Annotated in this window: 73 protein-coding genes, 1 pseudogene and 1 riboswitch; of the genes and pseudogenes, 35 read left to right on the top strand and 39 right to left on the bottom strand. The window is 72.1% G+C overall.

What is annotated here, in order from left to right:
• The first annotated feature begins 302 nt into the window (after window positions 1–302).
• Window positions 303–1,592 (top strand): DUF6986 family protein, encoded by a 1,290-nt coding sequence (locus tag ACFYPN_RS23180; protein WP_389300677.1) that lies wholly within the window; start codon window positions 303–305, stop codon window positions 1,590–1,592.
• A 45-nt stretch (window positions 1,593–1,637) separates the two neighbouring features.
• Here ACFYPN_RS23180 and ACFYPN_RS23175 read toward each other — a convergent pair whose 3' ends face one another.
• Complete coding sequence (locus ACFYPN_RS23175) at window positions 1,638–2,666, bottom strand: LacI family DNA-binding transcriptional regulator (protein WP_358765279.1); 1,029 nt, start codon at window positions 2,664–2,666, stop codon at window positions 1,638–1,640.
• A gap of 173 nt (window positions 2,667–2,839) precedes the next feature.
• Here ACFYPN_RS23175 and ACFYPN_RS23170 point away from each other — a divergent pair, with 173 nt between their 5' ends.
• Entirely contained in the window at window positions 2,840–3,766 is a 927-nt protein-coding gene (locus tag ACFYPN_RS23170; RefSeq protein WP_358765285.1) for an ROK family protein, read from the top strand.
• Window positions 3,767–3,859: 93 nt separating this feature from the next.
• On the opposite strand, the gene ACFYPN_RS23165 is transcribed toward ACFYPN_RS23170, so the two are convergent.
• The 3 genes from ACFYPN_RS23165 to ACFYPN_RS23155 form a co-directional block, all read right to left on the bottom strand.
• Window positions 3,860–4,036 carry a hypothetical protein gene (locus ACFYPN_RS23165; protein ID WP_358765278.1) on the bottom strand — a complete coding sequence of 59 codons (177 nt, stop codon included), beginning with the start codon at window positions 4,034–4,036 and terminating at the stop codon, window positions 3,860–3,862.
• A gap of 635 nt (window positions 4,037–4,671) precedes the next feature.
• Window positions 4,672–5,247, bottom strand: a complete 576-nt coding sequence (locus ACFYPN_RS23160) for a hypothetical protein (RefSeq protein WP_389300673.1) — start codon at window positions 5,245–5,247, stop codon at window positions 4,672–4,674.
• Window positions 5,248–5,551: 304 nt separating this feature from the next.
• On the bottom strand, window positions 5,552–7,213 hold the full coding sequence (locus tag ACFYPN_RS23155) for an IPT/TIG domain-containing protein (protein WP_389300671.1): 1,662 nt from the start codon (window positions 7,211–7,213) through the stop codon (window positions 5,552–5,554).
• A gap of 943 nt (window positions 7,214–8,156) precedes the next feature.
• Here ACFYPN_RS23155 and ACFYPN_RS23150 point away from each other — a divergent pair.
• A complete protein-coding gene (locus ACFYPN_RS23150; RefSeq protein ID WP_389300668.1) occupies window positions 8,157–9,359 on the top strand; it encodes a PP2C family protein-serine/threonine phosphatase in 1,203 nt (400 codons plus the stop codon).
• A 24-nt stretch (window positions 9,360–9,383) separates the two neighbouring features.
• On the opposite strand, the gene ACFYPN_RS23145 is transcribed toward ACFYPN_RS23150, so the two are convergent.
• The 3 genes from ACFYPN_RS23145 to ACFYPN_RS23135 all read right to left on the bottom strand — a co-directional run bounded on the left by ACFYPN_RS23145 (window position 9,384) and on the right by ACFYPN_RS23135 (window position 10,807).
• Entirely contained in the window at window positions 9,384–9,725 is a 342-nt protein-coding gene (locus ACFYPN_RS23145; RefSeq protein WP_389300665.1) for an STAS domain-containing protein, read from the bottom strand.
• Window positions 9,726–9,844: 119 nt separating this feature from the next.
• The gene (locus tag ACFYPN_RS23140) at window positions 9,845–10,195 is read right to left on the bottom strand and encodes an ATP-binding protein (RefSeq protein WP_389300661.1); all 351 of its coding nucleotides are present in this window, start codon (window positions 10,193–10,195) and stop codon (window positions 9,845–9,847) included.
• 207 nt (window positions 10,196–10,402) lie between these two features.
• Entirely contained in the window at window positions 10,403–10,807 is a 405-nt protein-coding gene (locus tag ACFYPN_RS23135) for a hypothetical protein (RefSeq protein WP_389300659.1), read from the bottom strand.
• Window positions 10,808–11,293: 486 nt separating this feature from the next.
• On the opposite strand from ACFYPN_RS23135, the gene ACFYPN_RS23130 reads away from it, so the two are divergent.
• Window positions 11,294–12,340 carry an NUDIX domain-containing protein gene (locus ACFYPN_RS23130; RefSeq protein WP_389300698.1) on the top strand — a complete coding sequence of 349 codons (1,047 nt, stop codon included), beginning with the start codon at window positions 11,294–11,296 and terminating at the stop codon, window positions 12,338–12,340.
• 145 nt (window positions 12,341–12,485) lie between these two features.
• On the opposite strand, the gene ACFYPN_RS23125 is transcribed toward ACFYPN_RS23130, so the two are convergent.
• The gene (locus ACFYPN_RS23125; protein ID WP_389300656.1) at window positions 12,486–15,029 is read right to left on the bottom strand and encodes a tachylectin-related carbohydrate-binding protein; all 2,544 of its coding nucleotides are present in this window, start codon (window positions 15,027–15,029) and stop codon (window positions 12,486–12,488) included.
• A gap of 1,172 nt (window positions 15,030–16,201) precedes the next feature.
• Entirely contained in the window at window positions 16,202–17,566 is a 1,365-nt protein-coding gene (locus ACFYPN_RS23120) for a dipeptidase (protein ID WP_358765267.1), read from the bottom strand.
• A 195-nt stretch (window positions 17,567–17,761) separates the two neighbouring features.
• Between ACFYPN_RS23120 and ACFYPN_RS23115 the strand changes: the two genes are divergently transcribed.
• Window positions 17,762–18,994 carry a geranylgeranyl reductase family protein gene (locus ACFYPN_RS23115; RefSeq protein WP_358765265.1) on the top strand — a complete coding sequence of 411 codons (1,233 nt, stop codon included), beginning with the start codon at window positions 17,762–17,764 and terminating at the stop codon, window positions 18,992–18,994.
• A gap of 68 nt (window positions 18,995–19,062) precedes the next feature.
• Here the strand turns inward: ACFYPN_RS23115 and ACFYPN_RS23110 are convergent, their stop codons facing one another.
• Window positions 19,063–19,530, bottom strand: a complete 468-nt coding sequence (locus tag ACFYPN_RS23110; RefSeq protein WP_389300652.1) for a nitroreductase family deazaflavin-dependent oxidoreductase — start codon at window positions 19,528–19,530, stop codon at window positions 19,063–19,065.
• A 134-nt stretch (window positions 19,531–19,664) separates the two neighbouring features.
• Here ACFYPN_RS23110 and ACFYPN_RS23105 point away from each other — a divergent pair, with 134 nt between their 5' ends.
• Window positions 19,665–20,396, top strand: a complete 732-nt coding sequence (locus tag ACFYPN_RS23105; RefSeq protein ID WP_389300651.1) for a TetR/AcrR family transcriptional regulator — start codon at window positions 19,665–19,667, stop codon at window positions 20,394–20,396.
• Window positions 20,397–20,450: 54 nt separating this feature from the next.
• Here the strand turns inward: ACFYPN_RS23105 and ACFYPN_RS23100 are convergent, their stop codons facing one another.
• Both ACFYPN_RS23100 and ACFYPN_RS23095 read right to left on the bottom strand, forming a co-directional pair.
• Window positions 20,451–21,194 (bottom strand): maleylpyruvate isomerase family mycothiol-dependent enzyme, encoded by a 744-nt coding sequence (locus ACFYPN_RS23100; protein ID WP_358765259.1) that lies wholly within the window; start codon window positions 21,192–21,194, stop codon window positions 20,451–20,453.
• A 226-nt stretch (window positions 21,195–21,420) separates the two neighbouring features.
• Window positions 21,421–22,707: an MFS transporter gene (locus tag ACFYPN_RS23095; RefSeq protein ID WP_389300648.1), complete on the bottom strand. Its 1,287-nt coding sequence runs from the start codon at window positions 22,705–22,707 to the stop codon at window positions 21,421–21,423.
• Between the two features lie 121 nt (window positions 22,708–22,828).
• Between ACFYPN_RS23095 and ACFYPN_RS23090 the strand changes: the two genes are divergently transcribed.
• Complete coding sequence (locus ACFYPN_RS23090; protein ID WP_358765256.1) at window positions 22,829–24,043, top strand: ROK family protein; 1,215 nt, start codon at window positions 22,829–22,831, stop codon at window positions 24,041–24,043.
• 166 nt (window positions 24,044–24,209) lie between these two features.
• On the opposite strand, the gene ACFYPN_RS23085 is transcribed toward ACFYPN_RS23090, so the two are convergent.
• Both ACFYPN_RS23085 and ACFYPN_RS23080 read right to left on the bottom strand, forming a co-directional pair.
• The gene (locus ACFYPN_RS23085) at window positions 24,210–24,734 is read right to left on the bottom strand and encodes an ATP-binding protein (RefSeq protein ID WP_358765254.1); all 525 of its coding nucleotides are present in this window, start codon (window positions 24,732–24,734) and stop codon (window positions 24,210–24,212) included.
• 466 nt (window positions 24,735–25,200) lie between these two features.
• Entirely contained in the window at window positions 25,201–25,545 is a 345-nt protein-coding gene (locus tag ACFYPN_RS23080) for a hypothetical protein (protein WP_389300645.1), read from the bottom strand.
• A 226-nt stretch (window positions 25,546–25,771) separates the two neighbouring features.
• Between ACFYPN_RS23080 and ACFYPN_RS23075 the strand changes: the two genes are divergently transcribed.
• Entirely contained in the window at window positions 25,772–26,905 is a 1,134-nt protein-coding gene (locus ACFYPN_RS23075) for a PLP-dependent cysteine synthase family protein (RefSeq protein WP_358765250.1), read from the top strand.
• Between the two features lie 76 nt (window positions 26,906–26,981).
• Here the strand turns inward: ACFYPN_RS23075 and ACFYPN_RS23070 are convergent, their stop codons facing one another.
• Together ACFYPN_RS23070 and ACFYPN_RS23065 are read right to left on the bottom strand one after the other, a co-directional pair.
• The gene (locus tag ACFYPN_RS23070) at window positions 26,982–27,434 is read right to left on the bottom strand and encodes an SRPBCC family protein (protein ID WP_389300642.1); all 453 of its coding nucleotides are present in this window, start codon (window positions 27,432–27,434) and stop codon (window positions 26,982–26,984) included.
• Window positions 27,435–27,758: 324 nt separating this feature from the next.
• Complete coding sequence (locus ACFYPN_RS23065; protein WP_358757648.1) at window positions 27,759–28,610, bottom strand: DeoR/GlpR family DNA-binding transcription regulator; 852 nt, start codon at window positions 28,608–28,610, stop codon at window positions 27,759–27,761.
• A gap of 436 nt (window positions 28,611–29,046) precedes the next feature.
• On the opposite strand from ACFYPN_RS23065, the gene ACFYPN_RS23060 reads away from it, so the two are divergent.
• Entirely contained in the window at window positions 29,047–31,473 is a 2,427-nt protein-coding gene (locus tag ACFYPN_RS23060) for a hypothetical protein (protein WP_358757878.1), read from the top strand.
• On the opposite strand, the gene ACFYPN_RS23055 is transcribed toward ACFYPN_RS23060, so the two are convergent.
• The 6 genes from ACFYPN_RS23055 to ACFYPN_RS23030 form a co-directional block, all read right to left on the bottom strand.
• Window positions 31,443–33,887 (bottom strand): right-handed parallel beta-helix repeat-containing protein, encoded by a 2,445-nt coding sequence (locus tag ACFYPN_RS23055; RefSeq protein ID WP_358757649.1) that lies wholly within the window; start codon window positions 33,885–33,887, stop codon window positions 31,443–31,445. The genes ACFYPN_RS23060 and ACFYPN_RS23055 overlap by 31 nt on opposite strands.
• Window positions 33,888–34,236: 349 nt before the next feature.
• Window positions 34,237–34,893: a hypothetical protein gene (locus tag ACFYPN_RS23050; protein ID WP_389300639.1), complete on the bottom strand. Its 657-nt coding sequence runs from the start codon at window positions 34,891–34,893 to the stop codon at window positions 34,237–34,239.
• Between the two features lie 103 nt (window positions 34,894–34,996).
• A complete protein-coding gene (locus ACFYPN_RS23045; RefSeq protein ID WP_389300637.1) occupies window positions 34,997–35,821 on the bottom strand; it encodes an MOSC domain-containing protein in 825 nt (274 codons plus the stop codon).
• 81 nt (window positions 35,822–35,902) lie between these two features.
• Window positions 35,903–36,481 carry a DUF6643 family protein gene (locus ACFYPN_RS23040; RefSeq protein ID WP_389300634.1) on the bottom strand — a complete coding sequence of 193 codons (579 nt, stop codon included), beginning with the start codon at window positions 36,479–36,481 and terminating at the stop codon, window positions 35,903–35,905.
• Between the two features lie 236 nt (window positions 36,482–36,717).
• A complete protein-coding gene (locus ACFYPN_RS23035) occupies window positions 36,718–37,092 on the bottom strand; it encodes a CrcB family protein (RefSeq protein WP_358757880.1) in 375 nt (124 codons plus the stop codon).
• Window positions 37,092–37,577 carry a CrcB family protein gene (locus tag ACFYPN_RS23030; RefSeq protein ID WP_358757657.1) on the bottom strand — a complete coding sequence of 162 codons (486 nt, stop codon included), beginning with the start codon at window positions 37,575–37,577 and terminating at the stop codon, window positions 37,092–37,094. The genes ACFYPN_RS23035 and ACFYPN_RS23030 overlap by 1 nt, the downstream gene beginning before the upstream one ends.
• 211 nt (window positions 37,578–37,788) lie before the next feature.
• Here ACFYPN_RS23030 and ACFYPN_RS23025 point away from each other — a divergent pair, with 211 nt between their 5' ends.
• From ACFYPN_RS23025 to ACFYPN_RS22985, 9 genes are all read left to right on the top strand, one after another.
• Entirely contained in the window at window positions 37,789–38,751 is a 963-nt protein-coding gene (locus tag ACFYPN_RS23025; protein WP_389300631.1) for an urea transporter, read from the top strand.
• A gap of 57 nt (window positions 38,752–38,808) precedes the next feature.
• Entirely contained in the window at window positions 38,809–39,114 is a 306-nt protein-coding gene (locus tag ACFYPN_RS23020) for an urease subunit gamma (protein WP_275495626.1), read from the top strand.
• On the top strand, window positions 39,111–40,130 hold the full coding sequence (locus ACFYPN_RS23015; RefSeq protein ID WP_389300627.1) for a cobalamin biosynthesis protein CbiX: 1,020 nt from the start codon (window positions 39,111–39,113) through the stop codon (window positions 40,128–40,130). Before ACFYPN_RS23020 ends, ACFYPN_RS23015 begins: the two co-directional genes overlap by 4 nt.
• The gene (locus ACFYPN_RS23010) at window positions 40,127–40,642 is read left to right on the top strand and encodes an urease subunit beta (protein WP_358757663.1); all 516 of its coding nucleotides are present in this window, start codon (window positions 40,127–40,129) and stop codon (window positions 40,640–40,642) included. The genes ACFYPN_RS23015 and ACFYPN_RS23010 overlap by 4 nt, the downstream gene beginning before the upstream one ends.
• Window positions 40,642–42,366 (top strand): urease subunit alpha, encoded by a 1,725-nt coding sequence (ureC, locus tag ACFYPN_RS23005; protein WP_358757665.1) that lies wholly within the window; start codon window positions 40,642–40,644, stop codon window positions 42,364–42,366. The genes ACFYPN_RS23010 and ureC overlap by 1 nt, the downstream gene beginning before the upstream one ends.
• A gap of 9 nt (window positions 42,367–42,375) precedes the next feature.
• The gene (locus ACFYPN_RS23000; protein WP_389300623.1) at window positions 42,376–43,122 is read left to right on the top strand and encodes an urease accessory protein UreF; all 747 of its coding nucleotides are present in this window, start codon (window positions 42,376–42,378) and stop codon (window positions 43,120–43,122) included.
• A gap of 23 nt (window positions 43,123–43,145) precedes the next feature.
• Window positions 43,146–43,766, top strand: a complete 621-nt coding sequence (ureG, locus tag ACFYPN_RS22995; RefSeq protein WP_358757667.1) for an urease accessory protein UreG — start codon at window positions 43,146–43,148, stop codon at window positions 43,764–43,766.
• Between the two features lies 1 nt (window position 43,767).
• Window positions 43,768–44,727, top strand: coding sequence for an urease accessory protein UreD (locus tag ACFYPN_RS22990; protein WP_389300619.1), 960 nt, complete (start codon window positions 43,768–43,770; stop codon window positions 44,725–44,727).
• Window positions 44,728–44,819: 92 nt separating this feature from the next.
• Window positions 44,820–46,169, top strand: coding sequence for an ammonium transporter (locus ACFYPN_RS22985; protein ID WP_358757670.1), 1,350 nt, complete (start codon window positions 44,820–44,822; stop codon window positions 46,167–46,169).
• Between the two features lie 9 nt (window positions 46,170–46,178).
• On the opposite strand, the gene ACFYPN_RS22980 is transcribed toward ACFYPN_RS22985, so the two are convergent.
• Window positions 46,179–47,360, bottom strand: a complete 1,182-nt coding sequence (locus ACFYPN_RS22980; RefSeq protein WP_389300616.1) for a glycosyltransferase — start codon at window positions 47,358–47,360, stop codon at window positions 46,179–46,181.
• A 57-nt stretch (window positions 47,361–47,417) separates the two neighbouring features.
• On the opposite strand from ACFYPN_RS22980, the gene ACFYPN_RS22975 reads away from it, so the two are divergent.
• From ACFYPN_RS22975 to ACFYPN_RS22960, 4 genes are all read left to right on the top strand, one after another.
• A complete protein-coding gene (locus ACFYPN_RS22975) occupies window positions 47,418–48,203 on the top strand; it encodes an aspartate/glutamate racemase family protein (protein WP_358757673.1) in 786 nt (261 codons plus the stop codon).
• A gap of 69 nt (window positions 48,204–48,272) precedes the next feature.
• A complete protein-coding gene (locus ACFYPN_RS22970) occupies window positions 48,273–48,836 on the top strand; it encodes a hypothetical protein (protein WP_358757675.1) in 564 nt (187 codons plus the stop codon).
• 109 nt (window positions 48,837–48,945) lie between these two features.
• Window positions 48,946–50,550, top strand: coding sequence for an apolipoprotein N-acyltransferase (gene lnt, locus ACFYPN_RS22965; protein WP_389300613.1), 1,605 nt, complete (start codon window positions 48,946–48,948; stop codon window positions 50,548–50,550).
• Window positions 50,551–50,560: 10 nt separating this feature from the next.
• Window positions 50,561–51,049 (top strand): NUDIX domain-containing protein, encoded by a 489-nt coding sequence (locus tag ACFYPN_RS22960; protein WP_358757679.1) that lies wholly within the window; start codon window positions 50,561–50,563, stop codon window positions 51,047–51,049.
• A 49-nt stretch (window positions 51,050–51,098) separates the two neighbouring features.
• On the opposite strand, the gene ACFYPN_RS22955 is transcribed toward ACFYPN_RS22960, so the two are convergent.
• Together ACFYPN_RS22955 and ACFYPN_RS22950 are read right to left on the bottom strand one after the other, a co-directional pair.
• Window positions 51,099–52,220: a glycoside hydrolase family 26 protein gene (locus tag ACFYPN_RS22955; protein WP_389300609.1), complete on the bottom strand. Its 1,122-nt coding sequence runs from the start codon at window positions 52,218–52,220 to the stop codon at window positions 51,099–51,101.
• A 63-nt stretch (window positions 52,221–52,283) separates the two neighbouring features.
• Window positions 52,284–53,588 (bottom strand): cytochrome P450, encoded by a 1,305-nt coding sequence (locus ACFYPN_RS22950; RefSeq protein ID WP_389300607.1) that lies wholly within the window; start codon window positions 53,586–53,588, stop codon window positions 52,284–52,286.
• A gap of 215 nt (window positions 53,589–53,803) precedes the next feature.
• Here ACFYPN_RS22950 and ACFYPN_RS22945 point away from each other — a divergent pair, with 215 nt between their 5' ends.
• Together ACFYPN_RS22945 and ACFYPN_RS22940 are read left to right on the top strand one after the other, a co-directional pair.
• A complete protein-coding gene (locus ACFYPN_RS22945) occupies window positions 53,804–54,268 on the top strand; it encodes a tyrosinase family oxidase copper chaperone (protein WP_389300604.1) in 465 nt (154 codons plus the stop codon).
• Between the two features lie 18 nt (window positions 54,269–54,286).
• On the top strand, window positions 54,287–55,147 hold the full coding sequence (locus ACFYPN_RS22940) for a tyrosinase family protein (protein WP_358757687.1): 861 nt from the start codon (window positions 54,287–54,289) through the stop codon (window positions 55,145–55,147).
• 95 nt (window positions 55,148–55,242) lie between these two features.
• On the opposite strand, the gene ACFYPN_RS22935 is transcribed toward ACFYPN_RS22940, so the two are convergent.
• From ACFYPN_RS22935 to ACFYPN_RS22895, 9 genes are all read right to left on the bottom strand, one after another.
• Window positions 55,243–55,548 carry a chaplin gene (locus ACFYPN_RS22935; protein ID WP_358757689.1) on the bottom strand — a complete coding sequence of 102 codons (306 nt, stop codon included), beginning with the start codon at window positions 55,546–55,548 and terminating at the stop codon, window positions 55,243–55,245.
• Window positions 55,549–55,682: 134 nt separating this feature from the next.
• Window positions 55,683–56,843 (bottom strand): GNAT family N-acetyltransferase, encoded by a 1,161-nt coding sequence (locus ACFYPN_RS22930; RefSeq protein WP_358757690.1) that lies wholly within the window; start codon window positions 56,841–56,843, stop codon window positions 55,683–55,685.
• A complete protein-coding gene (locus ACFYPN_RS22925; protein WP_358757692.1) occupies window positions 56,840–57,532 on the bottom strand; it encodes a lipopolysaccharide biosynthesis protein in 693 nt (230 codons plus the stop codon). Before ACFYPN_RS22925 ends, ACFYPN_RS22930 begins: the two co-directional genes overlap by 4 nt.
• Window positions 57,529–58,659, bottom strand: a complete 1,131-nt coding sequence (locus ACFYPN_RS22920) for a glycosyltransferase (protein WP_358757694.1) — start codon at window positions 58,657–58,659, stop codon at window positions 57,529–57,531. The genes ACFYPN_RS22925 and ACFYPN_RS22920 overlap by 4 nt, the downstream gene beginning before the upstream one ends.
• Complete coding sequence (locus ACFYPN_RS22915) at window positions 58,656–59,468, bottom strand: polysaccharide deacetylase family protein (RefSeq protein ID WP_358757696.1); 813 nt, start codon at window positions 59,466–59,468, stop codon at window positions 58,656–58,658. The genes ACFYPN_RS22920 and ACFYPN_RS22915 overlap by 4 nt, the downstream gene beginning before the upstream one ends.
• Window positions 59,458–61,230, bottom strand: coding sequence for a murein biosynthesis integral membrane protein MurJ (gene murJ, locus ACFYPN_RS22910; RefSeq protein WP_389300598.1), 1,773 nt, complete (start codon window positions 61,228–61,230; stop codon window positions 59,458–59,460). The genes ACFYPN_RS22915 and murJ overlap by 11 nt, the downstream gene beginning before the upstream one ends.
• Entirely contained in the window at window positions 61,227–62,654 is a 1,428-nt protein-coding gene (locus tag ACFYPN_RS22905) for an O-antigen ligase family protein (protein WP_389300595.1), read from the bottom strand. Before ACFYPN_RS22905 ends, murJ begins: the two co-directional genes overlap by 4 nt.
• 2 nt (window positions 62,655–62,656) lie before the next feature.
• On the bottom strand, window positions 62,657–64,147 hold the full coding sequence (locus tag ACFYPN_RS22900; RefSeq protein WP_358757700.1) for an exopolysaccharide biosynthesis polyprenyl glycosylphosphotransferase: 1,491 nt from the start codon (window positions 64,145–64,147) through the stop codon (window positions 62,657–62,659).
• The gene (locus tag ACFYPN_RS22895) at window positions 64,144–65,247 is read right to left on the bottom strand and encodes a glycosyltransferase family 4 protein (RefSeq protein ID WP_389300695.1); all 1,104 of its coding nucleotides are present in this window, start codon (window positions 65,245–65,247) and stop codon (window positions 64,144–64,146) included. Before ACFYPN_RS22895 ends, ACFYPN_RS22900 begins: the two co-directional genes overlap by 4 nt.
• 769 nt (window positions 65,248–66,016) lie before the next feature.
• On the opposite strand from ACFYPN_RS22895, the gene ACFYPN_RS22890 reads away from it, so the two are divergent.
• On the top strand, window positions 66,017–67,072 hold the full coding sequence (locus tag ACFYPN_RS22890) for an endonuclease/exonuclease/phosphatase family protein (protein WP_389300591.1): 1,056 nt from the start codon (window positions 66,017–66,019) through the stop codon (window positions 67,070–67,072).
• A gap of 632 nt (window positions 67,073–67,704) precedes the next feature.
• A riboswitch (ZMP/ZTP riboswitch) is annotated at window positions 67,705–67,790 on the top strand.
• Between the two features lie 48 nt (window positions 67,791–67,838).
• Window positions 67,839–68,658 (top strand): annotated as a pseudogene (locus tag ACFYPN_RS22885) (bifunctional 5,10-methylenetetrahydrofolate dehydrogenase/5,10-methenyltetrahydrofolate cyclohydrolase); the annotation flags it as partial.
• A 54-nt stretch (window positions 68,659–68,712) separates the two neighbouring features.
• On the opposite strand, the gene ACFYPN_RS22880 reads toward ACFYPN_RS22885, so the two are convergent.
• The gene (locus ACFYPN_RS22880) at window positions 68,713–70,599 is read right to left on the bottom strand and encodes an ABC transporter ATP-binding protein (protein ID WP_389300588.1); all 1,887 of its coding nucleotides are present in this window, start codon (window positions 70,597–70,599) and stop codon (window positions 68,713–68,715) included.
• 247 nt (window positions 70,600–70,846) lie between these two features.
• On the opposite strand from ACFYPN_RS22880, the gene ACFYPN_RS22875 reads away from it, so the two are divergent.
• The gene (locus ACFYPN_RS22875) at window positions 70,847–71,641 is read left to right on the top strand and encodes an SDR family NAD(P)-dependent oxidoreductase (protein ID WP_389300585.1); all 795 of its coding nucleotides are present in this window, start codon (window positions 70,847–70,849) and stop codon (window positions 71,639–71,641) included.
• A gap of 88 nt (window positions 71,642–71,729) precedes the next feature.
• The gene (locus ACFYPN_RS22870) at window positions 71,730–72,413 is read left to right on the top strand and encodes a ribonuclease H (protein WP_358757710.1); all 684 of its coding nucleotides are present in this window, start codon (window positions 71,730–71,732) and stop codon (window positions 72,411–72,413) included.
• Between the two features lie 104 nt (window positions 72,414–72,517).
• Here the strand turns inward: ACFYPN_RS22870 and ACFYPN_RS22865 are convergent, their stop codons facing one another.
• Window positions 72,518–74,266 carry an LCP family protein gene (locus ACFYPN_RS22865; protein WP_389300581.1) on the bottom strand — a complete coding sequence of 583 codons (1,749 nt, stop codon included), beginning with the start codon at window positions 74,264–74,266 and terminating at the stop codon, window positions 72,518–72,520.
• 342 nt (window positions 74,267–74,608) lie between these two features.
• On the opposite strand from ACFYPN_RS22865, the gene ACFYPN_RS22860 reads away from it, so the two are divergent.
• The 6 genes from ACFYPN_RS22860 to ACFYPN_RS22835 all read left to right on the top strand — a co-directional run bounded on the left by ACFYPN_RS22860 (window position 74,609) and on the right by ACFYPN_RS22835 (window position 79,548).
• A complete protein-coding gene (locus ACFYPN_RS22860) occupies window positions 74,609–75,715 on the top strand; it encodes a PP2C family protein-serine/threonine phosphatase (RefSeq protein ID WP_358757714.1) in 1,107 nt (368 codons plus the stop codon).
• Window positions 75,716–75,819: 104 nt separating this feature from the next.
• Window positions 75,820–76,074 (top strand): WhiB family transcriptional regulator, encoded by a 255-nt coding sequence (locus ACFYPN_RS22855; protein WP_358757716.1) that lies wholly within the window; start codon window positions 75,820–75,822, stop codon window positions 76,072–76,074.
• 56 nt (window positions 76,075–76,130) lie between these two features.
• Complete coding sequence (locus ACFYPN_RS22850; protein ID WP_358757717.1) at window positions 76,131–76,472, top strand: YkvA family protein; 342 nt, start codon at window positions 76,131–76,133, stop codon at window positions 76,470–76,472.
• A 124-nt stretch (window positions 76,473–76,596) separates the two neighbouring features.
• Window positions 76,597–78,504, top strand: coding sequence for a rhamnogalacturonan lyase (locus ACFYPN_RS22845; protein WP_389300579.1), 1,908 nt, complete (start codon window positions 76,597–76,599; stop codon window positions 78,502–78,504).
• Window positions 78,505–78,988: 484 nt separating this feature from the next.
• Entirely contained in the window at window positions 78,989–79,321 is a 333-nt protein-coding gene (locus tag ACFYPN_RS22840; RefSeq protein WP_358757719.1) for a helix-turn-helix transcriptional regulator, read from the top strand.
• Window positions 79,318–79,548 carry a hypothetical protein gene (locus tag ACFYPN_RS22835; RefSeq protein ID WP_358757721.1) on the top strand — a complete coding sequence of 77 codons (231 nt, stop codon included), beginning with the start codon at window positions 79,318–79,320 and terminating at the stop codon, window positions 79,546–79,548. Before ACFYPN_RS22840 ends, ACFYPN_RS22835 begins: the two co-directional genes overlap by 4 nt.
• Before the next feature lie 195 nt (window positions 79,549–79,743).
• On the opposite strand, the gene ACFYPN_RS22830 is transcribed toward ACFYPN_RS22835, so the two are convergent.
• The 3 genes from ACFYPN_RS22830 to ACFYPN_RS22820 form a co-directional block, all read right to left on the bottom strand.
• A complete protein-coding gene (locus ACFYPN_RS22830; protein ID WP_389300577.1) occupies window positions 79,744–80,013 on the bottom strand; it encodes a hypothetical protein in 270 nt (89 codons plus the stop codon).
• Window positions 80,014–80,702: 689 nt separating this feature from the next.
• Window positions 80,703–80,966 (bottom strand): DUF6221 family protein, encoded by a 264-nt coding sequence (locus ACFYPN_RS22825; RefSeq protein WP_358757725.1) that lies wholly within the window; start codon window positions 80,964–80,966, stop codon window positions 80,703–80,705.
• A 261-nt stretch (window positions 80,967–81,227) separates the two neighbouring features.
• On the bottom strand, window positions 81,228–81,644 hold the full coding sequence (locus ACFYPN_RS22820) for an ATP-binding protein (protein WP_389300574.1): 417 nt from the start codon (window positions 81,642–81,644) through the stop codon (window positions 81,228–81,230).
• A 279-nt stretch (window positions 81,645–81,923) separates the two neighbouring features.
• On the opposite strand from ACFYPN_RS22820, the gene ACFYPN_RS22815 reads away from it, so the two are divergent.
• Window positions 81,924–82,091: a DUF5670 family protein gene (locus tag ACFYPN_RS22815; RefSeq protein WP_358757728.1), complete on the top strand. Its 168-nt coding sequence runs from the start codon at window positions 81,924–81,926 to the stop codon at window positions 82,089–82,091.
• Window positions 82,092–82,276 lie beyond the last annotated feature (185 nt).

Below are 82,276 nucleotides of genomic sequence, written 5' to 3'. Positions count from 1 at the left end.
CTTCGAACTCGTCGACTACGGCGTCGTCGGCGACCTCTTCGCCGTGGTGCCCCAGCTCACCGAAGAGATCAACGCCCGCAAGGGCTGAACACACCCGAGCTGCATACGCCCCTCCCCGCGACAGGTTCGCGAACGGGCCGACGGCCACGGGCCGGGACCACGCGGACGCTCGCACCGAGAGCCCCCGCAGGGCCCCGGCCCGTGGCCGTACGTCGTTGACGCGAATCCGGCGGCCTTATAGCTTCGCCGTGCGGATCATCGATTCCGGTACGCGGAAGTATCGCGAGCGGGGAGGTACGGTCATGGCCCGACGGGCCGAAGTGGCGACGAGCCTCGACGACGCGGTGGGCGAGGAGATCGGCGCCTCGCTCGCCGCGGTGGACGCGGAACTCGCGCGCCGCTACCCGGGCGACCCCGGCACCCGCCAGCCCGTGCACACGGTCTACGTACCGGCCGACATCGTCGATGCCGCGACGCCGCGCTCCTGGGGGGACCGGGCGCTGGCCGCGCTCGACGAACACGCCCCGGACGCGGCGTCCTTCGCCTCCGCGCTCGGCCTCCCGGAGGAACTCGCCGTACCCGTCCACGACCGCGTACGCGCCAAGCTGGAGCGCGAGCCCGTGGAGGACCTGCGGGTGGATTTCGAGGACGGCTACGGAAGACGCCCCGGCGCCGAGGAGGACCAGGACGCCGCCCGCGCCGCCCTGCTCATCCAGCAGGCGAACGCGGAGGGCTGTGCGCCCCCGTACACGGGAATCCGGATGAAGTGCATGGAGGCGCCCGTGCGCGCCCGGGGCATCCGTACCACCGACGTGTTCCTCACCGGGCTCGTCCGCTCCGGCGGGCTGCCGGACGGGCTGGTGCTCACGCTGCCCAAGGTCACCCACCCGCTGCAGGTCACCGCCTTCGTCCGGCTGCTCGACGCGTTCGAGCGGACGCACGGCCTGGACGAGGGGCGGCTGCGCTTCGAGATCCAGATCGAGACCAGCCAGTCGATCCTCGCGGCGGACGGAACGGCAGCCGTCGCGCGGATGATCGACGCCGCGCGCGGCCGGGTCACCGGACTGCACTACGGCACCTTCGACTACAGCGCGAGCGTGGGTGTCAGCCCCGCCCACCAGGCGAGCGACCACCCCGCCGCGGACCACGCCAAGGCGGTCATGCAGGTCGCCGCGGCCGGTACCGGCGTACGGGTCTCGGACGGCTCCACCAACGTGCTGCCGGTCGGCCCCACCGACCGCGTGCACCGGGCGTGGCGCCTCCACTACGCCCTCACCCGCCGCGCTCTGGCCCGCGCCTACTACCAGGGCTGGGACATGCACCCGGGCCATCTGCCGACCCGTTACGCGGCCGTGTACGCCTTCTACCGCGAGGGGCTGGACCAGGCGGCGGCCCGCCTCGCGGGGTACGTCGCCAAGTCCGCCGGGGACGTCATGGACGAGCCCGCCACCGCCAAGGCGCTCAGCGGCCACCTGCTGCGCGGAATCGACTGCGGGGCCCTGGACACCGCGGAGGTCACCCGGCTGACGGGAATCGGCCGCCATGAGCTGGACGCGTACGCGCGAACCGGCCACGGTCCGGCGGGCGGCTGAGGCCGGGCGCGTCCCGAGGCCGAGCGGGCGATCCGCCCTCCCCTCTCAGGCCGGGGGCAACTCGCCGGAGCCGCGGGGCACCAGGGTCGTCGGCAGCTCCACCCGGGCGGTGGCGTGGCCCGCGCCCTCCAGGCGGCGGAAGAGATGCTCCGCCGCGGTGCGCCCCACGGCCGCCGCGTCCTGCGCGATCACCGTGATGCCGAGCAGGTCGGCCAGTTCGATGTCGTCGAACCCGACCAGTGCGACCGGCCGTTCGCGACCGGCGAGCACCCGCACGGCGGTCACGGTCACGCGGTTGTTGCCCGCGAAGATCGCGGTCACCGGTTCGGGGCCCGACAGCATCTCCTCGGCGGCCGCGCGCACCCGCTCCGGGGCGGTGATCCCGAGGGAGACCCACCGCTCGTCCACGGTGATGCCCGCGTCCGTCATCGCCGCGTGGTAGCCGCGCAGCCGCTCCGTCGTCGTGTGGATGCGCGGCTGGTCCCCGATGAAACCGATCCGGCGGTGGCCGTGCGCGATCAGGTGGGCCACACCCTGCCGGGCGCCGCCGAAACTGTCGGAGAGGATCGTGTCGGCGTCCACCAGCCCGGCCGGCCGGTCCACGAAGACGGTGGCCACGCCGGCCCTGATCTCCGGCTCCAGGTAGCGGTGGTCGTCACCCGCCGGGATCACGATCAGCCCGTCCACCCGGCGCGCGCAGAGCGCGAGCACCAACTCCTGTTCGCGCACCGGGTCCTCGGCGCTGGAGCCGTTGATCAGCAGCGCTCCGTGGGAACGGGCGACCTCCTCCACGGCGCGGCTCAGCGGGCCGTAGAACGGGTCCGCCAGATCCTCCAGGACCAGACCGATGGATGCCGTACGGCCCTTACGCAGAACGCGGGCACTGTCGTTGCGGCGGAACCCGAGCGCGTCGATCGCCTCCTGCACCCGGCGCTCGGTGTCGGGCGTGACGCCGGCCTCGGCGTTCACCACCCGGGAGACCGTCTTGAGACCGACTCCGGCCCGGGCGGCCACGTCTTTCATGGTGGGCCGGTTGCCGTAGCGGGGCTCGGAATGACGGGCGGTCTCGGCCACAGTGCGCTGTCCTGTCGTAGGGTGCGGCGACGCCGGTGTCGACGCCACGGGGTGTCGGGGCTGTGGCGTCGAGCATAGGCCCTGGACAACGTTGTCATGGCAATACAGACTAAGCAGACCGCAGGGACGGAACCAGCAGGTCCGCCCTCTACCCCTCCGGAGAGCCCAAGCCCATGCATACCCACCTCGTCGCCGCCCTCGATATCGGCGGCACCAAGATCGCCGGCGCGTTGGTGGGCGACGACGGCACGCTGCTGGTGCGGGCGCAGCGCCCGACACCCGCCAGGGAGTCCGGCGAGTCGGTGATGGGGACGGTGGACGGCGTCCTGTCCGAGCTGATGGCATCCCCCCTGTGGGAGCGCGCCTCGGCGCTGGGCATCGGCAGTGCCGGTCCGGTGGACGCCTCGGCGGGCACGGTCAGCCCGGTCAACGTTCCCGGCTGGCGCGACTTCCCTCTGGTCGAGCGGGTCGGGAAGACGATCGGTGGACTGCCGGTGACCCTCGTCGGTGACGGCGTGGCGATGACGGCGGCCGAGCACTGGCAGGGAGCGGCCCGCGGGCACGACAACGCGCTCTGCATGGTGGTGTCGACCGGTGTAGGCGGTGGACTCGTCCTCGGTGGCAGACTCCACCCCGGACCCACCGGCAACTCGGGCCACATCGGCCACATCAGCGTCGATCTGGACGGCGACTCCTGCCCCTGCGGGGCGCGCGGTTGTGTCGAGCGGATCGCCAGCGGCCCCAACATCGCGCGCCGGGCCCTGGACAACGGCTGGCTGCCCGGAGCGGACGGGGACGTCACGGCGCGCGCCGTGGCCGCCGCCGCGCGGGCCGGAGACCCCGTGGCCCAGTCCTCCTTCGACCGTGCGGCGCAGGCGCTCGCCGCCGGGATCGCTGCCACGGCCACCCTGGTCGAGATCGACATCGCGGTGATCGGCGGCGGTGTGGCCGGCGCGGGCGACGTGCTCTTCGCGCCGCTGCGACGGGCCCTGGCCGACTACGCGACGCTCTCCTTCGTACGCAACCTCACGGTGACACCCGCGGTGATGGGCAACGACGCCGGTCTGGTGGGGGCGGCCGCCGCGGCCACCGCGCGCTGACGACGCGTCCGGGGCCGCCGGGCCGGGTGCGCGACCGGCCCGCCGACGCGGCGATGTCCTGCCGCGGGCGCGGTGGGCCGGCGGTTCGCCGGCTCAGCCGGCGCGGTCGGCCGGGTGCCGGGCGACCACCACGAGGAAGGCGTCCCGGCCCAGGTCCCTCACGACCTCCACCGCGAGCCCCTCGCCACGGCGCGCGGCGGCGAACTCCTCCGCGGGCCAGCTGCCGCGCGGGCCGTCGGCGGGGAACTGCTCGAGCACCGTCTGACGCATGGTGTACTCCGCTGCCGCTGCCGCTGCCGCGGTCTCGCCCGACCGCGGGTTGCCGGTGACGGCCCGGCGCAGTTGACCCGGGCCACCGGTCCCGGTGTGGCCGGTACGTCAGGAAGTCTGCCGACGGGTACCCCGTCCTCGCCCCGTGCAACAGGTTCGTCGCGCCGGGTTTTCCCCCGGGGTGTTCAGGGCAAGCCAGATGGGTCTGGGCCGCTCCGGGTGACCGGGCCGCGCCGAGGGCCGGGACCCGCGTCGCGGCCCGCGGGCGGGGCGGCCGGTAGGGCGCGGGCCGGTCTCGGCGCCGTGCCGGTACGGCGGCGGGGCGCGAGCGCGGCACGGACCGGACGAGATGCCTGCTGAAGGCGGAGCCGTGATCGTCCGGATCAACGGTCGCGGGGACATATGGCCAGACCGGCGTCCTGGCCTGCTTCCATTCCCCCGAAACCCCGGTTCTACTCAGACTCTGCGGGCGGCCGGAGACTCCGAAGTGGACTTCTTGACGAAGTCCAGTTCCACAACCCCGTACCGACCAGTCCGAGGCCGGCGAGGGGGCGGCGGAGGGGCAAGGCCCTGACCAGCGCGTTCATTTGTTTCAGCGCTGTCAGTGCCTTGCCCCGCCTGCCGGCCTGGGACGGTCAGGGTACGAGGAGGATCTGGGCGAGGGCCGTTCCGCTCTGACTGGTGATCCCGGTGGTCAGGCAGAGCAGGGGGTTGGGAACCAGGTAGACCCACACGACCGTGGCCGTGCCGCCGGTGAACTGCCCCGAGGTCACGGTGCCCACCCCGGTCACCGTCTCGATGCCGGAAGCGGTCACGTCGGTGAAGGTCCCCGTCATGGTGCTGGACTGTCCGTTGTTCCAGTTGATCGTGTACGTCGTGGACGAGGGATACACGCCTCCGCCGATGCACGAGGCGCCGGGGAGAGTGGCGTTCACCGTGGAACTGCCCGATGTCAGGGTGGGGTCGGTGGACGTGCACGCGTAGGTGTCGTTCTCGGTCCAGCTGACCGTCTGCGGGGTCTTCTTCAGTGCCGGCGAATACGTGACTGCCGAAGTGCCGGTGCACGTCGTGGAGGAGGCGGCCTGGGCCGACGACGCCGAAACGCCGACGCCCGCCACCACCAGCGCTGCCACGGCCAGCCACCGCGCCACGGGGCGCACGCGCGTCTTCCTGGAGAACACCTTCACGATCCGCTGCCTGATCCGACTCATGATCTGCCTCACTTCGCTCAGGGCGCCGCCGGTGTGGCGGGCCTTTTGCCGCACAAGGGCCTGCTTCTACGGGCAGGCGGGGCGTCCATGCCGCGCTGTTGAAGGCGCGGCATGGACGGCAGTTCTGGCCGCTGTCGGGAGCAGCGTGTCGCCGCTCCCGCCCCGAGGTCACGGACCGGGCTGATCCAGCAGTTGGTGGTGATGTCGCCCGTGTCGGCGGCGCAGGTGTCGCTGGCTGAGAACCCGGTTGTGCGCCGCGTCCGGCCGGTCACCCAGAGGGGACCGGCCGGACCGGTTTCACGGGTCAGGGGCAGGTGGCCAGGATGATGGAGACGACGGTGCAGGTGGCGGAGTCGCCGTCGTTGGCCGCGTTCGGGTCGGTGGGCGCGGAGGTGGCCCGGGTGGCGGTCACGGTGACGTGGCCGATGCTGAGGAGTCCGATCGGCAGCCGGAACGTGGAAGTGGCACTGGCGCCGTTGGCGATGGATCCGTACGTGCAGGTGACCGTTCCGGGGCTGGACGTGCAGCCGGCTGACAGGTTCGTGGCGGTCTTCCCGGCAGGCAGCGTTGCGGTCAGCGTGGCGGAGGTGACCGCGCCGGGGCCGGTGTTGTGGGAGGTGAGGGTGTAGGAGAGGTAGGGCACCAGGATTCCCAGGTGCGGTGCGGCGGTCAGATCGACGGCGATGTCGGCGGGCGGGGCCACGTACGTGTACTGGTCGCCGGGTGAGGTCGCACTGGTGCCGGCGGGGGTGGTGGCGGTGATGTCCACGGTGCCCGCGGCGTGGGCGGGGATGGTCGCGGTGACGGTGAAGTCGTTGACGACGGTGACCGCGGTGGCGGGGATGCCGCCGAAGGACACGGCGCCGGTGCCGGACAGGCCGGTGCCGGTGATGGTGACGGTGCCGCCGCCGGCGGCCGGGCCGCTGGTGGGGCTGATCGAGGTCACGGCCGGCGGTGCGGGCGCGGTGGTCAGTGCGTAGGGCCCGGCACTGAGGGCGCCGGTGGCGGTGACGGCGTTGGTGGCCGGGTCGATCACCGAGATGGACTTGCCACCGAAGTTCGCGACGTACACCGCGGTTCCGGCCGGGTCGGCCAGGACGTCCACCGGGGCGGCGCCGACCGCGACGGTGGCGCTGACGGTGTTGCTGGCGGTGTCGATCACCGCGAGGGAGTTCGTTGCCGGCAGGGCCGTGTATGCCTTCGTGCCGTCGGGGGAGATGGACATGCCTTGCGGGTTGGTGCCGGTGCTGATCGTTGCGGTGACCGTGTTGGTGGCCGTCGAGATGACGAGGACGTTGTTGGAGTTGTACGCGGGCGCGTACACGGCCGTGCCGTCCGGGGTGACCGCGAGGGAGCTGGGGGTGCTGGAGGCGGGCAGGACGGTGGTGGCGGTCACGGTCTGGGTCGCGGTGTTGATCACCGAAACCGAGTGGTCCTGGAAGTTGGCCACGTACGCGCGGCTGCCGTCCGGGGTGAAGGCGATGCCGTCAGCCCCGTTGCCCAGCGTAATGTCCGCCGTGACGGTGTTGGTCACGGGCGAGATCACCGCGATCGCGGAGACCCCCGGCGAGACGAAGTGCCCGGCGTAGACCTGGGTTCCGTCCGGGGACACCGCGACCGACCTCGGCAACTGGACGGCGACGGTGGCCGTGACCGTGCCGGTCGTGGTGGAGGCCACCGAGATGATGTTGCTGCCCTGGTCTGCGCTGTAGAGGGTCGCCCCGTCCGGGCTCACCGCCACGTCGACGGGCGCGACCCCGACCGGGATCGTCGAGGTGGGCGCTCCGGTGACCGGGTCCAGGACGCCGACCGCGTTGGCCCGCAACTCCGCGGCGTACACCGGCTGGCTCGTGCCGGCCGCGTGCGCGGGAACAGCCGTGACAGCCGTGACCGCGACAAGTCCGGTACCGGTCAGCAGGCAGGCCGTCAACGCCGCCCGGGTCCTGAGCAGGAAGTGGCGGGTCATCGCGCCGACGGGATGGGAACGTAACAAAGCAAACCCCCAGGCACCGGTACGCCCCGCCCGGCGGCCACGGGACCGCAGCACGTCAGCACGGCCTCGCGACCCCCCGGGCGGCTCCCGGCAGCCCGGCCGGATCCCGGCACCCCTGAAACCTACCGACCGTGAAAGGTCATGTACACGGCGCAACCAACCGGCGCACCTGCCACCCGTACGCCCCCCACTGCGCTCCCTGCCTCGCCCACACCGCCACGGTCGCCGTCCACGCGGGCGGCGGGAGATCCGTCAGCGCGTTTTTCCGCCGGTAGCGACCCACGCCGCACCGCTGCGGCTCTCCGTCGTTGAACGGTGCGCCCCCAGGAGCCCGACTCCGGGAAGATCAGGGATGTGGAGGTATCGGCGTTGCCCGGTCTGCTCCGTCGGCCCGAGCCACTGGTGAAAGGGCCCGGTGCGGCGGGAGCGCCCACTCGCGCACCGGTTCCGGTGCTCGCGGGTCAACATCATGCGCGCCGTGCCGTCGGCGGTGAGTAGGAAGGCCGCGTAGGTCCCGCACCTCCCCTGCGCGGCGAGCACGTGCTCCGGGGTATCCCAGGTGTCCCAGGTGTCCTGGACGGACCGTCCGATGACGGCGGGGTTCGGGGCCGGGTAACTGCTCCCTGGGCACGGGCCCGCAGCGCGGCGCGGAAGGACGGTCCCTGCGGGCGACGCGCCGGGCGCGGAGTAGCGGTCGTGCAGGGGGAGCAGCGGCGAGGGCCGAGCCCTCCCTGATGGACGGACCGCGGTCCTCGCCCGGAGAGTGGGAGACTGGGCAGACCATTGCCCTGGTGGCTCCCGCCGGGGGCCCGTCGCACCGGTACCGCTCCTTCGGACTGAGCCCCGTGTGATCTCTGCGGCACATGCGTTCGTCGATTCGCGGGCCCTCGCGATCGTGCACTTGTGGGGATAGGTCATGTCAGAAGAGTGGAATGTGGCGCGGTCGCTGACCGGGCTGCTGGAGGCCAGTCACACGGCCCCCTTCGAGAGGTTGCCCCGCTTGCTCGAAACCGCAGCGAAGGAAGCCGGTGCGGGAGGGGCACGGTTGTTCGTGGCAGATCTCCAGGAGGAGGTACTGCGCGAAGTCACCGGCATCGGTCTGAGCGCCGGCGAGGAGGGCGAGGAGTTCCGGATCGAGGGCACGCTGCCGGGCCGTGCCTACCAGATCGCCGAAATCACCGCGCCTGCGCGCGGCGGAGCATGCTGGGTTCCGGTGCGCGACGGCACCGAACGCCTGGGGGTCCTGCAGGTCACGCCCGGCCCCCGCGACGGGGGCAGGCCCGACGAGGGGGTGATGCGGGCGCTGGCGTCGATGGCCGGACTGCTGCTGGTCTCCAAGCGGGCCCACAGCGACTCCCACGCCCGGCTGATCCGCACCCGGCCGATGGGGATACCGGCGGAACTGCAGTGGAGCATGATGCCGCCGCGCACCTTCTCCGACCGGCGGGTCACGGTCAGCGCCTTCATGGAACCGGCCTACCAGGTGGCCGGGGACGCCTACGAGTACGCGCTGGCCGATGACGTCCTGCACCTGGCGGTCTTCGACGCGATGGGCCACGACACCGCCGCCGGCCTGACCGCGGCCCTGGCGATGGCCACCTGCCGCAGCCACCGCCGTGCCGGGGCGACCATCCCCGACGCCAGCGCAGCCATCGAGGACACCCTGGTCGAGCAGTTCGGGCACAGCCGCTACGCCACTGGCATCCTCGCCGACCTGGAGCTGGACACCGGCAAGTTCAGCTGGGTCAACCGCGGTCACCTGCCGCCGGTACTGATCCGCGGCGGCCGCTGGGCCAGTACGCTCCGCTGTCCGCCGGCCGGACCGATGGGCAGCGGGTTCAACCTGCCCATCAAGCAGTGCACCGAACAGCTGGAGCCCGGCGACCGGCTGCTGCTGTTCACCGACGGCATCACCGAAGCCCGCGACACGGACGGTCGTGAGTTCGGCGTGGAGCGCTTCACCGACTTCATCATCCGCCACCACGCCGACAGCCTGCCGGTCGACGAAACCCTGCGCCGTCTCATGCACGCCGTCATGGAGTACCACCAGGGACAGCTGGAGGACGACGCCACCGTCCTGTTCTGCGAATGGAACGGCGCGGACATCTCAGCAGACTGAAGCAGCAGGACCGCCTGTGTGGCTTCACGTCCGGAGGGCGGCTTCCAGGGTGGGGTACACGTCGATGACGTGGTCCAGCCCGACCATGCGCATGACGCGCAGGGGAGCATCGGGAACGCTGCTGAGGCGCAGCCAGCCGCCTGCGGCCCGGAGGGTGCCGCTGGCACGGAGCAGGGCGTTGATCCCGGTGGAATCGGTGAAGGTGACGTGGGAGAAGTCCACCACGGCGCAGGGCAGGCGCCCCGTCGCGGTGATGGCCGTCTCAAGAGCGACGACGCTGTCGTAGTCCAGTTCCCCCGCAGGGGCGAGGACCGTGACGCCGCGCGGGGTGACGGACGTGCGGATCTGCGTGCGTTCACTGGGCAAGGTGCCACCTTTCCGGGCGGCTTCGGACCGCCGGCCGTGAGCGCGGCCTGATCATCAGACCGGCGCGGTCGTCCTGTCGGTGTCAACTTCCGCGAGGCTCCGCCCGGGCGGGGACGAGCTCAGACGACCGTAATCTGTGCGCAAACGATCTTTCCACGAGCGGTGCTCACGCTGTCAACCCGGTCGCACAAGGCCACAACAATCTCCAGTCCGTGCTGCCCGATGCGCCAGGGCTCGAAGGCCTGCGCCTGGGGAGAGCGCTTCGACGTGTCCGACACCGCGATCTTCAGCAGACCCTCGTCCAGGTCCAGGGCGAGAGAGCACGGACCGGGTGCGTGCCGTACGGCGTTGGTCACCAGCTCACTGACCACCAGCAGCGCATCCCCCCGCTTCATGGGCACCACCGCCACACCCCGCACGACGGCCCGGTCCAGGAACGCGCCGGCGAAACTGCGCGCTTCCGCGATCACGGGCGACCTGTCGTACGAAACCGCTGCCCCCAAATGGGCCGCCTGCCGGGACATCGTCCTCCCGTTCCGTGGCAACTCCTGCATCACAGACCCCCAATCCCCTCACCGGGCTGCAGGCCTCCCGCATCCTCTCCGGAGGATAAAACACCCACGACACGGCACACACCACGGTGTCCACGCCCGGCCCGCACCCCTGGTCTCCCTCCGTCACGTGTGCCCGCCGAGCAGACTGTCATGTGCAGCGGCCCCCTGCCGCCCTGACGTATCCGCTCCATGACCGCCCCGAAACCCGGATCTCTCTGCCGCCGAACCGACCTCCTGATCCTCGCCCCACCTCGCGGCCGCGGCGTCGGAAGCGAGCTCGGCCTGGACGACGTCGTCGGTGTCCGGGTCATGGACGGTGCCGGGGACGGCGTCGGCGAGCAGCCGGTCGATGCGTTTCCATTCCGAGAGTTCCGCCGAGCCGCGGATGTCGTCGGCCTGCCCCATACCCACCGGGCAAGAAACCGGACCGAACTCGCCGCCGAGACCCGCAGGTTCCTCCACCGCCGACAACGCCAACCCCACATCATCACCGGCTGCTTCAAAGCCCCGCACGTCCGCCACACCCACGACGAGTGAACCCCATGAGTTTCTGATCAATGACGCCCACTCAGAGCCGGTCACACCGCGCCAAGGGCTGTCCCGCAATGCGTGGTGGATCAGTGCGCGGCGTCGGATGCGGTGCATCGCAAGGCGGAGAGGTGTCCGCATACTGGATGTATGGGGACGTTCCGACAGCGCGGCGAGGTGCTGTAGCTGTCGTCGCGCACCCGCCAGGAATTGCGGGACACCCCTTGGCCAGGCCGTAGCCCGGAGATGTCCCGCGTGTTGCGGTGGAGGGTCGCATGGGGCATGAGCTGCTCGGCAGGGAGGGAACGTACAGCGAGGTGACGATCGCGATGGAGGAGCAGATTGTTGGGTATCTCCAGGGAGTCTGGGAGGAAAGGGTGGGGGGAGCCGGGCCATGGACGCCGACTTTCCCATACATCTCCCAGGAAATCCCGCGAAACCCGCTCCGCTGCTGGTCAGTGGCCTTCCCGCCCGGGAGTACTAGTGATTGTTGTCTGGGTCAACGGTGCGTTCGGTGCGGGCAAGACCAGTGCGGCCTGCGAACTGCTCGACCTGGTCCCGGACAGCACGCTGTACGACCCCGGGCTGACCGGCGCGGCGTTGCGTGGGCTGCTGCCGCGCAAACGTCTCGCGGAGGTGACCGACTTCCAGGACCTGCCCATCTGGCGACGCCTGGTCGTGGACACCGCGGCGGCCCTGCTCGCCGAGGTGCCCGGCACGCTCGTGGTGCCGATGACGCTGCTGCGGCAGGAGTACCGCGACGAGATCTTCGGCGGGCTGGCCGCCCGCCGCATCCCCGTCCACCATGTGCTGCTCCTCCCAGGGGAAACGATCCTGCGCCGGCGGATCGCGGCACGGCACGAGCTCTCGGGAGACGCCGAGCGGGACCGGGCCACCCGCCGCTGGTGCCTCGAACACATCGAGCCCCACCGTGCGGCCCTCCCGTGGCTCACCGCCGACGCCCACGTCATCGACAACGGCGCCCTCACCCCGCGTGAGACCGCACTGCGGATCGAGGAGGCGGTACGCACCGGCGCCGCGCGGGAGTGCGGGATCGTCCAGAACCCGCCCCCGACCGCCGAGACGGTCGCGGCCGGTGTCCTCCTCTTCGACGAACGCGGCCGGGTCCTCCTCGTCGACCCCACCTACAAGGCGGGCTGGGAGTTCCCCGGCGGGATAGTCGAGACGGGCGAGGCGCCGGCCGGGGCGGGAGTCCGGGAGGTGGCCGAGGAGATCGGCCTGGTCCTGACCACCGAGCCCAGGCTGCTCGTGGTCGACTGGGAAGCGCCGAGACCGCCCGGCTACGGTGGCCTGCGGTTCCTCTTCGACGGCGGTGTGCTGCGGGACGAGGACGCGGAGGGGCTCCGGCTCCAGAACTCCGAACTGCGGGAGTGGCGCTTCGTCACCGAGGAAGAGGCCGCCGCCCTCCTCCCGCCGACCCGCCACACCCGGCTGCGCTGGGCGCTCAGGGCCCGCGAGCGCTCCACCGTACTCAACCTGGAGGCCGGGGTGCCGGTCGGCGGCGCGGAGTAGTGCCGCCGACCGGCGCCCGTCCGTCGGGGAGCGGCATCAGCGTCGGGCAGGTGCCCCCGGCGAGCGGGCCGGGATGCCTCGTACCCGGCGTACGACCCGCCCGGGGACGCGGCGGGGGAGCAGCGCGCTCCCCACCGCGTACCTGCTACTGCCCCTGCTGGATCCGGGGCTGGTTGGAGCCGTTGCGGTAGAGGTACGCCCACGCCGCGCCGGTGGCGGTCGTGTAGGCGAAGGCCGCGGGGTCGGTGGCGGAAACCTCCGCCGAGACCTGGGTCCAGGGGTTCCAGGTGCCGTAGGCGCCCTTCACCGCCTCCTCGGTCTGGTGGATCGTCCCGTCGGCGGAGCGTGCCACGACCTGGGTGAACCCGGTCGCCGGGTTCACCACCGCCGACGGCGCGCCCGCCGCCGTCAGGTCGCCGACCGGGGTCCAGGCGGCCGCGAACTCTCCGCCCGCGGCGGACTGTTCCGCGGTCACGACCTTGCCGTCGGCGACGCGGGCGAAGACGCCCAGCCGCCCGTCACCGCGGACGACCACCGACGGGGCGTCGCTGACCGCCCTGTTCCCGACGTCGCTCCAAGTGCCCAGAGCGCCGTTGGTGAAGGTGGCCGTACGCAGTTGCCCGGCGGTGTCGGTGGCGAACAGCTGGACGGAGGTGCCGGTGGTCACCGCGGTCAGCTGACCGCTCAGGCCCGACCCGGTGAGCCTGCTCCACCCCAGGAAGTCGACGTTGGGCCGCTGCTGGGCCCGGTACCAGGGCACCCCCGCGGCATCCGCGGAGAACTCGACCAGGACGCCGTCCGCGCGCTCGGCGGTGACCGGGTGGCCCTTCATCGAGCCGTGGAGATCGGTCCAGGAGGGGGTGTCGGCGGCGCCCTGGACGTGGCGGCGCCACACCACGTCGCTGTCGGTCTGCTGGGCGACCAGCGCGACCTTGGTGTCGGGCTGTTCGGCGAGCTGGGGCCGACCGGTGTAGGTCTCGCCGGCGGCGCCGGTCGTCCACTGGACGGCGGAGAGGTCGGCGCCCTTGGCCTGACGGCCGTGGACGAGACGGCCGTCGGCGTCGACGTAGGCGTACTGGATCTCACCGGTGGACGCCTGCAGGACGCTTCCGGCCGCGTCCGGAGTCCGCTCCACCGAGGGGAGGGCGGGGGACCGGTCGCCGCGCAGGTAGCAGTTGTCCGGCGCGGTGCTGATGCTGGTGTAGAGGGTCCAGTTGGTGCCGGAGCCGACCAGCTTGTTCCAGCTGTCGAAGACGCCGGTGCCCTCGTTGTACCGGTACTGACGCATCTCCCCCGTGGTCTTGACGCGCAGGATCGTGTCACCGCCGAAGGAGGTGATCTCCTTCGTGTCCCGCCAGTCGGCGGTGTTCACCGTCGCCTGGTGCTGGATCCAGCGCTGGCTGGTGAAGTCGTAGCGGGACCGGATCAGGTGCCCCGTAGCGGAGTCGATGCCGTAGAGCACGCCGTCGTCGGCGGCGAAGACGTGGGTGTAGGCGTTCCAGCCCGTGTCGACCTTCTTGTCGCCCTGGCTGTTCCAGGTGCCGGCGACGGTGTCGTACTGTGCCCAGCGGAGATCGCCGTCGGTGTCGACGTACCAGATGTGCCCGGTCCGGTCGACGGTGATCTTGCTGTGGTTCGTGGCCTGTGCGTACGCGGTGAACGCCGAGCTGATCTTCTTGTGGTGCACGTCCCAGGTAGCGGTCGCGGCGACCCGGTGGCTGAGGTAGATGCCGTCGGACTTGATGCCGTAGAACGTCGCCGAGGTGCCGGCCAGGACGCGTCCGTAGGACTGCCAGCCGGTGTCGATGGTGCTGGCCTCGGGCACCGTCCCGGTGCCGTTCATCGGGTCGTCGAGGTTGCGGCGCAGCAGCGAGCCGTCGCTCACCACCGAGTACAGCGCGCCCTGGGGGTTGCACACCGGCTCGACGTTGGCGCCCACCCAGGCCCGCAGCTGATCCAGTCGCGTCGCGATCGCGCCGGTGGGCGTCTCGTCGGCGCCGACAGCCGTTCCGAAGCAGCCCCCCTGCCAGGAACGGCTGTTGACGCCGACGAGACGGACCGACCCGGCCGCTTCACGCAGCAGCGGACCGCCCGCGTCACCCTTGCAGACGGCGGCGCCGTCCTTGCCGGTGATGTTCACCTCGTCCCCCGTGGCGGAGGCCACGGTGAACGCACCGGTGTGCATCTTCACCGGCGTCCACTCGTCCTTGGTACGGCCGTAGCCGGTGACCCGCAGCTCCTCCCCGGCGACGGGCGCGGTGGTGGCCAGGCTGACGGGGGTGATGTCGGTGACCGGGAGGGCGAGCTTGGCGAGCACCAGGTCCTGGCCGGGGTACGGGACGAGCTGCGTGACGGCGCGGACCTGGCCGGTCGTGGTGGTGGTGTCGGTACGGCCGACGGTGGCGGTCGTCGCCTGCTTGGGGGCGCCGGACGGCACGCTCAGCCCGTCGGCCGGGTTGTCGTCGAAGCAACTGGCCGCGGAGAGCACCCAGTCGGAGTACACCAGCGCCCCCGAGCAGGCACGCTGCCCGGCGCCGATGTCCAGACGGGTGGTGAACGCGTAGGAGTTGGCGGCGGCGTCGGAGCCGGTGACCGCCTGGGCCGGCACGATGAGCACCAGGGGGGCGGCGATGACAGCGGCGGCGGAGGCGGCCATACCGGTGGCCACGGAGCGGGACGGTCTCGGCATGATCTCTCTCTCGGAGTTCGCGGCGACGGCGAAGCAGGGGCGAAGCACATCGCCGCCCCCACGTCGGTGGGTCGCTGCACAAGTCGGTGGTGAGTACGGGCGGACGCCGTGACGCCACAGGTGCGGGACGCTTCCGGGGAGCGGGGGGCGGCTGCCCTCGTCGGGGCTCTCCGCAGCCGGCGTCCGGACGCCACTGGCTCTGTCTCTGTCGCTGTCGCTATTGATGTCGCTACTGGGTGTCGAACGAGAGGTCCATGTGTCCGCGCCCATGGGTCTGATGGCGACGTTCCGGCAATGAGCGGTGGACCGTACGGGAGCGGGCTTTCTGTTCCCGGTCGAGCGCGAATTCACCCCCGTTTACCGCACAGTGGCGCACTGGATTTCCCTGATTCCGGCGCAGCAATTTGTACCACGGGGTTCATGCGTCAGTAAGGGGAGTGTTGCAGGTCACAGTGTGATCATTGGTACTGGATCTCCCCATCGGCATGAATTGTCCGGAGTGCCGAAAAGGAAAAAGTATTGCTTATGCAGGCCGAGTTCTTTCCCGCGGGCGTCTCACTGCGTGTCTCGCGCGAGATTCGGTACACCCGGAATTCCGCCGCCGTTCACCTTTCCGCAGCCCCGGCAACCGACCTGGTCGGGGTGGTCCCCTCAGAGGTTCGCCGCGAAGCTCAGGCTCTCCCCGCATCAGCAAGGGGTGGGGGGAGGGGTGGTTCGATCGGCGACTCCGGAGAGCAGTATCGGTTGCGAGGTGCTTCTCTGCGCCGTTTCTCCGCCGCGGGCTCGGGCGTCATCGCCAGTGTCGTGGAATTCTGTGGAATTCTTCGTCAATCGGGTGAAGGCCGCCGTTCGGCTCAAGGAGTGCGGGGCGTTTCCAACCCGGCAAAACGGATTGACCCAAGAGTGCGCCGAATCGACGGGAAGGGGCATGAATCGCCCCGGTTCCGCAGTGGGTGGGAGTGGTTCCGCGAAAGGGCTGCCGACATTGCGGAAGCCGGCGACCGGCTCGGCCGGCCAACCGGGCCGGCCCTCGGTCGGGGGGACGCGGGAGCATCGACGGAAAAGGCCCCCGCGTTGCGAACCCGGCGCCACTTGTGCGCCTCGCACCGCGGGGGCCCCGCTCCCGCATACGGCTCCGGGGACGGCCCGGACCGGTCCCGCCCGGGTGCCCGTCAGCCCTGCCGGGACGCCGCGTAGTTCTGCAGGAACAGCGCCTCCGTGACCGCGAGGCGCTCCAGCTCATCGGGCGAGACGCTCTCGTTCACCGCGTGGATCTGCGCCTCGGGCTCGCTCAGGCCGATGAGCAGGATCTCCGACTCCGGGTACAGCTGCGCCAGCGTGTTGCAGAGCGGGATCGACCCGCCCATGCCCGCCGTCTGCATCTCCTCGCCGGGATACGCGATCCGCATGGCCGCGGCCATCGAGGTGTACGCGGGACTGGTCACGTCCGCGCGGAACGGCTGTCCCTGGCCCACCTGTTCGACCGTGACGCGCGCGCCCCACGGGGCGTGCGACTCCAGGTGGGCGGTGAGAAGCTTCGTCGCCCCGGCGGCGTCCTGCCCCGGCGGCACCCGCAGGCTGACCTGCGCCCGCGCGCTCGCCTGGACGGACGGAGTGGCGCCGACCACGGGCGGGCAGTCGATCCCGATCACGGTCACCGCGGGCCGCGCCCAGATGCGGTCCGCGACCGTACCCGCACCGATCAGTTCCACCCCGTCGAGCACCTTCGCGTCCTTGCGGAAGTCCTCCTCCGGGTACTGCAGCCCGTCCCAGGAGGCGTCTCCGGTGAGCCCGTCCACCGTTGTCGTACCGTCCTCGGCGCGCAGCGAGGCGAGCAGCTGGATCATCGCGGCGAGCGCGTCCGGGGCGGCGCCTCCGAACTGGCCGGAGTGCAGGTTCCCCTCGAGGGTGCGGAGCGTCACGCGCAGCATCGTCATGCCGCGCAGGGTCGCGGTGACGGTCGGCAGCCCGACCCGGAAGTTGCCCGTGTCGCCGATGACGATCGCGTCCGCGACGAGCAGCTCCGGGTGCTCCTCCGCGTACCGCTCCAGCCCGCCGGTGCCCTGCTCCTCGGACCCCTCCGCGATGACCTTCACGCCGACCGGCACGCCGCCGTTCGCCTTCAGCGCACGGAGCGCGAGCAGATGCATGATCAGACCGCCCTTGCAGTCCGCCGCTCCCCGGCCGAACCAGCGCCCGTTCCGCTCGGTCAGTTCGAACGGCGGGGAGAGCCAGGCCGACTCGTCGAGCGGCGGTTGCACGTCGTAGTGGGCGTAGAGGAGTACGGTCGGGGTTCCGGCCGGGCCGGGGAGGTACCCGTACACGGACTGGGTCCCGTCGGGCGTGTCCAGCAGCGCGACGTCCTGGAATCCCTCCGCGGTGAGCGCGTCGGCGACCCAGCCGGCCGCGGCCTCGCACTCGCTCTTCGGGAACTGCGCGGGATCCGCCACCGACTGGAACGCCACCAGCTCGCTGAGCTCCGCCTTGGCACGGGGCATCAGCGAGGCAACGGTTTCGGAGATCGGACGGGCGGTCATGGGCAGGCTCCTTGGGAGTGCGGTGCCGGGTACGGCCGCGCAGGTCGTGCGCGGCCGTGGACGACGCCGTTTGTCCGGCGTTGTCCGTACGACGAAATCACTGCCGATCCTCCCACAGCGGACCCTGGCCGGAACGCGCCGTAGGATGCCGTCAGTAGCTGGGGCAACGGGTCGGATCGGGAGCAGAAGCACATCGTGAGCAGCGAGAACGCAGACGCCGGGCGTGAGCACGAAGAGTCGTCGGTGTGGGACGTCGTGGTAGTCGGTGCAGGGCCTGCCGGTGCCTCCGCGGCATACGCGGCCGCCGTCGCGGGCCGCCGGGTCCTGCTGCTGGAGAAGGCGGAACTGCCCCGATACAAGACGTGCGGTGGCGGGATCATCGGATATTCGCGCGATTCGCTCCCGCCGGGATTCGAACTCCCCCTGCGCGACCGCGTGCACGCCGTCACCTTCTCCCTCAACGGGAAGCTGGTGCGCACCCGCAAGTCGAAGCGCATGCTCTTCGGCCTCATCAACCGGCCCGAGTTCGACGCCCTGCTGGTCGAAGAGGCGCAGAAGGCCGGCGCCGAGCTGCGTACGGGCGCCTCCGTCGCACGGGTCGAGCAGCACGGCTCGTCCGTCCCGGACCGGCGCACCGTCGCGGTGGTGCTGGCCGGTGGCGAGACGGTGCTCGCGCGGGCCGTCGTCGGCGCCGACGGCAGTGCCGGACGCATAGGCGCCCACGTCGGTGTGAAGCTCGATCAGGTGGACCTCGGCCTGGAGGCGGAGATCCCCGTCCCCGAGACGGTCGCCGAGGACTGGGCGGGGCGGGTACTCATCGACTGGGGTCCGATGCCCGGCAGTTACGGCTGGGTCTTCCCCAAGGGCGACACGCTGACCGTCGGCGTGATCTCCGCCAGGGGCGACGGCGCGGGCACGAAGCGGTACCTGGAGGACTTCATCGCCCGCCTCGGGCTGGCCGGCTTTGAACCGAAGATCTCCTCGGGTCACCTCACCCGCTGCCGCAGTGAGGACTCGCCGCTCTCCCGGGGCCGGGTCGTGGTCTGCGGCGACGCGGCCGGCCTCCTGGAGCCCTGGACCCGTGAGGGCATCTCCTTCGCGCTCCGCTCGGGCCGGCTGGCGGGGGAGTGGGCGGTACGCATCGCCGAGGCCCGCGACGCGGTCGACGCCCGGCGCCAGGCGCTCAACTACGCCTTCGCCATCAAGGCGGGACTCGGCGTCGAGATGAACGTCGGACGCCGGATGCTCAAGCTCTTCGAGCGCCGCCCCGGAGTCCTGCACGCGGTGCTCACGACCTTCAGGCCCGCGTGGACGGCGTTCGCCGGGATCACCCGGGGGACGACGTCGCTGGCCGAACTGGTCCGTACGCACCCGCTGGCCCACCGCGCGCTCTCCGTGATGGACCGCCGGGCCGCCGACAACGGTTAGGCGGTGTCCGGTCCGCCGCGGCGTGCCCGGCCCGCCGTACCGCGGGCCGGGCACGGTGCATTCCGGGGTCAGGCGCCCCGCTGCTCCACCGTGATCCGGAAGACCGGATGGTCGGGGCAGGCAGCCAGCAGTTCCGCGTCCGTCGACGTGGCGGTGATGCCCTGGAAGTACTGGTTCACCTCCCAGCCCCAGCGCTTCAGGTAGGCGCGGACCACACGCACCTTCTGCGCGTCGTCCGCGATCTCCACCGCGGTGAAGGCGCGCGTCCTGCGCCCCACGCGCAGTTCACCGCCGCCCGCCGCCCGCATGTTGCGCACCCACTGCGAGTGGCCGCGGGCCGAGACCAGGTACTGCTCGCCGTCGTGGACGTGCGGGTTCACCGGTACGCGCTGCAGCTTGCCGCTCTTGCGCCCCCGTACGGACATCTCCGCCGTGCCGAGGAGGCTGAAGCCGTGGCGGGCGAGCCACCCCACCACGCTGTTGAAACGGGTGCCGATCGCACCGGTTCTGAAGTAGTACGGCTGTGCCTGCGACATGGTGTCCCCAGTCCCCGAGCGCGATCGAGAGCGGTGCTCTCTGTTGAGATCAGTGTGCTCTCGACGGGGCGGCTTTGCAAGAGCACTGCTCTCGTTTCTGTTCGGTGATCCGACCGCGTGGCAGGATGGGCGTCATGAGTGCCATCAGGGGAGCCAGGGAACGCGCCCGTACCGAGATCACAGCCGCCATCAAGGACGAGGCGAGGGCCCAGCTCGCGGCGGAGGGGGCCGCCCGGCTCTCGCTGCGCGCCGTCGCCCGCGAGCTCGGCATGGTCTCCTCCGCGCTCTACCGCTACTTCCCCAGCCGCGACGAACTGCTGACGGCACTCATCGTCGACGCGTACGACGCCATCGGTGAAGCCGCAGAGAAAGCCGCCCGTGACACGACCGTGCGCCCGGACACCTCCTCCGCCGCCGCCTGGACGGCCGTCGCGTGCGCCGTCAGGGAATGGGCCCTCGCGCACCCGCACGAGTACGCCCTGATCCACGGTTCACCCGTACCCGGCTACGTGGCACCCCAGGACACCGTCGGCCCGGCCTCCCGGGTCGGCCTGGTACTCATCGGGCTGGTCCGCGACGCCCATCTGCACGAGGGCGTCACCACACCGCCGCTCTCCGCCGCGCTGCGCCCCGAGGCGGTCCGGATGGCGGCCGAGCTCGCCCCGGACCTGCCTCCGGCCAACGCCGCCGCGCTCGTCATCGCCTGGGCCCAGCTTTTCGGGCTCGTCTCCTTCGAGCTCTTCGGTCAGTTCAAGGGCGTGGTGCGGGACCGGGAGGCGCTGTTCCGTCAGGCGGCGGACGGCCTGGCGCACTCGGTAGGTCTCACGGCGCCCGGGGGGTGGCAGGGCGAGTTTCCCGGAGAGTGACCCGGAGACGGGGAAGAGCCGGGCGGCGTCATCGGCGACCGTCCTCCCGGGGCGTCAGATGATGGCGGAGTTCTCCGTCCAGAGTCCCGCCACGGCCTCGTCACCGCCGACGGTGACGGAGGAGAGCGGCAGACGGTTCCACAGCATCAGGTAGAGGGCCTCCGCGCTGCCGCTCAGCACGCAGTCGGCCACGGCCTCCCCGCCGTCGTCGCGCACGGCCTGCGGCGGTCCGGCCGAGAGCCGGACCGTCCAGGCGGCGTCGGCGTCGACCGCGTGCACCCGCAGGACGCGAGGGTCCTCGGTGCGCACCCGGCTCTTGGCGCGCGCGTGGAAACCGACGAGCAACTCGTCGATGCCGTCGAGCGCGCGGACCGTGTCCACCGAGGAGTACGGCGTCCCGAGTGCCGACTCGGCGTCCACCCGGTGCACCGTCGTCTCGTGCAGTTGGCGGCGCGCCCAGAACGCCGACCCCGAGGTCGCCGGCATGAACGTCCAGCAGACGCGGTCGCGCGGAGCGGTGTCCAACGCGGCCACCAGTGCCCGGTGCCCTTCGTCGAACCAGTCGAGCAACTCCTTGCCGTCCAGGTCGGGTTCGTCCTGCGCCGCGACGTACTCGGTATGCCCCTCGACGACGAACGCCGTCGCCCATCGGTGCACGGTGCCGGTGTGGCGCAGCAGGTCGCGCACCCGCCAGCCCGGGCAGGTCGGTACGGGAGCGTCCGTCCCCGCCTCCGCCGCCGCTGCCGCGAGCAACCGGCCTTCGTCATCGAGCTGTGTGATCTGTTCGGACATGTCCATGGCGCAGATTGTGGCAGGAAGAGGGGGGTGGCTGTCCACGCGTCAACGGTGAAGTCTCAGTCGCCGAAAGCGGGTTGAGCGGACGCCGGCGCACCTTGATCCGCCCGGCAGCGCCTGCAACTCCCCGTGACCCACACGGTCCGGGTTCCGGGATGGCGCCCATCCGGGAATCGCCCCCGGCGGCCGCGGCGCGATCGGCCGGCAGGCCCCGCCGGGACCGTCGGTGTCAGGGGCGCGGCGACGCCGTGCGGGAGACGTACCCGAGCGCGGCAGCCGCCGCGGAGAGCAGGGTCACCGTCGTCAGGGCGATCGGCAGCGAGAGCCAGTCCGCCAGGAACCCGATGACGGGCGGCCCGACCAGCATGCCGCCGTAACCGAGGGTGGACGCGGCGGCCACCCCACCGGGACCCGCCAGCGCACCCGCCCTGCCGACCGCGACCGGGAAGATGTTGGCCAGGCCGAGTCCTGTCACGGCGAAACCGGCGAGAGTCAGGGGGACCGTGGGGGCGAGCGAGCCCAGCAGCATGCCCGCCGCCGCCGCGCCGCCCCCGGACACCAGGGTCCGTGTCTGTCCGAAACGTTCCAGCAGGGCAGTGCCGGTGAGCCGGCCCACCCCCATGGCCAGGGCGAAGAGCGAGTAGCCGGCGGCTGCGGTGCCCGGTGTGGCGTGCAGGTCCTGGGAGAGGTGCAGCGCGCTCCACTCGGCGAGGGCACCCTCGCCGTACGCGGTACAGAGGGCGATCACGCCGAACAGGAGGACCACCCGGCGCACGGCAGGGCTCATACGGGGCACCGCGCCGCGGCTGCCCGCCGCGGAAGGTGCGGAATGTGCGGGAGGCGCGGCAGGCTCCGAGGGGGTGGAGCCGCCCGGTGGTGCGGTGGATTCCGCGGCTCCTTCCGGGGTGTTCCGGAGCATGACCGGCGCCGCGACCGCGGTGACCAGCAGGGCGGTCGCGGCGAGCAGGGTCAGATGGGCGACGGGGGAGAGGTGGCCGGCGGCGATGCCGCCGACGCCCGCGCCGGCCATGCCGCCGAAGCTGAACGCGGCGTGGAAGGTGGGCAGTACCGGCCTGCGCAGGGCGGCGACGAGGTCCACCGCCGCGCTGTTCATGGCGACGTTCATCCCCCCGTAGGCGGCGCCGAAGACCAGCAGGAGCAGTCCGAGCGTGAGCGCCGACCCGGCGTGCGCGGGCAGGGCGATGCTCAGGGAGAGCAGGATGCCGCACCAGACGCCGACCCGGTGGCTGCCGTATCGGTGGCAGAGCCGGCCGGTGAGGACCATCGTGATCACCGCGCCCGCCGAGACACCGAGCAGAGCGAGGCCGAGCGAGGAGGCGGAGGCGCTGATGTGGTGCTTGACGGCCGGGATGCGTACGACCCAGCCCGCGAAGAGGAAACCGTCGAGAGCGAAGAACGCGGTCAGCGCGATGCGGAGCCGGGCCGCGGAGGGTGGGGAGGTGCTTCCGCCGCGACTCCCCGTGTAGACCGTCCACGGTTTGTTCGGGTTCGGCACAAACTCAGCATAGGGGCGCGCCGGGAAGAGGCACAAGACGGGTGCGGCCGTGACCCGCAGCACGTCGTGACCTGGTTCCGAAGCGTCGGAGGCGCCGCGGGATCGTGGGAGACTCGCCCCCATGAACGGCAAGGTGTCCACCACGCGCACGAAGCTGGAGAGGGGCCGCAGCGCGCTCGGGCCGGCCCTGGAACTGGTGCACACGGGGCGCGCGCCCACGCGTGCCGTGCTGACCTCCGAACTGGGCGTCACCCGTGCCACCGCCGGCGCGGTCGCGGCCGAACTGGAGGCGCTGGGACTCATCCGGGTCGACTCCAGCCCCGGTTCTGCCGCCGGTTCGCAGGGCCGGCCCTCGCACCGGCTGTCGGTGTGCGAGACCGGCCCCGTCGTACTCGCCGCCCAGGTGCACTCGGACGGCTTCCGTGCCGCGCTGGTCGGCCTCGGAGGGAGGATCGTCGCCACCGCACCGGGCTGCGGCACCGTCATGGCCGACCCCGCCCAGGTGCTCGGCGAGGTGGTCGAGGCGGGCGCGCTGCTGCTGCGCGGCAGTGGACTGCGCTGCGTGGGCGCCGGGCTCGCCGTCCCCTCGGCCGTGGCCGAGCCGGAGGGAACGGCCCTGAACCCGATGCACATCGCATGGCCCGCCGGTGCCCCGGTGCGCGAGATCTTCCGTACCTGCGTGCGTGAAGCGGGCATCGAGGGACCGGTGTTCACCGGAAACGACGTCAACCTCGCGGCGCTCGCCGAGCACCGGCACGGCTCCGGACGTGGTGCCCAGCACCTGCTCTGCGTGGCGACGGGCCACCGCGGTGTCGGCGGTGCGCTGGTGCTGGACGGGCGCCTGCACAGCGGAAGTTCGGGGCTCGCGCTCGAAGTCGGACACCTCACGGTGAACCCGGAGGGCCGCGCCTGTCACTGCGGCGGCCGGGGCTGCCTCGACGTCGAGGCGGACCCGCTCGCCTTCCTCCTCGCGGCGGGCCGGCCGCCCGGACCGGAGGAGTCGCTGCTCAAGCAGGCGGGCGACCTGCTGCGTACGGAGTACGAGGACGGGGACGTACGCCGTGCGGCCGAGGCGCTCATCGACAGGCTGGGACTGGGGCTCGCCGGGCTCGTCAACATCCTCAACCCCGACCGGATCATTCTCGGCGGCCTTCACCGGGATCTCCTCGAAGCCGACCCGGAACGCCTGCGGGCCGTCGTCGCCGACCGCAGTCTGTGGGGGCGCAGCGGCAGTGTGCCGATCCTGCCGTGCACGCTCGCGCACGACAGTCTCGTGGGCGCGGCCGAACTCGCCTGGCAGCCGGTGCTCGACGACCCGTTGACCGTGCTCGCCTGATCCGGACCTCGCCTGATCCGGGGCCCGTCCGGCCCCCGGCCGGCCAGGCCCCGGGGCTCGTCCGGTCGTACGCCGGACGGGCCGGGGGTCCGGAGCGCCCGCACCGGGTCTCCGGAAACCGGCCTCGGAGTGATCCGCCGTACGTTCGCACCGTGTTGCGGGTGCGTCAGCCGAGAACCGCCGACCGGCTGGGGAACTGAGACGAAACCTCCACGGCTCCCGCGTACCGCCCGCCGAACGGCCCGTCGGTCGTCGATCCGTACACCGCGAGCGGTGGCAGGATCTTCGCGGTGGTGGACGGCGTGGACAGGGTGAACCAGACGACCTTGCCGGCCTCCTGTCCGGGACGGACACCCCAGCTCTCGCTGACCGCCGCGATGAGAGCCAGCCCGCGCCCGGACGTGGCGAAGGTCTCCGCCACGTTCACCGTGGGCAATCGTGGGTCGCGGTCGTGTACGGAGACCGTCAGCCGATCGAGCAGCAACTCGATGTCGACGGTGCACGACTTGTCCGGTTCCGCGTGGCGGTGGACGTTGGTGAGAAGTTCGGTGACGCCCAGGGCTGCCAGGTCGATCAAAGGATCGAGATGCCAGTGGCGCAGTTGCGCCGAGATGATTCTGCGGACCTGACCGATCCGCGACGGCAGTGCCTGGAGCTCCACCGTGCAGTGCCTGCTTGGCTCGCTGATCACGGCTGCGACTCCCCGAAAGAGGTCCGGAAGAAGACGGAGGAACGGATCCAGCATGTGGCTGGCTGGTGTTTCTGGCTGCTCTCGTGGTCCGTCGCGGCTGTCGGTGCCCTCGGTCGGAGGGTGACCGTCGTTGAACCGTCCGTGACGTGACTTCAGCGTCGCTCAGGGTGCCCCACCCCGCAACTCGCGGCCGTGGAAGCGGTTCAGGAGCGGACCGGGGGCTGATCGGGGCTGGTCGGAGGGCCCTTCCGGGGTGGGAGACGTGTCCGTGGCGCCCGCACGGGCCCGGCGGGCGCCCTCGACACGCCGCCGGGGCCGCCGGAGAGCCCGAGAGGCGGATGAGCTGCGTGCGGCCGAGGGTGCGGGCATGACGGGTACGGCGAGTACGGCAGATGAGGTGGACATGACGGTTGCGGTGGATGGTGCGGTGGGTCGCGGTGCGGCGCCGCACGACGTACTCGCCGGGTCAGCGGTGCCGGCAGCCGGCGCTGCGCAGGACCTCCAGGAAGTGATGTATCGGTGCCGTCCCGTCCGGCCGCCTGCCGCGTTGTCCCATGGTGAGGCGGTAGCGCACGCCGTTGACCCGGGCGATGGCCGAATCGGCCTGGGAGAACCACCGCTTCCAGGCACTGACGGCCCCCACCGGCGCGCTGTCGATCTCCCGGCCGTTGCTCGTCAGGAGAGCCACCCGGCCGTCCTTGACGATCACCTGCCCGGCCAGCGTGAGTGAGCGGGCCCAGCGCTCGATCCGCACCCCTCGTGCGCTGAACTCGACATCGTCCACCGCTCGGTCGCCCCCCTTTGTGCACATCGGCTCCTGGAAGAAGTCTTCCCGTCCCCGTGCTCGTTCAGTGCGCGTTGCGGGCTGAATTACGTGTACGCAAGGTGACGCCGCCGCGGTGTGCCGGAGTACCGGGCGTCCGCGATCCGTGCCCCGTACCCAAGCGATCCCTGGGGGAGATCCAAGTCCCGGTTTGCGCAGGTGGGAGGAATATCGTGGGGGCAAGGCATCACCGGCTCCACCAGGAGGATCAGCGATGGGCATCAGCGAGCACCGACGTGATGACGGGGCCGTCCCGACGACTGACGTCGACCGCAGTGACTCCGCGTACCGTTCGTGGCTCAAAGAGGCCGTGCGCAAGGTGCAGGCGGACGCGAACCGGTCGGCGGACACCCACTTGCTGCGCTTCCCGCTGCCCGAGGAGTGGGGCATCGACCTCTACCTCAAGGACGAGTCCACCCACCCGACCGGCAGTCTCAAGCACCGTCTCGCCCGCTCGCTCTTCCTCTACGGGCTCTGCAACGGCTGGATCCGCCCGGGCAAGCCGGTCATCGAGGCGTCCAGCGGTTCGACGGCGGTATCCGAGGCGTACTTCGCCAAACTGATCGGGGTTCCCTTCATCGCGGTGATGCCGAGGACGACCAGTCCGGAGAAGTGCCGTCTGATCGAATTCCACGGCGGTCGCTGCCACTTCGTCGACGACCCGCGAGCGATGTACGAGGAGTCGGCCGTGCTCGCCGAGGAGACCGGCGGCCACTACATGGACCAGTTCACCTACGCGGAACGGGCCACCGACTGGCGCGGCAACAACAACATCGCGGAGTCGATCTACCAGCAACTGAGGCTGGAACGCTATCCGGACCCCGCGTGGATCGTCGCCACGGCGGGCACCGGCGGCACCTCCGCGACCATCGCCCGGTACGTCCACTACATGCAGCACGACACCCGGATCTGCGTCCCCGACCCCGAGAACTCCTGCTTCTTCGACGGCTGGACGCGGCACGACCCGCTGGCGAGCAGCGACTGCGGGTCCCGCATCGAAGGCATCGGCCGGCCCCGGATGGAACCGAGCTTCGTCCCCGGGGCCATCGACCGGATGATGAAGGTCCCGGACGCGGCGAGTGTCGCGGCGGTACGCGCCCTGGAGCGGGTGATGGGCCGCCGCGCCGGCGGCTCCACCGGCACCGGGCTCTGGAGCGCTTTCAAGATCATCGCAGAGATGGTGGAGCGGGGCGAACAGGGCAGTGTGGTCACGCTGATCTGCGACTCGGGAGACCGCTACCTGGACAAGTACTACTCCGACGCCTGGCTGGACCAGCAGGGCCTCGACATCGCCCCGTACGCCGCCGCGCTCGACACCTTCCTGCGCACCGGAGGCTGGCCCGCCTGACGTCCGGGGCCCTTGCCCGTGGCGGACCCGTCCGCCGGCGCGGCCACGCCGTCCGGCTCGCGTGCCGCGGCCACGCCTACCGCGGCGCGCGCTCCGGCGCTTCCAGGAGGGCGTCGAGCACCCGCCCGAACATCCGCCGCCCCGCCGCCACCAGCAGGGGATCCATCCACCGGCCGGGAAGGAAGAGCCGGATGTCCTCGACCCACACCACATGGGAGCCGGCCCGGGTCGGCAGCACCTCGATCGACGCCCACCCCCGGACCGTCCGCCCGCGCTTCTCCAGACGGCAGAACCCCGCACGACCCGCCTCGGGGGGCGTCCAGCGCACCACTTCCATGGGGTCGTCGAAGGTGAGTGGGCCCATCCCCGTGCGGGCGACGAACACCGTACCGACCTCCGTCCGCCCACCGGGTGGAACGAGGACCGAGGTGAGCGGCACCATCGCGCCGTGCCGCTCCCAGTCGGTCACCCGCCGCCAGGCGTCGGCGGGTGGGAGGGACGTGAATCGCTCGATACGGAAGACGGCCACCGTCCGATCCTAAGGGCTGTCCCGCACTTCGTGGTGGATCAGTGCGCGGCGCCAGATGCGGTGCATCGCAAGGCGGAGGGTTGCCGGTGTGCTGCATGTACTCGGGCAACCCTCCGCCTTGCGATGCACCGCGCCGGACCTTGCCCGCTGATCCGACGCGCATGGTCAGACACGGCCTGGGGCCTGTACGGGGTCGTCGCGCGGAGGAAGGAACGGGGGGCTGGGCACGCTAAGCCGCAAGGCGCAGGAGCGTCCGCATACGGGCTGTGTGCCGGGCGCGCCGGACCGGGAGCGCGGCCGGGAAGGCGCCGGTCGGCGCTCGGTTCACGGCTGCTCGTCGGGTTCCGGTGCCCCGGCCGGCCCCGCGACCAGCAGGCCGCCCGGCAGCAGTTCCTCGATCTCCGCCCGTGACGCCGCCGACAGGCCCGCGTCCGTCACGAAGGTGTCCACCTCGCCGAGGGTTGCGAAGGAGCTCAGCCCGATCGTCCCCCACTTGGTGTGGTCGGCCACCACCACGACCCGGCGCGCGGCCGAAACCAACCGCCGGTTCGTCTCCGCCTCCGCCAGATTCGGCGTGGAGAGACCCGCTTCGTCGGAGATGCCGTGCACTCCGAGGAAGAGCACGTCGAAGTGGAGGGAGCCGATGGCACGGTCCGCCACCGGTCCCACGAGCGAGTCGGAGGGGGTACGCACCCCGCCCGTCAGCACCACCGTGGCCGCGCCCGCACGGGCGGCGCCGGAGGTGACCGGACGATGGGCGTCGTGGAAGACGTCGGCGACCCGCACCGAGTTGGTCACCACGGTCAGGTCCGGCACGTCCACCAGCCGCTGCGCCAGCGCGTAGGTGGTCGTACCGCCCGAGAGCGCGATGGCGCTGCCGGGAGCGGCCAGCGCCGCCGCGGCCCGTGCGATGTCCTCCTTGGCGCTCGGCTCCAGGGCCGACTTCACCTCAAAACCGGGCTCGTGGGTGCTCGTCCCGACGACCGGCACCGCGCCGCCGTGCACCTTCTCGATGACGCCCTGGCGGGCCAGCGCGTCCAAGTCCCGCCGGATCGTCATGTCGGACACGTTGAGGCGGCGGGTCAGCTCGTTCACACGGACTCCGCCCCGCTTGCGGACTTCGTCGAGGATCAGGGCACGCCGCTGCTCCGCGAGCAGATTCTGATTCTCGCTCACCGCGGTCGTCCGGTCCTTCCCTCTGGCCGTAGGGCTCCGCGGCACCGCGGAACGCCCGCTCAATCCTCCCACGCGCCCCGCGGAGAAGGGTCACCGAGGTCCGGACGTGGGGAGAATCGGTGAGAGGCCGTCACACGTCACCGATCCCGGCGATTCTGGTGCCACGGGTGCCGGCCCTCCGCGAGCCGCCGGACCTCCCGTTTCTCCACCCCCGCCCCCCGTGCCCGGCCGATACCTCCCTCCACGCGCGCCCGACCCTCCCCCCACCCGATACTTCCCCCCACTCCACCCGATGTCCCAGCTTCCACGCCCGCCGGACGGCCGGGCAGACCGGAGAGCGAGTACTCCCTTGGCCCCTGTCCCGCCGGTTTCCCGGTCCACCGGGATCGCGCTCGAACTGCTCGTCCACGGCGTCGGCGGCACCACGCCGCAGGAGATGCTCGGCGATCCGCGCACGGTGCGCGTGACCGGCGACCTCACCGCGGCGATGTACCGGCGCCCCGAGGACGTCGACGCGGAGGAACACCCCGAGCGCTACCGCGACCGGCCCGTCGCGGAGGCCTACTGCTGGTCCAACCTGACCTCCGGCAACGGCTCCCGTGCCCTGTGGCTGCTGCTCCTCCCGTTCATGGTCATCAACCTCGCGCACTGGATGCGGCCCGCCGCCGGGGGACGTACCCGCGCGGTCCGGCTCTACGGTGTGCTGGTCCGGCTCCTCGCGCTCAGCCTCACCGTGCTGCTGACGGCGGCAGCCTGCGAGGTGGCGCTCGACCTCGTGGCCTGGCAGTGCGCCGGCGTGTCCGCCTGCTCGGACCGGCGGTCCTGGCTCGGCTTCCTCTCCGCCGAGCAGGGCGGCTGGTGGTCCCAGCCCGGCAGGCGGCTCGCCCTCGCCGCCGCGCTGCCCACGGCCCTCGTCACCCTGCTCTGGTACCTGTCCAACCGCACCTGGAGCGCGTACGAGTCGCAGCGGCCCTTCCTGGGCACCGGCTCACCGGGCGCTGCGCGCGGCGGCCCGGGCGAGGACCCGGGCCGGGACACGGACGGCGATCCGGACAGAGGTCCGGGTGGTGGTCCGGGCGGCGGCACGCCGGAACCGACGGTGCCCCGCCGTGACGACATGCCGGACCACACGCCGGACGGTGCGCCCCCCGGTCGCCCCGCGCTCGGCCGCCCCGGCTTCTGGTACGGACGCCGGCTCGTCGCCCGGCTGCGCGCCGCGCACACCGCCGCGGGGCTCCTCACCGTCGCCGTCTTCGTCCAGCGGGCCGCCGCCGACTACGACTCCTCCCACCCCGGCCCCGGCCCCGCGCTCTTCGGCCGCCTGCTGACCGTCGCACTGGCGTTCTGCGCCCTCTTCGTCGTGGCCGTCGTCTGCGGTCGGGGCCGCAGCGAGCGACGTCTCGACCACCGCCTCGACCGGGCGGTCATCACCTTCCTCCCGTCCGCCGCTCTCGTCCTGCTGGCGGTCTCCCTCGTCCACGCGGGCTGGTCGCGGCCCGGCTGGACCTCCTCGGGTGTGCTCGTCGCGGGCGAGGACACCTTCCGGGCGCTCACCGTCGGCCAGGGCGTTCTCGTCGTCACGCTCGCCGCCGTCGCCCTGAGCCTCCACCGCCGCGCCCCGGACGCCCGCACCGCCCTGCACGGGCTGGGCGGCCCGGCGATCGCCATGCTGGCGTGCGCGCTGGGCGGGGTGATGACCGGCGGGCTCGCCCAGCGTGTCGCAGACTGGCTCGACGGCCCGGGCACCCCCGGCATGGGAGCGGGCTCGGTCATAGGAGGACCGCCCGTCCTGCTGAGCTGGCAGGCGTCGGTGCTCCCGGTGCTGCTCCTCGTCCTCCTCGTCCCCGTGGGCGTCCTCCTCGTCCGTACCGCCCGCCTCGCCCGCCGCACCGAGCCGGTCGTCGCCGCCGAGTACGCGCCGGAGTACCGGAGCCGCACACCCGAGCGGGGGCGTACGCGGCAGATCGCGCGGGTCCGGGCCACCGCCCGGCTCACCGACGAGGCCGCCTGGATCATCGGGCTGCTGTCCGGCGCCACCCTGCTGCTGGGCGCCGCGGCCCTGGCGGGCTCCTGGTCCACCGGGCAGGTGCCCGGCCGGGCCCTGGACGGGACCGGACCGTTCCTCGAATCAGCGGCCGAGGCCGCGCAGTCGACGGGTTCCTGGATGGCCGGCTTCGGTTTCATACTCTTCGTCGCCTCCGGCCGACGGGCCTACCGCGACGCCTCGGCCCGGCGGACCATCGGCATCCTCTGGGACGTCGGCACGTACTGGCCACGCGCCGCCCACCCCTTCGCGCCGCCCTGTTACGCCGAGCGGGCCGTGCCCGACCTCGCCTCCCGGATGTCCGCCTGGACGGCCAGGACCGGCGGCCGACTCGTCATCTCGGGCCACTCGCAGGGCAGTGTGCTCGCGGCCTCCGCCGTCTGGCAGCTCCCGGCCGCCACCCGCCGCCGTATCGCTCTTCTCACCTACGGCTCGCCCGCCGAACGGCTGTACGGGCGCTGGTTCCCCGCGTACTTCGGCCCCTCCGCCCTGCGCGGGCTGCACGGCTCGGTCCACTGCTGGCGCAACCTGTGGCGGGCCACCGACCCGATAGGAGGGCCCGTCCGGATCGACGAGGGAGCCGGACACCCGGAGGTGGACCGCGGACCGCTGAAGGACCCGTTGGTGCACGGCCGTACCGCCGAACTGCCCCTGCCCGAACCCATCCTGGGGCACTCCGACTACCAGGCCGACCCGGAGTTCGCCCGGGTGCGCGCCGCCCTGCTGGCCGAACTCGTCCCCGTACTGCCCCGGCAGGGCGACGGGGCCGGGCACCCGAGCACGGAGGATCAGGGGAGAGCGGGCAGGTCCTCCGGGTAGAGCAGGGTCAGGTCGTCCGTGCTCGTCTCCGCGAACTGGGCGACCCGGCCCGCGTGCCGCTCCACCATCGACTCGAAGGTCTGGCGCGCGGTACGGCCGTTGCCGAAGGCGGGCCCCTTGGGCAGCTCCGTGAAGTACTTCGTGAGGGCCTCGCCGGTGCCCTCGGCGAGGGTGTACTCGTGCTCCTCGGCCTGCTGCTGGACGATCCGCAGGAGTTCGTCCGGCTGGTAGTCGCCGAAGGTGATGGTCCGGGAGAAACGCGACGCCACACCGGGGTTGACGGTGAGGAAGCGCTCCATCTCCCGGGTGTACCCGGCGACGATCACCACCACGGCGTCGCGGTGGTCCTCCATCAGCTTCACCAGGGTGTCGATGGCCTCCCGCCCGAAGTCGCGGCCGGAGTCCTCGGGGGAGAGGGCGTACGCCTCGTCCACGAAGAGCACCCCGCCCCGGGCGCGGTCGAACGCCTCCTGGGTGCGGATGGCGGTCGAACCGATGTGCTCGCCGACCAGATCGACCCGGGAGACCTCGACCAGGTGGCCGCTCTCCAGCACGCCAAGGGAGGCCAGGATCTCTCCGTACAGCCGGGCCACCGTGGTCTTGCCGGTGCCGGGGGACCCGGTGAAGACGAGATGGCGGCGGACGGAGGCGGCCTTGAGTCCCGCCCGCTGCCGTCGGCGGCCCACCTCGATCATGTCGGTCAGCGCCCGGACCTCCCGCTTGACGCTCTCCAGCCCCACCAGCGCGTCGAGTTCGCCGAGCACGGCGTCGGAGTCGCGGGCCGGCTCGGCCGGCGGATCGGGCACGGGGGCGGCGGACGGCGCCGCGGCGCGCTGGGCGGGCATCGACCCGAGCGGCCCCGGCGTCGCCGCCTGGGTCGCGGTGAGCACGGGCGCGGGAGCGGCGGCGGGACCGCGCAGGGCGCTCTCGTCGCTGGTGCAGTCCTCCACGACCGGTCCGGCGCCGCCCGAGCCGTCGTGGGAGGTGCCCTCGGGGAACTCGTAACCGCCCCTCGCGCAGCGCTCGGTGCGGCACCGGGTGAGGGTGGTGCGGCACCCGTCCATCACGTGGAATCCGTATCCCTCACTGCCGGTCACCCGGCAGCCGTGGAAGGTGCCCCGGCCCTCGGCGGAGACGTAGAACCCGGCCTCGGCCGGCGAGGTCACCGTGCAGCGTTCGATGGTGGGGTCGGCGCCCTTGGTGACGATGACCCCGGTCTGCGCCGCGTCGATGGTGCAGTTGTTGAGCGTGCCGCCACTGCCGTGGTCGCGGAACCAGGCGCCGGTGGAAGCCTCCCTGATGCGGCAGTCGTCCAGCTGGGCGGTGGCTCCGTCGCTCACCGAGACGGCGGTGTTGCGGATCTGGGTCAGATCGCTGTCCACCACGTCGGCACGGGAACCGCGGTCGAGGACGAACAGGGCGTCGGGCACGTCGTGCACGCGGCAGGCGTCGAGTATCACCGTGGCGCCGTCGCTGACCCAGACGGCGGGATAGTCGCCCGTACTGTCGTGGATCTCGCACTGGTTGGCGTCGACCCTGGTGCCGGGGTCCCATACCGAGAGCCCGTTGCGGCCGAACCGCCGGACCGTCGAGCGGGTCAGCGTCAGCACCGACCGGGAGCGCAGGTCGATCGCGTTCTCCGGGATGTCGTGGATGTCGCAGTCGGCCAGCGTCAGCACGGCGTCCGTGTCGAGCGTGATGCCGTCACCGGAGGTGCGGTGCACGGTGCAGTCGGTGAGATGGGCCGAAGCGCGCGCGGTCACCTGGACCCCACTGCCTTTGACCTCGTACACCTCACAGCCGACGGCCTCCAGCCCGCTGCCCTCGCCGGTCACGCTCAGACCCGAACCGGAGGAGTGGTGCACGCGGCACCGGTCGAGCCGGGGGTGGGCGCCGTCGCGCACCGACACGCCGGACTGCCCCGCCGCGACGACCTCGCACTCCTCGAACACGCCGCCCGCGCCGTCCAGGACGGCGATCCCGACCCCTGCCGGATTGTCGACGGTGCACCTCCGCACGGTGGGGCGGCCGGCGCCGCGCACCTCGATCCCGGCGGCCGAGCGCGTCACTATCCGCAGGTCCACGAGGTCGGGGGCGCCGCCCTCCACCAGTACCGCCGGGGCCGCCGAGTCCTGGCCCTCCACGTGCAGGTCCCGGATGATGGCGGATGCCCGCACGGTGAGCGGCACGCCGTCCACCGGCGCGATCCGTACCGAGCCGACGGCCCCCTCGGGACCGCGCAGCGTGACCGCCCGCTGGACGACGAGATTCTCCCGGTACGTGCCCGGAGCGATCGTGAGGACATCGCCCTCGGCCGCCGCCTCCAGGGCCGCGCCGAGCGAGGGGTACTCGCCGGTGCGGCGCCGCCATCGCGATGTGCCGGTGTGCGTCACCTGGACCGTGCCCTGTGCCATGGCGCTGTTCTGCCCCCACCTCGTGCTGTGTGCGATCCCTCGTGCCCGTACGCACAGGTGTGCGACCGCGGGGTGCCGACGGCCTTCCGACGACGGCGCGGGCGGGTCCGCCCTGCCGAGGGGAAGGGCGGGCCGGTCCACCGTAGCGCGCGCGGCGGGCGGGAGTTGACGACTCCGCCCCCCACCTCGTCGAAGTCAGGCCCCGGACAAGGCCGTCGGCCCGCTCCGGAGAGTGCTTCGCGGCCACCGGGAAGCCCGTTCCGGACCCGGCCCGACGATCTGCGCGGGGCTGGTCCGTGAGATGTCGCGGGCGCCCGGCGATCCGGCCCGGGCGGTGTCGGTGAGCCGTTCAGGAGCCCGTTCCGGCCCTGCCCCAGTCGGGGCCCACCATCGCCCAGGCCCGGTCCAGTCGCGCGTACCGCCGTCGCACCATGCACCGCAGCACGGCCCGCCGGAGCGCCTCCACCACCCCCGCCGTCAGCACGAAGGCGCCCGTCCCGGCGAGGCCCGCGTGTATGTGTGCGGTGGGCACGTCCATGGGGCGAGGGGCGACAGCACCCCGGTCGTCGATCCAGATCCGCACCCGTTCACCGGCCTTGTGCACACCCGCCGCGACCGGGACCGTGCCGTGCCGGTCGCTGCCGTCCGGCGCCTTCCACCCCGCCGTCACCGTCTGCCGGGTCGCGGGAGTCACCCCGCTCTCCGGGTCGTCGGCGAACGCGACAGGACTCGGGGAGACGCTCAGCACGACCGCGCCGGCCCGATGACGGTGCGCGTGCTGCTCCCGGATCGTGTCGCGCAGGGCGGAATCGGTGAGTACGCCGCAGAACCGGCCGACGGCGGGAGCGACGACCAGCACCAGGAGGAGAGCGCCGAGTGCCAGCCACGCCTCGCGCCGGTCCGTCGCCCGGCACAGGGGATTGTGCCGCCAGCGCCAGACCCCCGTGACCGCTCGCACAGCCCATGCCCCCTCGCGCATCCGCAACACCCCGTCCGACGCGCTCACGTGCGCTCCCGGGGGGAATGCGGAGAGCGCCTCACCACCCGTCGACGCGCGCGTGTCCACCGGCGGTTCCCGGCCGTCCGCACGACGATCACGTCAAGGACGTTCACTCGAGAACACGGAACGGGTCACCGACCCGGACGGTTCCCGTGCCCTCCGGCACCAGGTTCTGGCCGAAGATCAGTTTCGTCCCCGCCCTGCGGTGCAGGGCGAGCGTGCGCAGCGGTTCCCTGCCCCGTTCCGCCGTCGACTGGTCGATGGTGGTGATCACGCACCTCGCGGACGGCTTCACCACACGGAAGGCGACCGCGCCGATCGCGACCCGCCGCCAGCCGTCCTCCTCCCAGGGGTCGGTGCCGTCCACCACGACGTTGGGCCGGAACCGGTTCATCGGCAGCGGGCCCTCCCCCCGGTGGTCGCCCCGCGAGATCAGCGCGTTGAGGGCCTCCAGTGAGGCGGCGGTGGTCACCAGCAAGGGGTATCCGTCCGCCAGGCTGACGGTCTCCCCGGGCCGTGCGTACGCCGGGTCGACGGGTCTCCGGTACGACGGCGCGTCCTGGTGGACGAGCCGGACCTCCGCCCCGAGAAACCCGCTCAGCCACGCGTGCGCGGCCGGTGCCGCCTCGATCACCTCGAACTTCTTGCCGAAGAGCTCCACGACGACCGTGTCCGCGCGCTCCGGCACCGCCACCGCCAGCGGCGCACTGCCGGGCGCCGACAGCTCCACACCACCGTTCGGCAGCGGCATCGCAACGATCCCCGTCAGACGGGGTTCCTGACGCTGTGTGACAGCTGTGCCCGCTCCGTCGACCACCATCCAGCGACGGTCACCGGCCAGTCCCCACGGCTCCACCACGGCTTCGTCGACGGTCAGCGCCGCCAGCGACTTGACGGGGTGGAGGTGGAGGGAGCACAGAACAGGAGGGGCCATCCGCTCATTTTGTCAGCCCCTTCCCAGGCCCCCGCACCCGCCCGCGGTTACGCCCGGAGACATCCCTGCGGGCGTGGGCGGTCAGTACCCCCGGCCCTGGTACGGCCGGTCGTACGGCTCCTCGTACGGGGAGGGCGCCGGCGCGGGACGGGGGGCCGCCGGCCGCATCGCCTCGTAGCCGGTGGCGGGCGCGGGCCGCGGCTGCTGCTGCGGCTGGTAGCCGCCGCGGCCCGGGGCCTGCTGCTGGGGGAAGCCGCGCGCCGGGGTCTGCTGCGCCGGGAAACCCCGGGCGGGCGTCTGCTGCTGCGGGTACCCCCGGGCGGGGGAGGGCTGCTGCGGGATGTACGGCGCGGGGGCGTGCTGAAGCTGTGCGGGCTGCATCTGCGCGGGGTGCATCGGAGCCTGCGGCTGGTACGGCTGCGCCGTCGGCTGCTGGTAGCCATACGAAGCGGCGGGCTGGGAAGGAGCAGCAGGGAGAGCCGGCAGGGAGGACGGCAGCGCGGGGAGGTAGCTGTTGCCGGTCTCGTACGCGGCGGGCACTCGGATCGGCGCGATCTGAGGTGTGCCTCGCTCCGCGACCAGGGAGTCGTAGATCGGAGTGTCGGCGAACGACGGTGCGGCGTAGTAGCCGCTTCCGTAGCTGGAGCGGGGGGAGGTCATGCCACCTAAGTTAAGCCCACGATGTGCTGGTTGGGGAGGTCGCCCAGAAGGTTGTTTCGCGAGTTGTGTGCCAGCTGAGTTCACCAATGCGAGCGAACTTCCCATAAAGGGTCACCTTGGGCTGTAGTGATCGTGTAAAGAGCGCCCGGTTGTCAGTCGTAAGATCCTGCCGCGTCCCGGTTTGGGGGACGCGGCACGACGTCGTGGGCTCGGTGCGGCGAAGCGCCGACCGCTCGTCAGAAGACCGCGTCGGCCAGCGCCGCGCCGGCGAACGACAGTCCGACCCCGGCTCCCACGCTGAGCACCAGATACCCTCCCGCCGTCGCCAAGTGGCGGGCCGAGGTGAGAGTCAGCAGCTCGTACGAGAACGTCGACCAGGTCGACAGGGCGCCGCAGAAACCGGTGGCGAGCAAGAGCTGTACCCGCGGCCCCAGATCTCCGTCCGTCGCGGCGGCGGAGACGAAACCGAGCACCAGCGCGGCAGACGCGTTGGCCGCGAACGTGCCCCACGGCAGAGCGGTGTGCAGGCGGTACTTGGCGTCCACCCCGAGCAGATAGCGCACGGGCGCACCCACCAGCCCGCCGGCGAGGACCAACAACCAGTCGACGATCACGCGCCCTCCCCGGAGCGACCTGGGTGACCGGTGCGGTCGCCCGTCCCGAGGAGCGCGTGGGTGGCGAGGGCGCCCACCGTGACGGCGGCCAGGGCGCCGACCACCGTCAGCACCAGGCAGCCGACCGCGTAGCCGGGCTGTCCGTTGTCGAAGAGCTCCCGCACGTTGTCCGTGTAGTGCGAGAACGAGGTGAACCCGCCGAGCAGTCCGGTGCCCAGCAGCGGGCTCACCAGCCGGTGGGTGCCGGGAAACCTGAGCTTCACGGTGACCATCAGGACCCCCATGAGGAAGCACCCGACGACGTTGACCAGCAGGATCGTCCAGGGGAACGCCGTGGGGCCGTCGGGCCAGAGGCGTTCGGCCTCCCAGCGGGCGGCCGCCCCGGCGGCACCCCCGATCGCGACGGCTCCGACGACGGAGAGCTGGACCCCGGGATGGTGATCGGGGTGCGGAAATCGATGCAGGCGCATCTTCGTACTCATCCGCCGAACCTATGGAGCGGTCGGCGCCATCGGCATGCGGGGCGCGCGTCTGCACGAGGTTGCACTCGGCCGGGCGAGTATCGGAACGCCCGCCGCGAGATACACCTACTTATATGCCTGTAATGGGAATTGAGTAGTTTCCCTCCGCATGTCGCGCCGCGACGTGCCTTCGACGGAGAGCGATCCCGCTCGCCGTACCCGGGAGCATGCCTTGCCCCTCACCGAGCCGGACGCGGTCCGCGGACTCGAACGCCGCCAGCCCAGCGGATACCTGCTGGCGTCGGTCCGCGGATTCGGTCAGGTCGACCTGCAACCCAGTCTCTGGACCGGGGTTCTCATCCTCGCCGCACTCTGGGCTGCGGGGTGGCGCATCGGTCTCTTCGCCACCCTCGGCACCCTGATCTCCACCGCCGCCGCCTACGCACTGCGTGCCGACCGCTCCGGCATCGTCCTCGGTCTCCAGGGCTACTGCGGATGCCTCACCGGCATCGCCCTGGTCACCTTTCTGGGGCACCACCCCGCCACCTACGTCCTGACCGTCGTCGGCGCCCTCGTGTGCACCCTGCTGATGGCGGCCCTCGCCACGCTCCTGACACCCTTCGCGCTCTCCCCGCTCACCGCGCCCTTCTGCCTCGTCTCCGGCGTCATGGTGCTCGGCGCGCCGTCGTTCGCCAGGATCTGGAACGGGGCGCCGAAGGGGGTTTCCAGCACCACGAGCGGGGACACCGCCGTCTCCTGGGACGTCCTCTGGCATGCCTTCTTCACCAACGTGTCGCAGATCTTCCTGGTCGACGAGTGGTACGTGGGCCTGATCATGCTCGTCGGCCTCGCTTGCGCCGGCGTACGCGTCGTCGCGTACGCGGCCGCCGGCAGCGTGGTCGGCATCGTTGCGGCGTGGGCGCTGGGCGCCCCCACCTCGCTGATCGCCGAAGGCATCTACGGCTACAACGCCGTCCTCGTCGCCATCGCCGTCGGCGCGGTCTTCCTCGCCCCCACGGTGTGGAACGGCGTCTACGCGCTCTTCGGCGCGGCAGCCACCACCGGTCTGACGGCCTCGCTCACCTTGCTCTTCAAACCCTTCGGCGGCCACACCTTCACGTGGCCGTTCATCCTCACGACCTGGGTACTCATGGCCGCGGTCCCCCAGCTGCCGCGCTTTCGCAAGAGCGGCTGAACCCGCCCCGCCGTACCCCCGACCCCTCTCCGTCACGCACCCTGGAAGGTACCGACGATGAACCTCGCACCGCGCGAGATCGACAAACTGCTGGTGTACGTCGTGGCCGACCTGGCCCGCAAACGCCAGGGCCGTGGTCTCAAGCTCAACTACAGCGAGTCCGTGGCCCTGATCTCCGAGGCGATCCTGGAGGCGGCCCGCGACGGAAAGAGCGTCGCCGACTGCATGGAGCTCGGCCGTCACGTCGTGGGCGAGGCCGACACCATGCCCGGGGTACGGGAGATGCTCGGTCTGCTGCAGATCGAGGCGTCGTTCGTGGACGGCACCAAGCTGGTCTCCTGTCACGACCCCATCGGCGGATGACCATGGCGTCCGACCACCGCGTGATCGCCGTCTGCGGCCACGAGGCCGGATACGGATCGGCCCTGCGCGACCTCGAGGGCTCCGGCGTCACGGTCGTGGCCGGCGGCCGCGAGCTGTACCGGGCCGTCGCCGCGACCGGACCGGGCGAAGAGCCTCCCTGCGTGGTGCCGATGACCCTGGGGCGAGACGCGCGGCTCGTCGCCGACACCGCCCGGACCCTCCGCGCGCTGCCGCCGCGCACCGGCCCCCGGGCCCTGCTCACCGCACCCTTCGGCACGTCCCAGCACCTCGTCGCCTGGCTGCGCGCGGCGGCCGGCCGGGTGCCCTCCGGCTCCGCGCTGCTCGTCACCGCCCCTGCAGGCGACCCCTTCGACGACGCCGAGTTGCACCGGGTCACCGCCTTGGTCCGCCGCTACGGCAACCACCCCCTCGTCGAGGTCGCGTTCACCGGCGGCGACCCCGACCCGGCCGAGGGGGTCCGGCGCTGCCTCCTCCTCGGCGCCGACCGGGTGGTGGTTCTGTCGGCCGCCTTCGCCGTGCCGGACCCGGCGGCCCCCGGTGCACCGGATCTGCCCGGCATCCGCGTCGAGCACGCAGGCCCCCCGGTCTCCCGGACCGCGCTGGCCACGATCCTCGCCGAACGGGCCCTCGACGCCCGACGGCGCTGGTCCGAGCGGAGCGACGACGGAATCTCCGCCGGGCTCTCCGCGGCCGACGACCACGGTCACGGCCACACCCACCCGCCGGGCGAGGGCCACGACCACGACGGTCACAGCCACCGCCACAGCCACCCTTCGGGCGAGGACCACGACCACGCCCACGAGCACCCGGGTCACGGCCACACCCACCCCCCGGGTGAGGACCACGCCCACGACCACGGCCACCCGCACCACCACGGCCACCCGCACGACCACGACCACCACCGGCACGACGCCGGCCACCACCACGGCCCCTCGCATCCGCGCCCCGGCACGACCGCCGACGGCGCGGCCCGATCCGTCAGGAGCTCCGCATGACGTTCCGCCAGAAGTACCTCTACGGCGAGGACCCCGTCGAGATCAACGCGGGGCGCCGGACGGTCAAGCTGACCGTCAGCAACACCGGCGACCGCGCGATCCAGATCGGCTCGCACTACCACTTCTTCGAGGTCAACTCGGCGCTGTCGTTCGACCGCCAGAAGGCACTCGGCATGCACCTCAACATCCCCGCCGGCACCTCGGTGCGCGTCGAGCCGGGCGGCACCCGGGAGGTGGAGCTCTGCTCCTACGCCGGGACGGGCCGCCTCGTCGGCTTCAGCGGTCTGCTCAACGGCAGCCTCGCCTCCCACCCCGCGAGGGTCGAAGCGGTACGCAAGGCCATCGAGCGCGGATTCGAAGGGGCCGGCCCCCGCCGGACCTGGGCCGACGACAGCGAGACGCGGTCCAAGGCGACACCGCAGGGCGGGGACGCCGGGGCGTCCAGCGAGAAGGACGGCCAGGCGGCCGACAAGCAGGCCAAGTCCAAATCCAAGAAGAAGGGTTCACGCTGATGCCCATCCTGCCGCGCAAGCAGTACACCGACATGTTCGGCCCCACCGTCGGTGACCGCTTCCACCTCGCCGACACCAACCTCGTCGTCGAGGTCGAGAAGGACTTCAGCGAGGGCCAGTACGGCGACGAGGTCCTCTACGGCGGTGGCAAGACCATGCGGGACGGCATGGCCTCCGACCCCCAGGCCACCAGCGCCCAGGGCGCGCTGGACACCGTGATCACCAACGTCGTCCTCATCGACCCCGTCGTCGGTGTGGTCAAGTGCGACATCGGCATCAAGAACGGCTTCATCGCGGGCATCGGCAAGTCCGGGAACCCGCAGACCCAGAACAACGTGCACCCGGACCTCGTCATCGGCCCCGGCACCGAGGCCATCGCGGGCGAGCACCTCATCGCCACCGCCGGAGCCATCGACACCCACGTCCACCTGATCGCCCCCCAGCAGGCGGAGCAGGCACTCACCAACGGCATCACCACCCTCATCGGCGGCGGCACCGGTCCGTCCGACGGCACCAACGGCACCACCTGCACCCCGGGCCCGTACAACATCGCCCGGTTCCTCCAGGCGGCGGAGACCTTCCCGGTCAACCTCGGCATCATGGCCAAGGGGAACGGCAGCCTCCCCGAGGCGCTCAACGAGCAGATCGTGGCCGGTGCCTGCGCCCTCAAGGTGCACGAGGACTGGGGCGCTACCCCGGCCGTCATCGACAACGCCCTGAGCGTCGCCGACCAGCACGACGTCCAGGTCGCCATCCACACCGACAGCCTCAACGAGAGCGGATTCTTCGAGGACACCCGCTCCGCGATCGACGGCCGCACCATCCACACCTTCCACAGCGAGGGCGCGGGCGGCGGCCACGCCCCGGACATCATGCGGGTGGCGGGGGAGCCGAACGTGCTGCCCTCCTCCACCAACCCGACGCTGCCGTACACCAAGAACTCGGTGGACGAGCTGCTCGACATGGTCATGGTCTGCCACCACCTCAGCCACGACATCCCCGAGGACGTCTCCTTCGCCGACAGCCGGGTCCGCGCCGAAACGATCGCCGCCGAGTCGGTCCTGCACGACCTCGGCGTGATCAGCATGTTCTCCTCGGACTCGCAGGCCATGGGCCGGGTCGGGGAGTCCGTCACCCGCGCCTTCCAGACCGCCCACCACTGCAAGGACAAGCTCGGCACGCTGGAGGGCGACTCCGCCCGCAACGACAACCAGCGGGTGCTGCGCTACCTCGCGAAGGTCACGATCAACCCCGCCATCGCCACCGGCATCTCCGACCACGTGGGTTCGATCGAGAAGGGCAAGCTCGCCGACATCGTGCTCTGGCCCATCCACTCCTTCGGCGCCAAGCCCAAGATGGTGATCAAGGGCGGCATCATCTCCTGGGCGCAGATGGGTGACCCCAACGCCTCGCTGCCCACGCCGCAGCCGGTGATCTACCGGCCGATGTTCGGCCAGTACGGCAAGGCGCTTCAGGCGACGCACGCCACCTTCATGTCGCAGGCCGGCATCGCCGCCGGGGTACCCGCCGAGCTGGGACTGGAGCGCATGGTCCTGCCGGTGAGCCGGACCCGGACGATCGGCAAGCACAACATGATCCGCAACGACGCCCTGCCGGACATCAAGGTGGACCCGGAGACCTTCAAGGTCACGCTCAACGGCAAGGTCGCCACCATCGACCCCGCCCAGGAACTCCCCCTCAACCACCTGTTCTTCCTGGTCTAGGGCGGACGCGTGTACCAGGAAGAGGGCGACCCCGCCCCGATGACGGGGGCGGGGTCCGCGGGCGGCACCCAAGGGCTCGGACCGCTGCTGGTCAGTCTCCAGCTGACCGACTCGGCGTTCCCGAGCGGCTTCTACACGCTTTCGCACAGCCTGGAGGGGTTCGCGCAGACCGGGGCGGTCGACGCCGACAGCCTGCCGTCCCTCCTGGCGGACCTGCTGCTGCACGCGGTGGGTCCCGCCGACGCCACCGCGCTCGCGCTCGCCCACCGGGCGACGTGTGCGGGCGACCCGGAGGCCGTCGTCGGGATCGACGAGCACCTGTTCGCGACCAAACTCGGCCGGGAGATGCGCCAGGCCGCCACCCGGACCGGTCGGCAACTCCTCGACCTCGGACAGGAGGTCTTCGACCGCCCCGAGATCGGCGACTACTTCGGCCGTGTCGTGCGCCGGGAAGCCCCCGGAACCCAGGCGGTCGCCGCCGGAATCATCTACGCGGCGACCGGCGTACCGGTCCGCCAGGCCGTCGCCTCGGACCTCTTCGCGTTCTGCGCGAGCTTCGCGGGCGCGGCCCTGCGCCTGCGGCTCACCGACCACCGCAGGGCCCAGACCCTGCTGCGGGGCGTCGCCCCCGTCATCCAGGCCGCCGTCGAGGCCGCGCTGCGGCGCGAACTCGCCGACGTCGGCGCCTCCGCCTTCGCCTCGGACGTCATGTCGGGCCGTCACGAACGTGCCGAGGCCCGTCTCTTCGCCAGCTGACCCCCACACCTCACGGAGCACCCATGGACGACAACGTACTGCGCGTCGGAATCGGCGGACCGGTCGGTTCCGGCAAGACCGCCCTCATCGAGGCACTCGTGCCCCTGCTGATCGAGCGGGGCCGTCGCCCCGCCGTCATCACCAACGACATCTACACCCAGGAGGACGCCCAGCACGTCCGCCGGACCCTCGCCGGGGTACTGGACCCGGAGCGGGTCGTCGGTGTCGAGACGGGCGCCTGCCCGCACACCGCCGTACGGGACGACCCCACCATGAACCTCGCCGCCGGCGCCGAGATGCTGGAGCGCTTCCCCGACACCGACACGCTCCTCTACGAGTCGGGCGGCGACAACCTCACCCTCACCTTCAGTCCCGCGCTCGTGGACCTCTTCCTCTTCGTGCTGGACACCGCCGAGGGAGAGAAGATGCCGCGCAAGCGCGGACCCGGCATCACCGAATCCGATCTCCTCGTGATCAACAAGATCGACATTGCGCAGTACGTCCGCACCGACATCGGCATCATGGAGTCCGACGCCCACCGGGTCCGCGACAACCGCCCGGTCGTCCTCACCGACTGCCTCACCGGCGTAGGCATCGACGAGATCGCGCTCTACCTCGAATCGCGCCGCAAGGTCCTGATCTGACGTGCGGTCCTCCCCTCCCGCCCCCAGGACCGACCGGCTGGCCCCCGCGTACTACACGGCGGTCCGCGTCCCCCCGGACGTGGTGGCCCTGGCATCCGTACCCGACACGCTCGCACCGGGCTCCCCGGCCAAGGTGGGCGTGCTCGACCTCGCCTTCGAGGTGCGGGACGGGCGCACCGAACTGGTCGAGCGCTACCAGAAGTCGCCCCTCCAGATCATGCGCCCGCTGTGGATCGACCCCGCCATGCCCGGTATGAGCCACGTCTACCTGATGGCGACGGGCGGCGGGATCGCTCAGGCGGACCGCTACCGGACGGACTTCCGGTGCGGGCCCGGCACCCAGGTGCACCTCACCACCCAGGCGGCCACCAAGGTCTTCCGGATGGAGCACGACTTCGCCAGCCAGCGGGTGCACCTGACGGCGGGGGAGGGCAGCTACGTCGAGTACCTGCCGGATCCGCTGATCCTCTTCAAGGACTCGCGGTTCTACCAGAACACCGAGGTCACGGTCGCGCCCGGGGCGACCGTCGTGCTCGGCGACACCCTCACCGCCGGACGGCTCGCGCGGGGGGAGCGCCACGACTACCGCGTACTCGCCACCGACCTGCGCGTCACCCGCCCCGACGGCACCCTCCTCGCCGTCGACACCGTGCGCCTGACGCCGGGCGGACCCGGCGGCGGGGTGGTGGGTCCGGGGGTGTTCGCCGGGTACGACCACGTCGCCTCGGTCTTCGTCGTCACCGACCGGGCCCCCGCCACCGAGGTGGCCGACACCCTGCACACGGCACTGGCCGGTTCGGGGGTCCTCTTCGGAGTCAGCACGCTGCCCCGGGAGTGCGGGGCCTGGGTCCGCTTCCTCGACGACAGCCCCGTCGCGGTCGCCGCCGCGCACGACGCCCTCCGTCACGCGGTGCACCGGCTGCTCACCGGCCACCCGGCCCCGGACCTGCGCAAACCGTAGCCCGCTCCCTCGCTCGCGGCCCGTCCCACGCATCAACCGCGAAGAAACCGCCCCGAAGAAACCGCCCCCACGCCCACCCGAGGTGCCCGCCGATGAACACCGCTCCCGCGCCGATGCCGCCCGCGTACGACTCCGGCGACACCGCCTGGCTGCTCGCCTCCACCGCCATGGTGCTGCTGATGACGCCCGGACTGGCGTTCTTCTACGGCGGCATGGTGCGCACCAAGCACGTCCTGATGATGATCAAGATGAGCTTCGCCGCGCTCGCCTTCGGCACGCTCCTGTGGTGGGTCATCGGCTACACCCTCGCGTTCGGTCCCGACGTCGGAGGCGCCGGCGTGATCGGGAACCTCGACCACGCCTTCATGCGGGGCATCGAACTCACGACGCTCTCCGGACACATCCCGACCTACGTGTACAGCACCTTCCAGATGGGCTTCGCGATCATCACGGTGGCTCTGATCAGCGGATCGATCGCCGACCGCGCCACGATGCGGGGCTGGCTCGTCTTCGTCGTCCTGTGGCTCCTGATCGTCTACGTCCCGCTGGCCCACTGGGTGTTCGACACCGACGGCTGGATCGTGAAACACCTCGGCGCACTCGACTTCGCGGGCGGCCTCCCGGTGGAGCTCAACTCCGGGGTGGCCGGTCTCGCCGTCGCCCTGGTGCTCCGGGCACCCCGCGACTTCGCCCGGCGCGAGGAGCGGCCCAACAACATCCCGCTCGTCGTGATCGGCGTGGGCCTCCTCTGGTTCGGCTGGTTCGGCTTCAACTCCGGTTCCGCGCTGAGCGACCAGGGCACCGCGGCGGCGGCCTTCATCAACACCCAGCTCGGCGCGGCCGGTGCGATGGTGACCTGGCCACTGGTCGAGAAATGGCGCACCGGCAGGGTCACCACCATGGGCGTCGTCTCCTCGGCCGTCGCCGGCATGGTCGCCATCACCCCCGCCTGCGGCGAGATCAACACTCTCGGCGCGGTCATCACCGGACTGGTGGTGGGCGCCGTCTGCGCCTTCGCCATCACCCTGAAATACCGGTTCGGGGTGGACGACACCCTGGACGTGGTCGGCGTGCACGGCGTCGGCGGTCTGATCGGCCTGATCATGGTCGGCCTCTTCGCCACCGCGCGGATCAGCGGCAAGGAAGGGCTCTTCTACGGCGGCGGCTGGGGGCTCCTGGGCAAACAGGTCCTCGCCATCCTCGCCGTGATCGCGTTCTCGTTCGTCCTCACCTGGCTCATCGCGAAGGCGGTCGACCTGACCGTCGGCTTCCGCGACAAGGGAGAGTACGAAGAGGTGCCGGGCGAGGAGCAGGAGCGCGCGTACGACTTCCAGACCGCCGAGCGCCTCGGCGCGCTGGTGTCCGGCACGTCCGTGACCAGTGACGACGAGCTCGTCAAGCAGATCACCCGACTGCTCCGGGCCCGGGAGGACTCAAAATAGGCGCCGCTCTCACGGCTCGGGCGCGGCCTTTGGCCGGGGATAGGTACGCCCCTTCCAGGCCGCGCCCCGCCCCCGGTAGTGCTGGACCGCCGAGTCGACCGTCATCAGCAGGTAGAGCGAGGCCGTGAAGGGCAGCAGCGGCGCGAGCCAGAGCGACTGCCGGTAGTACGTCAGCATCGGCAGGTACGTCCCCGTCATCACCGCCCACGCCAGACCGCCGGCCCAGGCGGCCACCGGATCGCCCGTCACGGACCCCGCCACCAGCCCCGCCGGCGGCGCGAGATAGACGAGCGCGAGCCCCGGCACCGTCCCCGCCAACAACAGCGGACTGTGCCGCAACTGCGCGTACGCGCTCCTCGAGACCATCCGCCACAGCTCGCCGAGTCCCGGATACGGGCGGACACTGTCCACCCGGTCCGCGAGCCCCAGCCAGATCCGGCCGCCGGAGCGCTTGACGACCCGCGCCAGCGACACGTCGTCGATCACCGCCTGCCGGATGGATTCGGGCACCCCCGCCCGCACCGCGGCCTCGTCGCGCAGCAGTACGCAGCCCCCGGCCGCCGCTGCGGTGCCGGATCCCGCCCGGTTCACCCGGCGGAAGGGGAAGAGCTGTCCGAAGAAGTACACGAAGGCGGGCACCACGAGCCGCTCCCAGAAACTCTCCACCCGGAGCCGGGCCATCTGGGAGACCAGGGCGTAGCCGTCCGGGCCGGCCGGCCCCGCCGCCGCCACCAGCTCCCGCAGGCTGTCCGGCTCATGGGCGATGTCCGCGTCCGTCAGCAGCAGGAACTCCGGGCTCCGCCGCCGCGCCACCGCGATACCGTGCCGCACCGCCCACAGCTTGCCCGTCCACCCCGGCTCCGGCTCACCCGCCGTGACGACCTGCAGTTCCAGCCCGCCGCGGCACTCCGCCAGTTCCCGCGCGAGATCACCGGTGCCGTCCGTGCTGCCGTCGTCGACGAGGACGACGAAGACCTCTCCCGGATAGTCCTGCGCCAGCAGCGAGGGGAGGCTCACCGGCAGGATCGGGGCCTCGTCCCGGGCCGGTACGACGACGGCGACCGAGGGCCAGTGCGCCGGTACGGAACGGACCGGAAGCCGCTGGTCCGTGACCCAGAACAGACCCTGGCCGAGCAGCAGCCACACCCACGCGACAAGGGACCCCACGGCGATCCACTCAACGGCGCTCATCCGCCGAGTCTCCCCCACTCCGCCCGGCTCCGGAGGGGGGTGGCATAAGGTGACCGGGTGAAGATCGCGCTCATGGACTCAGGAATCGGCCTGCTGGCGGCCGCCGCCGAGGTGCGCCGGCTGCGCCCCGACGCCGATCTGGTGCTCTCCTCGGACCCGGGCACCATGCCGTGGGGGCCGCGCGGGCCCGAGGACGTCACCGCGCTCGCACTCGCCGTGGCCCGCGCCGCCGCGGCACACCGGCCCGACGCGCTGGTCGTCGCCTGCAACACGGCGTCCGTCCGCGCGCTGCCCGCCCTCCGCGCCGAGCTGGAGCCCGCGCTGCCGGTCATCGGCACCGTACCGGCGATCAAACCCGCGGCCGTCGGCGGCGGCCCGTTCGCCATCTGGGCCACACCCGCCACCACCGGCAGCCCCTACCAGCGCGGGCTGATCCGGGACTTCGCGGCCGGTGCGGACGTCACCGAGGTGCCCTGCCCGGGACTGGCCGACGCGATCGAGTACGCCGACGAGGCCGCGATCGACCGCGCCGTCGCCGCGGCCGCCGCCCTCACCCCCGCCACCGTCGGCACCGTGGTCCTCGGCTGCACCCACTACGAACTGGTCGCGGACCGCGTAGCCGACGCCCTCCGCCGGCCGGGCCGCCCCCCGGTCGTCCTGCACGGTTCCGCCGGGGCGGTGGCCGCGCAGGCGTTGCGCCGCATCGGCGCGGAACCCGCTCCGTCGGCCGAACCGACCGGAACTCTCACCGTCCTCCTCAGCGGCCGCGAGGGTGGCCTCCCGGACGCCGCTCTCACCTACGCCGAGGGCAGACTGCTGAACGGCGTGGGCGCCTCCCGCTGACCGCGGCCACCGCCGACCGGCCGGACGACACCCGCCGCGCGAGCACGGGTCATGGGTACGCTGCTGAGCATGACGGACCACCCCGGCCGTGCGGCGCACGGCTCGACCCAGGCGCCGTCCACCGTGTGGACCGGCAAGGCGACCAACCGCGCGCAGTGGCTGCTGGCCTTCGTGGGAGCGGCGTGCCTCGCCCTCGGGGTGCAGATCGCCCTCGATTCCAACTGGACCTCGGGCGTCGCGCCCCTGGTGATGTCGGTGGTCGGCTGTGTCGCCGCCGGCCTCCTGATGCTCTACGGCACCCTCGCCTTCGTCCACGTCGCGGTGAAGGTGGACGGCGACGCCCTGGAGGTCCGCTGCGGCCACATGGGCCTGCCACGCCGCCGCATCCTGCTCACCCATGTGGTCGGGGCCGAGTTCGTCCCCCGGGTGACCCCGCGCCAATGGGGCGGCTGGGGCTACCGCTGGCGTCCCGAACAGGGCACCGCCGTCGTGGTGCGCCGGGGCGAGGCGCTCCTCCTCCGGCTCGGCGACGGCCGCTCGTTCACCGTCACCGTGGACAACGCGGAGGCCGCCGTACGGTTCATCCGCGACCGGCTCCGCCTCCCCGCGACGGGCAAGCCGTCCGAGGCCTGACCCGAGGAACCGGTCGCCGGCGCGCAGACCGGTGCTCCGTGCTCGGTGGCACCGGACACCCGGTCTCCCCGCTGCCGCGCTCACAGCCGTCGCCCGTAGACTCCCGCAGGTGAGCGCCACCATCACCTCCGTCGAGGAACCGTCGCCCCTTCCCGAGTCCCGCCCCCGCCGGCGGCTCGCCCGGGCCGCCAGGCCCGCCGCGGCCGTGCTCTCCGGAGTGCTGCTGTACCTGAGCTTCCCGCCCCGGCCCCTGTGGTGGCTGGTGCTGCCCGGCTTCGCCCTGCTCGGCTGGGTCCTGCACGAACGCCGCCCGCGCGCGGCCTTCGGCCTGGGCCTGCTGGCCGGACTCGGCTTCATGCTGCCGCTGCTGCACTGGACCGGCGAGGACGTCGGCGCGGTGCCGTGGCTGGCGCTGGCCGTGGCCGAGGCGCTCTTCGTCGCGGTGGGCTGCGTCGGCATCGCCGCAGTGTCCAGGCTCGCGTACTGGCCGTTCTGGGCGGCGGCCGTCTGGACCCTGGACGAGGCGGTCCGGGCCCGCGTGCCGTTCGGCGGGTTCCCCTGGGGCAAGATCGCCTTCGGCCAGGCCGAGAGCGTCTTCCTGCCGATCGCCGCGCTCGGCGGCACACCGCTCCTCTCCTTCGCGGTGGTCCTCTGCGGGTTCGGACTCTTCGAGGCCGTCCGGCGGGCCGGCTCCTACCGCTCGACCGGAGAACTTCCGCGCGCGGCTACCGCGATGGCCGCGGCGGCGGTCCTGGCCCCCGTCGCGGGCGCCTTCGGCTCGCTCCCGCTGGTCGACAACTCCGCGGAGGACGGCACCGCGACCGTCGCCGCGATCCAGGGCAACGTGCCGCGCCTGGGTCTTGACTTCAACTCCCAGCGGCGCGCCGTGCTCGACAACCACGTCAGGGTCACCGAGCAGCTCGCGGCGGACGTGAAGGCGGGCAAGGAACCGCAGCCCGACTTCGTCCTCTGGCCGGAGAACTCCTCCGACCTCGACCCCTACCGCAACCCCGATGCCCGTGAGGTCATCGACCGGGCGGTCGGGGCCATCGGTGTCCCCACGGTGATCGGCGCGGTCGTCGAACCCGACACCGGCAAACTGCGCAACACCCTGATCCAGTGGGACCCGGAGAAGGGCCCCCTGGACACCTACGACAAACGGCACATCCAGCCGTTCGGCGAGTACATGCCGATGCGCTCGGTCGCCCGCGTCTTCAGCAAGGACGTCGACCGCGTCCAGCGCGACTTCGGCTCCGGCACCAAGGTCGGGGTGTTCGACCTAGCCGGTACCAAGGTCGGGCTGGTCACCTGTTACGAGGCCGCGTTCGACGACGCCGTGCGCGACACCGTCAAGGCAGGCGGCCGGCTGATCGCCGTACCGAGCAACAACGCCACCTTCGGCCGCAGCGAGATGACCTACCAGCAGCTCGCGATGTCCCAGGTGCGGGCGGTGGAGCACAGCCGCTCGGTCGTCGTACCGGTCACCAGCGGGGTCAGCGCCATCATCCGGCCGGACGGCACGATCGTGGAGAAGTCCGGGTTCTTCACCCCCGCGGCCCTGGTGGACGAAGTCCCCCTGCGGTCCTCGCTGACCCCCGCCACCCGGATGGGCGCACTCCCCGAAGGGGTCGTCGCGCTCTTCGCGGTCGCCGGTCTGGTCCTCGTCGCCGTCCGCTCCCGCAGGGGCCGCGGGGCCGTTCGAACGGCGCGTTAGGCTCTGCCGCATGGCTACCCCCGACTTCATCCGCGCGATCAGAGCCACCGCCGGCCATCAGCTCCTCCTGCTGCCCGGGGTGAGCGCGGTCGTCTTCGACGAGAAGGGCCGGGTCCTCCTCGGCAGGCGGGCCGACACCGGCACGTGGTCGATCATCGGGGGCATCCCCGAGCCCGGCGAGCAGCCCGCGCGGACCGCCGAACGCGAGGTCTACGAGGAGACGGCCGTGCACTGCGTGGCCGAGCGCGTGGTGCTCACCGAGGCGCTGGAGCCGGTGGAGTACCCCAACGGGGACCACTGCCAGTACCTCGACGTCACCTTCCGGTGCCGGGCCACGGGCGGAGAGCCGCGCGTCAACGACGACGAGTCGCTGGAGGTGGGCTGGTTCGCCCTGGACGCGCTGCCGCCGCTGGCCGCGTTCGCGCGCTTCCGGATCGAGCAGTCCCTCACCGACGGTCCCACCTGGTTCAGGGCCGCCGACGGCGCGGACCACGCCTGAGCGCCTGAGCGCCCCGCAGGGCGAGGCCGACGGGGCGCCGTCTCCGTCGTCAGAGCCGTACGCAGAGCCGCTGGCTCTTCGCCCAGTCGGTGATCCAGCCGCTCAGGGCGAGCGGGAAGCACCACTCGCCGGGGCCGGGGGAGCTACCGGCGGGGTCGGGCGCCGGCCGGTTCTCGTCCATCAGGAAGGACCGGTAGAGCTTCGACGCCTCGGGGTTCCCGGTGCACCCCCACACCCCGTGCGGGCAGTAGTCCGTGATCGTCTGGTAGACGGGCGGGTGGAGATCCATCCATTCGAGCATCCGGCGCATGTACGCGGGGTTGTCGCCGTTGCGGAAGAGACCCCACTCCGGATAGGAGATCGGCTTCCCGTGCTCGGCCGCGAAGTCCACGTGCTTCTGCAGCCCGTACTCCCCGTGCACCTGGTCGTCGAAGTCCTCGCCCGGCGGCTGGTCGTACGAGTCCATGCCGACGATGTCCACGAAGTCGTCACCGGGATAGCACTCGGTCCAGGGCACGGCGTCCCGTCCCCGGCTCGGCGCGAAGTCGAAGCGGAACCGCTGGCCCGCGACCGCGCGCATGGAGGTGACGATCCGCTGCCAGTACGCCTTCCAGGCCGCCGGGTCGGGCCCGCACCGGTGGGCGTAGGTCGTGCCGTTCATCTCCCAGCCGAGCACGATCACGGTGTCCGGGACTCCCAGCCCGACCAGCCGCTCGGCGAGCTTGCGGAAATGCAGGTCGTACAGGCCCGCGGCTCCGGACCGCAGCCGCCTGCGCACCGTGGCATCCGACACCCGTACCTCGTTCCGGTCCAGCATCGGCGTGTTGAGGACGAACATCCGGTCGGGCCTCGCCTGCCGCCAGGCCGCCCAGGCGCCCAGGAAGTCGACGGAGCCCTCGATGTTCACCCAGAGATCGCCCGGGAGATAGCTGTGCCCGACACGCAGGTCCTTCCCGCCGAGCCACCGGGACATCTCCGCCATGCGCGCCACGCCCGCGGGCCCGTAATCCAGATAGGCGCCGACCGCCGTACCGCTCGGATCGATGTGGGGTCCGGCGCCGTCCGCCGAACCGGCCCCGGTGACCCGGAAGCCGGAGACACCACTGACGGCGAGCACACCGGCCGCGACCGTACCCACACAGAGATTGACGATACGGCGACTACGGGACACGGCTGCTCCTCGGGATCGGTGGACGAGCCGGTCCGGCGGCTCGGCTCCACGGGCGGACACCACCTACGGCGTCGGGACGGAATCGAAGGTCATCGGCAGACCGCGGACCCGGTTGTCGAAGCTGGAGTCCACCAGCTCCGGATCGCCGAGCGCCCGCGCCGTGTCGGTCCGGAGGAGGACCTCCGTGAAGAGGGCCCGCATCTCCAGGCGGGCCAGGTGCGCCCCGAGGCAGTGGTGCGGGCCGCCGCCCCCGTACCCCAGGTGCGGGTTGGGTGAGCGGGTGATGTCGAAGAGGTCCGGCTCCGCGAACACCGACGCGTCGCGGTTGGCGGAGGCGTAGAAGAGCACGGCCTTGTCACCCGGGCGGAAGGTGTGCCCGCCGAGCTCGTGCACGGTGGTGACCGTCCGCCGGAACTGGATGATCGGCGTGGAGTGCCGGACGATCTCCTCCACCGCCCCGTCGATGTGCCGGTCGACGTCGGACATCAGCAGGGTGCGCTGCTCGGGGAACCGCGACAGCAGTGCCATTCCGTGCGCCAGCGCGTTCCTGGTCGTCTCGACCCCCGCGACCAGCAGCAATGAGAAGAAGGCACCGAGTTCACGGGCGTCGAGCGACTGTCCGTCCACGTCGGCGCGGACCAGCGCCGAGATCAGGTCGCCGGTGGGCCGGCGGCGGCGCTCGTGCGCGAGCCGCGCCATCACGAGCTGCATACGGGCGAGCGAGCGCAGCCCCCGGCCCGGCACCCGGACGCGGGCCAGCCCGCGCCGCTCCACTCCGACGTGGCTCGACGCGTGGTCGATCTGGCTGGAGATCCACGGCCGGTACGTCCCCGGAATGCCCATCAGGTCGCAGATGACCTCGAAGGGCAGACGGGCCGGGGCCGACCGCATGAAGTCGGTGGAGCGGTCGGCCACCGCCTCGTCCACCAGGCGGCGCGTCACCCGGGTGATGTTCTCCTCGGCCTCCGCCAGCAGGCGCGGGGTGAAGGCGCGGGAGACGATCCGGCGCAGTCCCGTGTGGTCGGCGCCGTCCATGTTCACCATGGAGTTGCCGAAGACGGCCTTCGCCCAGCGGGCGGGTTCCGGGACGGTGACGCCCGGCGCGCTCGCGAAGACGTCCGCCCGACGGCTCGCCGCCTTCACGTCGGCGTGTCTCACCAAGGCGTAGAAGGAGAGCCCGGCCTCCCGGCCGCTGCGCGCGGTGAACCGCACCGGAGCGTCGAGTTCGCGCAGCAGCGCGAAGGCCCGCAGCCGCTCGGCACGCGGGAGCCGCCAGAACGCGGGGTCCGCGAGATCGATGTCCTTCGGACGCCCGGTGTTCCGCGCACGCTCCGTACGCAGACCGGGGACCTGTCCGGGCACGCTCATGTCCACCACTTTCGGCAGTCGGGTCTCCCATGCTGTCGCGGCCTTACACGCCCGGGGTCCGACACGGCCGCGAACGGCCCCGATTTCCCACGGTTGAGGGATTGACCGGCGGTACGGCGAGCCGTTACGGGCGGGAGGGCGGCACGCACCGTCTGATGGGCGTGGATAGCAGCCGCACCGACAAGCGCACCGGTGAGAGAGGGAGGCGGACGCAGATGGGTTCGAGCAGGAAGATCCGAGGCCCCGCGGGCAAACGGAGCGCGACCACCCGCAGGGGCGTGCTGCGCGCCGTGTTCGCGGTGGGAGTCGTGGCCGGAACCGGGGCCGCGTGGGAGCCGATCGTCGCGCGAGGCCGGGAAAGCGACGGCGGCACGGCATCCACCGCGGTCCTCGCGCGACCCGGGGAGATCACCGAGACCTACCGGGGGAGGACGATCCGGGTGCACCCGGACGCCGGGCCGCGCGGCGACGCCGGGCCCGGCGTCTGCGCCGCGAGCGCCGGACTCCACCCCGAGGTCAGTATCGACGGCGCTCCCCTGCACCTCATGCGCCGGGCCGACGGGAGCTACCTCAGCATGGCCGCCCACTACGAGTCGCATCCGACGCCCCTCGCGGCCGCGCGCGCCGCGGTCGACGTACTGGGCACGGCGCGGTTGTCCGCCGCGCCCCGCGGCATCTGACCGAAGGGCAGGTGGAAGGTGTACAGCCGAAAGAACCAGCGCGATCTCACCCGGACCGAACGGAAGAGGTTCGTCGACGCCGTGCTGACGCTCAAGCGCTCGGGGAGGTACGACGACTTCGTGGCCATGCACCGCGAGTTCTACGTCACCGACGGGGAGGACCGGCCCCGGGCGGCGCACATGACCCCCTCGTTCTTCCCCTGGCACCGCCGGTACCTGCTGGAGTTCGAACAGGCTCTGCGTGAGAGGGACCCGGCGGTCTCCGTCCCGTACTGGGACTGGACCCTCGACCGCTCGCCGGGAGGGCCGCCATGGACGCCGGACTTCCTGGGTGGCAACGGGAGGCAAGGTGACCGGCAGGTCACGACGGGCCCCTTCGCCCACCGGGAGGGGAACTGGTCCATCCGCGACGGCGTCAGCGACGACCCCTTCCTCACGCGGAATTTCGGGCGGCCGTCCGATCCGGTCGCCCTGCCCACGGCGAAGGACGTGCAGCGAGCACTGGACGACCCGGTGTACGACACCGAGCCGTGGAACAGCCTCAGCCGGAGCGGCTTCCGCAACCGGGTGGAGGGATGGGGCATCCGAGGCGAGCGCGCCATCAGCAACCACAACCAGGTGCACCGCTGGGTCGGCGGCGCGATGGCGGGGGCCGGCTCCCCGAACGACCCGGTCTTCTGGCTCCACCACGCGTTCATCGACCGGCTGTGGGACCGCTGGCAGAAGGCCCATCCGGGCTCCGGCTACCTCCCCGTCCGCGAACTCACCGGCGACGACCCGCAACGCGGCCGGGTGTTCGCCCGGGGCGAGCCGCTGCCGCCCTGGGGCGTCGCGCCCTCCGGGCTGCTCGACCACAGCCGCGTCTACCGTTACGCCTGACGGCAGGCTCACCGCCAGCCGGTGCCGACACCACGGCGGCCGGTCTCCCCTCCCGGGATGAGGAGGGGAGACCGGCCGCCGTCAGCGCGTTCGGGTCAGTGACCGTACGCGTCGTGGTCGCCCTCGTAGGCGTCCTCGTGCTGAAGCGGCTGCGGCCGTGCCGAGCCGTTGACGCAGGTGTTGCCGAACGCCGGGTTCAGCAGGCCGACGACGTTGATCGTGTTGCCGCAGACGTTGACCGGGACGTGCACGGGCACCTGGATGACGTTGCCCGAGATGACACCGGGGGAGCCGGCGGCGACCGCACCGGCCCCGGCGTCGGCCGAGGCGAAGCCGGCGCCGCCGGCGATGAGGGCGCCGGTTCCCGCCAGGAGGGCGGCGACCTTCGTGATACGCGACATCAAGAACTCCTAGGGAAGAACGTTTCGTTGTGGGACTGCGGGGTATTGCGGCCCCGCACTGACTGACCAACGCGGGGGACGGCGGGCGGTAACGGATGCACGCGGAGGTTCTGGGCAGGGCTCCGCCGGATGGCTCAGTGACCCACCCCCGTCAGAGCGTTGAGCCGCTCGTGCCAGTCCCGCGCGGCGGGGAAGCGCGCCTTCACCGTCCTGGCCGCCCGGTCCCTCGCGGCCACCTGGGACGCACGCAGCCGCAGCACGGGCTCGAGCGCCGGCCGGGAGAGCAGCAGCCGTTGGTTCACCACCGAGACCGGCTGCCAGTAGCTCTTGTACTGCTCCGCGCCACGCAGCAGACTCAGCGTCCGCCGGCCGTCGGCAGCCGCCTGCCGCGAGATCTCGCGCAGCAGCAGGGTCGCCACGTCCACCTTCCGTTCCCGCAACAGAGGGTGCGCACCGTACAGGTAACAGCCGGTCAGCGGACCCGCGTGCAGCGACAGGTTCGCCGCCAGAACCTCCCCGTCCAGCAGGAACTCCGTGAGCGTTGCCCCGCCGTCGCGGACCATCCGCCCCGCCGCGTGTGTCAGATGGGCCGCGAACCGGGGGCGCAGGTGCTCGGGATTGACGCCCCGCCCGCTCCACTGCAACGCGTGCAACCGCAGCAGATCACCCACGGTCCCCGGCACCCGTTCGACCGGCACCTCGCGGCACACCACGCCCAGCGCCTCCACCTTCCTGAGCTTGGCCCGCACCCGTTGGGCGCGGGAGCCCGACAACCCCTGGGCGAGGGTGGCGAGCGGCGCGGCCGGCAGCTCCATGCAGGTGGAGTCCGAGAGCCGGACCCGGGGCCCCGTCCAGCCGGTGAAGAGCCGCTGCGCCAGGGCGTCCGGGCGTACCTCACGCAGATCGATCACGCTGGAGCGGGCGGCCCGGTGGAGGCCGCGCGCCAGGGCGCCGACCACCGCCTCCGTCTCCGCCTCCCCGGATCCCTCGTCCACGAGGATGTCGAAGAAGTCCGAGATCGCCCCGCCCATCGGCATCAGCACCGGCATCGGACGGTGGGAGAGCAGCAGCGCCGCCGCACCGACCAGCCGCCCGCAGCGCCGGACCAGAACGACCCGGAGATTCCTGTCCTGCCCGTACGACAGCCACCAGGAGTGCAGCCAGGCGTGGCTCTGGAACGGTGTGGCCGACGGGCAGGCGCGGTGCAGCGCGTCCCACTCCGGCGCGAGGGCGGCAAAATCCAGGCCGTCCCGGCAGAGCGTGACGCTCAGCCCGTCGTGTGGTCCGGATGTCATCGCGTGGTCTCCCGTTCCACCGTCACCGGCGACTCGGCCTCGTGCGCGGGGCCCGGCACCGTGGCCGGAGCCGCGGCCGGGGCCGGGTGCTCCTCGGGACGCCGCCGGACCAGGAGCAGCAGCCCGCCGACGAGTCCGCCCGCGCTGCCGCCGACCGCCGCGGAGAGCGGGACGGAGGGTGAGGCCGGGTCGCTCGGCGCGACGGCGTGGGTGAACCGGATCAGTTTCACGCCGGTGTCCTTGGAGACGTGGCCTCCGCTGACGATGAGCGCCTCGACCACGGCGTCGGCGATCTCGGCGGCCTGCCGGGGCCGCTTGGCCGTGCCCGTGACAGCGATCATCGGCGAGTCGGGGGAGGTCTCCGCACGGACGTGGCCCCGCAGCTTCCGCAGCGGTTCGCCCGCCGCGCCCTGGGCGTAGCCGAGGGTCGCGTCGCCGGTGGCCAGCCGGCCGTACGACTGCGCGTATCCCAGCGCCGCCGCCGGGTCGGTGGTCTTCGCCGCCGCGACGGTCATCGCGTACCCGGTGGCCTCGTAACTCTTCGGCGTGAGCAACCCGTACGAGATTCCGCAGGCGGCCCCCAGCAGGGCGCAGGCGGGCAGCGGCCACCAGACGGGCGGACGGAGAGCGGAGCGGAGCCTGCGGGTCCGTCCGGGAGCGGCCGGGGTCTGGGCGGGGGTTTCGGTCATGACTCTGCTCTTTCCAGGGGGCGGGACGTGGCGAGGACGTGGCGGTACACGTCCATGAGGTGGTGGCTGCTGCGCCGGATGTCGTACGCGGCGACGGCGGCGGGCGGGGGGAGGCGCTGGGGACCGAGATCCGCCAGACCCCTCAGGGCACGGGCGAGTTCGGTGGGATCGCCGGTGATCCGGCGGGCGCCGGGGGCACTGCCGGCGGGGAGGTCGTCGAGTGCGGGGCAGGCGTGGTGCAGGACGTGCAGACCCGACGCGAGCGCCTCCACGGCGGCCAGCCCGAACGACTCCTCGCGGGAGGCGGAGACGAACACGTCGACCGCGCCGAGCACCGCGGGCACGTCAGGGCCGGGTCCGGTGGCGTCGCACGCGCCGAGGAAGAGGACGCGGTCCGCCGCCCCGAGCCGCTCCGCCAGTGCGCGCAGCGACGTGAGCTCCGGCCCCTCCCCGGCCAGCACCAGCCGGACGCCGGGCAGCGCCGCGACGGCCCGGACGAGCGCGTCGAACCGCTTGCCCGGGACCAGTCGGCCCACGCCACCGACCACGAACGCGTCCGGGGGCAGGCCGATGCGTGCACGGGTGGCGCTCCGGGAGTGGGCGTCGAACCGGAATGCCCGCGCGTCGATGCCGTTCGGCACCACGTGGATGCGCTCGTCCGGCACCCCCCACTGCCGCAGCCGGCCGGCCACGGTGGGAGAGACGGCGACCGTCGCGGAACCCAGGCGTTCCGTCCCCAGATAGAGCGCACGGGTGCCGGCGGTCAACGGACGGCCCTCGATCTCCGCGTGCCCCAGGGAGTGTTCGGTGCTGACGCCGGCGCGGACCCCGGCCAGTCTCGCGGCGATCCTCCCGTAGACGCAGGCGCGGTAGAGGTGGGTGTGCACGAGGTCGTACGCGCCGCGACGGACGAGCCGGGTGAGCCGGCCCACGGCCCTCAGGTCACGGTTTCCCGCCATACCGAGGTGGGTGACGCGTACCCCGTCGGCGCGCAGCCCCTCGGCCACCGCTCCGGGGTTGGTGAGCGTCACCACGTCGCAGTGCACCGGCAGATGACGAATCATCAGCCGCAACTGCTGTTCCGCGCCGCCGATTCCCAGGCCCGTGATGACGTGCAGCACCTTCACCGGCGGGCCTCCGCGAGCGGACCCGAGGGGACCGGCCCCGAAGGTGCGCGGCCCGCCCGGTGGCGCATGTGGTGCCGCAGCTCCTTCGCGCGCAGCCGCAGGCCCTGGTCCGCTTGGCCGACATGGGTGCGCGGCAGCGCGAACTCACCGACGAGGACGCCGGGTTGCAGCGCACAGCCGTACGCGTACCCGGCCTCGCGCACCGAGTCGACCACCCGCTGGTCGGCGTAGCCGTACGGGTGGCAGAAGCCCTCCGGGGCGGTCCCGGTGAGTTCCCGGACGAGGTCGCGGCTGCGCCGGGTCTCCGCGTGGAGCTCCTGGTCGGGGAGGGCCGTCAGGTCCCGGTGGTAGAGCCCGTGGGAGCCGATCTCCATTCCGGTGCGGGCGAGCCCCCCGATCTGGGTGTGGGTGAGGAGCGGCTTGCGCGGGCCCTCCGGGTCCCATTCGTTGGTTCCGCCGTCACGGCCCGGCAGCACGAACACGGTGGCGGTGAAGCCGTGGCGGCGGAGGAGGGGCAGAGCCTCGTCCACGAAGTCGGCGTACCCGTCGTCGAAGGTCAGGCCCACCAGACCGCGCCTGCCCCTGGCGTGCTCCCGCAGCAGGGTCCCCACGCCCACGCCCGTCAGGCGGCGGCTCCGCAGCCAGGTCAGCTGGGCTTCCAGGCGCTCGGGGGAGACGGTGATGCCGTACGGGTCGTCCGAGGGATCGCCCACCGAGTGGTAGGTCCAGATCCACGGTCGGCCGGCGGCGGTCGGGCGCGGGAGGACGGAGCGGGGTGCGGCGACGCGCGCCCGCGGGTCAGTTGCCATGGATGAACCTCTGTCGGGTCAGGGCCAGCAGATGGATGACTTCGGGAACCCGGCACACGCGTCCGGTGAGGAGGAAGACGGAGGGGACGAGGACGCACCCCGCGGCGAGACCCGGGACGGGCTCGGTCACGGCGGCCGCCGAGGCCCAGCCGGCCGCGGCCGCGACGGCGGCCGGCACCCCCAGTCGGAGGAGGGAGAGACTCACGGTCCGCACCTCGATGGCGACCACCCGGGAGCCGAGCCCCTGGAGGAGGAGCGCGGCCGTGACCGTGATGCCCACGGCGTTCGCGGCGGCGATGCCGAGAACGCCGTAGGAGTACGTCACGGCGAACCCGGTACCTGTCGTGACCACCAGCCCGGTCACCATCGCGAAGCCGGGGTACCAGGTGGGGCGCCCGGCGGAGAAGAACGGCCGGCCCAGCGCACCGACGAGACAGTGGCCGAGGAGGCCGAGCGCGTAGACCCGCATCACCCCGGCGGTGGCACGGGTGTCCTCCGCACCGAACGCCCCGCGCTGGAAGAGCACTTCGATGATCTGGGGGGCGTAACCGATGACCATCGCGGTGCCGAGCAGGACCACCAGCGCGGCCAGCGCCAGATCTCGTTCGACCCGTAGCCGGGCGCTCTCCCGGTCGCCGTCCGCCATCGCCTGCGCGACCACCGGGAAGGTCACCGTGCAGATCATCAACGACAGCACCATCGGCATCTGCGCGACCTTCTGCGCGTAGTTCAGGTGCGAGATGGAGCCGGCGGGCAGCGTCGAGGCGAGGAACCGCTCGACCAGCACCTGCGCCTGACGGCTCACCACGAAGAGCAGCACGGGCGCGAGGACGGCGGCGCCGGGCAGTCGCGGGGCGGAGCGCGGGAGGCGGGGCACGGCCGGGATTCCCGCCCCCGGGCGCTTGAGCCGCCCACCGTGTTCCCGGACGAGCACCCGGGAGCAGAAGGAGGGAATCTGAACCAGGACCATCAGCGCACTGCCCGCCGCCACCCCCACCGCCGCGGCCCGGACCCCCCATACCGAGTGCAGACCCAGGGTCGTCGCGATGATGCCGGCGTTGTACGCGACGTAGACGGCGGCCGGAGGCCCGAAACTCCCGTGCGCCCGCAGCGCCGCACTGAAGTATCCGGTGACCCCGAAGGTGAGCACCGTGACGGCGGTCAGCCGGGTGCAGTCCACGGCCAGCCGGGGATCGGCCAGCCCCGGAGCCAGCATTCCGACGACCCAGGGAGCGCCCACGAAGAGCAGCGCCGCGCCCCCGGCGAGCAGGGTGAAGAGCCTCGGGAGCGTCGCCGCCACGAACGCGCGGACCGGCTCCTCGGACGTGCCGTCCGGGCCGGCCGCGGCCGCCCGGCGAGCCAGCACCTGGCTGAACGCCGGGACCAGCAGCAGCGCCATCCCGTCCTCGATCAGCAGCGTCGCCGCCATCTCCGGGACGGTCCAGGCGACCAGGAACGCGTCGCTGTCACCACCCGCGCCGAAGAAGTGCGCGACAGTCTGGTCGCGCAGCAGCCCCAGCACGGCGCCGACCAGGGTCAGCCCCGCGGTCGCCGCGGCGGCACGCGCCAGGAACCGCGACAGCACCGGGGCGGGCCGGCGGGACACTGCCCCGCCGGTGGCGACGGCATCCACCGCCGGAGCCCCGGCCACCGGCCGGCCCGGGTCCGGGTACGGCGCCCGGCGGGGCGCCGCCACTCCGGGCTCCTCCGCTCCGGGCGGCGGGCCGGCGGAGGTATCGGCCCCGGTCGTGGTGTCGCTCACGCTCCGGCCGCCCTCTGCGGGGCGGCCAGCGCCCACCACGCGCCCAGCCCCAGTACGACACCGGTGAGCACGGTCGTGGGGCCGCCGATGTCCGAGTAGAGGAAGTCGACGGCCTGCCACACCACCAGCCCCACGGCCACCAGCCCGCAGTCGACCGCGCCGGTCCGCCCGCGGCGCGCGAGGAACAGGGCGCGCACCGACGCCACGAGCACCGCCAGCCAGCCGCCCACGACGGTGACGAACCCGATCAGACCCTGCTCGCCGAGGACCAGCAGGTACATGTTGTGCGGGGAGAGCAGGGTCTGTTTGCGGAACGCCTGGCCCGCCCCCTCCGTGTCGCTGCCGGAGGAGAGGCCGATCGAGGCGTGGCCGTCGCGGTACTCCGGGAAGCCCTTGAGGCCGACGCCGGTCGCCGGACGCTCCCGCCACATGCTCCCGGCGGCCTGCCACAGGGTGTAGCGGTCGTTGACGGAGCGGTCGGGGGCCTGCGCCACGTCGGTGACGCTGGAGAGCCGCTCCCGGACCATGTCGGAGCCGATACCGAACCCGCCGACCAGGACCACCGACAGCGCGCCCAGGACCAGCAGGGACCGCGTCGCCGTGCGCCGCCCGGTCAGGACGACGACCGTGAGCGCGGCCAGCGCCGTCGCGATCCACGAGCCACGGCTGAACGAGACGGCGAGGGCCACGAGCAGCCCCACCGTGACGGCGAGCGCGCAGGGGCGCAACCACCGGCGGGCGGAGGCGGGCGGGCAGAGCGCGTACGGGACGGCGGCGAGCAGTCCGTACGCGACGACCGTCGCCATGCCCATGATGTCGCCGGGACCGAAGGTCCCTACCGCGCGGACCTCCTCGCCCATGTACGAGGCCCCGGTGCCGGTGGCGAACTGGCGGATTCCGATGAACCCCTGGACCAGCGCGAGCAGTACGAGCGCCGCCGTGAGGAGCCGGAACCCGCGGGCGTCCCGGATCGTCAGGCACACGGCGAGCGGCACGAGGACGAAGATCTGGAGGTAGCGCACGAAGCCGGGCACCGCCGCCACCGGGTCCGAGGCGGTGACGGTCGCCACGGCGAACCCGGTGACCGCGAGTCCGGCGACGAGCGCCGCGCCGCCCGGCAGGGGGCGCACGCGCCGCGCCCACAGCCGGACCAGGCAGCTCAGCACCGCCACTCCCGACGCCAGGTCGGCCGGTAGCGCGCCGCCGGAACCGGGGGTACCGGCACCGGGGACGGGGAGAGCGAGCAGCAGGACGGTCGCCACCAGCGGCAGCAGGGTCCACAGGTCCAGCGCGCCGGCCGGGGTCCGGGCGGAGTTGTGCCCCGGCGACGGAGCCGCCTGCGCCGACGGGGCCGGAGTCGCTGTGATCGTCGGCGACGGGCCGGGGGCGGGTGCGACCGGAGCGTCGGTCGTGGGGGGTGTCATGCTCAGCTGCCTCCGCACCGGAAGAGGGAGAGGACGGTGCGGGCGAGCACGCAGACGTCCTGCCACAGGGACCAGGTCTCGATGTACCGGTTGTCGAAGCGCGCGCGGTCCTCGATCGAGGTGTCGCCGCGCAGGCCGTTCACCTGGGCGAGCCCGGTGATGCCCACGGGCATCCGGTGGCGCGCCTGGTAGCCGGGGTGGATGCTGCTGAACTGGGCGGCGAAGAAAGGGCGTTCGGGGCGAGGGCCGACCAGGCTCATGTCCCCGCGCAGGACGTTCCACAACTGCGGCAGCTCGTCCAGGGAGGTGCGGCGGAGCGCCTTGCCGACCGCGCTCATCCGCCGGTCGCCGGCGACGTTCCAGCGGGTGGCCGACTCGTGGGCGTCGGCGGGCCGCAGCGTACGGAACTTGAGGAGGGTGAACGGCTCGCCGTGCAGGCCGAGTCGCTCCTGCCGGAAGAGCACGCCCGGCCCGTCGCAGAGCCGCACCGCGAACGCGCAGGCCGCCAGCGCGGGGGAGGCGGCCAGCAGTGCGACGGAGGCGAGGACGATGTCCATCGCGCGCTTGACCGCGTGCGAGAACGGATGCCTGCGCCCGGCATGCAGGCGGTGCGCGGAGTACCCCCACAGGTGGTCCGGGCGGGCGGGCCGGTGCTCGGGGATCGCGCCCGTCGCCGGGGGCTCGATCAGCCACATGCGGCAGCCGTGGCCGGCGAGGAGCGCGAAGAGTTCGGTGCCCTCGGGCGTCGCCGCCGGATGCTCGGTGAACAGCACGTGCCCCACCCGCTTGCGTGCGACGGTCCGCTCCACCTCCTCCCGGGTGCGCAGGACCGGCGTCGGGCCCGTCGGCATGTCGTCCGCCACCGGGCCCAGGTCCGTCACGCACAGCGCGACCCGGCCCACCGCCCGGAGGCCGTACTCGGTGCGGTCCCTCAGGGCGGTCGTGGTGCTCCGGGCGAGCGGGCCCGATCCCACGACGAGGGTCGGCCGGGGATGGCGGGCGGCCGCGCGCACGCCGGCCCGGTACACCACACCGCGCGCGACGCAGCAGAAGAGCGACTGCACCCCCACCGCGCAGAGCAGCGTGGTCCAGCCGATCGCGTAACGGGTGTCGTACGTGGTGAGGGTCTCGGCGGTCACGAACCACTGGAGCAGCGTCAGTCCGAGGACCGCCGGGAACTCGGCCGCCGCCGAGCGGGACAGCCGGGGCCGGTACAGGCCGCGGGAGGAGAGCAACAGCAACTGCGCGGCCGCCTGGACCGCGAAGACGGCGAGCGGCCAGCGCGGAGCGGGACCCACCGCCGGCGCGAGGACCGCGACGAGCCCGTCCGCCCCCACGAGCAGGACGGTCAGCCGGTGGCGGCCGACCTGCCGGACGACCGGCTCGGAGTAGCGCCGGACCGGGCCGCCGCGTGGTCGATGGACGGTGGCAGAAGCAAGGGGCAGCGTGGTCCCCCGGGCAGTGCCCGGGAGTGATGCACTCTCCGTCGTCATCGCTCGGTGCGCTCTCTCGTCGTGGTGCCGGACGGGTGGACAAGTTCCTGGTAGAGGCGGGTGACCTGCGCGGTGGTTCTGCGTACGTCGAAGCCCGCACGGGCGTGGAGCTGGGCGGCGAGGCCGAGTTCCGTACGGAGGGAGGGGTCGGACAGCAGGGCGGTGAGCGCGTGGGCCAGGGCCGGCGGGTCGTCCGGCGGGACGAGGCAGTGGGCGTGCTGCCCGGGCGGCAGGCTCTCCCCGGCTCCGGCCACGTCCGTCATCACCACAGGCCTGCCGCAGGCCATCGCCTCCAGCGGCGCGAGGGCCATGCCCTCCCAGCGCGAGGGCAGGACGACGGCGTCGGCCGCGTGGATCCAGGGGCGGACGTCATCGGCCGCACCGGCGAACAGCACCCCGGCCGGAGCCGCTTCGCGCAACCGGGCCTCCTCCGGCCCGCTGCCCACCAGGGCGAGCCGGGCAGTTCCCGGGCGCATCGCGCGCCATGCCTCCAGCAGGACGTCCTGACCCTTCTGCCGGCTCAGACGACCGACGCAGACCAGCAGCGGCGGCCCGTCGGGGAGACCGAGCACGGCCCGGGCGTTGGCGCGGGTCCCGGGTCCGGCCGGGCGGAAGTGGGCGAGATCGATGCCGTTGTGGATCACCGACCAGCGGGCCGCGATGCCCGCCCGCTCGCCCGCAGTACGTTCGGAGGCACTGACACAGAGCACCCGGTCCGCCCAACGCGCCCCGAAACGCTCCCACTTCAGCGCGGCCGAGGCGGTGCCTCCCCGTACCGCCTCGAACGACCAGGCGTGCGGCTGGAAGACGGTCGGGATCCGGCCGCGTACCGCCATCCGCCCCGCGAGACCCGCCTTCGCACTGTGCGCGTGCACCACCTGCGGGCGGTGTTCCCGGATCAGTGACCGGACTCCGGCGATCTCCCGGGCCAGCCCGGGGCCGGGGTTGCGAACGGCCCGCCACTCGTGGACCTCCGCGCCCGCGGCGGATGCCCGCGCCGCCAGCGGGCCGTCGGACGGACACGCCACGACGGGCCGGAGTCCGGTGCGTACCTGCGCCCGCACGAGATCGACGACGACCCGGGCGACGCCGCCCTCCACGGGCTGAACGAGGTGAAGGATCTTCAAAATTGCTCCGGGGTGACGTTCTCGCGGCGCCTTCGGCAGTTTTCGTACGCACCTCCGATGTGTGGCGGGTCCACAGAAGGCGACCGGCCGAAAGGGTGTGCACATGCGTTCTCTGTGATTTCCGGGTGCGGTCAGGGGCGCCGCCTTTCCGGGCGGGGCTGTTCGCGCCGCGCTTTCGCGCGAGGACGGAAAATGGGTTAAACCGAAGTGCACTTTGACAGACTGTCAGCCGGAACGCGTGTATGACTCGCTCGTGCGACCGGTCGCGACGGACCCGAATGCCGCACCCCACTGGGCTGTTCGCATGTCGGGAGAGCCTTTCTCCCCCGCGTGCGGAAACGTTCTTCCGGGGGTTGCTTCCGCAGGGCTTTCAGGCCCTCGGGCGATGTTCCGCCCCGGAATCCTTCTCTCTGCGGAGAAGGGGGTCAATTCATCGGCGATCGCCGCATCCCTTTTGCGGAAGGCCGGTCCATCCGGCCGAATGGACCGGCACACTGAGCGTCACGTGCACGCCAACGCCCCGGTCCGTGACCCGCTCGGACCGCTCCGCCGGCACCGCCCCTCACGCCGCGGTCCGGTGGGGGAGCCCCGCTCCGGCGGAACCGGACGTCGTCCCGGCCGCGTCGTCCTTGCTGTGCGCTCCGGACCGGCGGCCGGACCCGTACGCCGACCGAGCCACCCCGTGGTGCGGTGCGGGAGCCCGACATCCCCGGCGCACCGTACGGACGGACCGAGGAGAGCGATGCGACCGCCCGGGACCCCCGCGACCGTTCCCCCCGGCGAGCCGGGGGCCCACGCTCCCGCGGCCGCCCGGCGGAGGGGGCACCGCCCCGGGCGCGGGAAGGCGGGAGCCGCGTCCGCGGTGGTGATCGCGGCGCTGCTCGCCGAGCCCCGGCTGGTCCCCAACACCCCCGGCCGACTGGGCAGTCTGCTGGAGACCCTGCTGCCGTGGCTCGGCCTCGCGGTGCCGGTACTGCTCTGCGCCGGGCTGTTGAGGAAGTCGCCGCTCGCCGTGGCGGCCGCACTGCTGCCCGCCCTCGTCTGGGGCGTCCGCTTCGGCGGTCCCCTCCTCACCGCGACGGACGACTCCGGCGGACTGATCGTGCTCCAGCACAACGTCAGCGACGAGAACACTGACCCGGCGGGCACCGCGGCGGCCGTCAACCGGAGCGGGGCGCGGATCGTCGCCCTGGAAGAGCTCACGCCACAGGCCCTCCCGGTGTACGAGGAGGCCCTCGCGTCGCGCTTCCCGCACCACCGGGTGAGTGGCACCGTGGGGCTCTGGTCGGCCTTCCCCCTGACGGACGTGCGCCCCGTGGACATCCGGCCGGACGGCATCGCGGGGGAGTGGAACCGGGGCCTGCGGGCCACCGCGCGCACCCCGGACGGCGACCTCGCCGTGTTCGTCGTCCACCTGCCGTCCATCCGCCTCGGCGCGACGGGCCTGCGCTCCGGACTCCGCGACGAGAGCGCCGCCCTCCTCGCCACCGCGGTCCACGAGGAACCGGTGCCGCGGGTGCTCCTGCTCGGCGACCTCAACAGCACCGTGGACGACCGGGGAATCGCCCCGCTGCGCACACGCCTGGACGCCCCCGGCTCCGGAGTGGGGTTCAGCTGGCCCGCGGCCTTTCCGGTGGCCCGGATCGACCAGATCCTCGCTCGGTCCGTCCGCGTCACCGGCATCCGCGCCCTGCCCGCCACCGGCAGCGACCACCTGCCGGTCACCGCCTACGTCGACCTCCGGTCCGAGGCCGGCCGCCGCGCGCCGTCCACCGCGTGGTCCGACCCCGCTCCCTGAGTAGTCGGCGCGGCGGAACTGAGTAGGGCCGCGCATCCGGCGACCGGTCCGACACAGGTCGAATAGGACCATGCCCATCATCCATGCGGGGCCCGCCGACGCGGGGCCCACCGGTTCGACGCCGACCCCTTCGACGCCCGCCGCCTGGTTGTCCAGGGCTTCGGCGTCCAGGGCTTCGGCTCTGAGCCCCCGCGTCCGCCATGTCACCGTGGCGGGTGCGTCCCTGGCCGGCGCACTCCTCCCGCTCGTGGCCGGTGTCCTGCTGGCGAGGGTGGCCGCCGGTGACCCGATGACCTCGGTGAACGCGCTGGCCACCCGCACCGGGCCCGGCAGCGCCGTGCCGCCTTCGCAGTGGCGCGGCTGCGGTCGCGCGGTGCTGCGACGGAGCAGGGAGGCCGGGGCGGGCCGGGCGGTGAGCGGTGCGGCCCGGCTCGTGCGCGGAGTAGGGGCCGGACGCGGCCGACGCGGGCCGGGAGCCGGTCCTGACGTCCCCGCCCGACGGAGTTCCGAGCCGTCACCCCGGCCGGACGACCACAACTCTTCTCCTCGGCAGCCACTCGGTCCCGTTTCCGGCCCTGGGACGCGGCTGCCCGGGACCGCGGGACGCGGGGCCGTCCCGTCGTCCAGGGTGACGAGCGGGCCGTGAACGGCGTTCAGGTGGGGTACCACCGGGGAGCGGCCTGACACCTTGTCGCTGCCGTACGCCTGGGCACTCCACAGTGAAGCTCAGGAGCAGCACGTGGCCCCGACACGGACAGCCCGCCTCATGGACGGCACCGCCCTCGCCCGCCGTACCGTCGAAACGGCCTCGGCGGCCGACCTTCTGCGGCGAACGGGGACGGCGCCCTGCCTGGCGACCGTCCTCGTCGGCGAGGACTCCGCCTCGGTGACCTACGTACGGATGAAGCGCGCCCGGTGCGAGAGGGCCGGCATCGAGTCACGTCATGTGGCCCTGCCCGCCTCGATCTCCACGGACGGGCTGGTCGAGGTGATCACCGAGTTCTCCGAGGACCCGGGACGCACGGCATCCCGCTGCCGCACCCGGTGGGCCCCACATCGACGAGCGTGCGGCGTTCGAGGCGATCGCGCCCGGGAAGGACGTCGACGGCGTCACCACCCGCTCCTTCGCCGCCATGGGATTCGGCCTGCCCGGCTTCGTCTCCTGAACCCCCGGGCGGGATCATGCGCTGCTCGACGCGTACGAGGTCGACCTCGCCGGTGAGCACGCGGTCGTCGTGGGGCGCAGCGCCATCCTCGGCAAGCCGGCCGGGCTGCTTCTGCTCGGCCGGGACGCCACGGTGTCGTACTGCCACTCGCGCACGGCCGACCTCTCCTCCCACGTACGGGAGGCCGACGTGCTGCTCGCCGCGGTCGGCAGACCGCGCTTCATCGCCGGGGCGGACATCAAGCCCGGTGCCGTGGTGATCGGCGCGGGTGACCACCCGGGCAACGTCGGTGACGTCGGCTTCGAGCAGGCCCGCGAACGGGCCGCGCTGATCACCCCGGTGCCCGGCGGTGTCGGGCCGATGACGATCGCCGTACTCCTCGATCAGACGGTCGAGGCGGCGAAGCGGCAACTCGGCCTGGACCGACCGGCCGGCTTCCGGGCGAAGGCCCGGAAGCCGGCGCGGCACGCCCGCTCACCCCACCGCGTGCGGCGCGGTGTCCGGGCGCTCGAACTGGGTGCGGTACAGCTCCTCGTACCGTCCGCCGAGGGCGAGCAGCTCCTGGTGGGTGCCGCGTTCGACGATCCGCCCCGCCTCCACGACGAGGATCTGGTCGGCCGCGCGCACCGTCGAGAGCCGGTGGGCGATCACCACCGCGGTCCGGCCGTCCAGCGCTTCGGTCAGCGCCTCCTGGACCGATGCCTCCGAGGTGGAGTCGAGGTGCGCGGTCGCCTCGTCGAGGATCACCACCCGCTGACGGGCCAGCAGCAGCCGGGCGATGGTCAGCCGCTGCCTCTCCCCGCCCGAGAGGCGGTAGCCGCGCTCGCCGACCACCGTGTCCAGCCCGTCCGGGAGCGAGGCCACCAGCCCGTCGAGCCGCGAGCGGCGCAGGGCGTCCCAGATCTCGTCCTCGGTGGCCTCCGGCCGGGCCAGCAGCAGGTTGGCCCGTACGGACTCGTGGAACAGGTGTCCGTCCTGGGTCACCATGCCGAGCGTCTCGCGCACCGAGTCCGCGGTCAGATCGCGGACATCCACGCCGTTCAGCCGGACGGCCCCCGCGTCGACGTCGTACAACCGGGGGAGCAGCTGCGCGATCGTGGACTTCCCCGCGCCCGAGGAGCCGACCAGCGCGACCATCCGGCCCGGCCGCGCCACGAAGGACACGTCGTGGAGCACTTCCGCACCGCCCCGGTCGTCCAGCGCGGCGACCGCCTCCAGCGAGGCGAGGGAGACCTTGTCCGCGGACGGGTAACCGAACGAGACTCCGTCGAACTCCACCGACACCGGGCCGTCCGGCACCCGTCGCGCGTCCGGCTTCTCGGCGATCAGCGGCTTCAGGTCCAGGATCTCGAAGACGCGCTCAAAGCTGACCAGGGCGCTCATCACCTCGACCCGCGCGCCGGCGAGCGAAGTGAGCGGCGCGTACAGACGGGTCAGCAGGAGGGCGAGGGAGACGACGGCGCCGGGTTCGAGCGTGCCCTGCTGGGCATAGTGGCCCCCCAGGCCGTAGACCAGCGCGAGCGCCAGTGCGGAGACCAGGGTGAGGGCGGTGATGAAACCGGACTGGGCCATGGCGGTACGGACACCGATGTCACGCACCCGGCGGGCCCGGGCGGCGAACTCGGCGGACTCCTCGGCGGGCCTCCCGAACAGCTTGACGAGAGTCGCGCCCGGCGCCGAGAAGCGCTCGGTCATCTGGGTCGCCATCGCCGCGTTGTGCGCGGCCGCCTCCCGCTGCAGCGAAGCCATCCGGGCCCCCCGGCGGCGGGCCGGGACGACGAACACCGGCAGCAGCACCAGGGCGAGCAGCGTGATCTGCCAGGAGATGCCGAGCATCACGGCGAGCGTCAGGACCAGGGTCACCAGGTTGGAGACCACGCCCGAGAGGGTGTTGCTGAACGCACGCTGCGCCCCGATGACGTCGCTGTTCAGCCGGCTCACCAGAGCCCCCGTACGCGTACGGGTGAAGAAGGCCACCGGCATCCGCTGGACGTGGTCGAAGACCGCCGTCCGCAGATCCAGGATGAGCCCCTCTCCGAGGTTGGCCGACAGCCAGCGGGTGAGCAGGCCGATGCCCGCCTCGGCCACCGCGATGAGCGCGATGAGCACGGCGAGACGGACGACGGTGCCGTTCGCGCCACCCTTGACGATCGCGTCGACCACCTTGCCCGCCAGGACCGGCGTGGCCACCGCGAGCAGGGCTCCCACCACACTGACGACCAGGAACCGCACCAGTCGGCGGCGGTGCGGGCGGGCGAAATCGAGGATGCGGCGCAGGGTCGCACCGGAGAAGGGCCGGCGGTCGCGCTGGGCGTTCATCACGCTGTGCAGCGAGGACCAGGCGGTGAATTCCATGTCCATGCAGGAGCTCCGGGTTTCTTCCGACCGACGGACGGCCCGCGAGGGCCCGTAGGACAGGAAAATAGGACCTCAAGCATTGTTGAGGTCAAGGGGTTCATCGTCGTGCCGGGTCCGGTTGCCGTCGCGTGCGCGGCGGGCCGGCCCCAGGACAGTGTGCGCCCGCTCCGGAAGCGGTCCGCCCGGCGCGGTGCGACGGTGGACACGCGTGCCGCTCCGGCACCCGGGAATCGGCGGAAGGACCCACGAGGTGCGTATCGACCTGACCGGCAGGAAGGCGGTCGTCACCGGATCGTCGCAGGGAATCGGCCTCGCCATCGCGTCCGGCCTCGCCGCCGCGGGCGCCTCGGTGGTGCTGACCGGACGCGACGCGGACCGGCTGGAATCGGCCGGACGGACCCTGCGTGACCGGGTCCCGGACGCGGACGTGGAGAGCGTCGCCTGTGACCTCGTCACCGAGGAGGGTGCCGAGCGGCTCCGGCGGGCCGTTCCCGAGGCCGACGTCCTCGTCAACAACCTGGGCATCTTCGGGGCGCGCCCGCCGCTGGAGATCACCGACCAGGAGTGGCGGACCTACTTCGACACGAACGTCCTCAGCGCGGTCCGGCTGATCCGCCGCTACCTGCCCGGGATGAAGCACCGGGGCTGGGGGAGGGTGCAGAACATCGCGAGCGACTCGGCGGTCGTGATCCCTGCCGAGATGATCCATTACGGGATGTCCAAGACCGCGCTGCTCGCAGTCTCCCGGGGCTTCGCCAAGGAGGCGGCCGGCACCGGTGTGACGGTCAACTCGGTCATCGCGGGCCCCACCCACACCGGAGGCGTCGAGACGTTCGTGTACGAACTGGTGGACGAGAACCTGCCCTGGGACGAGGCGCAGCGCGCGTTCATGCGCCTGCACCGGCCGCAGTCACTGCTCCAGCGCCTCATCGAACCCGAGGAGATCGCCAATCTGGTGGTCTACCTCAGCTCCGCCCAGGCCTCCGCCACCACCGGGGCGGCGGTGCGGGTGGACGGCGGGTACGTCGACTCGATCGTGCCCTGACGGCTGCCGCCGTCGTCCCGACGGGGGCGAGGGCCCGGATCGGGGTACGGCGGACCGGGCGGTTCCCCTGGGCTGGCATGATCGGGGTATGGACGAGAGCATCATCGCCGCGTGTGACGGGGCGTCGAAGGGCAACCCCGGGCCTGCCGCCTGGGCGTGGGTGGTCGCGGACGCAGCCGGGCGCCCGCAGCGCTGGGAGGCGGGACCGCTGGGCACCGCCACCAACAACGTCGCCGAGCTGACCGCGCTGCGCTCGCTGCTGGAGTCGACCGACCCCGCCGTGCCGGTCGAGGTGCGCATGGACTCGCAGTACGCGATGAACGCCGTGACCAAGTGGCTGCCCGGCTGGAAGCGCAACGGCTGGAAGACCTCGGGCGGCAAGCCGGTCGCCAACCAGGAGCTGGTCGTCCGCATCGACGAGCTGCTCTCCGGCCGCTCGGTGCGCTTCCAGTACGTCCCCGCCCACCAGGTCGGCGGCGACCCGCTGAACGCGCTGGCCGACCAGGCCGCGAGCGAGGCGGCCGTGACGCAGCTGCCCGCCGGCACCGCCCACGGGACGGCCGCCCTGCCCGAACCCGCCCCTTCCCGGGCGGTCAAGAGCGCCCCGGGGAAGACGGCGAAGGCCTCCTCCGGCGGAGCCCGCGCAGGCGCAACGATCCGGGCGAAGTTCGCCGGGCGGTGCCGTTGCGGGAAGCCCTACGCGGCCCAGGAGATGATCGCGAAGAACCCGGCCGGCTGGGGTCACCCGGAGTGCCGTACCGAACCCGCGTGACGGCTGACGGCTGACCCGCCCGATCTGCCCGACCCGCGTGACCGCGGCGGACCCGGCCCGTTCCGCCTGCGGGCCGGGCCGGGCCGGGCCGGGCCGTCAGGCGGCTACTGCGCGCACTTCGCCTGGTCGGCCGTGGACTTGTTCACTTCCGGTGCCTTCGCCGGAGCGGTGAGCGAGACGCCCGCGCCCTTGAAGTCCTTGCCGAGAGTCAGGGTCATGGCGGGCAGCCCCTGGTCGTTGATGACGCTCCCGCCCGGCTTCATCGCAGATCCGGACAGGCCCATCAGCGCGGCGAGCCGGCGGGCCTGGTCGGCCTGGTCGGGGGCGTACTCCAGCGTCGTCTTCGCCAGCACGTCAGGCGCGTTGGAGCCGTTCTCGGACTTCGTCACCCCCACGTCGTTCTGCAGCCAGTCGACGGTCTCCTGCGCGGAGCCCCCCTCGGCGCCGCCGTTGAGCACCCGCACCCGCACGTCGCCGGCGGCGGACCGGGTGCCCTTGAGGCGGGCGGCGACCGAGGCGGCCTCCTTCTTCTTCTCCTGCTTCACCGCGGTGAGGGAGACGTCGTCCGCGACGGCCCGGAAGACCGGGGGCGCGAGGCTCTCGTTGACGACCACCGTCACCGGAGGATGCTCTTCCGGGTTGTCCAGGACCGGCACCGTGGTGAAGGAGATGTTCTTCGGCGGGACTTTCTTCAGCTCCAGCGCCATGTCCTTGAGCGAGCCCGGCTTGCCGATGCCGGTGTCCACGGTCAGGGCGTTGGTGGCCGCCTCCGCGAGCCTCACCAGCTTGGTGGGGCTGGTGAGCGTGTCGCTGGAGGACATCTTGCGCATCAGCGAGCCCAGGAACTGCTGCTGGACCGCGATGCGGTCGAGGTCGCCCTTGTTGCCGAAGCTGTGCCGGGTACGGAGGAAGGCGAGCGCCTGCTCGCCCTCGATGGTGTGCTTGCCCTTGCCGAGCTTCAGGTGCGAGTCGGGGTCGTCGACGTCCTTGGCGAGGCACACGTCGACCCCCTCGACGGCGGTCGTCAGCGTCTTCACGGCGTTGAAGTCCGCCATCATGAAGTGGTCCACCGAGATGCCGGTGGTCGCCTTGACCGTCCGCATGGTGCAGCCCGGATCGCGCCCGTCCTGGCCGAGGCTGGTGTTGAAGCGGACGTGCTGGGTCCCCGGCACGATCTTCTCGGTGCCGTCCTCCTGCTTGGTCGGACAGTCGGGCACGTCCACGATCAGGTCGCGCGGGATGCTCAGCGCCGTCGCGTTCGTCCGGTCCTCCGAGACGTGCAGCAGGATGTTGGTGTCGGCGTGGCCGACACTGCCCGCGTCGCCGTACCCCTCGTTCCCCGCGCCGGTCCGCTTGTCGGTGCCGATGATCAGTATGTTGAAGGCTTTGTCCTTGCTGAAGCCCGCGGCACCGGCGTCGCCCACGTCCGTGGTCGTGACGTTTCCCTCGAGGTGTTTGAGGTAGGCGTAACCGGCGGCCGAGACGGCCACCAGGACGAACGCCATCGAGCCGCCCGTCCAGAGCAGAACGCGCTTGGTCCTCGGCTTCCGCTTGTTCCGCGCCCCCCGGCGACCTGGTGGCTCGGCCGGAACTCCCCGGCGTTTGCGGGGTGCAGGAAGGCCGCCGGGCGACTTCGGACGGCCGGGCGCACTGGTGTCCTGGCCGGAACGGGCCGGTGCGTGTCCTGCGTCGCCCTCTCCCCGGACGGGCCCCCGCGGGCTCGGGACGCCCGTTCTCCCCGGTCGCGCTGCGGAAGGAGTCAATCGCAATTCGTATTCGCCGGTGCTCGGGTTGAGCACCCATTGGTCTGCGGGGTCGATGTCGTCCGCCCGCCCACGGCCTTGCGCGTCCACGGTTGTCCGAATCCTCCGTCGGGGCCACGCGGCGCCTTCCCCCTGAAGGCGCTCGGGTCTCGTACACGATGTCACCGGACACGTGACGTCGAGATCGTCCCCGTGGTCGGTGCACCGGATCGCTCACCCTATCGGGCCGGATCGACACCGAGCCAAGGCGGTGAAAGATTTAACGTCCGCTTACCCGGGCAATTCATCTGAAATCGGCGAACGAACGCTCTTCGTATTGGCCATTGCCCTACACAGAGCGCCGAACAGGCCCGTTCCCGCGGAGTCGTGCCGCACCGCCCGATCGCGTCCCGCCGGGATGCGGACCGGAAGCGGTGCGTGCAGCGTGGGGGAGTGGTGCAGTCGAGGAGTGTGCAGTGGATCCCCGCCGTCGTCATCGTGCTGGCCGTCGTCGTCGACCTGCTGACCCCGCACGTGGTGACCTCCGCGCCGCTGCTCATCGCCGCACCCGTCTTCGCGGGGCCGCTCCTGCGACCCCGCGGCATCATCCTGACCGGGCTCGTCTCGATGGGCGTGCACGCGATCCTCACCCAGGTCGACGGCACCTTCGCGTGGGGCCGCGGGACGGCCAACCTGCTCACGCTGCTGGCCGTGACCGTCCTGGCGCTCTTCATCAACCGGAGACTGGACCGCCAGTACGCCCACACCGTGCGCGCCAAGCAGGTGGCGGCCGTGGCCCAGCGCGCCGTCCTGCCCGACCCGCCCGCACGGATCGGGGCCCTGCAGGTCGCAGCACGCTACGTCCCCGCAGAGGACGAGGCGCTCATCGGAGGCGACCTCTACGTCGTCCAGGACACCCCGCACGGCATCCGCGCCCTGATCGGCGACGTACGGGGCAAGGGCCTCGGCGCCGTCAGCGCCGTCTGCTCCGACCTCGGCGCCTTCCGGTACGCCGCTGACGAGGCCGGGGACCTCGCCGACCTGGCCCGCGCCATGGAACGGGCCCTCACCCGGGAGGGCGATCGTCGCGGCGGACTGGAGCGGGCGGAAGGGTTCACGACGGGCCTGCTCGCCGAATTCGCCGCCGACCTCTCGTCCGTACGCCTCGTCAACCGGGGACACCCGCCGCCGGTACTGCTCGACGCACAGGGCACCGCCACGCTGCTCGAACCCTCCGAGGAAGCACCACCCCTGGGCATCGGCGCGCTGCAGGACTGGCCCGCGCCCATCGACACCTTCGACTTCCCGCCCGGCGCCACCCTCATCCTCTACACCGACGGCGTCAGCGAATCCCGGGACAACACCGGCACCTTCTACGACGCCACCCTGCGACTGCCCGTCCTCGCCAGGCGCCGCATCGCCCTGGGCGACCCGGTCGCCCCCGGACAGATCCTCGACGCGCTCATCCGCGACGTCCGGCGCCACACCGGCGACCGGCCGCTGGACGACCAGGCACTGCTCGCCCTGCACCGCCCGCCGGAGGCAACTTTTCACTGGTAGGTGGTTTCGGTTCCCGACTGTCGGTCACCCGACACCCAAGACGAAAACACCAGGACGAAATCACCGAGCCGAAGAAACCCAACCGGCCACCGGAAGTGGGAACCATGGAGAACTGGCGCACACGAGCGGTCTGCCGCGAGCAGGACCCGGACCTCTTCTTCCCGATCGGGAGCACCGGGCCCGCCCTCGTACAGACCGAGGAAGCCAAGGCCGTCTGCCACACCTGTCCCGTACGCGAGCAGTGCCTGCGATGGGCCCTCGACAACAACCAGGACGCGGGGGTGTGGGGCGGCCTGGCGGAGGACGAACGCCGCGCGTTCAAGCGCCGCGACCGCCGCAGGGCGGGCCAGCGCGCCTGAGGAACGGGTGCGTTCCGGGTGCCGTGTGCGGCCCGGGAGCGGGTACACGAGGAGCCATGGACCTCACCGCTTGGCTCGTCATCGGCGCCGTTGCCGCGCTGCTCACCATGGGTGTCGCCGCCGTCCTGCTCGTACGCGTCGTGCGTGCGCGCAAACTCCTCGACCAGGCCGGAATTCCGCTCCGGTCCAAGGCCCTCTTCTGGGCCGCGCTGGTCTACACGATCTCGCCGGTCGACCTCATCCCCGACCCCGTCTACCTCGACGACATCGGCTTCCTCCTCGTCGCCCTCCGCTCCCTCCACTCGGCCGCGAGCGCGGCCGGCATCGGAGCGCGCGTGGGCGCGGGCCGGCGGAGCAGCGAGAAAGCCCTGCCGAGGGCGACGCCCGACGGCGGCTGAGCGGTACGGGCGGAAGGCACCCGCGGGTCGTGCGGTGAGGGCCGCGGGGGGCGGCAACCTTTGTGCGGCCGGGGGCGACTGACGTATGCAACCCGTCACCCGCCCCCGGCCGAAAGTGCGTACCGTGAACCCCACATCCGCTTTTGCCCGCACCCCCCACCCACGAGGCAGGCGCCGTCGGCCCGCCAGGACCCGCGCGCTGATCAGCTCGCTGACCGCGGGCCTCCTCGCCGCCGCCGGCCTCGTCGCCGCGGGACAGACCTCGCACGCCGCGACCCTGCGGCAGGCCGAGGCGCTGGACCGGGGCGTCGTCAGCGTCCACACCGACAGCGGCAACCTCGTCAGCTGGCGGTGGCTCGGCACCGACCCCGACGCCGTCGCGTTCAACGTCTACCGGGCTGGTACCAAACTCAACGCCTCGCCCCTCACCGGCTCGACCAACTACTTCCACGCCGGTGCGCCCGCCACCGCGGACTACACCGTCCGCGCCGTGGTCGGCGGGGTCGAGCAGGCGGACTCCGTCCACGCCATCCAGTTCCGCACCGGATACAAGGACGTGCCCATCAGCCCGCCCGCCGGCGGCACCACCCCGGACGGCGTCGCCTACACCTACGAGGCCAACGACGTCTCCGTGGGCGACCTGGACGGCGACGGAGCCCTCGACTTCGTCCTCAAGTGGCAGCCCACCAACGCCAAGGACAACTCGCAGTCCGGCTACACCGGCAACACCGTGGTCGACGGCATCAAACTCGACGGCACCCGGCTGTGGCGCGTCGACCTGGGCCGCAACATCCGCTCGGGCGCGCACTACACGCAGTTCCAGGTGTACGACTACGACGGCGACGGGGAGGCCGAGGTCGCCATGAAGACCTCGGACGGCACCGTCGACGGCAGGGGAACCACCCTCGGCAGCGCCTCCGCCGACTACCGCAACTCCTCGGGCTACGTCCTCACCGGACCCGAGTACCTGACCATGTTCAACGGCCGTACCGGCGCGGCCATGGGCTCCACCGACTACGTCCCCGCCCGCGGCACCGTCTCCTCGTGGGGCGACTCGTACGGCAACCGGGTCGACCGCTTCCTCGCCGGAACCGCCTACCTCGACGGCTCCAGGCCCTCCCTCATCATGGCGCGCGGCTACTACACGCGTACCGTCGTCGCCGCCTGGGACTGGCGCGGCGGCGCGTTCACCCGGCGGTGGACCTTCGACACCAACAGTTCCACCAACACCGGCCGGGGGTACGACGGCCAGGGCAACCACCAGCTGTCCGTGGCCGACGTCGACGCGGACGGCAAGGACGAGATCGTGTACGGCTCCATGGCCCTCGACGACAACGGCGCTTCCCTGTGGACCACCAGGAACGGCCACGGCGACGCCCAGCACGTCGGCGACCTCGACCCCTCCCGGGCAGGACTGGAGGAGTTCAAGGTGGACGAGGACAGCTCCAAACCCTCCTCCTGGATGGCCGACGCGCGCACCGGACAGATCCTCTGGTCGACCCCGGCCAACGGCGACAACGGACGGGGCGTCTCGGACGACATCTGGTCCGGCAGCCCCGGCGCCGAGTCGTGGTCCTCGGCCGCGGACGGCGTACGCAGTCCCTCCGGCGCCGTGGTGGCCACCCGCAAGCCGTCCAGTACCAACTTCCTGACCTGGTGGGACGGCGACACCACACGCGAACTGCTCGACTCCACCCACATCGACAAGTACGGCACCTCGTCCGACACCCGACTGCTCACCGGCGCCTCCGTGCACGCCAACAACGGTACGAAGGCCACCCCGGCGATCTCCGGAGACCTCTTCGGCGACTGGCGCGAGGAGGTCGTCTGGCCGACGACGAACAACACGGCCCTGCGGATCTACTCCACGCCGTACGAGACCACCACCAAGATCACCACGCTGCTCCACGACACCCAGTACCGCACTGCTCTCGCCTGGCAGAACACCGCATACAACCAGCCGCCGCACCCGAGCTTCGCCATCGGCAGCGGCATGCCGACCGCGCCGCGGCCGGCCATCACCACGCCGTAGCTGCCAAAACAGGGTTCTGACGCACGACTGTGGCGGCTGCGAGAGGTCTACTCGCAGCCGCCATTTTCGCGCCCGTGCACCCCGCTGGGGAGAATCTGGGGAGATCCACTAGGAGTCGCGGCCCTGGACGGCCACATCGAGCTCGGGAGTCGGTTCCGCGCCGGCGGTCAGAAACCGCCCGAGCGCGGCCCGGCCGCGGTTTCCCGACTTCGGCATGAAGTGTACGTGGGTCCCAAGCGTGAACGCCGGGTCCGAGTGCCCCAGCCATGCGGCCAGTTGCGTGATGGTCTCACCCTCTGGCAGGACAAGGCTGGCGAACGTGTGGCTACCACCCGGCCCGTGAAGCGGATGCGGCGCATACCGACTATGGGCGGCCCGCAGGCCGGCGCACCCTGCCCATCGACCACGACCGGCGGCGACGACGTATCCGGACCGTGCCCACCGGGAGATACCTGTGAGACCTGCCCGCCGCGGGATGCCGCTCGTGCCCCGCGAGGTTCAGATCCTCGGCCTCATCGCCCAAGGTGGCACCTACCAGGGGGTCGCCGACGAACTCCACCTCGCCTACAACACGGTGAAGAACTACGCCGCGAGCGCGATCACGAAGCCCGGCGCCAACACTCAGGCCCACGCCGTCCTCCTCGCCTGCCACGCCGGGCTCCTTGACGGGAAGCCCCGTCGGCACGGAGACCACGCCGGATTCGCAGCACATCGGTACCGGGGCGACGAACCGTGCGACGTGTGCTGGGCAGGGGAGCGGGCGTACCAATCGGAACGCAAGGCCGCCCGGAAGGCCACGAAGGAGATCACGACATGACCCTGCCCCGCCGTTTCCATCTCCAGCGCAACGACGACGTCACGGGAGCGTCCGGGACTGGCCGGGTTGCCGACGGTGTCCAGTGGCCCGACGGCACCGTCACCGTCCGGTGGAGGCGCGAACGGGCGTCCACCGTCAACTGGGACTGCATCGAGGACGCCGAAGCCATCCACGGGCACCAGGGCGCCACCGTCATCGTCTGGGACGACCCCGAGCCGGCCACCTGACCCCGCACAGCACCACCCGCGACGTCGGCTGGGGAACCGACCCCGGCTGGGGATACGACGACCTCGGATGGGGCGTCACCGGCCGCTGACCTCAGCGCTTCCGAAGACCGGAGGATGACGCCGGGACCTCGCCAACACGCACGAACACCCGCGCCCGCATCCCGGCGCGGGTGTTCAGCGCAGACCGACTGCTGATCAGTAGACCTGGACCTCGATCTGCTCCGGCTCGGCCTGCTGCTCCTGCCGGTAGACGACAGACCGCACCGCCGCGCCCGGGACGAGGAACACGTCGTACCCGCCAGCTGCGTGCTGACCCGGTTGCCGCGGGTCGACATGGAGGAAGCCACCCTCAATGGCGACCCGAACGTTCTGGAGCCGGTCGAGCTTGTTGTGCCCGGCGTTCGGGTCGGCGATGAGCTTGTCAGTCAGTTCGAGGGTGGTGACGGTGCGCCAGTTCAGAGTCATGAGGCAGGTTCCTTGTGTCGTAAGAGTGGCGGGGCCCCTGGTGACGACATTGGCTTCGTGACGGGCGCCACCGGGGGTGAGCAGCCTGCCATGAAGTACTGACAGCAGGAGGCCAAAGGTCGCGTCGCGCAGCCCATCCCCGACCATTGCAGGGTAGTCAGAACCGCATCAGCGGGTGACACCTTGGGCACACCGCCCCCCCCACCATCCATCGCCGGACGCCCACTCGCTGCGCTTGGCTGGTCAGGAGTAACGAATGGCGGTGCCGTACCCCTGGTAGACCGTCCGAGTCTCGATCGACTCGCCAGACAGGAAACCGACGCTGGTGTGCGTGTTCGATACGGTGACGAAACGCACCCCGATGACTGCATCAGCCCCATGACTGCGGGCCGTTGACTCAAGGTGGGAGTACGCCTCACCGAGACTCTGGGCCTCATCCCCCCAGATCATCCAGCTCACCTCTATCTCGCGCCCCGTCAACGGCGAGTCCGTAGTGGTCATATGCACTTGCCGCCCTGATTTGCCCATGGCCCCAGTGTGGCGGCTCAGGCGGGCCACGTCACTCGCAGCCCCCGCCGAATGCAGCCAACAGAGCCTCGTTGAGGCTGACTTCGACCGCAGAGAGCTGTCACGGCCCTGGATGCCACTACGGCCGCACCCGAACCTCGCAGGGGCGGCCGGCGCGCGGATCAGCCCCCGATGTACAGCTGCGGCAGCTTCGGTGTGTGCCGTGCGATGTGCTCGGCGCGTGCGGTGTCCTCGTCCGAACCGCCGGCTTCGGGGCCGGTCGTGGCGAGGGGCGGGGCGTCGTCCACCAGTGAGGCCGCTGCGGAGTACACGCCCGTACCCAGAGCCTGCCACGACAGGTCCAGACCCCCACCGCTCGCTGCGAGGCTCTCCGCCTCACGCTCGGCGAGACGGGCGCGGAGGAAGGCCATCAGGGGGTCGGACACGGCTCGACTCCTCGTACCCGCAGGGACATGGGTGACGGCGACGCAGGGGTGGGTGGTCGCCCCGCCGTCGTTCGGCGGACGGTTCATGGCCGCAGTACGACCTCGGGCGCCGACGACGAGGAACGCATCGTCGTCGGCGCCGCGGTGACGGCGCGGCCTCCTCGGGCAGTGCGCGCAGAACCCCCACGCGCTCGTTCCGCCGCTCACGAGGCGCCGGCTCCGGAGCCCCCCGGCCCCGGAGTCACGCGCTTCCGTGGTGCCTCAGCGACCGACCGTCGCCACGACGATCTTGCCGCCACCCTCCCGGCTCCGTACCTGCACGTCGTGGGCGAGGCGCCGGATCATGGGCCAGCCGAAGCCGCCGGTGCGGCCCGTGAGGTCGGGGGTGCGGTCCTGCGGATGGGCGGAACTCTGATCGGAGACCTTGATCTGCAGGGCACACCGATCAGCGGCGAACCGGAGCGCGGAGACCCCGCCGGCGTGCCGGATGGCGTTGGTCACCAGCTCCGACACGAGCAGAAGCAGGTTCTGCACCGTTTCGGCGCGGGGCTTGGGATCGAGCCGTTCGAGGAAAGCGGTAATCGCCTCCCGGGCCTCGGCGGCTCGCTCCGGCCGACAGACGAATTCGAGCTGTGCGTCGTGAGGAGTCGTGTCTTTCACCTGAATGTGGTGGCGCATATGGATTACCCCGTCAAGAGAATTCCGTGGTCGCTTTGCACGTACCCCGTAGCAAGCCGTTCAAGGACGGTGTTCGTTGATCGTTTGCGGAGAGTATGCGGAAATGTGTGGGGCGGGTGGCAGCTCTCGGGGGTGGGGTGTGCTCGGCTGCGGACGGGCATCGTGCCTGCTCACAGCGGGTTTTGGTGTGCGCGTGGGCGTCAAGCGTGAGATGTGTCCGGATGAGGGAGGTGTGCCCTCCCGAAGTGTGGGCACATGAGGGGTCGGAGGTTGATAATCATGGTCCCACTTCTTCTCGTCCTGCTTCTCGCTCTCGTTCTCTTCGGTGCCGGATTCGCGCTGAAGATACTGTGGTGGATCGCCGTGATCGTGCTGGTGGTGTGGCTGCTGGGCTTCTTCATCCGCCCGGCTTCCAGCGGCCGGAAGGGACGCTGGTACCGCTGGTGACGAATCCGGCTCGACATTCCTGACGGGACCCGGATTCTCGACCCACTACCGGTCTGCGGGCGGCCCCCGTGACGTGACGTCACCCGGGGCCCCCCCCGCGGCGCCCCCGGCCGGGGTGGGGGCGACAACCCGGCTCACCCGGGGGGGGGGTGCCGCCGCGACCCGTTTGGGGGGGGTGGGGTGTA

Origin of the sequence: Streptomyces sp. NPDC005576 (genome assembly GCF_042871745.1) — a bacterium.
Taxonomy (GTDB): Bacteria; Actinomycetota; Actinomycetes; order Streptomycetales; family Streptomycetaceae; genus Streptomyces.
Note: the sequence above shows the minus strand (reverse complement) of the source record. Positions and strands in the feature narration are given on the sequence as shown.

Bases quoted from the DNA above. Each gene is read 5' to 3' on its own strand.
- ACFYPN_RS22960 (WP_358757679.1), top strand. From the start codon at position 50,561: ATGGCTACCCCCGACTTCATCCGCGCGATCAGAGCCACCGCCGGCCAT.
- ACFYPN_RS23125 (WP_389300656.1), bottom strand. From the start codon at position 15,029: ATGCCGAGACCGTCCCGCTCCGTGGCCACCGGTATGGCCGCCTCCGCC.
- ACFYPN_RS22970 (WP_358757675.1), top strand. From the start codon at position 48,273: ATGACGGACCACCCCGGCCGTGCGGCGCACGGCTCGACCCAGGCGCCG.
- ACFYPN_RS22850 (WP_358757717.1), top strand. From the start codon at position 76,131: ATGGACCTCACCGCTTGGCTCGTCATCGGCGCCGTTGCCGCGCTGCTC.
- ACFYPN_RS22980 (WP_389300616.1), bottom strand. From the start codon at position 47,360: ATGAGCGCCGTTGAGTGGATCGCCGTGGGGTCCCTTGTCGCGTGGGTG.
- ACFYPN_RS23060 (WP_358757878.1), top strand. From the start codon at position 29,047: ATGCTCGGCGATCCGCGCACGGTGCGCGTGACCGGCGACCTCACCGCG.
- ACFYPN_RS22905 (WP_389300595.1), bottom strand. From the start codon at position 62,654: ATGACACCCCCCACGACCGACGCTCCGGTCGCACCCGCCCCCGGCCCG.
- ACFYPN_RS22835 (WP_358757721.1), top strand. From the start codon at position 79,318: ATGACCCTGCCCCGCCGTTTCCATCTCCAGCGCAACGACGACGTCACG.
- ACFYPN_RS22935 (WP_358757689.1), bottom strand. From the start codon at position 55,548: ATGTCGCGTATCACGAAGGTCGCCGCCCTCCTGGCGGGAACCGGCGCC.
- ACFYPN_RS23105 (WP_389300651.1), top strand. From the start codon at position 19,665: ATGAGTGCCATCAGGGGAGCCAGGGAACGCGCCCGTACCGAGATCACA.
- ACFYPN_RS23170 (WP_358765285.1), top strand. From the start codon at position 2,840: ATGCATACCCACCTCGTCGCCGCCCTCGATATCGGCGGCACCAAGATC.
- ACFYPN_RS22830 (WP_389300577.1), bottom strand. From the start codon at position 80,013: ATGACTCTGAACTGGCGCACCGTCACCACCCTCGAACTGACTGACAAG.
- ACFYPN_RS23075 (WP_358765250.1), top strand. From the start codon at position 25,772: ATGGGCATCAGCGAGCACCGACGTGATGACGGGGCCGTCCCGACGACT.
- ACFYPN_RS23160 (WP_389300673.1), bottom strand. From the start codon at position 5,247: ATGAGTCGGATCAGGCAGCGGATCGTGAAGGTGTTCTCCAGGAAGACG.
- ACFYPN_RS22915 (WP_358757696.1), bottom strand. From the start codon at position 59,468: ATGGCAACTGACCCGCGGGCGCGCGTCGCCGCACCCCGCTCCGTCCTC.
- ACFYPN_RS23100 (WP_358765259.1), bottom strand. From the start codon at position 21,194: ATGGACATGTCCGAACAGATCACACAGCTCGATGACGAAGGCCGGTTG.
- ACFYPN_RS22945 (WP_389300604.1), top strand. From the start codon at position 53,804: ATGGGTTCGAGCAGGAAGATCCGAGGCCCCGCGGGCAAACGGAGCGCG.
- ACFYPN_RS23030 (WP_358757657.1), bottom strand. From the start codon at position 37,577: ATGAGTACGAAGATGCGCCTGCATCGATTTCCGCACCCCGATCACCAT.
- ACFYPN_RS23150 (WP_389300668.1), top strand. From the start codon at position 8,157: ATGTCAGAAGAGTGGAATGTGGCGCGGTCGCTGACCGGGCTGCTGGAG.
- ACFYPN_RS22815 (WP_358757728.1), top strand. From the start codon at position 81,924: ATGGTCCCACTTCTTCTCGTCCTGCTTCTCGCTCTCGTTCTCTTCGGT.
- ACFYPN_RS22925 (WP_358757692.1), bottom strand. From the start codon at position 57,532: ATGACCGAAACCCCCGCCCAGACCCCGGCCGCTCCCGGACGGACCCGC.
- ACFYPN_RS23015 (WP_389300627.1), top strand. From the start codon at position 39,111: ATGACCATGGCGTCCGACCACCGCGTGATCGCCGTCTGCGGCCACGAG.
- ACFYPN_RS23090 (WP_358765256.1), top strand. From the start codon at position 22,829: ATGAACGGCAAGGTGTCCACCACGCGCACGAAGCTGGAGAGGGGCCGC.
- ACFYPN_RS22890 (WP_389300591.1), top strand. From the start codon at position 66,017: ATGCGACCGCCCGGGACCCCCGCGACCGTTCCCCCCGGCGAGCCGGGG.
- ACFYPN_RS22950 (WP_389300607.1), bottom strand. From the start codon at position 53,588: ATGAGCGTGCCCGGACAGGTCCCCGGTCTGCGTACGGAGCGTGCGCGG.
- ACFYPN_RS22820 (WP_389300574.1), bottom strand. From the start codon at position 81,644: ATGCGCCACCACATTCAGGTGAAAGACACGACTCCTCACGACGCACAG.
- ACFYPN_RS22870 (WP_358757710.1), top strand. From the start codon at position 71,730: ATGGACGAGAGCATCATCGCCGCGTGTGACGGGGCGTCGAAGGGCAAC.
- ACFYPN_RS22985 (WP_358757670.1), top strand. From the start codon at position 44,820: ATGAACACCGCTCCCGCGCCGATGCCGCCCGCGTACGACTCCGGCGAC.
- ACFYPN_RS23120 (WP_358765267.1), bottom strand. From the start codon at position 17,566: ATGACCGCCCGTCCGATCTCCGAAACCGTTGCCTCGCTGATGCCCCGT.
- ACFYPN_RS23040 (WP_389300634.1), bottom strand. From the start codon at position 36,481: ATGACCTCCCCCCGCTCCAGCTACGGAAGCGGCTACTACGCCGCACCG.
- ACFYPN_RS22880 (WP_389300588.1), bottom strand. From the start codon at position 70,599: ATGGACATGGAATTCACCGCCTGGTCCTCGCTGCACAGCGTGATGAAC.
- ACFYPN_RS23010 (WP_358757663.1), top strand. From the start codon at position 40,127: ATGACGTTCCGCCAGAAGTACCTCTACGGCGAGGACCCCGTCGAGATC.
- ureG (WP_358757667.1), top strand. From the start codon at position 43,146: ATGGACGACAACGTACTGCGCGTCGGAATCGGCGGACCGGTCGGTTCC.
- ACFYPN_RS23155 (WP_389300671.1), bottom strand. From the start codon at position 7,213: ATGACCCGCCACTTCCTGCTCAGGACCCGGGCGGCGTTGACGGCCTGC.
- ACFYPN_RS23180 (WP_389300677.1), top strand. From the start codon at position 303: ATGGCCCGACGGGCCGAAGTGGCGACGAGCCTCGACGACGCGGTGGGC.
- ACFYPN_RS23080 (WP_389300645.1), bottom strand. From the start codon at position 25,545: ATGTGCACAAAGGGGGGCGACCGAGCGGTGGACGATGTCGAGTTCAGC.
- ACFYPN_RS23045 (WP_389300637.1), bottom strand. From the start codon at position 35,821: ATGGCCCCTCCTGTTCTGTGCTCCCTCCACCTCCACCCCGTCAAGTCG.
- ACFYPN_RS23055 (WP_358757649.1), bottom strand. From the start codon at position 33,887: ATGGCACAGGGCACGGTCCAGGTGACGCACACCGGCACATCGCGATGG.
- ACFYPN_RS22900 (WP_358757700.1), bottom strand. From the start codon at position 64,147: ATGACGACGGAGAGTGCATCACTCCCGGGCACTGCCCGGGGGACCACG.
- ACFYPN_RS22855 (WP_358757716.1), top strand. From the start codon at position 75,820: ATGGAGAACTGGCGCACACGAGCGGTCTGCCGCGAGCAGGACCCGGAC.
- ACFYPN_RS22930 (WP_358757690.1), bottom strand. From the start codon at position 56,843: ATGACATCCGGACCACACGACGGGCTGAGCGTCACGCTCTGCCGGGAC.
- ACFYPN_RS23110 (WP_389300652.1), bottom strand. From the start codon at position 19,530: ATGTCGCAGGCACAGCCGTACTACTTCAGAACCGGTGCGATCGGCACC.
- ACFYPN_RS23020 (WP_275495626.1), top strand. From the start codon at position 38,809: ATGAACCTCGCACCGCGCGAGATCGACAAACTGCTGGTGTACGTCGTG.
- ureC (WP_358757665.1), top strand. From the start codon at position 40,642: ATGCCCATCCTGCCGCGCAAGCAGTACACCGACATGTTCGGCCCCACC.
- ACFYPN_RS23165 (WP_358765278.1), bottom strand. From the start codon at position 4,036: ATGCGTCAGACGGTGCTCGAGCAGTTCCCCGCCGACGGCCCGCGCGGC.